89 protein-coding genes and 1 tRNA gene (1 of these 90 running past the window's edge) are annotated in these 115343 nt (G+C 67.7%); 43 read left to right on the top strand and 47 right to left on the bottom strand.

Going from position 1 to position 115343, the window contains the following annotated elements; translation table 11 throughout:
• The 3 genes from C2U58_RS15845 to C2U58_RS15835 form a co-directional block, all read left to right on the top strand.
• Nucleotides 1-947, top strand: partial view of a cation diffusion facilitator family transporter gene (locus C2U58_RS15845; RefSeq protein ID WP_102946736.1) — the 3' portion only. It extends 49 nt beyond the left edge of the window; only the last 947 of its 996 coding nucleotides appear in the window; the start codon falls outside the window, past its left edge; its stop codon occupies nt 945-947.
• A gap of 57 nt (nt 948-1004) precedes the next feature.
• Nucleotides 1005-1754 (top strand): 2,3-diphosphoglycerate-dependent phosphoglycerate mutase, encoded by a 750-nt coding sequence (gene gpmA, locus C2U58_RS15840; protein ID WP_102946735.1) that lies wholly within the window; start codon nt 1005-1007, stop codon nt 1752-1754.
• Between the two features lie 289 nt (nt 1755-2043).
• Entirely contained in the window at nt 2044-4140 is a 2097-nt protein-coding gene (locus C2U58_RS15835; RefSeq protein ID WP_102946734.1) for a M13 family metallopeptidase, read from the top strand.
• A 170-nt stretch (nt 4141-4310) separates the two neighbouring features.
• Here C2U58_RS15835 and mfd read toward each other — a convergent pair whose 3' ends face one another.
• From mfd to rlmJ, 3 genes are all read right to left on the bottom strand, one after another.
• Nucleotides 4311-7778 (bottom strand): transcription-repair coupling factor, encoded by a 3468-nt coding sequence (gene mfd / locus C2U58_RS15830; RefSeq protein WP_102946733.1) that lies wholly within the window; start codon nt 7776-7778, stop codon nt 4311-4313.
• Between the two features lie 38 nt (nt 7779-7816).
• Nucleotides 7817-8368, bottom strand: a complete 552-nt coding sequence (locus tag C2U58_RS15825; protein ID WP_070208934.1) for a GNAT family N-acetyltransferase — start codon at nt 8366-8368, stop codon at nt 7817-7819.
• 75 nt (nt 8369-8443) lie between these two features.
• Entirely contained in the window at nt 8444-9301 is an 858-nt protein-coding gene (gene rlmJ / locus C2U58_RS15820) for a 23S rRNA (adenine(2030)-N(6))-methyltransferase RlmJ (RefSeq protein ID WP_102946732.1), read from the bottom strand.
• 45 nt (nt 9302-9346) lie between these two features.
• Here rlmJ and creB point away from each other — a divergent pair, with 45 nt between their 5' ends.
• The 6 genes from creB (at nt 9347) to C2U58_RS15790 (ending at nt 20568) form a co-directional block, all read left to right on the top strand.
• Entirely contained in the window at nt 9347-10042 is a 696-nt protein-coding gene (creB, locus tag C2U58_RS15815) for a two-component system response regulator CreB (protein WP_102946731.1), read from the top strand.
• Between the two features lies 1 nt (nt 10043).
• Nucleotides 10044-11480 carry a two-component system sensor histidine kinase CreC gene (gene creC, locus C2U58_RS15810; RefSeq protein ID WP_102946730.1) on the top strand — a complete coding sequence of 479 codons (1437 nt, stop codon included), beginning with the start codon at nt 10044-10046 and terminating at the stop codon, nt 11478-11480.
• A gap of 60 nt (nt 11481-11540) precedes the next feature.
• On the top strand, nt 11541-12860 hold the full coding sequence (gene creD / locus C2U58_RS15805; protein ID WP_102946729.1) for a cell envelope integrity protein CreD: 1320 nt from the start codon (nt 11541-11543) through the stop codon (nt 12858-12860).
• Nucleotides 12861-13170: 310 nt separating this feature from the next.
• Nucleotides 13171-18597 carry a DUF6543 domain-containing protein gene (locus C2U58_RS15800; protein ID WP_102946728.1) on the top strand — a complete coding sequence of 1809 codons (5427 nt, stop codon included), beginning with the start codon at nt 13171-13173 and terminating at the stop codon, nt 18595-18597.
• A gap of 65 nt (nt 18598-18662) precedes the next feature.
• A complete protein-coding gene (gltX, locus tag C2U58_RS15795) occupies nt 18663-20066 on the top strand; it encodes a glutamate--tRNA ligase (protein WP_102946727.1) in 1404 nt (467 codons plus the stop codon).
• A gap of 16 nt (nt 20067-20082) precedes the next feature.
• Nucleotides 20083-20568 carry a Fur family transcriptional regulator gene (locus C2U58_RS15790; protein WP_068850345.1) on the top strand — a complete coding sequence of 162 codons (486 nt, stop codon included), beginning with the start codon at nt 20083-20085 and terminating at the stop codon, nt 20566-20568.
• A gap of 133 nt (nt 20569-20701) precedes the next feature.
• On the opposite strand, the gene C2U58_RS15785 is transcribed toward C2U58_RS15790, so the two are convergent.
• The 4 genes from C2U58_RS15785 to C2U58_RS15770 form a co-directional block, all read right to left on the bottom strand.
• Nucleotides 20702-21862, bottom strand: coding sequence for an HlyD family secretion protein (locus C2U58_RS15785; RefSeq protein ID WP_102946726.1), 1161 nt, complete (start codon nt 21860-21862; stop codon nt 20702-20704).
• A 7-nt stretch (nt 21863-21869) separates the two neighbouring features.
• Entirely contained in the window at nt 21870-23531 is a 1662-nt protein-coding gene (locus C2U58_RS15780; RefSeq protein ID WP_102946788.1) for an MFS transporter, read from the bottom strand.
• On the bottom strand, nt 23528-24094 hold the full coding sequence (locus tag C2U58_RS15775) for a TetR/AcrR family transcriptional regulator (RefSeq protein WP_102946787.1): 567 nt from the start codon (nt 24092-24094) through the stop codon (nt 23528-23530). Before C2U58_RS15775 ends, C2U58_RS15780 begins: the two co-directional genes overlap by 4 nt.
• Before the next feature lie 152 nt (nt 24095-24246).
• A complete protein-coding gene (locus C2U58_RS15770) occupies nt 24247-26433 on the bottom strand; it encodes a TonB-dependent receptor (RefSeq protein WP_102946725.1) in 2187 nt (728 codons plus the stop codon).
• 160 nt (nt 26434-26593) lie between these two features.
• On the opposite strand from C2U58_RS15770, the gene C2U58_RS15765 reads away from it, so the two are divergent.
• A complete protein-coding gene (locus C2U58_RS15765; protein ID WP_102946724.1) occupies nt 26594-27007 on the top strand; it encodes a MerC domain-containing protein in 414 nt (137 codons plus the stop codon).
• Nucleotides 27008-27115: 108 nt separating this feature from the next.
• Nucleotides 27116-27298 (top strand): 30S ribosomal protein THX, encoded by a 183-nt coding sequence (locus tag C2U58_RS15760; protein WP_070208646.1) that lies wholly within the window; start codon nt 27116-27118, stop codon nt 27296-27298.
• Nucleotides 27299-27959: 661 nt separating this feature from the next.
• On the opposite strand, the gene C2U58_RS15755 is transcribed toward C2U58_RS15760, so the two are convergent.
• The 3 genes from C2U58_RS15755 to C2U58_RS15745 are packed head-to-tail and all read right to left on the bottom strand — an operon-like array spanning nt 27960 to nt 31225.
• Nucleotides 27960-29219, bottom strand: a complete 1260-nt coding sequence (locus tag C2U58_RS15755) for an ectonucleotide pyrophosphatase/phosphodiesterase (RefSeq protein WP_102946723.1) — start codon at nt 29217-29219, stop codon at nt 27960-27962.
• A 52-nt stretch (nt 29220-29271) separates the two neighbouring features.
• Complete coding sequence (locus C2U58_RS15750) at nt 29272-29763, bottom strand: methylated-DNA--[protein]-cysteine S-methyltransferase (RefSeq protein ID WP_102946722.1); 492 nt, start codon at nt 29761-29763, stop codon at nt 29272-29274.
• Between the two features lie 4 nt (nt 29764-29767).
• Nucleotides 29768-31225, bottom strand: a complete 1458-nt coding sequence (locus C2U58_RS15745; RefSeq protein WP_102946721.1) for a DNA-3-methyladenine glycosylase 2 — start codon at nt 31223-31225, stop codon at nt 29768-29770.
• Nucleotides 31226-31383: 158 nt separating this feature from the next.
• Here C2U58_RS15745 and C2U58_RS15740 point away from each other — a divergent pair, with 158 nt between their 5' ends.
• From C2U58_RS15740 to ubiM, 4 genes are all read left to right on the top strand, one after another.
• Nucleotides 31384-32526: a hypothetical protein gene (locus tag C2U58_RS15740; protein WP_253256765.1), complete on the top strand. Its 1143-nt coding sequence runs from the start codon at nt 31384-31386 to the stop codon at nt 32524-32526.
• Nucleotides 32527-32587: 61 nt separating this feature from the next.
• Nucleotides 32588-33127: a DUF4019 domain-containing protein gene (locus tag C2U58_RS15735; protein WP_102946719.1), complete on the top strand. Its 540-nt coding sequence runs from the start codon at nt 32588-32590 to the stop codon at nt 33125-33127.
• A gap of 18 nt (nt 33128-33145) precedes the next feature.
• A complete protein-coding gene (locus C2U58_RS15730) occupies nt 33146-33547 on the top strand; it encodes an MAPEG family protein (RefSeq protein ID WP_102946718.1) in 402 nt (133 codons plus the stop codon).
• Nucleotides 33548-33635: 88 nt separating this feature from the next.
• A complete protein-coding gene (gene ubiM, locus C2U58_RS15725; protein WP_253256762.1) occupies nt 33636-34832 on the top strand; it encodes a 5-demethoxyubiquinol-8 5-hydroxylase UbiM in 1197 nt (398 codons plus the stop codon).
• Here ubiM and C2U58_RS15720 read toward each other — a convergent pair.
• A complete protein-coding gene (locus tag C2U58_RS15720; RefSeq protein ID WP_070208654.1) occupies nt 34829-35059 on the bottom strand; it encodes an RNA-binding S4 domain-containing protein in 231 nt (76 codons plus the stop codon). The two genes, ubiM and C2U58_RS15720, sit on opposite strands and share 4 nt — an antisense overlap.
• A 236-nt stretch (nt 35060-35295) precedes the next feature.
• Here C2U58_RS15720 and C2U58_RS15715 point away from each other — a divergent pair, with 236 nt between their 5' ends.
• The 6 genes from C2U58_RS15715 to C2U58_RS15690 all read left to right on the top strand — a co-directional run bounded on the left by C2U58_RS15715 (nt 35296) and on the right by C2U58_RS15690 (nt 44675).
• Nucleotides 35296-37227, top strand: a complete 1932-nt coding sequence (locus tag C2U58_RS15715; protein WP_102946716.1) for a DEAD/DEAH box helicase — start codon at nt 35296-35298, stop codon at nt 37225-37227.
• 112 nt (nt 37228-37339) lie between these two features.
• Nucleotides 37340-39754 (top strand): EAL domain-containing protein, encoded by a 2415-nt coding sequence (locus C2U58_RS15710; protein WP_102946786.1) that lies wholly within the window; start codon nt 37340-37342, stop codon nt 39752-39754.
• A gap of 171 nt (nt 39755-39925) precedes the next feature.
• Entirely contained in the window at nt 39926-41527 is a 1602-nt protein-coding gene (locus C2U58_RS15705; protein ID WP_102946715.1) for a diguanylate cyclase, read from the top strand.
• A 37-nt stretch (nt 41528-41564) separates the two neighbouring features.
• On the top strand, nt 41565-42287 hold the full coding sequence (locus C2U58_RS15700) for a pseudouridine synthase (RefSeq protein WP_102946714.1): 723 nt from the start codon (nt 41565-41567) through the stop codon (nt 42285-42287).
• Nucleotides 42288-42351: 64 nt separating this feature from the next.
• A complete protein-coding gene (locus C2U58_RS15695; protein WP_102946713.1) occupies nt 42352-43422 on the top strand; it encodes a sensor domain-containing diguanylate cyclase in 1071 nt (356 codons plus the stop codon).
• Nucleotides 43423-43514: 92 nt separating this feature from the next.
• Nucleotides 43515-44675 (top strand): AAA family ATPase, encoded by a 1161-nt coding sequence (locus C2U58_RS15690; protein ID WP_102946712.1) that lies wholly within the window; start codon nt 43515-43517, stop codon nt 44673-44675.
• On the opposite strand, the gene C2U58_RS15685 is transcribed toward C2U58_RS15690, so the two are convergent.
• The 3 genes from C2U58_RS15685 to C2U58_RS19890 form a co-directional block, all read right to left on the bottom strand.
• Nucleotides 44676-45623 (bottom strand): DMT family transporter, encoded by a 948-nt coding sequence (locus C2U58_RS15685; RefSeq protein WP_102946711.1) that lies wholly within the window; start codon nt 45621-45623, stop codon nt 44676-44678.
• Between the two features lie 70 nt (nt 45624-45693).
• Nucleotides 45694-46512: a DUF72 domain-containing protein gene (locus C2U58_RS15680; protein ID WP_172448164.1), complete on the bottom strand. Its 819-nt coding sequence runs from the start codon at nt 46510-46512 to the stop codon at nt 45694-45696.
• Entirely contained in the window at nt 46509-46943 is a 435-nt protein-coding gene (locus C2U58_RS19890; RefSeq protein ID WP_146033481.1) for a VOC family protein, read from the bottom strand. Before C2U58_RS19890 ends, C2U58_RS15680 begins: the two co-directional genes overlap by 4 nt.
• A 133-nt stretch (nt 46944-47076) precedes the next feature.
• Between C2U58_RS19890 and C2U58_RS15675 the strand changes: the two genes are divergently transcribed.
• Together C2U58_RS15675 and smrA are read left to right on the top strand one after the other, a co-directional pair.
• Nucleotides 47077-48627 (top strand): serine hydrolase, encoded by a 1551-nt coding sequence (locus tag C2U58_RS15675; protein WP_253256761.1) that lies wholly within the window; start codon nt 47077-47079, stop codon nt 48625-48627.
• 78 nt (nt 48628-48705) lie between these two features.
• Nucleotides 48706-50541, top strand: coding sequence for a multidrug efflux ABC transporter SmrA (gene smrA, locus C2U58_RS15670; protein ID WP_102946708.1), 1836 nt, complete (start codon nt 48706-48708; stop codon nt 50539-50541).
• A gap of 536 nt (nt 50542-51077) precedes the next feature.
• Here smrA and C2U58_RS15665 read toward each other — a convergent pair.
• Nucleotides 51078-52889 (bottom strand): DUF885 domain-containing protein, encoded by a 1812-nt coding sequence (locus tag C2U58_RS15665; RefSeq protein WP_102946707.1) that lies wholly within the window; start codon nt 52887-52889, stop codon nt 51078-51080.
• Between the two features lie 105 nt (nt 52890-52994).
• On the opposite strand from C2U58_RS15665, the gene C2U58_RS15660 reads away from it, so the two are divergent.
• Complete coding sequence (locus tag C2U58_RS15660) at nt 52995-53351, top strand: GFA family protein (protein ID WP_102946706.1); 357 nt, start codon at nt 52995-52997, stop codon at nt 53349-53351.
• Between the two features lie 16 nt (nt 53352-53367).
• Here C2U58_RS15660 and C2U58_RS15655 read toward each other — a convergent pair whose 3' ends face one another.
• Together C2U58_RS15655 and C2U58_RS15650 are read right to left on the bottom strand one after the other, a co-directional pair.
• Nucleotides 53368-53661: a hypothetical protein gene (locus C2U58_RS15655; RefSeq protein ID WP_102946705.1), complete on the bottom strand. Its 294-nt coding sequence runs from the start codon at nt 53659-53661 to the stop codon at nt 53368-53370.
• An 85-nt stretch (nt 53662-53746) separates the two neighbouring features.
• A complete protein-coding gene (locus C2U58_RS15650) occupies nt 53747-54682 on the bottom strand; it encodes a LysR substrate-binding domain-containing protein (RefSeq protein WP_102946704.1) in 936 nt (311 codons plus the stop codon).
• Between the two features lie 160 nt (nt 54683-54842).
• On the opposite strand from C2U58_RS15650, the gene C2U58_RS15645 reads away from it, so the two are divergent.
• On the top strand, nt 54843-55721 hold the full coding sequence (locus tag C2U58_RS15645; protein WP_070209576.1) for a DMT family transporter: 879 nt from the start codon (nt 54843-54845) through the stop codon (nt 55719-55721).
• Between the two features lie 743 nt (nt 55722-56464).
• Here the strand turns inward: C2U58_RS15645 and C2U58_RS15640 are convergent.
• Nucleotides 56465-57364, bottom strand: a complete 900-nt coding sequence (locus tag C2U58_RS15640; protein WP_102946784.1) for a peptidylprolyl isomerase — start codon at nt 57362-57364, stop codon at nt 56465-56467.
• Between the two features lie 212 nt (nt 57365-57576).
• Between C2U58_RS15640 and C2U58_RS15635 the strand changes: the two genes are divergently transcribed.
• Together C2U58_RS15635 and C2U58_RS15630 are read left to right on the top strand one after the other, a co-directional pair.
• Nucleotides 57577-57942: a PadR family transcriptional regulator gene (locus tag C2U58_RS15635; RefSeq protein WP_102946703.1), complete on the top strand. Its 366-nt coding sequence runs from the start codon at nt 57577-57579 to the stop codon at nt 57940-57942.
• Nucleotides 57939-58955, top strand: a complete 1017-nt coding sequence (locus tag C2U58_RS15630; protein WP_102946702.1) for a sensor domain-containing protein — start codon at nt 57939-57941, stop codon at nt 58953-58955. Before C2U58_RS15635 ends, C2U58_RS15630 begins: the two co-directional genes overlap by 4 nt.
• Before the next feature lie 44 nt (nt 58956-58999).
• On the opposite strand, the gene phaZ is transcribed toward C2U58_RS15630, so the two are convergent.
• Both phaZ and C2U58_RS15620 read right to left on the bottom strand, forming a co-directional pair.
• Nucleotides 59000-60313 (bottom strand): polyhydroxyalkanoate depolymerase, encoded by a 1314-nt coding sequence (gene phaZ, locus C2U58_RS15625; protein ID WP_102946701.1) that lies wholly within the window; start codon nt 60311-60313, stop codon nt 59000-59002.
• Between the two features lie 104 nt (nt 60314-60417).
• Nucleotides 60418-61011, bottom strand: coding sequence for a class I SAM-dependent methyltransferase (locus tag C2U58_RS15620; protein WP_102946700.1), 594 nt, complete (start codon nt 61009-61011; stop codon nt 60418-60420).
• 126 nt (nt 61012-61137) lie between these two features.
• Here C2U58_RS15620 and C2U58_RS15615 point away from each other — a divergent pair, with 126 nt between their 5' ends.
• The gene (locus tag C2U58_RS15615) at nt 61138-61593 is read left to right on the top strand and encodes a CopD family protein (RefSeq protein ID WP_102946699.1); all 456 of its coding nucleotides are present in this window, start codon (nt 61138-61140) and stop codon (nt 61591-61593) included.
• Nucleotides 61594-61651: 58 nt separating this feature from the next.
• Here C2U58_RS15615 and C2U58_RS15610 read toward each other — a convergent pair whose 3' ends face one another.
• From C2U58_RS15610 to C2U58_RS15540, 15 genes are all read right to left on the bottom strand, one after another.
• Nucleotides 61652-62611, bottom strand: a complete 960-nt coding sequence (locus tag C2U58_RS15610) for an acetyl-CoA carboxylase carboxyltransferase subunit alpha (protein WP_102946698.1) — start codon at nt 62609-62611, stop codon at nt 61652-61654.
• A 112-nt stretch (nt 62612-62723) separates the two neighbouring features.
• Complete coding sequence (gene dnaE / locus C2U58_RS15605; protein ID WP_102946697.1) at nt 62724-66305, bottom strand: DNA polymerase III subunit alpha; 3582 nt, start codon at nt 66303-66305, stop codon at nt 62724-62726.
• A 153-nt stretch (nt 66306-66458) separates the two neighbouring features.
• Entirely contained in the window at nt 66459-67103 is a 645-nt protein-coding gene (locus C2U58_RS15600) for a ribonuclease HII (RefSeq protein WP_102946696.1), read from the bottom strand.
• Nucleotides 67100-68281, bottom strand: a complete 1182-nt coding sequence (gene lpxB, locus C2U58_RS15595; protein WP_102946695.1) for a lipid-A-disaccharide synthase — start codon at nt 68279-68281, stop codon at nt 67100-67102. The genes C2U58_RS15600 and lpxB overlap by 4 nt, the downstream gene beginning before the upstream one ends.
• Nucleotides 68278-69063, bottom strand: coding sequence for an acyl-ACP--UDP-N-acetylglucosamine O-acyltransferase (gene lpxA / locus C2U58_RS15590; protein WP_070207542.1), 786 nt, complete (start codon nt 69061-69063; stop codon nt 68278-68280). The genes lpxB and lpxA overlap by 4 nt, the downstream gene beginning before the upstream one ends.
• Nucleotides 69060-69515: a 3-hydroxyacyl-ACP dehydratase FabZ gene (gene fabZ / locus C2U58_RS15585; protein ID WP_102946694.1), complete on the bottom strand. Its 456-nt coding sequence runs from the start codon at nt 69513-69515 to the stop codon at nt 69060-69062. Before fabZ ends, lpxA begins: the two co-directional genes overlap by 4 nt.
• Entirely contained in the window at nt 69512-70534 is a 1023-nt protein-coding gene (gene lpxD, locus C2U58_RS15580) for a UDP-3-O-(3-hydroxymyristoyl)glucosamine N-acyltransferase (protein ID WP_102946693.1), read from the bottom strand. Before lpxD ends, fabZ begins: the two co-directional genes overlap by 4 nt.
• 354 nt (nt 70535-70888) lie before the next feature.
• Nucleotides 70889-73255: an outer membrane protein assembly factor BamA gene (bamA, locus tag C2U58_RS15575; protein WP_102946692.1), complete on the bottom strand. Its 2367-nt coding sequence runs from the start codon at nt 73253-73255 to the stop codon at nt 70889-70891.
• A 73-nt stretch (nt 73256-73328) separates the two neighbouring features.
• On the bottom strand, nt 73329-74687 hold the full coding sequence (gene rseP / locus C2U58_RS15570) for an RIP metalloprotease RseP (protein WP_102946691.1): 1359 nt from the start codon (nt 74685-74687) through the stop codon (nt 73329-73331).
• Between the two features lie 34 nt (nt 74688-74721).
• Nucleotides 74722-75912, bottom strand: coding sequence for a 1-deoxy-D-xylulose-5-phosphate reductoisomerase (dxr, locus tag C2U58_RS15565; protein ID WP_102946690.1), 1191 nt, complete (start codon nt 75910-75912; stop codon nt 74722-74724).
• 1 nt (nt 75913) lies between these two features.
• A complete protein-coding gene (locus tag C2U58_RS15560) occupies nt 75914-76738 on the bottom strand; it encodes a phosphatidate cytidylyltransferase (RefSeq protein WP_102946689.1) in 825 nt (274 codons plus the stop codon).
• Complete coding sequence (uppS, locus tag C2U58_RS15555; RefSeq protein WP_102946688.1) at nt 76735-77505, bottom strand: polyprenyl diphosphate synthase; 771 nt, start codon at nt 77503-77505, stop codon at nt 76735-76737. The genes C2U58_RS15560 and uppS overlap by 4 nt, the downstream gene beginning before the upstream one ends.
• A 5-nt stretch (nt 77506-77510) precedes the next feature.
• Complete coding sequence (gene frr / locus C2U58_RS15550; protein WP_102946687.1) at nt 77511-78068, bottom strand: ribosome recycling factor; 558 nt, start codon at nt 78066-78068, stop codon at nt 77511-77513.
• 47 nt (nt 78069-78115) lie between these two features.
• On the bottom strand, nt 78116-78844 hold the full coding sequence (pyrH, locus tag C2U58_RS15545; RefSeq protein ID WP_102946686.1) for a UMP kinase: 729 nt from the start codon (nt 78842-78844) through the stop codon (nt 78116-78118).
• A 124-nt stretch (nt 78845-78968) separates the two neighbouring features.
• Nucleotides 78969-80474 (bottom strand): GGDEF domain-containing protein, encoded by a 1506-nt coding sequence (locus C2U58_RS15540; RefSeq protein ID WP_102946685.1) that lies wholly within the window; start codon nt 80472-80474, stop codon nt 78969-78971.
• Between the two features lie 170 nt (nt 80475-80644).
• On the opposite strand from C2U58_RS15540, the gene C2U58_RS15535 reads away from it, so the two are divergent.
• The gene (locus tag C2U58_RS15535) at nt 80645-81340 is read left to right on the top strand and encodes an AIM24 family protein (protein ID WP_102946684.1); all 696 of its coding nucleotides are present in this window, start codon (nt 80645-80647) and stop codon (nt 81338-81340) included.
• Between the two features lie 252 nt (nt 81341-81592).
• On the opposite strand, the gene tsf is transcribed toward C2U58_RS15535, so the two are convergent.
• From tsf to C2U58_RS15500, 8 genes are all read right to left on the bottom strand, one after another.
• Nucleotides 81593-82474: a translation elongation factor Ts gene (tsf, locus tag C2U58_RS15530; protein ID WP_102946683.1), complete on the bottom strand. Its 882-nt coding sequence runs from the start codon at nt 82472-82474 to the stop codon at nt 81593-81595.
• Between the two features lie 125 nt (nt 82475-82599).
• Complete coding sequence (gene rpsB / locus C2U58_RS15525) at nt 82600-83406, bottom strand: 30S ribosomal protein S2 (RefSeq protein ID WP_102946682.1); 807 nt, start codon at nt 83404-83406, stop codon at nt 82600-82602.
• Nucleotides 83407-83618: 212 nt separating this feature from the next.
• Nucleotides 83619-84350, bottom strand: a complete 732-nt coding sequence (locus tag C2U58_RS15520) for a fimbria/pilus periplasmic chaperone (protein WP_102946681.1) — start codon at nt 84348-84350, stop codon at nt 83619-83621.
• On the bottom strand, nt 84329-84646 hold the full coding sequence (locus C2U58_RS19885) for a hypothetical protein (protein WP_146033480.1): 318 nt from the start codon (nt 84644-84646) through the stop codon (nt 84329-84331). The genes C2U58_RS15520 and C2U58_RS19885 overlap by 22 nt, the downstream gene beginning before the upstream one ends.
• 38 nt (nt 84647-84684) lie before the next feature.
• Complete coding sequence (locus C2U58_RS15515; RefSeq protein ID WP_102946680.1) at nt 84685-85725, bottom strand: spore coat U domain-containing protein; 1041 nt, start codon at nt 85723-85725, stop codon at nt 84685-84687.
• Nucleotides 85722-88103 (bottom strand): fimbria/pilus outer membrane usher protein, encoded by a 2382-nt coding sequence (locus C2U58_RS15510; RefSeq protein ID WP_172448163.1) that lies wholly within the window; start codon nt 88101-88103, stop codon nt 85722-85724. The genes C2U58_RS15515 and C2U58_RS15510 overlap by 4 nt, the downstream gene beginning before the upstream one ends.
• A 7-nt stretch (nt 88104-88110) precedes the next feature.
• On the bottom strand, nt 88111-88800 hold the full coding sequence (locus C2U58_RS15505) for a molecular chaperone (RefSeq protein ID WP_253256760.1): 690 nt from the start codon (nt 88798-88800) through the stop codon (nt 88111-88113).
• A gap of 75 nt (nt 88801-88875) precedes the next feature.
• Nucleotides 88876-89409 carry a spore coat U domain-containing protein gene (locus C2U58_RS15500; RefSeq protein ID WP_102946678.1) on the bottom strand — a complete coding sequence of 178 codons (534 nt, stop codon included), beginning with the start codon at nt 89407-89409 and terminating at the stop codon, nt 88876-88878.
• Nucleotides 89410-89645: 236 nt separating this feature from the next.
• On the opposite strand from C2U58_RS15500, the gene map reads away from it, so the two are divergent.
• From map to dapE, 6 genes are all read left to right on the top strand, one after another.
• The gene (gene map, locus C2U58_RS15495) at nt 89646-90419 is read left to right on the top strand and encodes a type I methionyl aminopeptidase (protein WP_216362408.1); all 774 of its coding nucleotides are present in this window, start codon (nt 89646-89648) and stop codon (nt 90417-90419) included.
• Nucleotides 90420-90421: 2 nt separating this feature from the next.
• Nucleotides 90422-93061, top strand: a complete 2640-nt coding sequence (locus C2U58_RS15490; RefSeq protein WP_102946676.1) for a [protein-PII] uridylyltransferase — start codon at nt 90422-90424, stop codon at nt 93059-93061.
• On the top strand, nt 93061-94131 hold the full coding sequence (gene dapD / locus C2U58_RS15485; RefSeq protein WP_102946675.1) for a 2,3,4,5-tetrahydropyridine-2,6-dicarboxylate N-succinyltransferase: 1071 nt from the start codon (nt 93061-93063) through the stop codon (nt 94129-94131). The genes C2U58_RS15490 and dapD overlap by 1 nt, the downstream gene beginning before the upstream one ends.
• 158 nt (nt 94132-94289) lie before the next feature.
• Nucleotides 94290-95936 carry a hypothetical protein gene (locus C2U58_RS15480; RefSeq protein ID WP_102946674.1) on the top strand — a complete coding sequence of 549 codons (1647 nt, stop codon included), beginning with the start codon at nt 94290-94292 and terminating at the stop codon, nt 95934-95936.
• Between the two features lie 57 nt (nt 95937-95993).
• Complete coding sequence (locus C2U58_RS15475; protein ID WP_102946673.1) at nt 95994-96356, top strand: arsenate reductase; 363 nt, start codon at nt 95994-95996, stop codon at nt 96354-96356.
• The gene (dapE, locus tag C2U58_RS15470) at nt 96353-97483 is read left to right on the top strand and encodes a succinyl-diaminopimelate desuccinylase (RefSeq protein WP_102946672.1); all 1131 of its coding nucleotides are present in this window, start codon (nt 96353-96355) and stop codon (nt 97481-97483) included. Before C2U58_RS15475 ends, dapE begins: the two co-directional genes overlap by 4 nt.
• Nucleotides 97484-97519: 36 nt before the next feature.
• Here dapE and C2U58_RS15465 read toward each other — a convergent pair whose 3' ends face one another.
• Nucleotides 97520-98356, bottom strand: coding sequence for a pentapeptide repeat-containing protein (locus C2U58_RS15465; protein ID WP_253256759.1), 837 nt, complete (start codon nt 98354-98356; stop codon nt 97520-97522).
• An 820-nt stretch (nt 98357-99176) separates the two neighbouring features.
• Here C2U58_RS15465 and asnB point away from each other — a divergent pair.
• Both asnB and C2U58_RS15455 read left to right on the top strand, forming a co-directional pair.
• A complete protein-coding gene (asnB, locus tag C2U58_RS15460) occupies nt 99177-100868 on the top strand; it encodes an asparagine synthase B (RefSeq protein ID WP_102946671.1) in 1692 nt (563 codons plus the stop codon).
• 54 nt (nt 100869-100922) lie between these two features.
• A complete protein-coding gene (locus C2U58_RS15455) occupies nt 100923-102308 on the top strand; it encodes a cation:proton antiporter (protein WP_102946670.1) in 1386 nt (461 codons plus the stop codon).
• Between the two features lie 31 nt (nt 102309-102339).
• On the opposite strand, the gene C2U58_RS15450 is transcribed toward C2U58_RS15455, so the two are convergent.
• Nucleotides 102340-104685 carry a penicillin acylase family protein gene (locus C2U58_RS15450; RefSeq protein ID WP_102946669.1) on the bottom strand — a complete coding sequence of 782 codons (2346 nt, stop codon included), beginning with the start codon at nt 104683-104685 and terminating at the stop codon, nt 102340-102342.
• Between the two features lie 124 nt (nt 104686-104809).
• Between C2U58_RS15450 and bfr the strand changes: the two genes are divergently transcribed.
• Nucleotides 104810-105298 (top strand): bacterioferritin, encoded by a 489-nt coding sequence (bfr, locus tag C2U58_RS15445; RefSeq protein ID WP_102946668.1) that lies wholly within the window; start codon nt 104810-104812, stop codon nt 105296-105298.
• A gap of 904 nt (nt 105299-106202) precedes the next feature.
• Nucleotides 106203-106766 carry a type I toxin-antitoxin system SymE family toxin gene (locus C2U58_RS15440; protein WP_146033479.1) on the top strand — a complete coding sequence of 188 codons (564 nt, stop codon included), beginning with the start codon at nt 106203-106205 and terminating at the stop codon, nt 106764-106766.
• A 321-nt stretch (nt 106767-107087) separates the two neighbouring features.
• Here the strand turns inward: C2U58_RS15440 and parC are convergent, their stop codons facing one another.
• The gene (gene parC / locus C2U58_RS15435) at nt 107088-109331 is read right to left on the bottom strand and encodes a DNA topoisomerase IV subunit A (RefSeq protein WP_102946666.1); all 2244 of its coding nucleotides are present in this window, start codon (nt 109329-109331) and stop codon (nt 107088-107090) included.
• 206 nt (nt 109332-109537) lie between these two features.
• Here parC and C2U58_RS15430 point away from each other — a divergent pair, with 206 nt between their 5' ends.
• From C2U58_RS15430 to C2U58_RS15415, 4 genes are read left to right on the top strand one after another with little or no spacing between them, the layout of a single operon-like run.
• Entirely contained in the window at nt 109538-109978 is a 441-nt protein-coding gene (locus C2U58_RS15430) for a MarR family transcriptional regulator (RefSeq protein ID WP_102946781.1), read from the top strand.
• Nucleotides 109975-111468, top strand: a complete 1494-nt coding sequence (locus C2U58_RS15425) for an efflux transporter outer membrane subunit (RefSeq protein WP_102946665.1) — start codon at nt 109975-109977, stop codon at nt 111466-111468. The genes C2U58_RS15430 and C2U58_RS15425 overlap by 4 nt, the downstream gene beginning before the upstream one ends.
• A 10-nt stretch (nt 111469-111478) precedes the next feature.
• Nucleotides 111479-112660 (top strand): multidrug efflux MFS transporter periplasmic adaptor subunit EmrA, encoded by a 1182-nt coding sequence (emrA, locus tag C2U58_RS15420; RefSeq protein WP_102946664.1) that lies wholly within the window; start codon nt 111479-111481, stop codon nt 112658-112660.
• Between the two features lie 7 nt (nt 112661-112667).
• Nucleotides 112668-114254, top strand: a complete 1587-nt coding sequence (locus C2U58_RS15415) for a DHA2 family efflux MFS transporter permease subunit (RefSeq protein ID WP_102946663.1) — start codon at nt 112668-112670, stop codon at nt 114252-114254.
• 886 nt (nt 114255-115140) lie between these two features.
• On the opposite strand, the gene C2U58_RS15410 is transcribed toward C2U58_RS15415, so the two are convergent.
• Nucleotides 115141-115227, bottom strand: a tRNA-Leu gene (locus tag C2U58_RS15410).
• Nucleotides 115228-115343 lie beyond the last annotated feature (116 nt).

The following is a 115343-nucleotide window of genomic DNA, read 5'->3' as shown; positions in this document are numbered from 1 at the left end:
CCCTGTGGTGGGCGCTGGGACTCACCACCACGTTCCTCGTGGTCGAGGTCGTGGGCGCGTTCTGGACCAACAGCCTGGCGCTGCTGTCCGACGCGGCGCACATGGCTACCGATACGCTGGCGCTGATGATCGCGCTGGTGGCGGTGCGGCTGAGCCGGCGCCCGCCAGACGCGCGCCGCACCTACGGCTACGCGCGGCTGGAAGCGCTGGGTGCGATGATCAACGGCGGCATGCTGTTCGTGGTGGCCGCCTACATCCTGTGGGAAGCGGTGGCGCGGTTCCGCGAGCCGCAGGAGATCGCCTCCACCGGCATGCTGGTGATCGCCGCATTCGGACTGCTGAGCAACCTGATCTCGATGCGCCTGCTGCGCGCCGGCAGCGGTGAGAGCCTCAACGTGAAGGGCGCATACCTGGAAGTGTGGGCCGACATGCTGGGCTCGGTGGCGGTGATCATCGGTGCGCTGCTGATCCGCTGGACCGGCTGGAAGCCGATCGACCCGATCCTGGCGGTGCTGATCGGCCTGTGGGTGCTGCCGCGCACCTGGGTGTTGATGCGCGAGGCGATCAACGTGCTGTTGGAAGGCGTGCCCAAGGGCATCCAGGTCGACGCCGTGCGCGCGCGGTTGTGTGCGCACGAAGGCGTGCTGGACGTGCATGACCTGCACGTGTGGGCGTTGGCTTCCAGCACGCCGGCGCTGACCGCGCACGTGGTGATGGCCGAAGGCGTGGATGCCGACGCGCTGCGCCGCCGGCTGGGCAGCGCGCTGCACGAGGAGTTCGGGATCGACCACGTGACCCTGCAGATCGAAGCGGACCATTGCGGCGATGACTGCGGCGACGGCACGCCGGCGGGCAAGGCCGGGCATGCCGGACACGACCACGGTCATGATCACGACCACGGCCATGGCGCCGACGCGCAGGGCCACCACGGTCATCCGCACGCCTGAGCGGGGGAACGCCGCTACAATGGCAGCCTGCCTTGCCACCCCCTCGGAGAAACCGCAGTGACCCGGAAACTCGTACTGTTGCGCCACGGCCAGAGCCAGTGGAACCTGGACAACCGCTTCACCGGTTGGGTGGACGTGGAACTCACCGAGCAGGGCCGCCGCGAAGCCGCCGCCGCCGGGCGCCTGATGCGCGAAGAAGGGCTGCAGTTCGACGTGGCCCACACCTCGGTGCTCAAGCGCGCGATCCACACGCTGCAGGGCGCGCTGGCCGAGCTGGACCAGGACTGGCTGCCGGTGAGCAAGAGCTGGCGCCTGAACGAGCGTCACTACGGTGGCCTGCAGGGCCTGGACAAGGCTGAAACCGCCGCCAAGCACGGCGAGGACCAGGTCAAGATCTGGCGCCGTTCGTACGACATCCCGCCGCCGGCGATGGACCGCGAAGACCCGGGCCATCCGATCCACGACCGCCGCTATGCGGGCCTGGACCGCAACGCGCTGCCGGGTACCGAGTCGCTGGCGACCACGCTGGAACGCGTGCTGCCGTACTGGTTCGACGCGATCGCGCCGCAGCTGAAGGACGGCAAGACCGTGCTGGTCACCGCGCACGGCAACTCGCTGCGCGCGCTGTACAAGTACCTCAACAACGTTTCGCAGGAAGCCATCCTGGAATTGAACATTCCGACCGGCATCCCGCTGCTGTTCGAACTCAACGACGACCTCACCGTGCAGTCGTTCCGCTACCTGGGCGATCCGGAAGCGGCGCGCAAGGCGGCTGAAGCCGTGGCGAACCAGGGCAAGGCCAAGTAACAAAGAACACGCTTTGGGCTTGTCCTACCGGCCTCGACCCACTATCGGGGGAGACCGGCGGGTAGCCCCCGGAGGGACGCTAGAAAACATGGATGTTTTCTAGCAGCCCCCATGGATGGGTTCACGGCGTGTCCCGGAGCGGGGCTGCCCGCCGGTCTCCCCAGCCCGTAGCCATCGGAGCCAGCGCTTTCCGCCTGTGACCTTTGGCCGGTCCACCCGGCGCACTCCCGCGCTACGCTGCAAGATTGCCCGCCTCGCGGGTAATGCCTTTCCGCAGCTGGAGTGACGCATGACCCTTTCCAAGCTGGCCCCGCTGGGCCTGACCCTTGCCATTGCCGCCTCGCTGGCCGCGTGTGGCAAGACCGAGACCGCTCCGGCGGCCACCACGACCGATGCCAAGCCGGCCTTCGACCTGTCGCAGATCAAGACCCCGCTGATCTCGCTCAACAGCGCCGACCTCGACCCGGCCATTGCCGCCTGTACCGACCTCAACGGCTTCGTCAACAGCAAGTGGCTCAAGGCCAACCCGGTGCCGAACGACCAGACCACCTGGGGCAGCTTCGAAATCCTGCGCGAGCGCTCGCTGGAAGTGCAGCACGCACTGGTCCAGCAGGCCGCCGCCAGCCAGGCCAAGGCCGGCTCGGTGGAAGCCAAGATCGGTGATATCTGGAAGACCGGCTCGGACGAAGCCAAGATCGAAGCCGCCGGCATCGCCCCGCTGCAGCCGCAGCTCGACAAGATCGCCGCGCTTAACGACACCGCCGCCATCACCCAGTACCTGCGCGACAGCCAGGCGCAGGGCCAGGGCGTGCTGTTCTCGCTGTTCGCCAACGCCGACTACAAGGATTCGGCGAATGTGATCGCCTACGTCGGCCAGGGCGGCCTCGGCCTGCCGGAGAAGGGCTACTACTTCGACGAATCGCAGGCCAAGATCCGCGACGCCTATGTGGCCTACATCGCGCAGGCGCTGACCCTGTCTGGCGTCGACGCCGCGCAGGCCAAGACCGATGCACAGGCGGTGATGGACTTCGAAACCCGCCTGGCCAAGGCCTCGCTGTCGCGCATCGAACTGCGCGACCCGGCCAAGCGCTACAACCCGCTCAGCGCCGCCGAAGCCGACAAGCTCACCCCGAACTTCAGCTGGACGGCGCTGTTCGACACCCTGAAGATTCCGGCCGCGCAGAAGTTCTCGCTGGCCCAGCCGGCCTTCTTCAGCGAAGTGGACAAGATGCTGACCGACGTGCCGGCCTCCACCTGGCAGGCCTACCTGCGCTTCCACACCGTCGATGACGCCGCGCCGTACCTGAGCAGCGCCTTCGAAAAGGCCAACTTCGACTTCTACGGCACCACCCTGCGTGGCCAGAAGGAAATGCAGCCGCGCTGGAAGCGCGTGCTGGAATCGGTCAACAGCTCGATCGGCGAAGGCCTGGGCCAGCTGTACGTCGACGCCGTGTTCCCGGCCGAGTCCAAGGAGCAGATGCAGCACCTGGTCGAAAACCTCTCGGTCGCGCTGAAGGCGCGCCTGGAGAAGCTGGAATGGATGGGCGAAGACACCCGCAAGAAGGCGCTGGAGAAGTGGGCCAGCTTCACCCCGAAGATCGGCTACCCGGACAAGTGGCGCGACTGGTCGGGCTTTGAGACCAACGCCGACAGCTACCTGGGCAACATGCAGGCTGCGCGCGCGTTCAACTACCGCTACATGCTGGACAAGGTCGGCAAGCCGGTCGACAAGACCGAGTGGGGCATGACCCCGCAGACCGTCAATGCCTACTACAACGCGACCAAGAACGAGATCGTGTTCCCGGCGGCGATCCTGCAGGCGCCGTTCTTCGACGCCAAGGCCGACCCGGCGTTGAACTACGGCGGCATCGGCGCGGTGATCGGCCACGAAATGATGCACGGCTACGACGACTCGGGCAGCCAGTTCGCCGCCAACGGCAACTTCGACAACTGGTGGACCGACAGCGACCGCAAGGCCTTCACCGGCCGCACCGACCAGCTGGTCGCGCAGTTCGACGGCTACGAGTCGCTGCCGGGTGTGAACGTGAAGGGCAAGCTGACCCTGGGCGAGAACATCGGCGACCTCGGCGGCCTGACCGTGGCCTATGACGCGCTGCAGATGGCGTTGAAGGAAGACCCGAAGGCGAATGTCGAGGTCGACGGCCACAGCCAGGACCAGCGTTTCTTCATGAACTGGGCCACCGTGTGGCGTCGCAACTTCACCGACGGTGAGCTGCGCGTGCGCCTGAACACCGACCCGCACGCCCCGGCGAACTTCCGTGCCAACGGCGCGCCGTCGAACATGCCGGCTTTCGCGCAGGCGTTCGAGTGCAAGAGCGGCGACGCGATGGTGCGCGCCGACGACAAGCGCGTGGTGATCTGGTAACAGCAACAGCGATGTAACAAGGAGGCCCGGCATCTGCCGGGCCTCTGCGTATCTGGCACCGCCTGGGTCGGCCAACGGCCGACGCTACCCGAAGCGGGCGCAGATAACGGAACGGGCACGACCTGGTAGCGTCGGCCGTTGGCCGACCCAGGCAGTGCCGGCTTCGTTCGTCAGCCCGGCGTCAACGTAGTCAACAATGCCTTGGCCGCATTGAAACGGTCTTCCGGCAGCGGCAGCGGCACCTTGATGCGCAGCTTGTCCGGGCCGTCCATGGTGTACAGCTTCGGCTGCTTCTGGATCATCTGGATCACCGCCATCGGGTCGATGCGCGGCTGCGCCTCGAACACGATACGGCCGCCGTTTTCGCCCAGCTCCAGCTTGCGGATGCCCAGCGCGTTGCACTGCAGCTTCAGCTCCGCCACCGCGAACAGATGCTTGGCTGCGTCCGGCAGCAGGCCAAAGCGGTCGATCATCTCCACCTGCAGCTCACGCAGCTCACCACTGTCGCGCGCGCTGCTGATCCGCTTGTACAGGGTCAGGCGGGTGTGCACGTCGGGCAGGTAATCGTCCGGGATCAACGCCGGTACATGCAGCTCCACTTCGGCACCGCGCACTTCCTCGCCCGAATCCAGGTCGGGCAGCTTGCCCAGCCGGATGCTGCGCACGGCGCGCTCCAGCAACTCGGTGTACAGGCTGAAGCCCACCTCCGCCATCTGTCCGCTCTGGTCTTCGCCCAGCAGCTCGCCCGCACCCCGGATTTCCAGGTCGTGGGTAGCCAACGTGAAACCGGCGCCCAGCGAATCCATCGAGGAAATGGCTTCCAGCCGCTTTTCCGCATCCGGCGTCATCGAACGCTTGTCCGGCACTACCAGGTACGCATAGGCGCGGTGGTGCGAACGGCCGACGCGGCCGCGCAGCTGGTGCAGCTGGGCCAGGCCGAAACGGTCGGCGCGGTTGATGATGATGGTGTTGGCGTTGGGGATGTCGATGCCCGACTCGATGATCGTGGTCGACAGCAGGACGTTGTAGCGCTGCTTCTGGAAGTCCAGCATCACCCGTTCCAGCTCGCGCTCGGGCATCTGCCCATGGGCGATGCCGATGCGCGCTTCGGGCACCAGTTCGGCCAGGTCGCGCTGCATGCGGCCGATGCTTTCCACGTCGTTGTGCAGGAAATACAGCTGGCCGCCGCGCGACAGTTCGCGCTGGAACGCCTCGCGCAGCAGCGCGTTGTCCCACGCAGTAATGATCGTCTGTACCGCCAGCCGGTTCGGCGGCGGGGTGGCGATGATCGAAAGATCGCGCAGCCCGGCCATGGCCATGTTGAGCGTGCGCGGGATCGGCGTGGCGGTGAGGGTCAGCAGGTGCACGTTGGCGCGCATCGCCTTCAGCGCTTCCTTTTGCCGCACGCCGAAGCGCTGCTCCTCGTCCACCACCACCAGGCCCAGGTCCTTGAACTTCACGTCCGGCTGCAGCAGGCGATGGGTACCGATGATCACATCGATGGTACCGGCGGCCACCTTCTCCAGCTCGGCCTTGATTTCCTTGGCGGTCTTGAAGCGCGAGAGCACTTCCACCCGCAGCGGCCAGTCGGCGAAGCGGTCGCGGAAGTTGCGGTAATGCTGTTCGGCCAGCAGCGTGGTCGGCACCAGCACCGCCACCTGCTTGCCGGCACTGGCTGCAGCGAACGCGGCGCGCACGGCCACTTCGGTCTTGCCGAAGCCGACGTCGCCGCAGACCACGCGGTCCATCGGCTGGCTGCTGGCCAGGTCGCGCAGGGTCGCTTCAATGGCGGCGATCTGGTCCTGGGTTTCCTCGAACGGGAAGCCGGCCGCGAACGGTTCGTACATCGCCCGGTCCACGTGCAGCGCCAGCCCGGCGCGCGCGCGGCGGCGGGCTTGGATCTCCAGCAGTTCGGCGGCAACATCGCGGACCTTCTCGGCTGCGCGGCGCTTGGCCTTGCTCCACTGTTCGCCGCCCAGCGAATGCAGCGGCGCGGTTTCCGGCGACGCACCGGAATAGCGGCTGATCAGGTGCAGTTGGGCCACGGGCACGTACAACCGGTCGCCCTTCGCGTACTCGATCTCCAGGAACTCGCCCGGCATGCCACCGGCGTCGAGCACGATCAGGCCGCGGTAGCGGCCGACACCGTGGTCTTCGTGGACGATCGGCGCGCCTTCGGTCAACTCGCCCAGGTCGCGGATGATCGCTTCGGGCTCGCGCCCGGCGCGACGGCTGCGCCGGGTCTGGCCGGCGCGCTCGGGGAACAGCTGGCGTTCGGTCAGCACCGCCAGTGGCGGCATGTCGAGCGCGAAGCCATCTTCCAGCGGCGCTACGGTGATCGCGAAGCGCTGGCTGTCGTCGGCCAGGAAGGTGGGCAGGTCGGCTACCACCGGCGGCTTCAACTCCGCTGCCAGCAGGACCTCGAGCAGCGCTTCGCGACGGCCCGGCGAGTCGGCCGCAATCAGTACCCGGCCCGGGTAGTGGCCGATGAAGGATTTCAACGCCTCGCCCGCCGGCGCGTCGCGCGCGGCCACCGGCAACGGCGGCAGCGGCTGGTCGCCGAGCGGCGAAGCCTCCTCGATGCGCGCATGGTCCGCGCCCCACACTTCGATGCGGGGCAGGGTGTTCAGGTGTGCGTTGAGTGCTTCCGGACTGAGGTACAGCTCGCTCGGCGCCAGCAGCGGGCGCTCCACGTCGTGACGTCGCTGCTCGTAGCGGTTCTGGGTCTGGGCCCAGAACGAAGCCGCCGCTTCGCCCACACCGGTGGCGATCACCGGCAGCGCGTTCGGCTGCAGGTAGTCGAACAGCGTCGCGGTCTCATCGAAGAACAGCGGCAGGTAGTACTCCACGCCGGCCGGCGCCAGGCCCGCCTTGAGATCCTGGTACAACGCGCTGCGCCGGGTGTCGACGTCGAAACGCTCGCGCAGGGTGGCCAGCACCCGCGACACGCTCAGCTCGTCCAGCGGCACCTCACGGCCAGGCAGCATGCGCACCGCGTCGACCTTGTCCAGCGAACGCTGGCTTTCCGGGTCGAACGCGCGGATCGAATCGATGTCCTCGTCGAGCAGCTCGACCCGCAGCGGCGCGTCGGCACCCATCGGGAACACGTCGAGCAGGCCGCCGCGCACGGCGAAATCGCCCGGGTCCATCACCTGCGGCACGTTGCGGTAGGCAGCGGCCTCAAGCCGGCGCTTTTCCGCGTCCAGGTCCAGGCGCTGCCCGACCTTCAGGTCGAAGCTGCCACCAATGATGTACTTGAGCGGGGCCAGCTGCTGCAGCAGCGTCTGCACCGGCACCACCACGATGCCGCGCTTGAGCGTGGGCAGCTGGTGCAGGGCGGCGAGGCGTTGCGAGATGATGTCCGGGTGCGGGCTGAAGGCGTCGTACGGCAGCGTTTCCCAGTCCGGGAACGCCACCACCGGCAGGTCCGACGCGCTGCCCAGCAGGGTGCGCAGGTCGGACTCGATCTGGTTGGCGCCGTGGTTGTCGCGGGCGATGACCAGCAGCGGGCCGGCATGCGCATCGGCGGCGCGCGCGATGTACCACGCCAGCGCCGTCGGCGATGCAGGAGCGCGCCACCAGGCGCGGAGCTGCCCGGAACGGGGCAGCGGCGGTGCGGGATAGGAAGTGCGTGACATGAGCTGCCGATTTTAGCAGACGCCCACGTGATGACTTCCTATTGGCCCGGGTCGAGCTCCAGCACCATCCGCACCAGGCCGGAGCCTTCATTCGGATGCGGCACCTGCTTGAAGCCCAGCGAGGCGGCCAGCTGCTTCATCGGTACGTTCGCTTCCAGCACGTCGCCGTACAGCCGGTCCAGGTACTTGCCGCGCGCCCACTTGACCAGCTTGCGCATCAGCTGCCGGCCCAGGCCCTGGCCGATCAGGAAGCGGCTGATCAGGATGGCGTACTCGGCCTCGCGGGTGCCGGGCACGATGGAGGCGCGCGCCAACGCACCGACCACCGCATCGCCGGGCGTTTCGTTTTCGGCAGCCACCAGGGTGATCTCGCCCTTGGGGTTGGGATGGGTCAGGCGCTGCATGGACTCGTCGGACAGCTCGGTGACCGACTGCAGCAGGCGGTCGCGGATTTCCTCCGGCCCGAACAGGCTGAAAGCGGCCTTCAACGGTGCGCCGTCTTCCGGACGGATCGGGCGGATCAGCAGTTCGTGGCCGCTGGGAGCCTTGAAGATTTCGTGCCAGGGCGGCATGCGGTTACGGGTAGCCATACCGGTGATTCCTTGGTGGTCTTCGGATTCTCGCATCCCCGGGGGCGCGTTCCGTGAACGGAACGCTCACGCCGGTCATTCGGCCTGCTTGAGCCACTGCAGGCGGGTAGTGGCGCCAGCTTCGCCCAGATGCTGCTTGAGCGCGGGCATGGCCGGGGCCAATACCTGGTCGAACTGCCAGGGCGGGTTGAGCAGCAGCATGCCACTGCCGTTTAGCCTGAGGGGAGAGTCGTCGGGCCGCACCAGTAGTTCTACTGTAAGCACCGACTTCACTGGCAGGGCGCAGGCCTTGCGCAGGAAATGCAGGATGGTGCGGCGCTGCTTGATCGGGAACCAGATCGCGAAGCTGGCCTGCGGCCAACGCCCCAGGATCTCGCTCACCGAGGCGAGGATGCGCTGGTACTCGGCGTCCTGGCCCTCGTAGGGCGGGTCGATCAGGACCAGGCCGCGACCGATCTTGACCCCGTTGGCCTTGGGCGGCAGCAGCGCCTTGTTCTGTGCGTAGCCGTCGGCGTGCAGCACTGCAACCCGGCTGTCGTGCGCGAACAGGGCCTTCAGCGACGCCGCCTCGGCGTCCTGCAGTTCGCACACCGCCATGCGGTCCTGCTCGCGCATGGCCTGCGCGCTGAGCAGCGGCGAGCCCGGGTAGCTGACCATCGCGCCGACCGGATTGTCGGCCTGCACGGCCTTGAGGTAGCGCTCCACCACCGGCGGCAGCGTGGGCTGTGCCATCAGCCGCATCACGCCGTCTTCGGCCTCCAGGGTCTTGCGGCTCTCCTCGCTGGCCAGCAGGTAGCGGCCGGCGCCGCCATGGGTGTCCAGCACGAAGAACGGGCTGTCCTTGCGCTTGAAGCTGTCGAGCAGGGCAAGCTGCACGATGTGCTTGAGCACATCGGCGTGGTTGCCGGCATGGAAGGCATGGTGGTAATTCATCGGCGCAGTGTACGGCGCGGCGGCCCCAGCGGCTATGCTGCGCGCATGAACCGCCCCCCGCATACCGTCCTGGTCGTCGAAGACGAGGCTGCCATCGCCGATACCGTGCTCTATGCGCTGCGCAGCGAGGGGTACGCTGCGGAGCACTGCCTGCTGGGCGCGCATGCCCTGCAACGGCTGCGCCAGGTGCCGGTGGACGTGGTGGTGCTGGACGTGGGCCTGCCGGACATGAGCGGGTTCGAGGTGTGCCGCGCGCTGCGCACCTTCAGCCAGGTGCCGGTGATCTTCCTGACCGCCCGCAACGACGAGTTCGACCGGGTGCTGGGGCTGGAGCTCGGGGCCGACGACTACATGGCCAAGCCCTTCTCGCCGCGCGAGCTGGTGGCGCGGGTGCGTGCCCGGCTGCGCCGCAGTGGACCGGTGGTGGAGGCTGAGGGGTCGGGCTGGCAGTCGCACGGCCGCTTCGCGATCGACCGCGAGGGCCGCCGCATCCGGTTCGACGACAAGGCATTGGACCTGACCCGCTACGAGTACGCGCTGCTGGCCGCGCTGCTCCAACGCCCCGGTGCCATCCTCAGCCGCGCCCAGCTGATGGACCGGGGCTGGGACAGCGACGCCGACAGCGCCGACCGCACCGTGGACACCCACGTGAAGACCCTGCGCATCAAACTGCGCGCGGCCGGGGCGGATCCGGACCCGATCCGCACCCATCGCGGCGTGGGTTACGCCCTGGAGGTGTAGCGTGCGGCTGGGCCTGAAACTGTTCCTGGGCTTCTTCCTGATCGTGGGCATCGCCGCGTTCTTCGTGATGCGCGTGTTCGTCAATGAAGTGAAGCCGGGGGTGCGCCAGGCGATGGAGGCGACCCTGGTGGACGCGGCCAACGTGCTGGCCGAGATGGCCGCGCCCGACCTCAAGGCTGGCCATATCGGCAACGGCCCATTCGTAGCCAACCTGGCGCGCGCGCAGCGTCGCGACCCGAAGGCGATGGTGTGGCGCTTCCCCAAGCGCAGCCTCGACTACCGCGTGACCATCACCGATGCGCGCGGGATCGTGGTGTACGACTCCACCGGCCAGGACATCGGCCGCGACAATTCGCGCTGGAACGATGTCTACCGCACCCTGCGCGGCGAGTACGGCGCGCGTTCCAGCCCGGAGACGCCCGGCGACGAGGTGCACTCGGTGATGCACGTGGCCGCACCGATCCATGACCCGGCCGATGCCACCCGCCTGATCGGTGTGCTCACCCTGGCCCAGCCCAACCGCAGCATCGACCCGTTCATTGCGGCCAGCCAGCGCGCCATCCTGCAGCGCGGCGCGTGGCTGATCGGGATTTCGGCACTGATCGGCCTGCTGATGACCGCGTGGCTGATGCATGGCGTGAATCGGCTCAACCGCTACGCCAAGGCGGTCAGTGCTGGCGAACCGGTGCCGCCCCCGCAGGCGCGCCGCGACGAGATAGGCGACCTCGGCCGCGCGCTGGAAACCATGCGCCGCAAGCTGGAAGGCAAGGCGTACGTGGAGCAGTACGTACAGTCGCTGACCCACGAGATGAAGAGCCCGCTGGCGGCCATCCGCGGCGCGGCCGAGCTGCTGCAGGAGCCGCTGCCTGACGCGGACCGGGTGCACTTCGCGCGCAGCATCCAGGGCCAGGAGCAGCGCCTGACCGAAACCATCGACAAGCTGCTGGCGCTGGCGGAGGTGGAGCAGCATGGCTGGCTGCAGACCCGCGAGCGGATTGCGGTGGCGCCGCTGCTGCAGGCCGCCGCCGATGCAGTGGCGGTGCGGGCGCAGGCGGCCGGGGTCGGCGTTGACGTTGAGGCGGGGGCGGACCTGGAAGTGCAGGGCGACGCCTACCTGCTGCGGCAGGCGTTGAACAACCTGCTGGAAAATTCGCTCGCGTTTTCAACGGAGGGCAGTCGCATCACCTTGGGCGCGGTGCGCGAGGGCGATGCGGTGGTGCTGCGCGTGGCCGACCGGGGGAGCGGGGTGCCGGACTACGCGCTGGAGCGCGTGTTCGAGCGGTTCTATTCGCTGGCGCGGCCGGCCACCGGGCAACGCAGCTCGGGGCTGGGGTTGTCGTTCGTGCAGGAAGTGGCGCGGTTGCACGGGGGCAGGGTGACGTTGGTGAATCGAGAGGGTGGGGGAGCGCTGGCCGGCTTCACATTGGCTTCTTACTGACCACAAACGCCCCACACCGTCTGTTGGGAAGCTGGCACCCTTCCCAACCGAGGACGGGTGATGAAATCCCTGAAAATGCTGTTGCGGTTCGCCATCGTGGGCGGGCTGATCCTGTTGCTGCTGATTCCGTTGATGATGATCCGCGGGGTGATCAGCGAGCGCGAGGCGTATCGTGACCAGGCCTACCTGCGCGTGGCGCAGAGCCGGGCCGGGGCGCAGACCCTGACCGGGCCGATCCGGGTGGTGCCGTGGACCGATACCCGCCAGGTCGAGGTGGTGGATGCCACCGGCGTCCGCAAGGTCGAAACGCAGGTCGAGCAGAGTTACTGGCTGCAGATGCCGTCGAAGCTGGTCGTGGACGGCGGCATGGTGCCGGACGAACGCCGGATCGGCCTGTTCCGCGTGCCGGTGTACACCTGGAAGGCCAAGGTCAGCGCAGTGTTCAGCGATGACGACTACCCGATCAAGGCCGGTCGCGTGTACGGCACGCCGTACCTGGCGGTCGGCATCGCCGACGTGCGTGGCCTGGTCGGCTCGCCCGACCTGAAGGTCGACGGCGAAGCGCTGACCCTGCAGCCGGGCATCGGCGATGTCAGTGGCATCGGCAAGGGCCTGCACGTGCCGCTGCAGGGCTTCACCGATACCGCCGGTGGCCTGCTCAAGGCGAGCAAGGTGGACTTGTCGCTGGTGCTCGACGGGACCCGTTCGCTGGCGGTGGTGCCGGTGGGCGACGACAGCCGCATCGCGATCCGCTCGCCGTGGCCGCACCCGCTGTTCGGCGGCAGCTTCCTGCCGAATGAGCGTCGGGTGGACGAGAAGGGATTCGATGCGCAGTGGGCCGTTTCCTCGTTGGCTTCCGAGGCGCAGCGCCAGCTGCGCAGTGCCCGCGAGGTGGAGCCGGAAACGGTCAGCGTGGAGCTGGTCAACCCGGTCGACATCTATACCCAGGCCGACCGCGCCAGCAAGTACGGCATCCTCTTCATCGTGCTGACTTTCGTCGGCTTCATCCTGTTCGAACTGATCAAGCAGCTCCGTATCCACCCGCTGCAGTACCTGATGGTCGGGCTGGCGCTGGCGATCTTCTTCCTGCTGCTGCTCAGCCTGTCCGAACACATCCCGTTCTGGGTTGCCTACGTGGTCTCGGCCGTGGCCTGTATCGGGCTGCAGGCGGTGTATCTGTCCGGGGTGCTGGGCAGCTGGCTGCGCGGCCTCGGGTTTGCCGGCATGCTCACCGTGCTGTACGGCGCGCTGTATGGCCTGCTGGTGTCGGAGAACAACGCACTGCTGATGGGCTCGCTGCTGCTGTTCGGCGTGCTGGCCACCGCGATGTGGATCACCCGTCGGATCGACTGGTACGAACTCGGCGCGAGCCTGAAGTAAGGCGATGGCCCGTGCGCCATACGGTGTGGCGCACGGGCGAGTGCTGTTGCCGACACAGAGCGAGTGCGGGTTCGGTTGGCGGCGTTGACGCTTCCGGCTTCTGCTTGCGTGGCGCGATGCTGCTGGCGCAAGGACGGACTGGAAATGCTGGAGGATCGCGTTAGGTTTCCGCCACTCGTCACCTCACTCTGTATCCATGGCGAACCTGACCCTGTCCCCCGCAGGACGCGCTGACGTCGCATCGACCGCGGCGTCGGCCCTGCCGATGTCGCGGCGCTCCACGACCGCTGTTTCGGTATCGAACCGCAGCATGCATCCCATTCCCACCGCGCGTCGTCTGTGGCTGGACGGCGTACCGCAGGACGAGCTTGACGCGCTCGCCACGGCGCTTGGCAAGGGCCCATTGGACGCCCATTTTTTCCTGACACTGGAATCGGGTTTCCACCGGACCGCGCTGGCTACGTCGATGGCACAGGAACTGGTGGACGACGCGCTGCCCAGGCTGCTTCCCACCCAGCTGCCGGAGGAGCAGCGTGCCGCGTGGCGAATCTGCCTGACCTCGCTGCTGACCGTGCCACGGGTGGACTGGGAAGTGCAGTGCGTCCCATTGCGTACGCTGCTGGCCGACGTCGTGGCAGCACGCAACTCACTGTTTCGGGCCATGCGTGATGCGCTGTACCGGCCGCTGGATGTTCCGCGCGCTGAATGGAACGCCACCCTCGACGCGCGGCGGGTGAACGGTGCACATGATGTGCGGGCGTCAGCGCTGGAGCTGCGGCCGCATTCCCCGGCACTGCAGTGGGAGATCGCCCGGAACCAGCTGTCTCAGTGGTTGCCGGCGCTGCCGTCCGCGCAGGTCGAACGTGCGCTGGCACGGGTGGCGGCCAGCGCTGCGGCAGCGGGCGATGTAATCGATGCGCGGGCCGCGCTGCCGGCCTTGTTTGACGTGCTGGACTTCGACCGGCGTCCACTGATCAGCGATGGGCAGCGTGCGACGTTGCTGGAGAGGCTGGATCATGCGGCGGGTGGCGCTGCTCCTCCGCTGCTGTGCACCGACGGCGGCAGCGGTGACCGCCTGGGGCAGTGGTTGCTGTCGGTGGCGCAGCGAGCGAGCGCGCCGCCACATCCTTCCACCGGACTGCGCCGCGCGCTGGCGGATGCGCTTCTGTACGTCGCGTCCCTGGCGCCAGGCCGGCAGCCACTCCTGTCCCGCGATGCGGTTGCGTCACCGGCGCCGATCAACACACCCGGCACTGTGCGCGCTGCAGACGATGTTGAAGGCGTGCCGCTGCCGATGGCCTCCGGCGCGGCGCGGCCCGGCGGGCACGGCATGCTGGCCGCGGCCGCCGGGCTGGTTGGCAGCGGGGTGGGCCTGGTAGCGCTGGGATGGCACCTGGCATTCAGCGACTCGCGGCCCGCAGTGCCTGTGCCTTCACCCACGCCTGCATCGCCCCGGCGCGTAGCGCATGCCGTGGCGCTACTGGACGAGATCATCGACCGCGAAGCCGGCGGGTCGATCTGGCACGCTCTCTGGCATCGGGTACACGGCGTACCGTACCCGGACATGGCAGGGTTGACCGCACAGGTCGCCGAACTGCTCGAGGGCAACCACGTCGCGCGCGAGGTGATCGCTGCATTGGCGCCGCCAACACCGACAGACGCCTTGGAGACGCGGCATCGCATGCGTCGATCCATCGCAACCCCCTCGCTGATCGGCCACAGCGAAACCGTTCTGGATGCCAGCGAACGCAGCCAGCTGGATGACGTCAGCCGGGTGCTGGTGGACGTGGCGCGGCAGGCGCCGCCGCCGGATCCTGAGCCTGCCATTCCGCTGCCCGGATTGGACCTGGCGCTGACCCGCTCGCGGATGCTGACCTGGGTGCAGTCGATGGGACGCAATGCCAGCGAACAGCATCATCGCCTGCGCACAGCCTGGCGCCAGGTGGTGGCGTCCGAGCACAGCCTGGTCCTGGCTTACGCCGAGCTGCCCCACCTCGACCGTGACCTGACGCAGCTGGTGACGGCGGACCTGCGCAGCGTGACCGGCAACGAGATCGACCCCACCCAGATCTACCTCAATACCTTCCAGACCAGCGAGACCTGGCCGCAATGGGAGGCCCGACAGTTGCGCCCGCCGGGGGCAACCTTCCGCAGCCAGCACCGGCTGGTACCGCCCGACCAGCGCGTGCGCAGCGGGCTGGTCAGTGCGCACACGCTGGTGGCTGCGGCACTGCTGCCGGTCCCGCCCGACAGGAAGTACGCCGGTCTGTATTACCGGGGGGTGCCGGAGATCTATTTCCCGGTGCAGGAGTGTCGAGAGCTGACCCTCGACCAGTTTTCCCGTGCGGTGGACGGCCGCGATTACCTCGGTGCGTTCGGGCGCCGCCATTACGCATGCCTGGAAGAGGCCTGGCATGGACGACCCGTTGCCGGTTCGTCGCGCTTTGTCACTGCCATCGGCCGCCGCCTGGCAGGTGCAGCGGTCCTGCTCAACGCGGCTGGCCAGCTCAGCGACCCGGCGGCGGCCGCGATCAAGGCGCTGGTCGATTTCCCGACCCGATTCAACGTGGCAGAAGCGGGCGACGGCCGCGCGCTGGCCCTGCCGGGCTGGCAGGTCGATGTGCACGCATTGGCCGCCAACGCGTCCGGCCACGTGGTGCCCCTGCACGGCGTGCTGCTGGTCACCGCCGTGGCCGGCGAGCTGCAGCCGGCGCCGGTCACGCTGCTGGTCAGCACCACGCGTACGCCACTCATCGAGGCGTTCGATTCCGCTGCCGAGGCGATGCAGCAGCTCGCCACCGAAGTGCCGCACCAGCTTCCGCTGCGGGTGGCGGTGAACCAACACGCGCGCTGGCAGGATGGCGTTCTGCCGGTGATGCCCGCCTATGTGATTGATGGCGACTTCCGCTGGGCGTTGTTCCTGCAGGCACTCGAGTTGCGGCATGCGCAGTTGAGCGCTACGGGCCTGCCCTCGCGGGCACAGCTGCGCCAGGCGTTCAATGCACTGGACGCAGAACTTGCCTCGCCCTACCTGCCCATTCCGGTACCGGTGTTGGCCGCCGCCGGCGAGCTGGCGGCGCTGGATGCTGTCGGCCTGGCGGCGCGAAGCTCCGCTCATTGGCTGGCGCGGTTCCCGCCGGGCACTCCGGGCGCGCTGCAGAACGCCGGCATGGACGGCGCGCGCTGGCTCCATGCCCTGAGTGTAGGGCGCAGCCTGGTCGAGCGCGCCTACCCGTTGCTGGTGCCGTTCGTGCAGCAGCGGCTGGACGATGAAATCATGCGCCGTCACCGCACCGCGTTCGACAGCAGCTGCTGCTTCGTCGTGTCGTTCAAGGATGGACATGCCGGCGAGCAGACCTACAGCGGCTGGGTGCACAACCTCGCGCAGAAGAAGGCCGCCGCCAGTTTCGCCGAATGCGCGATGACCCGCGCGGCCGGGTTCGACGACCCGCCCGGGCGCCTGCTGGGCCTGTACACCAGCAGTGACAGCGCGCTGTTCGACGAGAACAACGAAGTGGTGGGGCTGGAGGCATCGCAGCTGCTTTCGATCGCACGTGAACTGGACGTGCAGGGTGATTACCTGCGTGCGCTGGACCAGTTCTGGCAACGCCATCAAACCGATGTGCTGGCCACCCTGCGCGGCGGCTACCTGTATGGCTGCGCCCAGCAGCATGCCGACGGATCGCTGTCCACGCGCGGCGCGCACCTGGCCCTGGGGGTCTTCGGCACCATGACGGCAGCCCAGTCGCAGGACCCGCGCTACACGCCCGTGCCGCGCAGCGGCATGCGCACCGGCTGGTTGCAGATCCACGGCATTGCCTCGACGGTCCTGCATATTGGCGACGCGGATGGCCCGGAAGTGCTGCTGTACTTCCCCAACGACCGACACCGCTTCCATGAGTTCGCCAGCGATGCGGACATGTTGGGCTGGATCGAACGCGCCGCCGCCACCGACATCGGACGGAAATGGCTGGAGACGGCGTTCGACCTGGCCGACCTGCAGGACGGCTGGATCTCCAACGGCGTGCATACGGCGTTGGGTGACGGGGCGCAGGCGATGTTCGGGCATGGCGGTGCGGTGCTTCCGATCGAAGGCGAAACCTCGCGGGCGCTGATGGCGCGGCTGCAGCAACGCGCGCGTCGCGATGCGCAGACCCTGATGACGTCACCGTGGGAAGCGTTCCGACGGACGTGGATGCCACGCCTGGAACGCTGCCAGGAAGCGATGGGCCTGGTCGCCCTCGTGCTCCCCGAGGTGCTGCCGGTCGTGGCATTGTTGTCAGCCGCGGAACTGGGCGTGGGCGTGCAGCAGGCCGTAGGCGGCAATACCGCAGCCCAGCGTCGCGACGGTGCCGGTGCTGCGCTGTTCGGCGCGTTCGGCGTGGCACTTTCGGCCCCCTTGGGGACGGCGCGCTTGGCAGGGCTTGCCGCGCGCGATGGAGCGCGGTTGCAACCGGCCATACAGGCGCCCTCGTGGGAGCGTGTGGTCGACCCGCTTGAGCACCTGGCGGAGCGGTATGCGCGGCCAGTGTCGCTGTCAGGCTCGCGCGCGGCCGACAACGGCGTGCACGATTATCTGGGAGGCAAGTACATCGAGCAGGGCGGGCACGCCTATCAGGTGGCGTTCGACCGGTCGCACGGCACCTGGCGCCTGCAGAACCCGGCGCCGGGAAACTTCTACCACCAGCCGGTGCGCCTGAATGCCGACGGCGCGTGGGAGCCACATAGCGACGTCGGGCTGCGCGGTGGCGCGCCCAACAGCGGCTCGCGCAGGCGCCAGCAGTGGGTGGACCGCAGCTACCGTGGGTCGTTGAACTCGCTGGTTGAGCGCTCGGTGTCGCGCTCGGTGGACAGCAGTTCGCAGGACTTTGCCTGGGGCCAGGAGAACTGGGGACGGGTGACCACGCCAACGAACGCCGACACGGTGTCGCTGGAGCGCATGAAGGAACTGTTCGTGTCGGGCAATCTCGACCCGGTGCAGCAGGGCGCGCTGTCGGTGATCATCGAGCGGCTGGACAACACCCTGCGCGCCGAGCGTTACATCGTGGTCAACGAGGTGGTACACGACTCGGTCTACATTGCCGGGGGCGAATTCGTTCCCGCATCCCAGACGCTGCTCGGCGAGGACATGGGCATTGCCGCGTCCGGCATGTGCACCGGGTTGTCGCGGATCATGGTCACCGCGATGGGGCAGGGCGAAGAAATGCATGTGCTCAACCAGCTGCGCAGGGCCATCCGCGAGCCGGGTAGCGCCCACGCCGGGGTGGTGCGTGCCCTGATCCGCGACGCCCAGGGTGCGGCGTTGCAGCCGGGTTCGGTCTCGGCCGCCTCGCTGATCGGGATCGACGAATTGGCCGATTTCCTGTCGAAGGTCGCCCGCAGCAGCCAGTTCATCCTCAACGGCGCCAGGCACAGCATGGCCCTGGCGGTGGACGTGCTTGCCAACGGGCAGCGGGAGTACAAGCTTCTGGATCCGAATTTCGGCCTCATGGTGTTCAAGCGACGGTCCAAACTGGACCGCTGGATGAACAACCTGTTCGGCTCGCGCTATTTCAGCCGACTGTCGGGCGGCGCGACCGGCAGCAAGGCCGATGAAACCCTGGCCGAAATGTACGGCGCGGTGCCTGTGCCAGGGACGGCGCGCATGCAGTTCCACCTTCGCCAGGTCGACACCGAACGCATGAAGGCCCAGGCCGCCGCACGCGGCTGGACCGCCCTGTTCGAGCATGTCCGCTGACCCCCGGCCCCCATTGCCGCCCGGGGCAGGTAAAATTGTCCCGGACCCTGTACCCCGAGCCTTCCATGACCTGCCGCACCCGCTTTGCCCCCAGTCCCACCGGCTACCTGCACATCGGCGGCGCCCGCACCGCGCTGTACTGCTGGCTGGAAGCGCGCCACCGTGGCGGCGAGTTTGTGCTGCGCATCGAAGACACCGACCGCGAGCGCAGCACCCAGGGCGCCATCGACGCGATCCTGGAGGCGATGGACTGGCTGGGCCTGGGCTATGACGAAGGCCCGATCTACCAGACCCAGCGCGTGGCCCGTTACAAGGAAGTGGCCGAGCAGCTGGTCGCCGACGGCAAGGCGTACTACGCCTACGAAACCCGCGAAGAGCTCGACGCGATGCGCGAAGCGGCGATGGCGCGCCAGGAAAAGCCGCGCTACAACGGCGCCGCGCGCGAGCTGGGCCTGCCGTACCGTGACGACCCGAACCGGGTGATCCGCTTCAAGAACCCGCAGGAAGGCACGGTCGTGTTCGACGACCTGATCAAGGGCCGCATCGAGATCGCCAACAGCGAGCTCGACGACATGGTGATCTTCCGTCCGGACGGCTTCCCCACCTACAACTTCGCGGTGGTGGTGGACGACTGGGACATGCGCATTTCCGAAGTGATCCGCGGCGACGACCACATCAACAACACCCCGCGCCAGATCAACCTGTACGAAGGCATTGGCGCTCCGGTGCCGAAGTTCGGGCACATGCCGATGATCCTGGACGAGCAGGGCGCCAAGCTGTCCAAGCGCACCGGCGCGGCCGACGTGATGCAGTACAAGGACGCCGGTTACCTGCCCGACGCGCTGCTCAGCTACCTGGCCCGCCTGGGCTGGTCGCACGGCGACCAGGAGCTGTTCAGCCGCCAGGAGCTGATCGACCTGTTCGACGTGACCCACTGCAACTCCAAGGCCTCGCGCCTGGACATGGCCAAGCTGGGCTGGGTCAACCAGCACTTCCTGAAGAGCGAAGACCCGGCCAGCATTGCCCCGCACCTGGTCTACCAGCTGAACAAGCTGGGCCTGGACCTGGCTGCCGGCCCGGCCCCGGCCGACGTGGTGGTGGCGCTGCGCGACCGCGTGCAGACCCTGAAGGAAATGGCCGAAAAGTCCGTGGTCTGGTACCAGCCGCTGGTCGAATACGACGAAGCCGCGGTGGCCAAGCACTTCAAGCCGGGCGCCGAACTGGCGCTGGGCAAGACCCGCGAGCTGCTGGCGGGGCTGGGCGAGTGGACCTTGGACGGCGTGGCGGTGGCCCTGGATGACGTCGCAACGGCGCTGGAGATCGGCATGGGCAAGGTGGCGCAGCCGCTGCGCGTGGCCATCACCGGCACCCAGGTCAGCCCGGATATTTCGCAGACCGTGTTCCTGGCCGGGCGTGAAGAGGCCTTGAAACGCATCGACGTCGCACTTACTAAAGTACCGACCGCCTGACGCCAGGAGACCGCGCATGTCCGCCAAGACCGCTTGTACCGCCCCCCATCACCACGTTCACGATGCCTCGGACTTCGTGAAGGTGGTGGAGCGCGTGTGCACGGAACGCGGACTGCGGCTGACGCCGATCCGCGCCAACGTGCTGCGCCTGATCGCCGAGGCCGGCAAGCCGGTCAAGGCGTATGAGCTGCTGGAGTGGGTGCGCAGCGGCAAGGGCGTGGGCGCCGACGCCCCGCCCACCGTGTACCGCGCGCTGGACTTCCTGATGGCCAATGGCTTCGTGCACAAGCTCGAGTCGGTGAACGCCTTCGTGGCCTGCCACCACCCGAGCAGCGCCCAGCACTCGGTGCCGTTCCTGATCTGCAACAGCTGCCACAGCGCAGTGGAGCTGGAAGACCGCGACATCGTCAGCCAGCTGGAGAAGCGCGCCAAGGAGCTGGGGTTCCAGCCGCAGGCACAGACCCTGGAAGTGCATGGTCTCTGCGCCCGCTGCGCGGGCTAGGACACGCATGGCGTGTCCCTACGCGGTTCGCCGCATCGCCTGATCTGGACACGCATGGCGTGTCCCTACGCAACGCCCGCGTAGTGACACGCCATGCATGTCATCGCGGTGCCGGATCATCGCAGTGCCCGAATCATCGCGACGCGTCGGCGGTATTGACCCGAACCACCACCGACATCCCCGGCCGCAACCGCTCTACCAATTTCTGATCCGGATCAATCGCAATCCGAATCGGCAATCGCTGCACCACCTTGGTGAAATTGCCGCTGGCATTGTCCGGCCGCAGCACGCTGAATTCCGACCCGGTCGCGGGCGCGATCTGTTCCACATGTCCGGTCATCCGCTCCCCATCAAACGCATCCACGGAAAACGACGCCGGCTGGCCAATCCGCATGCGCCAGGTCTGGCCTTCCTTGAAGTTCGCCACCACCCAGAGCGTGTCCGGCACCAGGAACAACAGCTGCGAGCCGGCGGTAACGTACTGGCCCAGGCGCACCGAGGCTTCGCTGACCTGACCGTCGCGCGGTGCGTGGATCACCGTATTGGCGAGGTCGATACGCGCCAGTTCCAGCTGCGCCTTCGCTGTTTCCACGCCCGCTTCCAGCCCTTTTCGCGCGACCTGGGTGGAGGTCAGGGTTTCTTCGGCAATCCTGATCTGCGCCTGCGACTGCTGCACCGACGACTGCGCGGCCTGCGCGCTGGTACGGAACTTGTCGCGGTCATTGAGCGCCACCAGTTGCTGGTCGGCCAGCTGTTCGTAACGCTTGAGCTCACTGCGCGAGCGCGAGAGCTCGGATTGACCGGCCGAGAGGTTGGCCTTGGCCGCGCCGATCTGCGCCCGGTTCTGCGCCTGGGCCTGGTCGGAGTTGGCCAGCGCGGCCAGCGCGCTGTCGACGTTGGCCTGCGCCTGCGCCACCTTTTCCTTGTAGATGCGGTCGTCGATGCGCACCAGCGCCTCGCCCTGCTTCACGTGCTGGAAGTCCTTGACCAGCACCTCGGTGACATACCCATTGACCTGCGGCGCCAGCACCGTGATCTGCCCGCGCACATAGGCGTTGTCGGTGCTCACCCAGGTGCTGTTGAACGGCCACAGCGACCACGCGCGCAGGATCAGCGCGATGCCGATCAGCGCCACCACGATCATCACCACCACCGCGCGCGCGCTCGGCTTGAGGTACTTCGGCGCGCCGCCGCCGCTGGGGGCGGCCGCGGCGGCCGGGGCCGGCGCGGCGTCGGTGGGCGGTGGCGGGTTGACGTCGTCGGGGGCGTCGTCGCGCGGGGGCGTGCTGGACATGGGGGACTCAGGGCGAAGGGGAAAGGACAGGGCGCGGGTGGCGCTTGCGCCACTGCTTGAGCACGGCGGTGCGCACCGACAACAGCAGCAGCCAGCCGAGGAAGCCGAGCGCAACGCGCCCGCTGAGCGAGAACACGTCATTGAAGCCGCGCACGTTGGCTTCGCGGCGGGTCACCTGGGCCAGCTGCGCGGTGCCCTGCGCGCTGCGCTGCACCGGGTCGGTGATCTGCGCGGTGTACACCTGCTGCTGCAGCTTCAGGCGCTGCGCAACGACGTTGTCGGCCGGGTCGAGCTGGCTGACCAGCGCGCTGGAATAGACCTGCTCGCGGTGGACCTGGTAGGTGCCGAGCAGCGCAGAGCCGGCCAGCCCGCCCAGGGTTTGGGTGATCGAGACCGTGACCAGGAAGGTGATCATGTGGTCGGTGCCCTGTTTCAGCGCCTGGGTGATGCCGAGCATGATCAGCGGGCCCATGAACATGCCCGAGCCCATGGCCGCCAGGAACTGGCTCAGGAAGAAGTCGTGCGGGCGGTCCTGGCTGGTGCGGCTCTGGTCGAGCAGGGCGGCGGTGCCCAGCAGCAGGATCGCCATCAGCAGCTGCGCGATGATCCGCTTCGGGCCAAACGTCAACGAACTGGTCGCGATGCCGGTGATCACTCCGGCCAGAATGACCGCGAACAACGGTCGCATCTGGTCAGGCCCCATGCCGAGCTGGCGCATCAGTCCGACCACGCCGAACGATTGCTCGGTGGTCAGGAAGCGCAGCAGGAACGCGCCGAGGATGAAGTGCAGCATCGGCAAGGTGGCCAGCCAGCGGATCTGCAGCAGCGGATTGCGTCGGTAGTGCTCCACCACCAGCCCGGCGGTGCCCAGTGTGATCGAGGCGATCAACGCCCAACCCAGCCACGGCGTGTCCAGCCACCAGCGCAGGGTGCCCTGTGCGAGCACCACCACAAGCAGCGCAACCGCAGGGGCAAGCAGCGCGAAGCTGACGAAATCCATCGGCTCGAATACCTTGATCTGTGCACCGGGCGGCAGCTTCAGCATGACCACCGCCGCGAACGCACATAGCGCCAGCCCGGCTTCGAACAGATAAAGGTTATGCCACTGCCCGGTGTCGATCAGGCCCGGCGAGACCAGCCAGGCAATCGGCACCGCCATCTGCGAAATGCCGACGCCGATCACCAGCAGGTTGCCGGTGAAGCGACGTGGCAAAGACTGCAGCATGTACAACGTGCCGAGTGTGCTGCAGGCCGCGCCGGCAAAGCCGCTCGCCGCGCGCATCATCATGGTGGTTTCGAAACTGCCCACGAACAGGTGCAGCACCGCCAGCGCGGCGTACAGCCCCAGGCCGATCTCGGCAAACAGGCGGATGCCGTACTGCTGGCGGAACTTGAAGGCGAGCAGGTTGGCGGTGACGTTGACCATCGCATAGGCCGCCACGAGCCAGCTGCCCTGGGTCGGGGTGAGCCCGAGCTGACCCTGCAGGAACGGCAGATTGGCGGTGACCAGCGCGCTGCCCAAGCCGCCGGTGATGCCGACCAGCAGTGCGACCAGCGCATAGGCCAGGCGGCGGTGCGGTGGATGCCAGGGCATTGACGCGGAGCCGGGCAGGGTCGGCTTTTCGTGTTCCTCCCAGTCGGGAATCGGCTTGAGGTACTCGGGCATCAGCCGCTCCCGTCGACCTGCCCGCCCAGCCCTCCACGCAGCAGCTGCAGGGCGCGCGTGGCCAGCCGTGCGCGTTCGTCCTTGGTCTTGCCGCGCAGCGCGGCGCCGAGCATGCTGGAGATCAGCGAGATGTCGGCCGCCTGCAGGTCCGGGCGGCACAGGCCGGCGTCGATCGCGCGCTGGATCGGCACCTTGAGCAGGGCGTGCACGGTCTGCCGCGCAGCCTTGATGCTGGGTTCGTCCGGATCCACCGCACGCCAGTAGTCGGCCAGCGCCGGCGAATGCACCAGCCGTGAGGCCATGCCCTGCAGCACTTCGAACAGTACGTCGTCGCGGTCGCCCAGGGTCTCGACCTGTCGCGCGATTTTGGCCACGGTGCGATCCAGCAGCGCTTCGATCAGAGCGGTGCGGTCGGGGAAGTTGCGGTACAGCGTGGCGCGCCCGACCTGTGCCTTTTCCACCACCAGGTCCAGCGGTGCGGTGACGCCATGCTGGCCGAACACCGCATCGGCGGCATCCAGGATGAGGGCGCGGCGGGCAGCCGCATCGGCACGTTGACTTTGCATGGGCTATTTTCGGACAGGAATGTCCGTAATGGAAGCCGGGGCAGGCGTTACCGGTATAAGGCGGCTGGGGATGGTCAACGAGGCGTGAATTCAGGGCAACAAAAAACGGGGGCCTTGCGGCCCCCGAAGATCAAGCATGACCCCAGCGGGAATCAGAAGTACGCGCGGATGCCAAAGGCGACACCACGGCCCGGCAGCGGCGAGTAGTCGCGCAGCAGCGAGGTGTGGGCACGGGCCTCGCGGTTGGTCAGGTTGTTGCCGTCCAGGAACACCTCGTAGCTGTTGCTGTCGCTGCGGTCCCAGCGGTAGGCGAAGTGCGCGTCGACCAGGGTGTAGCCGGCGCTCGGTTCTTCGTTCTGGGCGGTGTCCTTCTGGCTGCTGTAACGCACCGCGCCCACCGAGGCGCGCCAGCCGTCACGCGACCAGCGTAGGTCGGCACCGACGCGGGCCGGGGCGATGCGCGGCAGGTAGCCGCTGTTGGCCAGGTCCACGGTGTAGTTGTGGTCGTGGTCGCCATGCGGCACGGCGATGTCGACCGTGCGGCTGCCGCTGCCATCCAGTTCGGCCTTCACGTAGTCGCCGAACACGCGCAGGTCCCAGTCGCCGCTGTTGCCTTCGAACAGGTGCACCAGCGCTTCGGCCTCGGCGCCCTTGAAGGTGGCATCCTGCTGCGTCCACAGGCGCACGGGCAGGCTTTCGACCACGCCGGTGTCGGCCAGGTAGATGAAGTCCTTGAACTTGGTCTGGTAGATGGAGGCCGAGAAGTCCAGGCGGTCGCTGTGGGTGTGGATGCCCAGCTCCACGCGCTGGCCGCGTTCGGTCTTCAGGTTGGCGTCGCCGATTTCCAGCGACCGGGTGGCAATGTGCGCACCGGCGGCGTACAGCTCTTCGTTGGTGGGCGCACGCTCGGAGCCGTCCACGCCAAAGCGCAGGTCGACCGCGTCATTGAGCTTCCAGATGCCCGCTGCCGACAGGTTGGTGGCGTCGAAGGTGCGCGCGCGGTAGTCGCCGGTCGGGTCGAGCTTGACCTGGTCGTGGCGGCCGCCGAGTTCGAGCTTGAACGGACCAAACTGCTTTTCCTGCAGCACGAACACGCCAAGGTTGCGGGTGCCGGTGTCGGGCACGAAGGCTTCTTCGCCCTTGGCGCCGAAGTCGCTGTTGCCGAACTGCAGGCCGAACGCGCCGTCCCAGCCGCCGATCTGCTGCTGCACCGCTTCCAGGCGGCCTTCGATGCCGCGGTTGGTGAAGCGGGTGGAGGGCGTGCCGGCTTCGAGTTCGACGTGTTCGTAATCGGTGTAGGCGGTGCGCAGGTTGATGTTCTTCAGGAACGAAACCGGGTTGTAGATGCCGCCCTTGGCTTCGAAGCGGTTCTGCACCATGTCGATGCGCACGTCGTGCTCGTCGCCTTCTTCCTCTTCGTCGCCATGGTCGTGGTCATGGTCATGGTCGTCGTCGGCGTGCACGTGGGCGCCGTTGGGAATGCCGTAGTTGGTGCGGTAGGTGCTGGCCGAGGCGCCGAAGAAGCCGCCTTCGCCGAGCCAGGTCGCGCCGACGCCGCCGGCGCGGGTGCGGATCGAGCTGTTGTCCAGGGTGCCGCGACGCGGTTCGTCGGTGTCGCCTTCTTCGTGGTCGTGGCCGCTGTGGTCTTCGAGGCCGTCGATCACGGCGTAGCCGGGAATGCGGTAGTCGTCGCCGTTGCGCACCAGGCCGTCGACATGCAGCACCCAGTTGCCGTTGACGCCGTCGAGCCGGAACATGCCGCTGCGCTCGTCGTTGACCGAGTTGCCACGCAGTTCAGCGCGGCCGCTGAGCGGGCGGTCGGGCAGGTCGCGGGCGATGCGGCCGTCCACCACGTTCACTGCACCACCGATGGCGCCGCTGCCGAACAGCAGGGTGGCCGGGCCCTTGAGCACTTCGATCTGGTCGGCCAGGAACGGTTCGATGCTGGTGGCATGGTCGGCGCTGACGGTGGAGGCATCCATGTTGCCCATGCCATTGGAGAGTACGGCCACGCGCGGGCCCTCCTGGCCGCGGATGATCGGGCGGCCGACGCCGGGGCCGAAGAAGGTGCTCTGCACGCCGGGCAGCTTGGCCACGGTGTCGCCCAGGGTGCCGGCCTTTTGTTCATCCAGGCGTTCGCCGGCGAGCACGTCGACCGGACGCGCCAGCGATTCGGCATCGCCCTGCAGCGGGGTGGCGGTGACCTTGACTGCGGACAGTTCGGTCAGGTGGTGGTCACGTTCGCCGGCATCGTCGGCGGCTATGGCCAGGGAGGGAACCAGGGCCACGGCGAGGGCCAGGGAGAGGGCGTGCGGCGTGAGGGAGCGGGAAGAACGCATGGTCGAAGGGTCCGTCAGTCAAATGTTATAACGTATCAAGCATGGGGCGCGCCGATCCCCGGAGAAGTGGGGGGTGGAGGCAGGAAACGACAGGGGAGGGAGTGCGCGTCGGGATTGATGTTATATTATTCCATATCGTTTCGCCGCCCTGCTGGAAGTCATGCCCCTGCTCTCGCGCCTCCGCCATCTGCTGGATCGTTTCGGTTCCACCGCCTCGCTGCTGTGTGCAGTGCACTGTGCGGTGCTGCCCGTACTTCTGGCCGCGGCGCCGTCGCTGGGGCTGTCCGTTTGGCTGGGTGACGAGGTGGAGCTGGCACTGGTGAGCTTCGTGACCCTGCTGGGTCTGTTCAGCCTGGTGTGGGGTTACCGCCGCCACGGCGCGCTGCGCGCGCTGGGCTTCCTGATTCCGGGCCTGACCGCGCTGTGGGCGGGGCTGCTGTATGGGCCGCTGCATCATGCGCCGGTGCCGCACGCGGTGGTGATGACGCTGGGCGGGGTGCTGGTGGGCGTGGCCCATCTGGTCAACCTGCGCTTGAACCATGGGCACGTCCACGACGCGAGCTGTGCGCACTGAGGGGCTGTGATAGTCTTCTTGATCGTGCGCGGGGGCGTCTGAGAGACGGGCCCGCCGAACCCGTGCCAGCACGGGGTAATCAGAATTCAGACTTAAGGAGTTGACGACATGGGTAAGGGTGACCGCAAGACCGCCAAGGGCAAGCGCTACAACGCCAGCTACGGCAATTCGCGCTCGCATGTGGTGAGCAAGGTGGCCGTGGGCGCAGCTGCGCCGGTCGCCAAGAAGACCGTGGCCAAGGCCCCGGCGAAAAAGGCCGTGGCCAAGAAGGCTGTTGCCAAGGCTGGCTGAGTTTCGCCAAACGCCTGAAGAAGAAACGCGGCGCTTGCGCCGCGTTTTTTTTTGCGCGTGGGCTGGTGCGGACTTAGTGTGTGGAGACGCTTCGAAAGCAGCGTCTCGATTTGTACGTGCTGGGGCGGCCGCCGGGCAGCCCCGCTCCGGGACACGCCGTGAACCCTTCCATGGGGGCTGCTAGAAAACATCCATGTTTTCTAGCGTCCCTCCGGGGGCTACCCGGCGGCCGCCCCCATACATGGTCGTGTCCGGCTGGGAAAAGCAGACACGCATGGCGTGCCCCTACGCAGGTGCGCGGTCGTTCGGTGGTCCCGCTTGGGTAGGGTCGATTCCCAAACGACCGCCGTGAAATTCTCCGCGTCCGGTGACGCATGGAAATAATCGCGGTATCGCAACGTCGGCCAACGGCCGACACCCGCGTTTCCCGTGGCCACCGGCCAACTGTCGAAGGGTCGCACGGTGTCGGTTTGCGGGGGACTCGGCGCCATGGATGGCGTCCGCGTAGCCCCCATGGATGGGTTCACGGCGACCCCGCAAACCGGCACCGGGCGGCCCAAGCCAGGGAAACCGCGCACCCCAGGGTTGTTCGCCCAAATGCGTGAAGCCGGGCGCAGCCCGGCACCAGGTGATCGCACGCAATTAAACGAGCCGCCCGGCGTTACCGCAGCGCCGGCAGCAAGGTTTCCGGGTTTCCGTCGTTAGGGGCGGCAGGAATACCCAGCAGGCGCGTCGTCAGCGGGTAGACGTCGACGTTGTCGAATGCGGGAAGCGTAACGCCCTGCTTGAACGAAGGGCCGTGCGCGATGAACACCGCGCGCATCGAGGGCAGGGCGTTGTCGTAGCCGTGCGAACCGCGGTCGCCCGGTTCGCGCTTGGCCAGGCGTTCGCGCTTCAGCGCGTTCCAGCCTTCGTGCATCTGGCAGATGATCGGCGGGATGCGCGGATTGGAGCCGTATTCCCAACGTGCTGGCAGCGTCTGCCGCGTCCAGCAGTCGTAGGTGGCGTGCTTGCCCAGCAGGATCTTTTCGGCCGCGGCCTGCTTTCCCGGCATTGGCGCAAAACCTATCGACTGGCCCGTGGAAATGTTCGTGGCGATCGTCGGATCCACCATGTCTTCCACCGCGATGGTCTGGCCATCGGGCACCTGCGCCATGCCGTGGTCGGACAGCACGATCACGTTCGTGCCGGTGTCCAGTCGACGCGCAGCAAGGCCGTCCAGCAGGCGGCCGATGGCCGCGTCCACCGCCACGATCGCGGCCGCATATTCCTGCGAATCCGGGCCGTAGTGATGCCCGGCCTTGTCCACCTGTTCCATGTACAGCGTGACCAGGCGCGGCGCGTCCTTGTCAGTCTGCGACAGCCAGCCCAGCACCTGGTCGACCCGATCGTCCAGCGGCACGTCGGCGTTGTACACCCGCCACTGGCTGGGGCGCACGCCCTGGATCGCAGCCTCGCTGCCCGGCCACGACCACGTCGCGCTGCGCACCCCGGCCTTCTCCGCGCCTACCCAGATCGGTTCGCCGCCCCACCAGCGCGAATCGGTCACCGCTGCGGGCAGGTTCACCTGGAACCGGCCCAGGCCTTCCTCCTGCATGCTGTTGTGGATGATGCCGTGGTGGTTCGGGCGCAGCCCGGTCACCAGGGTGTAGTGGTTCGGGAAGGTCAGCGACGGGTAGGACGGGGTCATCCACCGTGCGCGTACGCCGTCCTGCGCGATCCGCGACAGGTTCGGCGTGATGCCCTTGTCCAGCTTGTCCGCACGCAGGCCATCAATCGACACCAGCAGCAGTTTCGGCGCGTGCGCGGCGACCAGGGTGCCTGCACCGGCAACCGCGGCCGGCGGGGTGGGCGGGGCGCTGGCACAGCTGGTCAACGCGAGGGCGGCGGCAAGCGCCAGCGAAAGGCGGACGGAAATCATCCGCCCATCATAGTGGCCCGCAGTGACGCAGCGAAGACAACCAATGGCACGGTCAGGCGAACAGCGGCTGCGTGCGCGACTCCAGTTCCAGCAGCGCCGCCTTGGTTTCCAGCCCGCCGCCGAACCCGGTGAGTGCACCGCTGCTGCCGATCACGCGGTGGCAAGGCAGCACGATCGGCAAAGGATTGCGCCCGTTGGCGGCGCCAACCGCGCGGCTGGCGGTGGGGTGGCCGATATGGCGCGCCAGCTGCACGTAACTCCACGTCTCACCGAATGGAATGTCGGCCAGCGCCTTCCATACCCGCAGCTGGAACGCCGTACCATGCGGCGCCAGCGGCAGCGCGAAGCCGCTGCGCTCGCCGCGCAGGTACTGCAGCAGTTGCGTGCGCGCCTCGCGCATCGCGTTCGCATCGCGCTGCCATTGCGCGCGGCCCTTGGCGTCGTAGCGGTTGTTCTCGAACAGGATGTGGTGGATGCCCTGGCTGTCGCCGGCCACGGTGAGCGCGCCGATCGGACTGTCGAAGGTGTCGTAGAGCAGGTTCATGCGGTTACTCCGAAGCGGACGTGGCCAGATGCCACAGGTGCAGTACGGCGTAGGCACGCCAGGGTCGCCAGGCCTGCGAACGGGCCTCGGTGGCGCGTTCGCTCAGGCGGGTGTCGCCGCCGAGCACCTGCTGCAGCACCAGGTCGCCGGCGGGGAAGGCATCGGGCAGCGCAAGCGCGCGCAGCGCGATGTAGTGCGCGGTCCACGGCCCGATCCCGGGCAGCGCCACGCAGCGTTCGATGAAACTGTCCAGGCGCTGGCCGGCATGGAAATCCAAGCGGCCTTCGGCGACCGCCGTGGCCACCGCGCGCACCGTGGCCGCACGCGTGCGCGGCAGGCCGATGCTTCCCAGCGGCGCCTCGGCCAGCTGCGCCGGGCTCGGGAACTGACGGTCCAGGCCCTCGGGCATGCCCTCCAGCGGGGTGCCGAAGCGGTCGACCACGCGACGCGCCAGGGTGATCGCCGCGGCGACGCTGACCTGCTGACCGAGCACCGCGCGCACCGCCACTTCAAACCCGTCCCAGCCACCCGGCACGCGCAGTCCCGGGCGCTGCGCGATCCCGCGCGCCAGCAGCGGGTCCTGCGCCAGGGTGGCGTGCACGATGCGCAGATCGGCATCGAGGTCGAAGATGCGCCGCACCCGGCGCACGATGCCCGGAATCGCGCGCGGGTCGACCTGGCCCAGCTGCAGCAGCAGTTCGGGCCGGCGCGGATCGGCGGTCACGCGGATCACCGAGGGGCGCTCGACTGGCCCGATCACGCGCTGGTAGCTGCTGTCATCGATCTGCTCGATGCCCGGAATGCAGCGCCGGCGCAGGAACCCGAGCATCGCACTGAAATCCAGCGGTGGCCGGTAGCCCAGGCGCAGCGTAAGCGCGCCGTCGGCCAGCGTGCCGCGTTGACGGCGGATTGCAGTGGGCGGCATGCCGCAGCCTTCCACGAACGCGGCGTTGAAGCGGCGCAGGCTGTTGTAGCCGGCGGCCATCGCCACGTCGGTGACCGGCAGCGCGGTTTCGGTCAGCAGCTGCTTGGCCAGCAGCAGCCGCCGGGTGGCATGGATCTGCGCCGGGGCGGCGCCGAGCCGGGCCACGAACAGGCGCTGCAGCTGTCGCGCGCTCAGGCCCAGCCGCGCGGCCAGGTCGCCGACCGCCGCATCCTGCAGGTAGCCGTCGTGGATCAGCGCGAGCGCGCGCTGCAGGGTTTCGTTGCTCAGCGCGTCCTGCGCTTCCGGGGCCAGTTCCGGGCGGCAGCGCAGGCATGGGCGGAAGCCCGCGGCAGCGGCTGCGGCGGCGGTGGGGTAGTAGTCCACGTTGGCCGGTTTCGGCGCCGGTGCCGGGCAGACCGGGCGGCAGTAGATCCCGGTGCTGCGCACGGCGGTGAAGAACACCCCGTCGAAGCGCGCATCGCGGGCCAGGCGGGCGCTTTCGCAGGCGGCGTAGTCCAGGGGCAGGGCGGCGTTCATGGGGCCAGCATAGGCCCAGAGACCCACCGCCGCTCGCCATTTTCGGACACCTATGCGGGGGATTCAGGGCAGGTTGCAGCGCAGCGCCCCGGCGGAACTAGACTGTGGGTCCACGTGCCGCATCCGGCACGCCAGTAATCGGGATCCGGGGATTCATGGTGTTCAAGTCGTACGCGGTGTCACTGCTCCTTTGCCTTTGGCTGGCTGCCTGCAGCCAGCTGGAAAACCCCGGCAACGTCACTGCGGCCGACAAGGCGGTACGCGCGCAGACCGCCGACGGCGACCACATGGTGTCGTTCAACGCCGCCGACGCACCGCCGGCACCCGCGCTACCGCCCAAGCGCGGCGAACAAGGCTGGCCAGAGGTGATGCTGGACAACGGCAAGGCGTGGATCAGCTGCGACACCGAATATGCCGACGCGGCCGGCGACGGCGCGCCGCTGGAAGCGCTCGACCGCGCCAGCCTGGAAACCGCCATAGGCCCCTGCGTCGAACGCGGCCTGCTGCGCCTGCGCTACGCCGGCAAGATCAATCCCGGCTTCACCGAACTGGTGGCGCGCGTGGCGCTGGTGGCCGAGGCGCAGCATGTGTCGCGGCGCATCCTTGACCTGGATTCCAGCGGCGGGCAGGTGGAAGCGGCGATCGTCGCCGGCGACCGCATCGGCGAGTCGAACTGGACCATCTGGGTACGCGAAGGCTCGGTCTGCCACAGTGCCTGCGTGTTCGTGCTGGCCGCCGGCGACAACCGGCTGGTGTCGGGCAAGGTCGGCATACACCGCATGATGCGGATCAGTTCGAAGGCCACCTCGCGTGCCGAACTCAACCGCGAGCTCCACGAGGTCTACGACAACGTCAAGGATTACCTGCAACGCAACGGCGTGGCGGTGGGCGTGGCCGACCTGATGATGACCGTGCCCAACCGCAGCCTGCGCCTGCTCAGCAGCGACGAGCTGCGCCAGTTCGGCCTGGACGGCACCAACGCGGTGCAGGACGACCTGGAACGCATCAAGCAGATGCGCAAGTGCGGCGACGATTTCGTGCGCCGCAAGGACGCGTTCCTGGTGGCGTTCGACCAGGACTGCAAGCGCGAGGGCAGCGAGCTGGAGGCGATCACCCGGTGCGGCCAGACCCTCAAGCAGCGCTACGGCTTCCCGGATGCGACCTGCCCGGATGAAAGTCCGTTGTCGGAAATCGATGTATCGATCCTGCTGCCGCCGAGCGACAAGCCGCGCGACGCGGTCGCCGAGCGTACCGCCAGCGATGCCGAGCAGCCGGCGTCGGAGGCGGCCGAACGCAACTGACGGACCGCTCACGGGATTCCCTTACACTGGCCCGTAGTCCACTGCCACTGACGGTGTCCCGATGCGCGTTCCGCTGCTGCTGTCGCTGTTGCTTCCGGCCGTTGCCCTGGCCCAGACCCCGCCGCCGGCCACCCCGGCCCCGGCGCCCGCACGCCCGGCGGCGTCCGCGCCGACCGCTCCGGCTGCGCCGGCACGTCCCGCGCTCACCCCGCAGCAGCAGGCCCAGGTGCAGAAGCAGGACGCCGAAATGGCCGCCGCCGGCCTGAAGGTCGCCCAGCTGGTGGATACCAACCGGGCAGCTGAAGCCTGGAAGGGCGCCTCGGCCATCGCCCGCAAGTCGGTCACCGAGCAGGCCTTCGTGAGCCAGCTGGCGGCCGACCGCACCCGCCTCGGCGCGTTGCAGTCGCGCGGTACGCCGGTGGTGACCCGGGTCAAGTACGCGCCCGGCGCCACGGTGCCCGAGGGCCTGTACATCAACGTCAGCTTCCCCACCCGGTTTGCCAACAATGCCCAGCCGGTGCGTGAACTTGTCTCGTTCCGCCTGGACGAAGACAAGGTCTGGCGCCTGGCCGGTTACAGCGTGCGCGCCGCCGCTCCCTGACACCACGAGGAACATCGCATGGGTATCGAAATCCAGATGCTGGGCTGGGCCATCGTGCTCGGCCTGATGCAGGTGATGCTGGCCGCTGCGGCGGTCACCCGCGAACGCGGCACGGCGTGGAACGCGTCGGCACGCGACGGCACCCCACCGCCTCCGGGGTTGCTGGCCGGGCGCCTGCAGCGCGCCCAGTCCAATTTCCTGGAAACCTTTGCGTTCTTCGCCGCCGCCGTGCTCGCGGTGGTGCTGACCCAGCGCCAGGACGCGACCACCGCGCTGGCGGTGCAGCTGTATTTCTGGGCACGGGTGGTCTACCTGCCGCTCTACGCTGCAGGCATTCCGTACGTACGCAGCCTGGTGTGGCTGGTGTCGATGGCGGGCGTCGTGCTGTTGCTGTGGCGCCTGCTGCACGGCCTGGCGTGAACTGTTGCCGACGCGGCTGATCCAGATCAAGGGCGGCCACCCGCTGCAGCGGTAAGCTTGAAGCTGGACCCACATCGGATAACGGACCATGGCGGACACGCCCGGAATGGATGCGCAGTCAGTGGATGTGCTGGTGGTTGGCGCCGGACCGGCCGGGCTGTGTTTCGCCCGCGCGCTGGCCGGCACGGGCCTGAAGGTGACGGTCGTTGAACAGCAGCCGCGCGCGGCGTTGGCCGACGCCGCGTTCGATGGCCGCGAGATCGCGCTGACCCATGCCTCGCGCCAGATCCTGGAGCAGCTGGGCCTGTGGGCCCGGCTCGATCGGGCTGAAATTTCGCCGCTGCGCGATGCGCGGGTGATGGATGGCGGCTCCCCGTTCGCGTTGACCTTTGCTGCCGGTGAAAAGCATGGCGGCGAGCTCGGTTGGCTGGTGCCCAACCACCTGATCCGGCGCGCGGCGTGGGACAGCGTGCAGGGCCAGGCCGACCTGAAAATATTGGACCAGTGCAGCGTGCGTGGCATCCTGCCCGGCGCCCGCCACAGCACGGTGACCCTGGCCGACGGCCGCGAACTGCACGCGAAGCTGGTCGTGGCGGCCGACAGCCGCTTTTCCTCGACCCGGCGCATGCTGGGCATCGGCGCGCGAATGCGCGACTTCGGCAAGTCGATGCTGGTCTGCCGCATGCAGATCGAGGTGTCGCACCAGCACACCGCGTGGGAGTGGTTCGGCTATGGCCGCACCCTGGCGCTGCTGCCGCTCAACGGCGACCAGGCCTCGGCGGTGATCACGCTGCCGCCGCGCGAAATCGAGGCACTGCTGGCGCAGGACGGGGCCGGCTTCGGGCAGCGGATCAGCGAATACTTCGAACATCGGCTGGGCGCGATGACGCCGGTGGCGAAGCCCATCGCGTATCCGCTGGTGGGCGTGTTCGCCAACGCATTCGTGGGCGAGCGCTGCGCGCTGATCGGCGACGCCGCGGTGGGCATGCACCCGGTCACCGCGCATGGGTTCAACCTGGGGCTGCAGAGCCAGCAGCGGCTGGCCGAGGTGCTGCGCCGCGCCGCGCAGCGGGGCACCGACATCGCCGCGCCGGCCGGGCTGGCCCGCTACGAGCGCGGCCACCGGCTGGCGTCACGGCCGCTGTACGAGGCGACCAATGCGATCGCCACGCTGTACACCGACGACCGCCTGCCGGCGCGCCTGCTGCGCCGGGCCGGGCTGCGGCTGGCGCAGGGGGTCACCCCGTTCCGGCAGCTGATCTCCGCGCAACTGACCCAGCGTTAGGGGGCGTCCGAGTCGGCGATGACGTTGATCACGGTATCGCCGAACTGGACCTGCTGGCCTGCGCGGATCTTGCAGGCCTTGCGCAGCTCCACTTCACCATCAACGGTGACATGGCCATCGCCGATCACGGTCTTGGCTTCGCCGCCGCTGGTGACCAGGTCGGCCAGCTTCAGCAGCTGCTTCAGTTCCACGTAGTCGCGGTCGAGTTCGAATTCCAGGGTCTGCATGGAAGGGGTATCCTAGGGGGCCGGAAGAGGGCGCGTATTGTGCGCCAGGACGGCGTTCCTGCGCGTATCTGTACACGTCGTTCAGGATCCATGCGGTATCATTCCGCCCTGAGCGAGTGAATCCTCCTCCAGACCGAGCAGCGCCAGGGCACGCGATAAGAAAGGGCGCCCAAAGCGCGGACCATCCTTTTTTGTATCGCACTGCCCTGTGAAGGGTAGTGCCTTCGGAGTTCCCCATGTCCCAAGAATCCCCCGCGCCGCTGCTGTTCGCAGACCTCGGCCTGTCCGACGCTGTGATGCAGGCCGTGGCCGCCGTCGGCTATGAAACCCCCTCGCCGATCCAGGCCGCCACCATTCCAGCCATGCTGGAAGGGCGCGACGTGCTCGGCCAGGCCCAGACCGGTACAGGCAAGACCGCCGCCTTCGCGCTGCCGGTGCTGTCCAACCTCGATTTCAACCAGACCAAGCCGCAGGTGCTGGTGCTGGCGCCGACCCGTGAACTCGCCATCCAGGTCGCCGAGGCGTTCCAGACCTATTCCTCGAAGATCCCCGGCTTCCGCGTGCTGCCGGTGTACGGCGGCCAGCCCTACGGCCAGCAGCTGCAGGCCCTGCGCCGTGGCGTGCACGTCATCGTCGGCACCCCGGGCCGGGTCATCGACCACCTGGACCGCGGCACCCTGGACCTGTCCGAGCTGAAGACGCTGGTGCTGGACGAAGCCGACGAAATGCTGCGCATGGGCTTCATCGACGACGTTGAAGCCGTGCTCAAGAAGCTGCCGGAAAGCCGCCAGGTCGCGCTGTTCTCGGCGACCATGCCGCCGCAGATCCGCCGCATCGCGCAGACCTACCTGCAGAACCCGGCCGAAGTCACCATCGCGGCCAAGACCACCACCTCGGCCAACATCCGCCAGCGTTACTGGTGGGTGAGCGGCATGCACAAGCTGGACGCGCTGACCCGCATCCTGGAAGTGGAGCCGTTCGACGCGATGATCATCTTCGCGCGGACCAAGGCCGCCACCGAAGAACTGGCCGAAAAGCTGCAGGCCCGTGGCCTGGCCGCCGCCGCCATCAATGGCGACATGCAGCAGGCGCAGCGCGAGCGCACCATCGCCCAGCTCAAGGAAGGCAAGCTGGACATCCTGGTCGCCACCGACGTGGCCGCGCGCGGCCTGGACGTGGAGCGCATCAGCCACGTGCTGAACTACGACATTCCGTACGACACCGAAAGCTACGTGCACCGCATCGGCCGTACCGGTCGTGCCGGCCGCACCGGTGACGCAATCCTGTTCGCCACCCCGCGCGAGAAGGGCATGCTGCGTGCGATCGAGCGCGCCACCCGCCAGCCGATCGAAGAGATGCAACTGCCGAGCGTGGATGCAGTCAACGACACGCGCATCAGCAAGTTCATGAGCCGCATCAGCGACGCACTCGATGCCGGCGGTACCGAGTTCTACCGCGACCTGCTGCAGCGCCTGGAAGGCGAGAAGAACGTGCCGGCTATCGAGATTGCCGCTGCGCTGGCCAAGCTTCTGCAGGGCGACGCCCCGTTCCTGCTGACCCCGCCGGTGCGTGGCGCGCGTGAAGAGCGTGCCCCGCGCAGCAACGACCGCAACGACCGTGGCGAGCGCCCGGCCCGTTTCGAACCGCGCTTCGAGCGTGGCCCGCGTCGTGAAGACGACCGCGGCCCGCGCCCGGAACGCGATTTCGGCAACAACGACGGTGGCTTCGAACGCGCGCCGCGCCGTGACATCGCCCCGCGTGGTCCGGCCGAGCAGGGCATGGAAACCTTCCGCATCGAAGTGGGCCACGTGCATGGCGTCAAGCCGGGCAACATCGTCGGCGCCATCGCCAACGAAGCCGGCCTGGAAAGCCGCTTCATCGGCCGCATCGACATCCATGACGACTTCTCGATCCTGGACCTGCCGGCCGAAATGCCGGGCGACCTGCTCACCCACCTGAAGAAGGTGTGGGTGTCGGGCCAGCAGCTTCAGATGCGCAAGGTCGAGCCGGGCGAAGACCTGACCCCGTCGGCGCGCCCGCCGTTCAAGCCGAAGTTCGGCCGTGGCGGCAAGCCGGGCGGCCCGGGTGGCCACCGCGGCGGTCCGGGCGGCAACGACCGCCCGCCGCGCCGCGACGGCTTCAAGCCGCGCGGTCCGCGCAACGGCTGATCGTCCAGCGATCTTCCCAACAACGCCAGCCTTCGGGCTGGCGTTGTTGTTTGCACCAGCCTCACGGTGCAGGGTTATGCTCTGATCACCATGGCGCCGGAGGGATCTGATGCTGGGACGCAGCAGTGACATGGGCAGTGCCGCAGTACCGCATGTCACGCGGGGCTTGACCCTGCGCTTCGTGCTGCTCACCGGCATGGCGATCGGGCTGGTGGGATTGTCGGCGCTGGTCCAGGAACTGCAGGCGGCGTCCACCGCGTGGATCGTCGGCCAGAGCCACTGGTCGCGCAGCCAGCAGCACGCGACTTTCGCGCTGGAGCGTTACATCACCTCCGGCAACCCGTCGGCGCTGGCCGAAGCCCGCTCGGCATTGCAGGTGCCGCTGGGCGACCTGGAGGCGCGGCGCGCGCTGGAGCAGAACCCACCGGACATTGCGCGCGCGCGGCAGGGGTTTCTGCAGGGGGGCAATGCCCCGAGCGATATCAACCGGCTGATCCTTTCGTTCCAGTACCTGGGCAGGATGGGCTATTTCCAGGACGCCGTCCGCGTATGGCGGCAGACCGACCACGGCCTGGCCCAGATGGAGGAGATAGCCCGGACCGCACACGCCAACAAGGCCGACGGCAGCCCGGAGCCCGCCCTGCGCGACGCCTTGCTGGTGCAGTTGCAGGCGCTGGACCGCAGCCTGCAGGCGCAGGCCCGTGCCTTCTCGCTGGCGCTGCTCAACACCGCGTCCATCGTGCGCATCGCCACGCTGGTCGTGGCCGGGTTGTCGGTGCTGTTGATCACGCTGGTGGCGGTACTGCTGGCGCGCCGTGTCCGGCACGACCTGATCGAACAGGAAAGCCGCTTCCGCGCCGCGTTCTACCAGGCCACGGTAGGCATGCTCAAACTCGACCACGCCGGTGGCATCGTCGAAGCCAACCAGGCGGTGGCCGACATCCTCGGCTACCGGCGCGACGAGCTGCTTGGCATGGAGCTGCCGGAACTGCTGGTGGACGGCGAGCTGGTGCTGGACGAGGCCGAGGGCATCGACTGGATCCGCCAGCTGCGCCCCGGTGAGCTGCGCTTCCTGCGTGCCGACGGTGGCCTGCTCTGGGGGCGCTGGAGCGGCACCCTGGTGCGCAGCCCCGGCCGCGAGCCCACCGTGTTCGCGATCATCGAAGACGTGTCGCAGAACCACGCGCTGGCCCGTGAAGTGGAACACCATGCCAGCCACGATCCGCTGACCGGCCTGATCAATCGCCGCGAGATCGAACGCCTGCTGGAGCTGGCCCTGCTCGACGTGCGCAGCCACGGCGGCACCCACAGCCTGTGCTACCTGGACCTGGACTACTTCAAGCTGGTCAACGACGGGCTGGGCCATGCCGCCGGCGACCAGCTGCTGCGCGGGTTCGCCGACTACCTGGAAGGTGCGGTGCGCGAAGGCGACTGGGTCGGCCGCATGGGCGGCGACGAGTTCGCACTGTTCCTGCGCGGGGCGCGCCAGGAAGAAGCCAGGCAGGTGCTGCAGCGGATCGCGCGCAACCTGGGCCAGGCCGGGTTCCAGCGCGACGACGGCACGCCCAAGGTCAGCTGCAGCATCGGCGTGGTCGAGATCGACGCCGACGTGGCCGATGTCAACTGGCTGATGAGCGCGGCCGACAGTGCCTGTTACGCAGCCAAGCAGGCCGGGCGCAACCGCGTGCACCTCTTCAACGAAAACCGCATGGCGCTGGAAGAGCGGCTGGCCGAGGCCGACCGGCTGGCCCATGTCTCCAGTGCGATCGCCGAGAACCGCATGCTCCTGTACGCGCAGCGGATCGAGCAGGTCGGCGACCCCGGGTTCCTGCATTACGAAGTACTGGTGCGCATGCGCGGAACAGACGGCCAGCTGCACGGGCCGGGCGACTTCATGCCGGCGGTGGAGCGCTACGGCATGGGCATGGCGCTGGACCGGAACGTGCTCGGCCTGCTGTTCCGCCACCTGCAGCTGTGTCCGGCGCATGTGCAGCGGCTGGGCCTGTGCAACGTGAACGTGTCGGCGCAGTCCATCGCCGAACCCAGCTTCCTGGCCTTCGTCTGCGACCTGCTGGAACGCAACCGCGGCCTGGCCCGCAAGCTGTGTTTCGAGATCACTGAAACCGCCGCGATCAGCAACCTGGAGCAGGCGCGGAGCTTCGTCGAGGGCGTAAAGGCGCGCGGCTGCCGGGTGGCGCTGGACGACTTCGGCTCCGGGCTGTCCTCATTCGGCTATCTGCGCCAGCTGCCGGCGGACATGCTCAAGATCGACGGCGTGTTCGTGCGCGACATGGACGTCGACCCGGTCAGCCGTGCCACCGTGCGCGCGATTACCGAGATTGGCCGCGAACTGCACATGAGCGTGGTGGCCGAATGGGTGGAGACCGAAGAGGTGGCCCGCCAGCTGCAGGCGCTGGGCGTGGAAGGCCTGCAGGGCTATGCGATCGAGCGGCCGATGCCGCTGGAAAAGCTGACCCAGCCCTCGTTGTGGCGGGAAGCGCCGAGCGCGTCCGGGCGGCTGTCCTGAACGGTCACGCGCGCGCCCGGGCTTCTTGCGATAATGCCGCCGGGGACGCGGCGCGATGTGCGTAGCGGGGGACGGCAACAGGGTGGTGGAGTGAGGCGCAGCAACGGCAGGTGGCGGGGAACCGGAACAGGGATCGGCTGGCTGGTCGGACTGCTGTGCCTGCTGCTGTCGATGACCGCGCTGGCCGGCACCGCCCAGGTCGGGCGCGATGTGCTGCTGCTGGGCGCGGCCACGTCCGACCAGACCCCGCAGCGTGCCTGTCCGCCGGAAGTGCTGGCCCGGCACCAGGACATCCTGTCGATCCCGGCGCCGGCCGAGGGCTGGTCGGGTGCACCGCAGGCGGTGGATGTGTTCGGCGTGTTGACCGGCGAAGTCCGCATCAGCCACGGCGACCGCGTGATCTGCGGCAACATGCACGACGCGCGCACCCGCGACTCGCGCTTCCGCGCCGGCGTGGGCATGGTAGTGGTGCCCAAGGCCGGCGAACGCGAACCGATCGTGGTGTCCTGGGCTACTCCGCTCAAACCGCGCTGGATTCCCACGGTCCGGCTGGGCGCGCCCAGCCCGGTGCAGCAGAACGACACCGCGCGCCTGCTGGTACGCGCGGCCTGCATCGCGGTGGCGATCGCGCTGGCGCTGTCGGCGTTGATGGGGTTTGCCACCGCGCGCGACCGCACCTTCCTCTATTACGTCTCGATCTGCCTGGTGTTCGTGCTGTGGCAGGCGGTGCTGGGCGGATTGAGCGGCTATCCCGAGCCGTGGCTGCCGGTGCATGACCGCGCCTCGTGGTGGCTGGTCGGCCTGACCGCGATGGTGCTGGCCCTGCTGCTGCCGGTGCTGTGGCGGCTCAATGGCGGCGCGCGGCTGTGGCCGGGCTCGCGCAACGGGCAGCGCGTGGTGCTGTGGGCGTTGATCGGCGCCGGCCTCTGCGTGCCTTGGCTGGGCGTGACCGGACTGGTTCGGATGGCGGCAGCGCTGGAACTGGTGTTCATACTGGGCTGCATTGCCTGCCTGGGCGTGGGGCTGTGGGCGCTGTTCAAGCGCGACGGCTACGCCCTGACCGGACTGCTTGCATTGGCCCCGTGGTGGATCCTGATTCTCGCCGACGCGGCGCAGGCGCAGTGGTTGACCTCCTACCGGATCGAGGCGCTGCAGCTGTCGGCCACCTGGTTCCTGATGATGGCCGCCTATGCGCTCAACCTGCGCCTGGGCCGGCTGCGCCAGCAGCGCGACGAAATGCGCCAGCTGGCCGACACCGATGCGCTGACCGGGCTGCCCAACCGCCGCCACGGCCTGCACCTGCTGGCCCGACACCTGGAACGCGCCGGCGCCGAGCAGCAGCCGCTGGCGATCGGCTTCCTCGACATCGACCTGTTCAAGGACATCAACGACCGCTTCGGCCACGACGTGGGCGACCAGGTGCTGGTGGCGGTGGCGCGTGGCCTGCGCGGCGCGGTGCGGGTGCAGGACGACGTGATCCGCATGGGCGGCGAGGAATTCCTGGTGCTGCTGCCGGGGGCCTCGCACGGCGCGGCGCTGGCGCGGCTGGAAAATGTGCGCCTGCAGATGGCGTCGGTCGCCGCGCCGCTGGGCATCGCCGGGCTCAACGTGACCGTGAGCATCGGGCTGGCCGCACTGCGACCGGGTCGTGACGACCTGGCCGGACTACTGCGGCGGGCCGACCATGCCATGTACCGGGCCAAGCGCGCCGGCCGCGACCAGGTCTGCGACGGCGAACAGCCGCTGACCGCCGACGACCCGCTGATTGCCTGAACCCGCGCCGGGCCGGCTTTTGCCGGATAATGGCGCGATGACAACCCGACTCAACAAACATATCGCCGAAACCGGCTTCTGCTCCCGGCGTGAAGCCGACCGCCTGATCGGCGAGCGCCGCGTCACCGTCAACGGCCGCCCGGCCGGGACCGGGGCGGTGGTCGGCGAGGGCGACATGGTGCTGGTCGACGGCCAGCCGCTGCGCGCCCGCGAAGCGAAAAAGGCCGGCGGCCGCCGCCATGTGTACATCGCGCTGAACAAGCCGGTGGGCATCACCTGCACCACCGAAAGCGCCGTGAAGGGGAACATCGTGGACTTCGTCGGCCACGAGCAGCGCATCTTCCCGGTCGGCCGCCTGGACAAGGACTCCGAAGGCTTGATCCTGATGACCAGCAACGGCGACATCGTCAACCAGATCCTGCGCGCCGAGAACAACCACCAGAAGGAATACATGGTGGCGGTGAACAAGCCGGTGACCGATGAGTTCCTGCGTGGCATGGCCCGCGGCGTGCGCATCCGCGACGAAACCACGCTGCCGTGCCGGACCTCGCGCATCGCCAAGTTCGGCTTCCGGATCGTGCTGCAGCAGGGCCTGAACCGGCAGATCCGCTTGATGGCCGCCGCGTTCGACTACCGCGTGACCCAGCTGCGCCGGGTGCGGATCGACAACGTCAAGCTGGGCGCGCTCAAGCCCGGGCAGTGGCGCAACCTGACCGACGCCGAGTTGAAGGGCCTGCTGCCCAAGCAGCTGGACTGGTAAGCCTGCACTTGCCGGTAACCGGGGACGGGCTAAGCTGTGCCCAGCTCCCGGATGCGACCACTGCATGATCAAGCCCGAGAAGCCCGCCAACGAGGCGATCCGCCTGGCGGCGCTGTACCGTTACAACATCCTCGATTCGGAGAGGGAAAAGTCGTTCGACGACCTGGTCACCATCGCCAAGGCGGTGTGTGGCGCCTCGATGGCAGCGGTGACCCTGATCGACGCCGAACGGCAATGGTTCAAGTCGATCCAGGGCACCGACGCGCAGGAACTGCCGCGGTCCGAATCGATGTGCGGCCATGCGATCCTGCATCCGTCCGAGGTGATGGTGGTGGAAGACGCGCAGCGGGACGTGCGTTTCCACGACAACCCGATCGTGACCGGCGACCCGAAGGTGCGCTTCTACGCAGGCGCGCCGCTGATCACTACGGACGGAATGCCGTTGGGTACGCTGTGCGTGTTCGACCCGCAGCCGCACCGGCTCGACCACCAGCAGACCGAGGCGCTGGCCGCGTTGTCGCGGCAGGTGATGCTGGTGATGGAACTGCGCCGCTTCGCGCTGGACATCCAGGCCCACATGCTCGAACGCGACGACTACGAGAAGCTGCTGGCCGAATACCACGAGGTGCTGCTGGCGCAGAACGCCGACCTGGCCGAACAGAGCCGCACCGACGTGCTCACCGGCCTGCCCAACCGCCGTGCGATGTCGGTGGCGCTGGAGGCCTCGGTGAAGGACGCCGACGGGCAGCCGCGGCAGACCGCAGTGGCGTTGGTGGATATCGACCACTTCAAGCACATCAACGACTTCAACGGCCACGCCACCGGCGACCGGGTGCTGGCCGAACTGGGCGTGCTGCTGCGCGCGCAGTTTTCCGGGCGCGGCCTGGCCGCGCGCTATGGCGGCGAGGAGTTCGTGGTGCTGATGCCCGACACCGAACTGCGCACCGCCGAACTGCAGTGCGATTTCCTGCGCATGGCGGTGGCCGACCTCCCGTTGGGATTTCCGGTGACGGTCAGCATCGGGGTGGCCGCGCACCAGGCAGGGGATACGGTCGAACAGACCCTGGCACGGGCCGACGCGGCGCTGTACCGGGCCAAGGGCAATGGCCGGAACAGGGTTGAAACCGCCACGTAGTTGCGGTTTTCACCCTGGTTAACGGACGTTCGCACGCGCTGCGACGTGTGTGCGGCATCCTCCCGTGTCGTTTTCTCCGTCCGGACCCGTAGATGCTGCAGACCCTGGCCATTTCCCGTTACCGCTCCCTGCACGACCTGGTCGTGCCGATGGGGCGTCTGAACCTGGTGACCGGCGACAACGGCAGCGGCAAATCCAGCCTGTACCGCGCGCTGCGTCTGCTGGCCGACACTGCCCAGGGTGGCGTCGCGGCGGCACTGGCACGCGAAGGCGGCCTGGGCTCCGCGCTGTGGGCCGGCCCGGCACAGACCAGCCGGGCCATGCAGCACGGCGAGGTGCCGGTGCAGGGCGCCGCGCGCAGCGAACCGGTGGCGCTGCGGCTGGGATTCGCGGCCGACGCCTTCGGCTATGCGATCGACCTGGGCTTTCCTGTCCCCAGCAATTCGGCGTTCGCGCTCGACCCGCAGATCAAATGCGAGAGCATCTGGGCCGGGCCGTTCCTGCGCGGCAGCGCGGTGCTGGTGGACCGGCGCGGCCCGCTGGTGCGGCGACGCAATGGCCGGCACTGGGAAACGGTGGATGACCGGTTGTCGGTGTTCGACAGCGTGTTTTCGCAGCTGGCCGACCCGCAGCGCATGCCAGAGGTGCTGACCCTGCGCGAGATGATCCGCGCCTGGCGCTTCTACGATCACTTCCGTACCGACACCGACGCACCCGCGCGGCAGTCGCCACTGGCCACGCGCACGCCGGTGCTGGCGCAGGACGGACGCGACCTGGCGGCGGCCTGGCAGACCATCGTCGAAGTGGGCGATGAGCAGGGCCTTGCGGATGCGGTGGAAGATGCCTTTCCCGGTGCGCAGGTGCGCATTGAGGGCAGCGAAGGCCGGCTGCACCTGAAATTCCATCAGCACGGGCTGCTGCGGCCGTTGTCGGCCGCTGAGCTGTCCGACGGGACCTTGCGTTACCTGCTGCTGATCGCCGCGCTGCACACGCCCAGGCCGCCGCCGCTGATGGTGCTCAACGAACCGGAAACCAGCCTGCACCCGGACCTGCTGCCGGCACTGGGTCGATTGATCATCGCGGCCACCGCGCGCAGCCAGCTGTGGGTGGTGTCGCACGCCACGCGGCTGGTGGCGGCGCTGCGCGAGTCGCCCTTGTGCAACCCGATCGCGCTGGAAAAACAGATGAGCCGCACCACCCTGGTCGGGCAGGGGCTGCTCGACGCGCCGGCCTGGTACTGGCCCGAGCGCTGATCAGTCGGCGATGTTGCGCGCCTCGGCGGTGCCCAGGATTTCCGGGTGCTGCACCCGCTTGCGGCGGTTCAACAGCGGATGCAGGAACACCGCGCCGACGATGATCGCCACGCCGGCGTAGAACAGCGGGGTGAGTTCGCGCTGTTCGCTCAGCAGCACCATCGCCAGCAGGATCGCGTACACCGGCTCCAGGTTGGTCACCAGCTGCACGGTGTAGGCACTGAGGTGGCGCAGCGCAACCAGCGCCAGCGCAAACGGCAGCAGCGTGCACACCCCGGCCAGAATCAGGAGCAGCAGACTGTCGTGCAGGTCCGGCACTACCCACAGCGGGCTGGCCAGCGCCGGCAGCAGGAACGGCAGCAAGGGGGCCAGCAGGGTCAGGGTCAGGGTACCGGCGCCGAGTTCCACCGCAGTCACGGTAAGCGGATCGGCATGGCTGACCAGCCGCTTGTTGAGCGAGCCGAAGATCGCGACCAGCAGCGCCGACATCGCGCCGACCAGCACGCCCAGCCGCATGCCATCGGGCACGCCGCCGACCACCATGCCGACCCCCGGCAGCACCGCGATGCCGAAGGCCAGTTCGCGCAACTGGAACGGGCGCTTGGCCACCCACGGTTCGATCACCGCGGTGAACACCGGCGCCAGCGCGATGCAGGTGGCGGCCACCGAGGCGTTGGCCAGTTTCACCGCGCCGTAGAAGGTCAGCCAGTGCAGCGCCACCAGCGCCCCCACCCCGCAGTAGCCGGCGAACAGTGCAGGGGAGAGCTGGCGCAGCCCGCGCCAGACGCGCGGCAGCAGCGCCAGCATCGCCACCACCAGCAGCATGCGCCACCACACCAGCGGCAACGCGGGCAGGGTGATCAGCTTGCCGAGGATGGCGGTGACGCCCCACAACAGCACGCAGAAGTGGATCTGGAAAAGCGCTCTGCGCGTGTCGGAAGTAGCCATCCCCCAATTGTGCGCGAACCCCCCCGGTAGTGCCACGCCTTGCGTGGCAACCACGCAAATCCACCAACAGTCAGCCCCCCACACCCTCCAACTGCGCGCGCAACGCCACCGCCGCCCCCGGGTTGCGCTGCTTGGCCGCGCCAATGAACAGCACATACACCTCCCGTGGCGCCCCCGCTTTTGCGGCGGGCAGCACGTGCGGCAGGTCCGGATTGTCCCCGCCGCGTGCCCAGCGCATCGCACGCAGGCACCACTGCTCCAGCGTGCGCTGTGGATAGCCGGCGCGCAGGTTCGCACGCGACTGCATCAGCCGCGCGTAGATGAAATCGGCCGTGGGGTCGGCAAAGCTCGGGTGCTCCTTCGATCCGCTGAACACCAGCGCGGCGTTGTGCGCACGCGCCACCGCCACCAGCTCGGGCGTCCACGCCGCCGGATTGCGCACCTCCAGCGCGTGCTGCAAGGGGCGACCATCCGCCTGCTTCGGCAGGGCATCGAGAAAGCGGTCGAACTCCTGCGCGCCGGCCGGATGGCGGTCGGCGAATTGCCAGACCAGCGGGCCCAGCCGGTCCTGCAGTGTGCTGATGCCTTCGATGAAGCCTTCCGCACGCGCGCCCGCCTCGGCCAGGTCGTGGCGTTGGGTGATCGTGCGCGGCGCCTTGGCCGAGAACCGGAACCCTGGCGGCGTCTGCTCGCGCCATTGCGCGTACACGGCCGGCTTCTGCGCGCGGTAGAAGGTGCTGTTGATCTCGATGCAGCCCAGCTGCCGGCTGGCATGCGCCAGTTCGTCGCGTTGCGGCAGGCCGGCCGGGTAGAAGGTGCCGCCGCGCCAGGCCGGGAACACCCAGCCGCCGATACCGGTGCGGATCGGCCCGGGCGCCTGCTTCTTCAAACGCTGGCTTCCTTCCACGGATCGTAGCTGCCGAACCACCACAGGTGGCCTTCCAGGTCGCGGCAGGCATAGCCACGGCCGCCGTAGTCCTGGCTGGCGATGGGGATCACGACCTCGGCCCCGGCGGCGACCGCGCGTTCGTGGTGGGCATCGGCGTCGGTCACGATCACGCAGGCGCTCTGGGTTTCGCGCTGGCCGATCTCGTCGGGCTGGACCACCCACTTGCCCCATTCGCCGCCGTTGTCGACCGAGCCGAGCATGATCATGCCGCGGCCGTACACCAGCTGGGCGTGGTAGACGATATCGCCTTCGGCGTACACGGCCTGTGCGGTGAATCCGAACGCCTTCTCCAGCCACGCGATGGCCGCGTGGGCGTCGCGGTAGCGCAGGCAGGGAATGATGGTGGAACCGGGATCGGGGGGCGTGGTCATGGGGGACTCCGGGTGGACGGCTTCTGGCACAGGCGAGCCTGCGACCGCCCGCGTTACCATCGTGCGAAACCTCGACGTCCCTGCAACACGCAACCGGAGACACTGTTTGAACACATCCTGGATCGGAGGCCTCGTGCTGCTGGCATGCGCACCCCTGGCGTCGGCAGCCGTGCCGGCTGAACTGCAGCAGCTGGACGCCACCGTGGAGCGCGTGCGCAGCCAGTTCGACGTGCCCGGCATCGCGGTGGCGGTGGTCAAGGACGGCCAGGTGGTGCTGGAACGCGGCTACGGCGTGCGCACGCTGGGCCAGCCGGATCCGGTCGAAGCCGACACGCTGTTCGCGATCGCCTCCAACACCAAGGCGTTCACCGCGACCTCGCTGAACCTGCTGGCCGAGCAGGGCAAGCTGAAGATGGACGACCGGGTGATCGACCACCTGCCGTCGTTCCGCATGTCCGACCCCTATGTGACCGGCGAGATGCGCATCCGCGACCTGCTCGCGCACCGCAGCGGGCTGAGCCTGGGGGCGGGCGACCTGCTGTTCTGGCCGACCACCACCTACAGCAATGCCGAGGTGGTGGAGCGGCTGGGCAAGGTGCCGCTGAAAGCCGGCTTCCGTGACCGCTACGCCTACGACAACATCCTGTATGCGGTGGCGCAGCAGGTGATCGAAAAGGTGTCGGGCCAGTCCTATGCCGACTTCCTGCAGCAGCACATCTTCACCCCGGTCGGCATGACCGGCACCCGCTTCAATGCGGACCACCTGCAGAAGGGCGACAAGGCCGCGACCGGGCACGCCAAATTCGATTTCACCGAGCTGCGCACGGTGGCGCCGCTGACCTGGTCGAACAACGCCGGTGCCGGCGGTATCTACTCCAGCGTGCACGACATGGCGCGCTGGATGCAGGTGCAGCTGGCCCAGGGCAAGCTGGAAAGCGGGACGCCGCTGTTCAGCCCGAAGACCCAGCAGGCGATGTGGCAGATGATCACGCCGCAGGTGGTGCCGGAGCCCAGCGTGCCGCAGCTGGCGGCGGCGCGCCCGAATTTCGCGGGATACGGCGAAGGCTGGAGCCTGAGCGACTACCGGGGGCAGAAGCTGGTCTGGCATACCGGCGGCTGGCCGGGCATGGTGTCGCGGGTGACCCTGGTGCCGGAAAAGAACCTGGGCGTGGTGGTGCTGACCAACCAGGAAGTGGGCGCGGCGTTCAATGCGGTGACCATGGCGGTGCTGGACGCGTACCTTGGTGCGCCGGAGACCGACTGGGTGGCGGCGTACGCGGCGGCGGTGGCCAAGGCGCAGGACAAGGCCGACGAGGGCTGGGCGGCGCACCAGGCCGCCCGCGACCCGAAGTCGACGCCGTCGCTGGCGTTGGGTGGGTATGCCGGCACCTATCGGGACCCGTGGTATGGCGAGGTGTTCGTGGAGCTGCGCGGCAAGGCGCTGCGCCTGCGCTTCGGCAAGACGGCGCAGCTGGTGGGGACGATGGAGCACTGGCAGCACGACACGTTCATCGTGCGCTGGGACGACCGTTCGCTCAACGCGGACGCGTTCGTGAACTTCAGCCTGGACCCGGACGGCAAGGTACGCGAGGTGCGCATGCAGCCGGTGTCGTCGTTGACCGACTTCAGTTTCGATTTCCAGGACCTGGTGTTGACCCCGGTGCGTACCGACGCCGCGAAATGAACGGCGTGTTGCGCGGGTGAAAACAAACGGCAGGCCGCGGTGGGATAATCGCGGCCTGTCTGCTTTTCGGGAAAGGGAATGTTCCGCTGGTTCGAGTCGCTGATTCCGGTGTTTCCGCCGACCGACGCGCGCATGCCGCCGCGCCGGGTGGTGCCGTTCTACATCCACTACCTGCGCCCGGTCTGGCCGGTGCTGCTGGCGACGCTCATCGCGGGGTTGCTGCTGGCGCTGGTGGAAGTGGCGATGTTCGATTTCCTGGGCCGCATCGTGGACATGGTGAGCGAGCAGCCGGACGCGGGCTTCTTCGCGCGGCATGCCGATTCGCTGCTGTGGATGGCGGCGATCACGCTTGTGGCGCGGCCGGTGCTGGTGGGGCTGCACAACCTGCTGGTGAACCAGGCAATCGTGCCGGGCCTGAGCAACCGTTCGCGCTGGTTGATGCACAACTACGTGGTGCGGCAGAGCCTGTCGTTCTTCCAGAACGACTTTGCGGGCAGCATGGCCAACCGGGTGATGCAGACGGGGACGTCGCTGCGCGAGTCGGCGGTGCAGATGGTGGATTCGCTGTGGTACATCGTGGTCTACACGGGCACGGCGCTGTACCTGTTCGCGCAGGCGGACTGGCGGCTGATGATTCCGCTGGTGCTGTGGCTGGGGGCGTACGTGGCGATCATGGTGTACTTCGTGCCGCGCGCGAAGCAGCGGGCGTGGATCGCATCGGAAGCGCGGTCGAAGGCGATGGGCCGGATCGTGGACGGCTACACGAACATTCCGACGTTGAAGCTGTTCGCGCATGGCGGGCGCGAGCAGGCGTACGTGGCGGAGGCGATCGAGGAGCTGGCGGTGAAGCATCGCCGGCAGACGCGGATCACGACGAGCCTGGACCTGACCATTTCGATCGTGAACGGGTTCCTGATCGCGGGGACCTGCGGGCTGGCGCTGTGGCTGTGGAGCCACGGCAACATCACGGTGGGGGCGATCACGCTGGCGACGGGCCTGGTGATCCGGATCCACAACATGTCGGGCTGGATCATGTGGACGATCAACGGGATCTTCGAGGACATCGGCACGGTGCAGGACGGGATCACGACGATCTCGCAGCCGCTGAGCGTGCAGGACCGCGTGGACGCGGTGCCGCTGGTGGTGGGCGAGGGCGGGGTGCAGTTCGACGACATCCACTTCCACTACGGCAAGAAGGGCGGGGTGATCGCGGGGCTGGACCTGGTGGTGAAGCCGGGCGAGAAGATCGGTCTGGTAGGTCCGTCGGGTGCGGGCAAGTCGACGCTGGTGAACGTGCTGCTGCGGCTGTACGACCTGGAAAGCGGGCAGATCCGCATCGACGGGCAGGACATTGCGGCGGTGACGCAGGAAAGCCTGCGCCGGCAGATCGGGGTGGTGACGCAGGACACGTCGCTGCTGCATCGGTCGATCCGCGACAATCTGTTGTACGGTCGGCCGGATGCGACGGAGGAGCAGTTGCACGCGGCGGTGGCGAAGGCGCGTGCTGCCAGTTTCATCGAGACGCTGCGCGACGGCGAAGGCCGGCAGGGGTACGACGCGCATGTAGGCGAGCGCGGGGTAAAGCTTTCGGGTGGTCAGCGGCAGCGCATCGCGATCGCACGGGTGCTGCTGAAGGATGCGCCGATCCTGGTGCTGGACGAGGCAACCTCGGCGCTGGATTCGGAAGTGGAAGCGGCGATCCAGGAGAACCTGGACGAGTTGATGGCAGGCAAGACGGTGATCGCGATTGCGCACCGCCTGAGCACGATCGCGCGCATGGACCGGCTGGTGGTGATGGATCAGGGCCGGATCGTGGAAACCGGCACGCATGCCGAACTGGTGGCCGCTGGTGGCCTGTACGCACGTCTGTGGGCGCGGCAGACGGGCGGCTTTGTTGCGGCGGACGAAGCGTAAAGCTGCGGTTGCACGGAATGGCGTAGAGCCGGGCTCTGCCCGGCTGCTGTTGGATTCGTGCGAACAGCCGTCGTTTGCACGGTGTCCCTGGCTTGGGCCGCCCGGTGCCGGTTTGCGGGGGCGCCGTAAACCCATCCATGGGGGCTACGCGGACGCCATCCATGGCGCCGAGTCCCCCGCAAACCGACCCCGGTCGACCCTTTGATAGTGGGCCGGTGGCCACGGAAAACGCGGATCCGCTGCGCGGAGTGGGTCGCCGCGTAGTGACACGCCACGCGTGTCGGCTCTTTCCAACCGCACACGACCCTGTATGGGGGCGGCCGCCGGGTAGCCCCCGGAGGGACGCTAGAAAACATGGATGTTTTCTAGCAGCCCCCATGGATGGGTTCACGGCGTGTCCCGGAGCGGGGCTGCCCGGCGGCCGCCCCTGCACGTAATAGGGAGACGCCGCTGTTCGCGGACGAATTGAACACGCACGAAAAACAAAAACGGCCCGGTTCTCACCGGGCCGTTCGCATTTCAAAACCTGCCAACCATCACTCGATCGGCTGGTCCAGCATCAGCTGGCGCGCGAAGCGCACCGGCGGGGCGCCGTAGGACAGCATCTGGTCGTGGTAGGCCTTCAGGTTGAACGTGTCGCCCTGCTTTTCCTGCACGGCCTTGCGGGTGTCGAAGTGTTCCTGCGCACCAACGAAGTAGGTCGGTAGCTGTGCGGACGTCAGCTGTGCACGCACCCACTTGCCCGAGGCTTCGCTTTCCTGCTGGAAGGCGTCGTGGGTCATCAGCTGCATCGCCTGCTCGCGGGTCCAGTTGTCCACGTGCACGCCCTGGTCCAGGATCGCGTTGGAAATGGTGCGCAGGTAGAACTTCAGCTGCACCAGGTGGAACAGCGGGTCGTTGTCCAGGTAACCCTGCTCCTGCATCATCCGCTCGGTGTAGACCGCCCAGCCTTCGGCGAACAGGCCCGAACGCAGCACGGCACGCAGGGTCGACGGGAACTTGCCCGAATGCCAGCCTTCCAGATAGTGGCCCGGGGTGCCTTCGTGGATGCTCAGCAGGTGGATCATGCGGCTGTTGTATTCGCGCAGGAACGAGTCGACCTGCTTGTCGGTCCAGTCGTCCGGAATCGGCGACACCGCGTAGAAGGTCTTCAGGTTCTTGTCGAGCGGGCCCGGCGAGTCGCAGTAGGCCACGGCCACGCCGCGCTGGAATTCCGGCATCAGGATGATGTCCACCGGCGCGTCCGGCAGCGTCATCAGGTCGTGCGTGCGCACGAACTCGGTGGACTGGGCCAGCGCGGCCTTGGCGTCTTCAACCACCTTGTCGCGTGCCGGCTTGTCGGCATACGCCAGTTCCAGCGCGGCTTCGATCGCCGCCTGCTGCTGCGCGTCGGTCGGGTTGGCCGGCAGTTCCGGGGCACCCGGCTTGTCCTTCAGCACCGTCTGCGCGATGCCGTACATGTCCTGGCGCACGCGCTTGAGTTCGGCACGCGCGCGCTCGCCGATCTCGGCGCGCGACAGCGAGGAATTCAGCGCGAACTTCAGCTTCTGGTCGTACAGCTCGGCACCGATGCGGAAGTCGCCCTTCGCGTTCGGCACCAGGGTCTTGTCCAGCCAGGTCTGCTGCTCGTCCACCGCCTTCTTCAGGCCGTCGATGGCCGCCTGCAGGCGCTTGCCGTCTTCGGCCGGCAGTTCACCGATGTGCGGAGTGATGAACGTGTCCACGATGCTGAGGATGCCGCGGTTCTGCTTGGCCACGGTTTCGGCATGGATCTTCGGCACGCGCGCCGGGTCCAGGTTCTCACGGGCCTGGGCGAAGATCTGCGGCAGCTTTTCCATGCGCGCGGTGGCCGACTCCAGGCGCTCGGGCAGCGGCGCGAATTCGCGTGCCATCAGGCCGTACAGCGCGCTGCCGGCGGCACCGTTGTAGATCTGCGGGTCCCACTTGGACGACTGCAGCACTTCGGCGGTCCAGATTTCCTGCTGCAGCTGGTTGCGCAGGATCGCGGCGTCCACCTGGTTCTCGCGGCCGAGCTTGCTGACCTCGATCTTGTCCAGTTCGCCCAGCAGGCCCTTGTAGGCGGTCAGCATCTTCTGTTGGCCGGCCGCGCTCAGGTCGTCGATCTCGCTGTCGTAGCGGTGGTCGCCGATCTGGGTGGCGCTGATCGGGGACAGCTGCATCCAGGTGTCCAGGGCGCGCTTGGACACGTCGGCGAACGCGGCGTCAACGGCGGCGTCGGCGGCCGGAGCGCTGGCGGCGGTACCGGCGGCCGGTGCGGTGGGGGCGTCGGCCTGCTGGCAGCCACCCAGGGCGGCGATCAGGGCGAGGGCGAGAAGATGCTGGCGCATCGGCGATCCTGTGCTGTGGTCAATCGGCCAGCATAGGCTGCCCGGCGGGGTGCCGCCCGTGCCATTGGCTTACCATGGCGCTTTCCAGACCGGCGGGGTGGTGCCATGCAGTACCAGGGAGGCTGTCACTGTGGAAACATCGCATTCACGTTGGAGGCGGCAGAGCCCATCACCGAGGCGATGGACTGCAACTGCTCGCTGTGCCGCAAGCGGGGCGGGCTGCTCTGGTTTGGTCCGCGCGCGGCGCTGACCCTGACCACGGACCCGGCGGCGGTCAGTACCTACCAGTTCAACCAGCGCCATCTGGAGCACCATTTCTGCGCCACGTGCGGCATCGCCCCGTTCAGCGAAGGCATCGACCCGCGCAGCAACCAGCCGATGGCGGCGGTGAATGTGCGCTGCCTGCCGGAGGTGGATCTGGCCGGGCTCAGGATCACCCAGTACGACGGGGCCAAGGTCTGAGCCCTGCGCGGTTCCGTCAGCCTTCGTCTTCTTCGTACTCGACGAACACGTCCAGCTCGCGGGCGAGCACTTCCACGGCGTCGCGCACGCGCTGGGTGGTGTACTCGTTGCCGACTTCCACTTCGAGCTCATGGGTACCCGGTCCGATGTCATCGGAGAGACCGGCCGAGCTTGAGTCGTCGTCGTCCATGTGCGGCATCAGGTCATCGGTTTCCTCGACATGCTCGATGCCGTCGATGCTCTGCAGCAGGTCGCTGATGGCGCGGGCATCGTCTTCGGTGCCGGTGATCCGGATACGCAGCATGGCCATGGGGACGTCTCTGGGAAGGGAATTCCAGCCTAGCCAGCGGGTGGACAAGGGCAGGTGAGGAACGAGCCGCTTCAGGTGCATCTGTTCAGTCGCGCGCCATTCCCATCAGTTCTTCCGGCAACGCGGGTATCGGCGTGCGGTCGTCCTGCGCTTCGCGCTTGAGCCAGTCCATGAACGCAACGGCGGTGGGGCTGAGCGGGCGGTGCTCGGGATGCACGATGTAATAGGCGTAGCGCGCCTTGAGCGCGGGCCCGGGCAGGCGCACCAGTTCGTAGCGTTGCAGGTAGGGCTGGGCGATGTGCTTGCGCGCGAGTACGGCGCCGATGCCGTAGACGGCGGCGCGCATGGCGTCGGTGCTGTCGCTGAAGGTGTGCTGGGCGGGCAGGTCGAGGCCACGCACGCCGGCGGCGCGGAACCAGTCGCGCCAGCCCTGCGGTGACATGTCGCTGACCAGCGGCAGGCTGGCGATCTGGGCGGGCTCGCGCAGGGCGGAGACGCCGGGCAGTGCGGGTGAGGCGACGGGGCAGAGTTCGTCGTCCATGAGGTGGTGGGCGGTGAGCCCGGGCCATTGGCCAAGGCCGTAGCGGATGCCGAGTTCGGGGCCGTTCTCGTCGAAGCGCAGCAGTTCGCTGCTGGTCTGCAGTTGAATGCGCATGCGCGGGTGCTGGCGGGTGAAACGCGGCAGGCGGGGTACCAGCCAGCAGTAGGAGAGGGAGCGGAGGGTGGTGATGCGCAGGGGAACGATGTCGGCCTGGGGGTGCAGGTTGCCGGCGACGGCATTGAGGTCGCTGAGCGCGGCGGCGGCGGCGTCGGCGAGCTGGCGGCCTTCGGCGGTGAGGCGGACGCCGCGCGCCTGGCGCTGGAACAGGACGGTACCGAGCAAAGATTCGAGCCGGCGCACGTGGTGGCTGACGGCGCTGGCAGTGAGGTGCAGTTCTTCGGCGGCGTGGGCGAAGTTCTGGTGGCGGGCGGCGACGGCGAACACGCCGAGGGCGGGCAGCAGGGCGGGGCGCAGGATCATCGGCAAGACCCAAATCTGATTTGTGGCTGGCACCGATACTACGCGCTTGCGGGGTTTGGGGCGCAGGCGGATGCTGTACCTCTTCCCCCGGAGCCTTCGCCATGTTGCTGCCCGTCGTGTTGCCGTGTGTTGGTGGTGTTGTTTCGAGCGGGGGCCGCCCGTGAGCGCGGATCTGGCCGGTACGGCTGCCCGCGACTGGCGCACGCCGCTGGAGCTGACGCTGCTGGGGGCGATCTGGGGCTGTTCCTTCCTGTTCATGCGGGTGGCGGTGCCGTCGTTCGGGCCGTATGCGCTGGTGGAGGTGCGGCTGCTGCTGGGCGCGCTGGTGCTGCTGCCATTCCTGTGGAAGGCGCGTGCGCAGTTCCCGGCGCGGCGCTGGCGCTGGCTGGTGCCGATCGGTCTGATCAATTCGGCGATTCCGTTCGTGCTGTTCGCGTGGGCGGCGCAGCGTGCGCCGGCGGCGATCGGGGCGATCTGCAATGCGATGACGGTGTTGTTCGCGGCGTTGATCGCGTTCCTGTTCTTCGGTGAAAAAATCGGCATGCGCCGTGCTATCGCGCTGCTGGTCGGCTTCACCGGGGTGGTGGTGCTGGCGACGGCCAAGGTGTCGGGACTGAGCATTGGCGCGGCGGTGATCGCCGGTTCGCTGGCGGCGTTGCTGTACGGGCTGGGGGTGAACCTGGTGAAGCGCCACATGACTGGTTTGCCGCCGGCGGCATCGGCGGGTGCAACGCTGGGCAGCGCGGCGCTGGTGATGCTGCCGCTGGCGCTGACGCATTGGCCGGAGGCTCCCATTCCTGTGGTTTCCTGGGCGTGCGCGATCGCGCTGGGCGTGGTCTGCACCGGCTTCGCCTTCCTGATGTTCTATCGCCTGATCGCCCGCATCGGCCCGGCCCGCGCTTCCACCGTCACCTATCTGGTGCCGATGTTCGGCGCGCTGTTCGCCTGGATGTTCCTGGGTGAGCCGGTGACGCTGGCGATGCTGATCGCAGGTGCGTTGATCCTCGGCAGCGTCGCGGTCTCCCAGCGCTCGCGGTAGAGCCGGGGCATGCCCGGCCGCTCTTGATTGCAACGTATGCGTAGAGCCGGGCTCTGCCCGGCTCGCTGTTGGATTCAGGCGAACAGCCCGTCGGCGGCGAGGTTCCTGGTGTTGGGCCGGCGGGTGGGGGGTACGGGACACGCCTTAAATCTCCCGTTAGGCTCGGGCGGCACATCCATGTGCCTTCACGGTCCCGTACCCCCCACCCGCCGACCCATCGATAGGTCGTCGGCTGCCATGGGAAAAGCCGGTGTGTCGACCGTTGGTCGAAACGAATGCTTGCTGCGTTGGTTTACGGTGGACACGCATGGCGTGTCACTACGCGACTGGTTCGCCTCGCGCGGTAGGGTTGGTTCCCAAACAACCGCCGTGGAATCGCCCGCGTCCGGTAATGCATGACAATCGAACGAAACCGCATGTCGGCCAATGGCCGACATCCGCGTGTCCCTTGGCCACCGGCCAACTGTCAAAGGGTCGCCCGGTGTCGGTTTGCGGGGGACTCGGCGCCATGGATGGCGTCCGCTTAGCCCCCATGGATGGGTTTACGGCGACCCCGCAAACCGGCACCGGGCGGCCCAAGCCAGGGAAACGGTGCACCTGCGGCTGTTCGCCTGAATCCAACAGCAGCCGGGCGCAGCCGCGCCGCAGCCGCAATGACGCGTCCAACCGATGAACGCGTCGCCACGCGCCGTTGCAACGAATGACCGGTCGTAGAGCCGGGCAGAGCCCGGCTCTACGGTCCCTCAGCGAACCGGCACAGGAATGTTGCACAGATCGATATGCCCCGCCGCACGCTTGTAGAAATCGTCCACGCGGTTGCGGCGCGCTTCCACCGTGTCGATGAACGTCTTTGAATCGGTGCGCAGCACCTGCAGCGTCGGTCGCTGCGCTTCGGGCAGGTCGCTCACGCGCTGGATAGAAGTGATCGGCGTGCGCTGCGCAGCGTCCGCGTAGAAACCCATCGGCGCCGGGCCGCGCGGCAGCGCGCTGAGAAGTTCCATGCCCTTCAGCACGCGCCCCACCACCGTGATGTTGCGGTCCAGCTGGCGCGGCGACTGCCCGGTGACCACGTACAGCTCCGCACCGATGCTGCTGTCTTCCTCATTGTTGCGGCCTGCGCCCAGCGCACCGTAGCAATGCGCAAGCCACGTCTTGCCGTCCGCCTTGTCCTGGCCCACCGCGAACCCGTCAATGAATCCGGTCTGGTCCGCCCAGCCGTCGCGGTCCGGCAGCACCGTGACCTTCAGACCCTTGCTGTCGCGCTGGAACTCTGCCGGCAGCTTGCGCTTGGCACTGCCCAGCGGCTTCGCCTTCGCCGCATCGTCCGCATCCGCATCGCCGAACTGCACCACGAAATTGTCCTGCGCCCGGTAGATGCTCTCGCCGTCCCAGAAGTGCTCGTGCGCCAGCGTCTGGATGTTCGCCACGTGCTGCGGCGCAAACGCCGGGGCCAGCTCGATCACCACCTGGCCCGCCGCCAGGTTCATCACCAGCAGGTTGGCCGGGTCCGGCGTGCGCCAGTCGCTGTCCGGCGACGCCTCCAGGATCTGCTGGGCGCTGCGGTAGGGCGTGGCCGCCATGGCCAGGGTCGGGAGGACACAGGCCAGGGCAAGGGCGAGCAGGGCAGGGCGGCGTGGCGACATGGTGAACCCTTTCAGGAGATTGCATCGATTCTCGCGCAGAAGCTTCGCCGCCAGGTAGTGCCGGCCGCCGGCCGGCTCCACGGAGCGATTCCGCCAGCACGTCGAGCCGGCCAGCGGCCGGCACTACGCACCCACCCGGCAGGGTGACTAACGGCACGTTCGCTATAGCTGACTTCACACTAGTGTTGACTCCACGCTAGCTGGAGATCGCCATGAGCGACCACGAGGTCCACCTCAAGAAGTTCCAGAAAGAGCTCAGCGCCGGCACTGTCTCGCTGGCGTTGCTGGCGGTGCTCGCCCGTACCGGCGAGCCGCTGTACGGCTACCTGATTGCCAAGGAGCTCGAGCGCGTGGGCGAAGGCGTGCTCAGCGGCAAACAGAGCGCGCTGTACCCGGTGCTGCGCAACCTGGAAACGGCGGGCCTGCTCGAAAGCCAGATCGAACCGTCGGTGGCCGGGCCACCGCGGCGCTACTACCGCATCAACGAACGCGGCCGTCAGGTCCTGGAGCAGTGGACCCAGGCCTGGCGTGCCACCCGAGATTCCGTCGATTCCGTGCTGGAAGGGGTACTGCAATGAACGAACAGAGCATGGCGGGCGTGGGCCTGCCCACCACCATCGGGCAGTACCTGGCGCAGCTGCGCGCTGCCCTGCACGACGCCGACCCGGCGATGGTGCAGGACGCGCTGTATGACGCCGAGGAATACCTGCGCTCGGAGCTGGCCGCCCAGCCCGGCCGCAGCGAAGCCGAGGTCATCGCCGACGTCGCCGGCAGCTATGGCGCGCCGGAGGAAGTGGCCGAGATCTACCGCGAGACCGAAATCACCGTGAACCGCGCGCTGCGCACCCCCAGTGCCAGCATCCGTCCGATCGCCCGGGTAGTCCCCGCGCAGGTCGCGCCCGGTGCTGCCGCCGCAGCGGCCGCTGCGGGTGAGGTTCCGCCGGTGGACCGCGTGCCGCCGCCGCCGCGTTCGGCACTGGGCCGGTTCTTCGGCGTCGCACTGGAACCGCGCACCTATGGCGCGCTGTTCTACATGCTGCTGTCGCTGGCCACGGGCACGTTCTTCTTCACCTGGGTGATCACCGGCCTGTCGATGTCGCTGGGCCTGCTGATCCTGATCATCGGCATCCCGCTGACCGTGCTGTTCTTCGGCTCGGTACGCGGCCTGGCGCTGCTGGAAGGGCGCCTGATCGAAGTCCTGCTCGGCGAACGCATGCCACGCCGGCCGCGTTACTCCGACCGCAGCCGCACCTGGCTGCAGCGGATCGGCGACATGTTCACCGACGGGCGCACCTGGCTGACCATGCTGTATTTCGTGCTGATGCTGCCGCTGGGCATCCTGTACTTCACCGTCGCCGTGACCCTGCTGTCGGTGTCGCTGGCCTTCATCTGGGCACCGGTGGCGGCGATGTTCGCGCTGGACGGCGTGCCCGGGCTGTACATCGACGGGAACGTCACCACGCTGCCGCTGTGGACCACCCCGGCATTCGCGGCACTGGGCGTGGTGATCCTGTTCTGCACCATGCACCTGGCGCGCTTCATCGGCCACCTGCACGGGCAGATGGCGAAGCACCTGCTGGTTCGCCTGTAGCAATCGGCGGGTGACGACCGACGGTCGTCACCCGCTGCGATCCTTTACCCCGCCTTCTTGCGGATCGGGGTTACGTTGCTGGCGGCCTTGGCCGCCTTCTTCGGCTTTGCCACCGCCTGCGCATTGGCCGCGAAGAAGTCGCGCACCTTCGGGTACACCGTTTCGCGCCAGCGGCGACCGCTGAAGATGCCGTAGTGGCCTGCGCCTTCAACGATGAAATGCTCGCGGCGCTCGGCCGGGATGCCGGTGCACAGTTCCTGCGCCGCTTCGGTCTGGCCCAGGCCGGCGATGTCGTCCAGCTCGCCTTCGATGCTCAGCAGCGCGGTGCCGGTGATCGCACCCGGATCGACGCGTTCGCCCTGCACGTACCACTCGCCGCGCGGCAGCAGGAATTCCTGGAAGACCACGCGGATGGTGTCCAGGTAGTAGCGGGCGGGCATGTCCAGCACCGCGTTGTACTCGTCGTAGAAGCGGCGGTGTGCGTCGGCGTCTTCCATGTCGCCCTTCACCAGGTCGGCATAGAAATCCCAGTGCGAACTGAAATGACGACTGGGGTTCATCGACAGGAATCCGGCGTGCTGCAGGAAGCCCGGGTACACGCGGCGGCCCGCGCCCGGGTAACCCGGCGGCACCGTGTGGATGACGTTGTTCTCGAACCACGACAGCGGGTTCTGCGTGGCCAGGTTGTTCACTGCGGTGGGGCTGCAGCGTGCATCGATCGGGCCGCCCATCATCACCAGCGACCGCGGCGTGGGTTCGCCGCGGTTGGCCATCAGCGAAACCGCGGCCAGCACCGGTACGGTCGGCTGGCACACGCTCACCACGTGCAGCTTTTCAGCGCCGAGGTGACGGATGAATTCCTGCACGTACGCAATGTAGTCGTCCAGGCCGAACTCGCCTTCGCTGCCCGGCACCATGCGCGCGTCCACCCAGTCGGTGACATACACGCGGTGGTCGCGCAGCAGCGTGCGCACGGTGTCGCGCAGCAGCGTGGCGTGATGCCCCGACAGCGGCGCCACCACCAGCACGAACGGCTGGTTGAGCATGGTGTTGAGCTGGTCGGCCTCGTTGCTGTGGCGCTTGAAGCGCAGCAGCTTGCAGAACGGCTTGCTGACCTCTTCGTGGACCACGATCGGCACGCGCTCGCCGTCGACCTCGATTTCGTTGATGCCCCACTCGGGCTTCTCGTAATCCTTGCCGATACGGTGGAACAGCTCGTTCACCGCCGCCAGGCGGTCGGCACCGGGCATCTGCGACCACCAGTGACCCTGGTTGGCGAAGAACTTGGCATTGGCCTGGGCCTGGTGCACCCACGGGGCGAGCATGTTGCGGGTCAATTCATGCAGTTGGTAAAGCATGACGTCCGAATATGTATGGTCTTATGTTGCCGCGCAGCATATAGCAACCGGGGCAGAAGCGCCTTAATAGGCGTCAGTCGCATTTGGGTATGCGACCGGTGGGATCAACCGGCACGCTCGAGGGCAGCGGCGTGGCCCGCCAATGCCGGCGACAGCCAGCAATGCGAGCCCAGCGCGGTAAACCCCTCGGCCTTCAGATTGCGCCGGTACCAGGCCGCCGGCCGCGCCTGGAACCCCTCGTGGTCGCCCTCGAACTCGTCCTCGGCGGTGAACGCCTCCAGGAAGGCCACGCCGGCGGTGAGCTCGGCGAAGCCGGCCAGCGCTGGGCGCAGCTCGCGGCTGGGCACGTAGTGCATCACGTCGGCGCAGACCAGCAGGTCTACCGGCGCGCAGGGCCGCAGCCAGGCGAAGTCGCCCACCGTTGCCGGATGCAGGTTGCGGCTGCGCCCGTAGCGCTGCACCGCATACGCGCTGCTGTCGAAGCCCATGTACTGCACGCGCGGGCGCAGCTTGAGCAGCGGCGCGCGCCAGGCGCCTTCGCCGGCGCCGATGTCCAGCACGCTGCGGATCGGCCGTTCCAGGTAGTACTCGGCACTGGCCACGGCCAACGCGACCTTGCGCGCCAGGCGCGCGGCGCCGCCGGTCTGGTCGGGCTGGTACCAGCGCTTGAAATAGGCCTGGTCGTAGGTCTTGGACATGGAAGCAGTGGGCCGGAACGGAAACGGAGGCCATGGTACCGCGCTGCGTCAAACCGTCGCGCATGCGCGTGCGCGGGGAATCGGCCAGAATGAACGACATCCCAAGCCAGCCGCCGGAGCAAGCGCATGCAGTCCTACTACTGGGTCAAGACCTTCCACCTGGTGTTCGTGGTGGCGTGGATGGCGTCGGTCTTCTACCTGCCGCGGATCCTGGTCAACCTGAGCGAGACCGCGGGCCAGCTGCCGGTGATCGAGCGTCTGCAGCTGATGGGCCTGCGCCTGTACCGGTTCGGCCACATGATGTTCGGCTTCGCGCTGATCCTGGGGCTGGTGCTGTGGCTGGGTTACAAGGTGATTCCGGATTTCCCCACCATGGTCGCGCCGGGCGCGGCGGGGTGGCTGCACGCCAAGCTGGGGCTGGTGGTGCTGCTGCTGGTGTATTTCAGCTGGACCGGGCGCTTGTTGAAGGGCGCGGTGAAGGGGAAGGTGCTGCCGTCTTCGCGCGCGCTGCGCTGGTTCAATGAGTTGCCGTTGGTGCTGTTTGTCGGGGTGGTGTGGTTGGTGTTGGCCAAGCCGTTCTGAGGCGCAATAAAAAACCGGGCGCAAGGCCCGGTTTTTCAATGCTCGAAACAACGGCGGATCACGCCGCTTCGTAAGCCCCATAGCTGCGCAGCCGCTCATAGCGCTTCTGCAGCAGGTCTTCGGTGGTCAGCGCTTCCAGCGCGTCCAGCTCATTGAGCAGCACCGCCTTCAAACGCTTGGCCATCTGGGCAGGATTACGATGCGCACCGCCGGTCGGCTCGCGCACGACCTTGTCGACCAGGCCCAGGCTCTTCAGGCGCGGGGCAGTCAAACCCAGCTGCTCTGCAGCGTCCTTGGCCTTGCCCGCGTCCTTCCACAGGATCGAGGCGCAGCCTTCCGGGCTGATCGTCGAATACACGCTGTATTCCAGCATCAGGGTGCGGTCGCCCACGCCCAGCGCCAGCGCGCCGCCGGAACCGCCTTCACCGATCACCGTGCAGATCACCGGTACCTTCAGCTCGGCCATTTCCATCAGGTTGCGCGCGATCGCCTCGGACTGGTTGCGCGATTCGGCGTCGATGCCCGGCCAGGCACCGGCGGTGTCGATCAGGGTCAGCACCGGCAGGCCGAAACGCTCGGCCATCTTCATCAGGCGCAGCGCCTTGCGGTAGCCCTCCGGCTTGGGCATGCCGAAGTTGCGCTTGATCTTTTCCTTGGTGTCGCGGCCCTTCTGGTGGCCGATCAGCATCACCGAACGGCCACCCACGCGGGCCAGGCCGCCGATGATCGCCTTGTCGTCGGCGAAGGCGCGGTCGCCGGCCAGCTCCTGGAACTCATCGCAGATGATGCGGATGTAGTCGGCGGTGTACGGGCGCGACGGATGCCGGGCCAGCTGCAGCACCTGCCACGAGGTCAGGTTGCGGAAGATCTGGGCGGTGCGCAGGCGCAGCTTGTCCTGCAGGGTGCGCACTTCGGCCTCGACATTGACCGCCGGGCCGGCGCTTGCGCTGCGCAGCTCCTGGATCTTTGCCTCCAGATCAGCGATGGGTTGCTCGAAGTCGAGGTAGTTCGGATTCATCGGAAGCCGTCGTGAAGTAAAGAGGGAAAGTGTAGCCGAATGCGTCGAAATGCCCCGTACGGGGTCGTCTGGTGATGCGGCCGGGCAGAGCCAAGCCGGGCAGAGCCCGGCTCTACGTGGCCCACGGCGGACTGTAACGTACCTTCAGTGTGCGCACCGCCGGGTCGGCCCGCAGGGCGTCCACCAGCTGGCTGTCCACGCGCACGGCGACGTCGCCGGCCACGTCCAGCATGCCGGCCACCGGGCCCTGTTCGGAGCCGAGCAGCAGGTCCAGGCGCAGGGGCGTGCGGCCGGGGCGGTGGCGGTCGAGCAGGGCATTGACCCGGCTCCAGACCGGCTCGCCCTGGCGCAGGTCCAGGCGCAGCGACAGGCGCGTGGCGTAGTTGGCGCAGATTTCCTCGAAGTCCCAGCACTGGCGGATGCGCAGCGCGTAGCCGCCGTTGAACTCGTCCTCGCGCAGGCCGCCCTTGACCACCAGGATGCGGTCCTTGGTCATCAGGTGGCCGAACTCGGCCAGGCCGTCGGTGAAGGCGCTGCACTCGACCCGGCCCTTGCCGTCCTCGAGCTGCATGAAGATCTGGCTTTCGCCCTTGCGGCGCACGCCGACCACCAGGCCCGCCAGGATCACCGGGGTTTCCTGGCGCCAGGCGCGCTTCTCGCCGTCCTTGCCCGGCCGGGCCGGGGGAATCAGTTTTTCCAGCATGCCCAGGTCGGTGCCGACCAGTTCCTTGACGTCGTCGGCATGTGGGTCGAACGGATGGCCGCTGAGGTAGAAGCCGAGCGTTTCGCGTTCGCCGTCCAGCAGCTGGCCCAGCGCCCACTCCCTGGCTTCCGGCAGGTCCAGCTGCAGCGCGGTGCTGACCGGGTCGGGCGCGCCGAACAGCGAGTTCTGCCCGGAGGCCTTCTCGCGCGACATCTGGTCGGTGGCCTTGAGCACTTCGGGCAGCTGCAGCATCAGCGAGGCGCGGTTCTTGCCGAGGCCGTCGAGCGCGCCGCAGTTGATCATCGCTTCCAGCGTTCGCCGGTTGAGCTTGCCCGACTCGATGCGCATGCAGAAATCGAGCAGCGATTCGTAACGGCCCTTCGCCACGCGCTCGTCGACCACGGCTTCGCACGCACCCTGGCCGACGCCCTTGATCGCACCCAGGCCGTACTGGATGGTGTCGGCGCTGGAGGCTTCGAACATGTACGCCGACTCGTTCACGCGCGGCGGCAGCACGGTCAGGCCGAGGTTGCGGACCTCGGCCAGGAAGCCGACCACCTTGTCGGTGTTGTCCATGTCCGAGGACAGCGTGGCCGCCATGAATTCGGCCGGATAATGCCGCTTCAACCAGGCGGTCTGGTAACTGACCAGCGCATACGCGGCGGCGTGCGACTTGTTGAAGCCGTAGCCGGCGAACTTCTCCATCAGGTCGAAGATTTCGTCGGCCTTCGGCCCTTCCACGCCGCCCTTGGCCGCACCCTCGCGGAAGATCTCGCGGTGCTTGGCCATTTCCGCCGGCACCTTCTTGCCCATCGCGCGGCGCAGCAGGTCGGCGCCGCCGAGCGAGTAATCGCCCACGATCTGCGCCATCTGCATCACCTGCTCCTGGTACACCATGATGCCGTAGGTGTCCTTCAGGATCGCTTCGGTGCGCGGGTCGGGATAGATGATTTCTTCCTGGCCGTGCTTACGCGCGTTGAAGGAGGGAATCAGGTCCATCGGGCCGGGTCGGTACAGCGACACCAGCGCGATCAGGTCTTCGAAGCGGTCGGGGCGCGCGTCCTTCAGCAGGCGGCGCATGCCCGAGGATTCGAACTGGAACACCGCGCCGGTATTGCCGTTGGCGAAGATGTCCTTGTAGGTCGGCGCGTCGTCGAGCGGAATGGCGGTGATGTCCACCGGCGGGATGCCGGCGCGCGCATGCCGCTTGTTGATCGCCTTGACCGCCCAGTCGATGATCGTGAGCGTGCGCAGGCCCAGGAAGTCGAACTTCACCAGGCCGATTTCTTCGACGTCGTTCTTGTCGAACTGGGTGACCGGGTTGCGACCGCGGCCGCCTTCGTCGTGTTCGGCGAACAGTGGGCAGAACTCGGCCAGCGGCTCGGGCGCGATCACCACGCCGCCGGCGTGCTTGCCGGCGTTGCGGGTGAGGTCTTCGAGCTGGCGCGCCAGGTCGATCAGGTCGCGCACGTCGTCTTCGTTCTGGTAGCGCTGGATCAGCTCCGGCGACGCCATTTCCGAATCCTTGCCTTCGCCCATGGCGTCCTTGAGCGAGATGCCCAGGATGTTGGGGATCAGCTTGGAGACGCCGTCGACCAGGCCATACGGGAAACCGAGCACGCGCCCGGAGTCGCGCACCACGGCCTTGGCGGCCATGGTGCCGTAGGTGATGATCTGGCTGACCCGCTCGCGCCCATACTTGCGCGCAACGTAGTCGATGACCTCGTCGCGGCGGTCCATGCAGAAGTCGATGTCGAAGTCGGGCATCGACACGCGTTCGGGGTTGAGGAACCGCTCGAACAGCAGGTTGTACGGAATCGGGTCGAGGTCGGTGATCTGCAGCGCCCAGGCCACCAGCGAGCCGGCACCGGAACCACGCCCGGGACCGATCGGAATGCCCTGGTTCTTGCCCCACTGGATGAAGTCGGCCACGATCAGGAAGTAGCCGGGGAAGCCCATCTTGATGATGGTGGCGAGTTCGAACTCGAGCCGCTCGAAGTAGTCTTCGCGTGTCTTGCCGGCGGCCAGCGGGTTCTTTTCCAGGCGCGCTTCCAGGCCCTTGCGCGATTCGCTGCAGATCCAGCTGTCCAGCGTTTCGTTGTCGGGCACCGGGTAGTCGGGCAGGAAGTAGGTGCCCAGCCGCATTTCCATGTTGCAGCGCTGCGCCAGCGCCAGCGTGTTGTCGATCGCGTCGGGAATGTCGGCGAACAGCGCGCACATTTCCTCGGGCGACTTCAGGTACTGCTGTTCGCTGTAGTCGCGCGGGCGCTTGGGATCGTCCAGCACGCGGCCGGAGGAAATGCAGACGCGCGCTTCGTGGGCGCTGAAGTCGTCCGGACGCAGGAAGCGCACGTCATTGGTCGCGACCACCGGCAGGCCGCGCTGGCCGGCGGCCATCAGCGCGAACTGGTTGAAGGCTTCTTCACCGTCGCGCCCTGTGCGGGTCAGTTCCAGGTGCAGGCCGTCGCCGAACACGCGCTGCCAGTCGGCCAGCTGCTGTTCGGCCAGGTCGTGGCGACCGTCGCCGGCCAGGCGCCCGGCCAGGCTGTCGCGGCCGGCCAGGGCAAACAGGTTGTGGCAACCGGCCTTGAGCCAGTCCGGATGCACGGCAACGCCGCCTTCGGGGCGGTGGCCTTCCATCCAGGCGCGGGTCAGCAGGCGCGAGAGGCTGAGGTAGCCTTCGCGGTCACGGCAGAGCAGGGTCATGCGCCAGGGCGTCATGCCCTCTTCGGCGATCATGATGTCGGCGCCGGCGATGGGCTTGATGCCCACGGTTTCGGCGGCCTTGTAGAACTTGACCAGCGCGAACAGGTTGTTCAGGTCGGTCACGGCCAGGGCCGGCAGGTTCAGTTCGACCGCGCGGCTGAGCAGGTTGGCCTGCTTGGCCTTTTTCGGGTCAGCCTGATCCGGTTTCGCCGGGACACGGATGGTCGAATCCGCCAGCGAAAATTCGGTGTGGACGTGGAGATGTACGAAACGGGAAGTGGTCATGCCGGGCCAATGTAATGCCCGGTCAGGGTAGCGGTGCGGCGCAGGTGTAACAAGGCTTGACAGGGCACGGGGTTAAGGCGGGCCGCGTAGTGCCGGCCGCTGGCCGGCTCCCCTTGCTGCCGGCTACTCCGAGGAGCCGGCCAGCGGCCGGCACTACGGTGCTGCGGTGCAGTCCCTTACCGGCGCGAAGCTTTGCCGGTGGTGGGCACACGGCCCATGCGCGCGCAGCGCGGCCAGGTGGGCCGGGGTGCCGTAGCCCTTGTGCTGGTCGAAGCCGTATTCGGGATGCTGTTCATGCAGCTGCAGCATGTAACGGTCGCGGCTGACCTTGGCCAGGATCGAGGCGGCCATGATGGCGCGGTCGAGGGCGTCGCCGCCGATCAGGGCCTCGGCCGGGCAGGGCAGGCCCTTGGGCACCTTGTTGCCGTCGATGCGGGCGAACTGGGCCACGTGCGACACCGCCTCAACGGCGCGGCGCATGCCCAGCATGGTGGCCTGGAAGATGTTGAGGGTGTCGATCTCGTGGACCTCCACCATCACTACGTGGAAGGCCAGGGCGCGCTGCTGGATCCGGTCGAACAGCTGGTCGCGGCGCAGCGCGGTGAGCTGCTTGGAGTCGTCCAGGCCGTTCAGGCGCGGGCGGTCCGGGCAGAACACCACGGCGGCCACGGCCACCGGGCCGGCCAGCGGGCCACGCCCGGCTTCGTCGACGCCGGCTACGTAGCGCGGGGCGACGGTGGCCAGGGCGGCGCCGTCGAACAGCGCCAGCGAGGCCGCAGCGGCGTGGCGCCGGCTCATGCCGGGGTGCCGGGGGCGGGGCCGCGCGTGAGCAGTTCGGCGACGGCGTCGGCGGCGCGCGCGGAGGCGTCCTGGCGCAGCTGCAGGTGCAGCTGTTCGTAGGTCGGCTGGAGGTCCAGGGCGCGCTGCGGGTGGTCGAACCACTGCTGGATGGCATCGGCGAGCTTGTCCGGCACGCAGTCGTGCTGGATCAGCTCGGGGGCGAGGTCCTTGCCGGCCAGAATGTTGGGCAGGGCGAAGCGGTCGACCTTGATCAGGCCCAGCGCCTTGACGATGCGGTAGGTCAGTTCGGCAACGCGGTAACCCACCACCATCGGGCGCTTGACCAGCATGGTTTCGAGGGTGGCGGTGCCGGAGGCGAGTACGACCACGTCGGCGGCGATCATCGCGGTGCGTGCGTCGCCGTCGAGCACGTGCGAATAGGCCACCGGCAGCGCGGAGCGCGAGAGCTGTTCGGTGATCAGGCGGCGGCAGGCCGGGTTGGCGGCAGGCACCACCACGTGCAGGCCGGGAATGCGTTCGGAGACCTGCCAGGCGGCTTCGAAGAAGGCTTCGCCGAGCTTGCTGATCTCGCCCAGGCGGCTGCCGGGCAGCACGGCCAGGACCTTGGCGTTGGCGGGCAGGCCAAGCGCGACGCGCGCGGCTTCGCGGTCGTTGTGCAGCGGAATATCGTCAGCCATCGGATGCCCGACGAAGCGCGCGTCGATGCCGTGGCGGGCGTAGATCGGCGGTTCCATAGGGAACAGGCACAGCACCAGGTCGGCGCTGGCACCGATCTTCTCGGCGCGCTTCTCGCGCCAGGCCCAGACCGAGGGGCTGACGTAGTGCACGGTGCGCACGCCGCGCTCCTTCAGCCAGCGCTCGACGCCGAGGTTGAAGTCGGGGGCGTCGATGCCGATGAACACGTCCGGCTGCCACTCGAGCACGCGGCTGCGGAAGGCCTTGCGCAGCTTGAGCAGGCGCGGCAGGTGGCGCAGCACTTCGGTCAGGCCCATGACGGCCAGTTCGCTGGCGTCGAACCAGGTCTGGCAGCCGGCGTTGCGCATGGCGTCGCCACCGATGCCGGCAAACTCGGCATCGGGGAAACGCTGTTGCAGTTCACGCACCAGGCCGGCGCCCAGCAGGTCGCCGGAGGCTTCGCCGGCGACCAGGGCGATCCGCAGCGGGCGGCCGGTCATCGCAGCAGGGGCCTCTCGGCGTGCTCGATGAAGTCCAGCATGTCCTTGACGTCAGGGCTGTGCGCGGCCTGTTCGGCGAGCTGCACCTTGGCTTCGGCCAGCGGCAGGCCGGCCACGTACAGGGTGCGGTAGGCGCGCTTGATGCTGGCGATGCGCTCGGCGTCGAACCCACGGCGCTTGAGGCCTTCGCTGTTGATGCCGCGCGGGCGGCCGAGCGAGTCGCTGCCGACCATGGTGAACGGTGGCACGTCGCCATTGGTGAGCGCGCCCATGCCGAGGAAGGCGTGGGCACCGATCCGGCAGAACTGGTGGGCACCGGCGAAGCCGCTGATGATGACGTAGTCGCCGACGGTGACGTGCCCGGCCAGGGTGGTGTTGTTGGAGAACACGCAGTTGTTGCCCACGTGGCAGTCGTGCGCGACGTGGGTGTAGGCGAGCATCCAGTTGCCGTTGCCGATGGTGGTGATGCCACCGCCGCCACCGGTACCGCGGTTGAGGGTGACGAATTCGCGGAACACGTTGTCGTCGCCGATCACCAGTTCGGTGCGTTCGCCGGCGTACTTCTTGTCCTGCGGTTCGCCGCCGACGGCAACATGGCCGATGAAGCGGTTGTTGCGGCCGATCCGGGTCGGGCCGTGGATGGAGCAGTGCGGGCCGACCTCGGTGCCTTCACCGATCTCGACGTCGGCACCGATCAGGCAGAACGCACCGACACGCACATCCGCCGCCAGTTTCGCCGACGGGTCGATGACCGCGGTGGGGTGGATGAGCGGCGCGTTCATTCGCGGGTGCCGGCGCAGAGGACTTCGGCGCAGGCGACGACTTCGCCGTCGACCTTGGCCATGCAGTCGTACACGGCCATGTTGCGGATGACGCGCTTGATCTGGACGTGCATTTCAAGCACGTCGCCGGGGACGACCTGCTTGCTGAAGCGGGCCTTGTCGACCTTGACCATGTAGAACAGCTTGGACTGTGCGTCGCGGCCGAGGGTGAGCTGGGTCAGCACGCCACCGGCCTGGGCCATGGCTTCGATGATCAGCACGCCGGGCATGATCGGCTGGCTGGGGAAGTGGCCCTGGAAGAACGGTTCGTTGATGCTGACGTTCTTGGTGGCGACGATGGTACGGTTTTCGTAGTCGATGGAAACGACCTTGTCGACCAGCAGGAAGGGGTAGCGGTGCGGGATCAACGCCTGGATCTGGGTGATGTCCGGCAGCTTCTGTTCGTGGCTCATTCCTTCTCCTTGCTTACAGACAGGATGCGACGGGCCAGGGCATCGAGCTGCTTGAAGCGCGCGGCGTTCTTGCGCCACGTGCGGTTGTCGGTCAACGGGGTACCGGAAGAGTATTCGCCCGGTTCGGTAATGGAGTTGCGCACGACGGATTTGCCGGTGATGACCACCTTGTCGCAGATCTCGAGGTGGCCGACGACGCCGACGGCGCCGCCGAGCAGGCAGTAGCGGCCGATCTTGGCGCTGCCGGCAATGCCGGTGCAGCCGGCGATGGCGGAGTGGGCGCCGATCTGGACGTTGTGGGCGATCTGGACGAGGTTGTCCAGGCGGACGTCGTTGTCGAGCACGGTATCTTCAAGGGCGCCACGGTCGACGCAGGTGTTGGCGCCGATCTCGCAGTCGTCGCCGATGCGCACGCCGCCGAGCTGGGGCACCTTGATCCAGCTGCCGGCGTCCATGGCAAGGCCGAAGCCGTCGGCACCGAGCACGGCGCCGGGATGGATGCGCACGCGCTTGCCGATCCGGACGCGGGTGACGAGGGTGACGCGGGCGATCAGTTCGCAGCCGGTGTCGAGGGTGCAGTCTTCGCCGATGATGCTGCCGGGGCCGATGATGCAGTTTTCGCCGACAACGCTGCGGGCGCCGATGGTGACGAAGGGGCCGATGTGGGCGCTGGCGGCGATCCGGGCGTCGGGGTCGATGACGGCGCTGGGGTGGATGCCGGGCGGCCGGGTCGGGGTGATGTCGAACAGCGCGGCGATCTTGGCGAAGGTGGTGTAGGGGTCCTTGGCGATCAGCGCGGTGGCGGGGGCCGCCTCGGCGTCGTCGGCGCGCAGCACCACGATGCCGGCCTGGCTGTCGGCCAGCTGGGTCCGGTAGCGCGGGTTGGCCAGGAAGGTCAGCTGGCCGGGACCGGCATGGGCAAGGGTGGCCACGCCACGGATGGCGGTGCTGCCATCACCATGGACCTGCAGGCCAAACTGCTCGGCGAGTTGCTGGGCGGTATAGGTAGGAGTGTTCACGGCGGAAGTTTACCGTGTGGCGTGACTGCGGTCATGTTCCTGCGAAGAGCCTTCGTCTGACGGTTCTCCTGGCTGGGGCCGGCGGGAGGGGGGTACGGGACACGCCTTAAATCTCCCGTTAGGCTCGGGCGGCACATCCATGTGCCTTCACGGTCCCATACCCCCCTCCCGCCGGCCCCTCGACAGTCTTTCGGTGGCCCCGAAAACAAAAACGCCGGGCAATGCCCGGCGTCTCGTGTTGCGTCTGGTGGAACAGCCCCCTTTTGTTAAGGGGGCGCGCCGACAGGCGCGGGGATAGGAAGCAGGACGGGCCCCAAGGTTTGCGCAGCAAACCTTGGGATTTACCTTCGTCGGTCAGAACTGACCGCCGAAGGTAAATTGGAGCCTTTCGATTTCGTCGCCGTCTTCCTTTTTGATCGGGAAGGCGTAGCTGATCGAGATCGGGCCGACCGGGGCGCGCCAGAGCAGGGCGACACCGGCCGAGGCACGCAGTTCGTTGGCCTTGAAGTTGTCCACGCCGTTGTACACGTTGCCGACGTCGAAGAACGCCGAGACGCGGGCCGAGGGGCTGTCGAACAGGCGCGGGAAGTAGGCTTCGACCGAGCCGACGGTCTTCAGCGAACCGCCGAGCGGCTGGCCGCGGCTGTACGAGAAGGTCGGTTCCGAACGCGGGCCGAGGGTGTTGTCCTCGAAGCCGCGCACCGAGTTGGTACCACCGGCGTAGAAGTTCTCGAAGAACGGCAGGCCCGAGGCGGTGACCGTGCGGGTGGTGCCGTCCGGGTTGGTGATGACGCGGGTGACGTCGTTGCCGTAGGCGTCGCCATAGCCGAGTTCGGCGCGGGTGTTGATGACCAGCGACGGGATGATCGGCCAGTACTTGGAGACCTGGTAGTTCAGCTTGTAGTACTCGACCGTGGAGCCGGGCAGGGTGGTTTCCAGGCCGACGCGCTGGTACATGCCTCGGGTCGGCATGAAGTAGTCGTTACGCGTATCGCGGGCCCAGCCCAGCTCGGTGCGCCAGGAATGGAAGGTGCGCTGGCCGATGGCATCGATGTAATCGATGATCGACTGCGGCGTGGAGCCCTGGTAGGTGGTGATCTGGTTGCTGTCGATGCCCACCATCAGCGAGACGGTGTCGTTCTCGGTGATCGGCACGCCGAACACGACCTGCGCGGCACCGTTGGTGCTGTTGTACTGCGCGGTGTTGAAGTCGGAGTAGTCCAGTTCGCGCCAGGACAGGTTGTAGCCCAGCGAGACGCCGTCGTCGGTGAAGTACGGGTTGGTGTAGGAGAAGCCGTAACGCTGCAGGTAGCTGCTGCGCGAGGCTTCGACCGACACGCGGTTGCCGCCGCCCAGGAAGTTGTTCTGGGACAGCTGCACCGAGGTGGTCATGCCGTACGACTGGGAATAGCCCAGGCCGAACACGAAGCTGCCCGAGGTGGTTTCCTTGACGTTGTAGACCACGTCGACCTGGTCGTTGCTGCCGGTGACCGGCGGCGTTTCGACGTCGACCGATTCGAAGTAACCCAGGCGCTGCAGGCGGATCTTGGAGCGGTCGATCGCGGCCTGCGAGTACCAGGTGTTCTCGAACTGGCGCATTTCGCGACGCAGCACTTCGTCGGAGGTGCGGGTGTTGCCCTTGAACACGATGCGGCGCACGCCCACGCGCGGACCCGGGACGACCTGCATGTTGATCGCCACGGTGCGCTCGGCGCGGTTGCTGGTCGGGATCGGGTTCACCTTGGCGAACGCGTAGCCGATGTTGGACAGCGAGTTGGTGATCGCGTCGGAGCTGAATTCCAGCAGGGCGCGCGAGAAGGTGTCGCCGGCCTTCTGGATCAGCATGCGCTCCACGTCTTCCTGCGGAAGGATGGTGTCGCCGGTGACCTTGATCTCGGAAATCTTGTACTGCTCACCCTCGGTCACGCCGGCGGTGATGAACATGTCGCGCTTGTCGGGGCTGATCGAGACCTGGGTGGAGTCGATGCTGAAGTCCACGTAGCCGCGGTCCAGGTACCAGGAGTTGAGCTTCTCCAGGTCGCCGGACAGTTTTTCCTTCGAGTACTGGTCATCGCGGCGGTACCACGAGGCCCAGTTGTGCTCCTTGGACTCCCAGGTCTTCAGGATGTCTTCGGATTCGAACTTTTCCGTGCCGACCAGGTTCACGTGCTGGATCTTGGCCGCCTTGCCTTCCTTGATCGCGATGGTGATGTCCACGCGGTTGCGGTCCAGCGGGCTCACCGTCGGGGTGATCTCGACGTTGTACTTGCCACGGTCGTTGTACTGGCGGCGCAGTTCCTGGGTCACGCGGTCCAGGCTGAGGCGATCGAAGGTGCCGCCCTCGCTCAGGCCGATGTCGCTCAGGCCCTTCAACAGCTGGTCGCTCTTGATGTCCTTGTTGCCGGTGACGGTCAGCTTGTTGATCGCCGGGCGTTCCTTGACCGTGACCACCAGGATGTCGCCCTGGCGCTGCAGCTGCACGTCTTCGAAGAAGCCGGTCTTGTACAGGGCACGGATGGACTCGCCGACCTTGTTGTCGGTCAGGGTTTCGCCACGTTCCACCGGCAGGTAGGTGAACACGGTACCGGAGGTGATGCGCTGCAGGCCGTCGACACGGATGTCGCTGACGGTGAAGGGCTCGGCTGCCTGGGCCAGAGCAGGCGCGCCGAAGACGGCAGCAAGTGCAAGGGCAAGCAGGCGGCGATTGGGGAGTCGCGTCATGTCACGTCCGGTTGGAGTCGAATACGTTGTTTCGGGATGCCGGCGCATAAGACGACGACAAAAGGGTAAAAGTTCATCGCGGGACCAGACCAAGGATGTCGTTGTAGAACGCCAGTCCCATCAGTCCGGCCAGCATGGCAAGGCCGATGTATTGGCCGGTCGCCATGGCACGCTCGCTCAGCGGGCTGCCCTTGACCAACTCAATAAGGTAATACAGCAGGTGCCCGCCGTCCAAGATGGGGATGGGCAACAGATTTATGATGCACAGGCTGAGCGAGAGCACGGCCAGGAACCAGAGGAACCAATCGAGCCCGCGCTGGGCGGTCTGGTTGGCCACGCGGGCGATGGTGACCGGGCCGGAAACGTTCTGCAGCGAGGCATTGCCGGTCACGATGCGGCGCATCATGCCCAGCGAATCGGTGGCCGCGCGCGCGGTTTCGCGCAGCGCGGCGGGGATCGCGGCCAGCGGGCCGTACTGCAGGGTGGTGTCGTAGGCCGGTGCGCTGGACTGCGGGAAACCCACCCCGACCTGCCAGGTGGGCTGGCCACGGCCGTCCTTGCCTTGGCGCGGGGTGATCTCCAGCGCCAGGCGCTCGCCGCCGCGCAGCACCTCGACCATGCCCGGGCCGCCGCGCTTGCCCAGCGCCTGGATTGCGGGGGAGACCTGGTCGGCTGCGTCGATGCGCTCGCCGTCCACGGCCACGATCAGGTCGCCGGGCAGCAGCACGCCCTGCGCGGCCGAGTCGGGCACGACCTGCTCGACCATGGCCGGCTGCAGGTGGAACTGCCAGGTGAGCCCGGCCAGTGAGGCCACCCAGCGTTCGTCGAACCCGGCCGGCAGCTGCGAAAGCGGCAGGGTGCGGGTGCGTACTTCGTCCTGCGCGTCCCGGACTTCGACCTTGGCGTCGTGGCGGTCCATCGCGGCGGTGGTCAGCGCCATCGCCGCCTGGCTGGCGGTGACCACGCTGCGCGCGTCCACGCTCAGCACGCGGTCGCCGGCCTGCAGGCCGGCGGCCTGGGCCATGCCGGTGGTGCGGCCGATGGTGGCCGAGTAGTCCTGCTTGCCCAGCACGAACATGGCCCAGAGCAGGGCCACGCACAGGATCAGGTTGGCCAGCGGGCCGGCCGCGACGATGGCGATGCGCTGCCACACGGTCTTGTGGTTGAAGGCCAGGCCGCGTTCGGCCGGGTGCACCTCGACCTCGCGCTCGTCCAGCATCTTCACGTAGCCGCCGAGCGGAATGGCGGCGATGGCGAACTCGGTGCCGTTGCGGTTGCGGCGCATCCACAGCGGGCGGCCGAAGCCGACCGAGAAGCGCAGCACCTTGACCCCGCAGCGGCGCGCGACCCAGTAATGACCGAATTCATGGAAGGTCACCAGCACGCCAAGGCTGACGATCATCCACCAGACGGAGCCGATGAATTCACCCATGGTGGAGGTCGCTGGAAAGGAGCGGGAAGGGCATTCAGGCGTGGTCGATGGCGGCTTGGGTGATCTGGCGGGCGCGCTGGTCGGCGGCGAGCAGGCCCTCCAGTGTATCGGCGGACGCTGCCGGCAGTGTTGAAAGTGCGTTAGCGACCAGCCCTGGAATGGCTAGGAAAGCGATCCGCCCCTGAAGAAACGCTGAAACGGCGATTTCATTGGCCGCATTGAGGATGGCCGGGGCGGTGCCGCCGGCGGCCATGGCCTGCCAGGCCAGCGCCAGGCACGGGAAGGCCGCGGTGTCGGGCGCTTCGAAGTCCAGCCGGCCCTGGGCCAGCAGGTCCAGCCCGCCCACGCCCGATTCGATGCGGTCAGGCCAGCCCAGGCCGACCGCCAGGGTGGTGCGCATGTCCGGCAGGCCCATCTGGGCCAGGGTCGAACCGTCGACGAATTCGACCAGCGAATGCACCAGGCTCTGCGGGTGGACCAGCACTTCGATGCGCTCGCCCGGGATGTTGAACAGGTGGTGGGCCTCGATGACCTCCAGCCCCTTGTTCATCAATGTCGCCGAATCCACCGAGATCTTCGGGCCCATCGACCACTTCGGGTGGGCCACGGCCTGCGCGGGGGTGACCCCGGCCAGCTCGGCCCGGCCACGCCCGCGGAACGGGCCACCGGAGGCGGTGAGCAGGATCCGGCGGACGCCGGCCTGGTCCAGGCTGGCGTCGCGCGAGCGCAGGCACTGGAAGATGGCGCTGTGTTCGCTGTCGATCGGAATGATCTCGGCGCCGGCGGCGCTGGCACGGCGGGTCAGCAGCTCGCCGGCCAGCACCAGCGATTCCTTGTTGGCCAGCAGGATGCGCTTGCCGGCGTCGGCCGCGGCCAGGGTCGAGGACAACCCGGCGGCGCCGACGATGGCGGCCACCAGGGTGTCGCAGGCGTCACTGGCGGCCAGCTGGTCGAGCGCGGCGGCCCCGGCATGCGCCTGGGTGTCCAGGCCGGCTGCGCGCAGGCCGTCGCGGAGCTCGCCGTAGCAGGCTTCGTCGGCGATCACCGCATGCAGCGGGCGGTGCGCCACGCACAGTGCCAGCAGCGCTTGGACCTGGCTGCCGGCTGCGAGCACGGTGGCGCGGTAGCGGTCCGGGTGGCGCGCGATGACGTCCAGCGCAGACGCGCCGATCGAGCCGGTGGCACCGAAGACGGCAACCCGGCGGGGGGCAGAAGCGCTGTGCATGTCAGAACCCGAAGATTTCCTTGCCCAGCGCGAACACCGGCAGCGCGGCCAGCACGCCGTCGATGCGGTCCAGCACGCCGCCGTGGCCCGGGATGATATGGCCCGAGTCCTTGGCGCCGGCATGGCGCTTGATCAGGCTTTCGTACAGGTCGCCCAGCACCGAGGCGAACACGCTGACCACGGCGGTGACGACCAGGCCGAGCACATGGTCCGGACTGACGCCGGCGATCCAGCCGAACAGCAGGGCCACGGCCAGGCCTGCCAGCATGCCGCCGGCCAGGCCTTCCCAGGTCTTGTTCGGGCTGATCCGCGGCGCCAGTTTGGTCCGGCCCAGGCTGCGCCCGGCGAAGTAGGCGCCCGAATCGGCCGCCCAGACGACTGCGAGCGCGGTCAGCAGCCACAGGTGGCCGTTGTCGCCGCTGGCGTGGATGAGCACCAGCGACGCCCAGGCCGGCACGATCGCCAGGCTGCCGGCGAGCAGCTTGAGCGCGCGCGCCGGGCTGCCCGGTTCGGCGCCGAAAGTGAAGAAGCGCAGCCACAGCAGGGCCAGCAGCCACCAGCCGATGCCGACCAGCGTGGCGATCTGGTACAGCACCATCGAGCCGGCGTCGGCCCACACGATGAGCACCATCAGTACCAGGTTCAGCACCAGCAGCACGGTGCGCGCCAGGGTGTCCTCCACGTCTGCCAGCTTCAGCCATTCCCACAGGCCGATCAGGAACACGGCGGCGGCGGCGGCCGCCAGCCACTGGGTGGGCAGCAGCAGGATGGCCGCGATGGCGAGCGGCGCCATGATCAGCGCGGCGATGACTCGGGTCTTGGTCATGGGGTCGAGGTCTCGGTGGCCAGGGCGGCGATCTGGGCACTGGTCAGGCCGAAGCGGCGTTCACGCACAGCGTAGGCGTCCAGCGCCTGCTGCAGGATGGCGGCGTCGAACTCGGGCCACAGCACCTCGGTGAACCACAGTTCGGTATAGGCCAGCTGCCACAACAGGAAGTTGCTGACGCGGGTGTCGCCGCCGGTGCGGATGAACAGGTCCGGCGCCGGCAGGTCGGCCAGGGCGACGCGGCTGCCGAGCAGCGCTTCGTCGATCTGGTCGGGCAGCAGGCGACCGGCCGCGACCTCGGCGGCCAGTTCGCGTGCGGCACGGGCGATGTCCTGGCGGCCGCCATAGCTGGCGGCGATGCTCAGGGTCAGGGTGGTGTTGCCGGCGGTACGCTGCTCGGCCAGCTGCATGCGGCTGACCAGCCCGGCCCCGAAGCGTTCGCGTTCGCCGATGAAGCGCACGCGCACGCCGCGGCGGTGGAGTTCATCCACCTCGCGGTCCAGGGCATTGAGGAACAGCTTCATCAGCGCGTCGACTTCGTCGCTCGGCCGGCCCCAGTTTTCACTGGAGAAGGCGAACAGCGTGAGCGCGGCGATGCCGCGCTCCAGGCAGAAGTCGATGGTGCGGTTGACCGCGCGCGCGCCGGCACGGTGGCCGATCACGCGCGGACGGCGCCGCTTCTGCGCCCAGCGGCCGTTGCCATCCATGATGATGGCAACGTGGCGGGGCACGGCGGAGGACGCTGGATGGGTCGGGGCCTGGGACATGGGGCTCAGACCTGCATCAGTTCCTTTTCCTTGTCGGCGACCACACTGTCGACGTCCTTGATGGCCTTGTCGGTCAGCTTCTGGATGTCGTCTTCGCCGCGCTTCTTGTCGTCTTCGCTGATCGACTTGTCCTTGAGCAGGTTGCCGATGGCCTTGTTGGCGTCCTGGCGGATGTTGCGCACGGCGATCTTGGCGCCTTCGCCTTCCTTCTGCACCTGCTTGCCCAGCTCGCGGCGACGTTCTTCGGTCGGCGGCGGCAGGTTGAGGCGGATCACGGTGCCGGAGACGTTCGGGGTCAGGCCCAGGTCGGAGGCGTAGATGGCCTTCTCGACGTCCTTGATCATGCCCTTGTCGAACACGGTGATGACCAGCGAGATGCCTTCGGACACGGAGATCGAGGCGACCTGGTTCAACGGCACTTCGCTGCCGTAGGCACGGACCGAAACGCGGTCCAGCAGCGACGGCGAAGCGCGCCCGGTGCGGATGGAGGTGAGGGAGTGCTTCAGAGCATCGATGCTCTTTGCCATGCGCGTCTGCGCGTCCTGCTTGATATCGTTGAGCATCGCCCGAATCCTGGATGTCACTGGGAATCGGGCGATTATATCCCCTCTCAGGCGTTGTCGCGGCCCCGGACCAGGGTGCCGATGTTCTCGCCGTGCAGGATCTTCAGCAGTTCGCCCGGCTGGCCCATGTCGAACACGCGCAGCGGCAGGTCGCTGTCGCGGGCCAGGGCGAAGGCGGCGGTGTCCATCACTTCCAGCCCACGGCGGATCACTTCGTCGTAGGTCAGGCTGTCGAAACGGACCGCATCGCTGTACTTGTTGGGGTCCTTGTCGTACACGCCGTCGACCTTGGTGGCCTTCAGCAGCAGGTCCGCGCCGATCTCGATGGCACGCAGCGCGGCACCGGAGTCGGTGGTGAAGAACGGGCTGCCGACGCCGGCGGCGAAGATCACCAGGCGGCCCTTTTCCAGGTGGCGGATGGCGCGGCGGCGGATGTAGTCCTCGCACACGTCGTTGATCTTGATCGCGCTCATCACCCGGGCCTTCGCGCCCAGCTTCTCCAGCGCGTCCTGCATGGCCAGCGCGTTGATCACCGTGGCCAGCATGCCCATCTGGTCGCCGGTCACGCGGTCCATGCCACCGGCCGCCAGGCCGGCGCCGCGGAAGATGTTGCCGCCACCGATGACCAGCGCCACTTCGGCACCGGCCTGCTGGGCTTCGATCACTTCACGCGCCAGGCGGTTGATCACCTTGGGGTCGATGCCATAGTCCTCGTCTCCCATCAGCGCCTCCCCGGAAACTTTCAGCAGGATGCGGCGATAGGTGAGATTGGACATGGTGGCCTCTGGATGCGTGGAAAACGCGGGAATTCTACTGGAAGCGGCGACGCTCGGCGTGGAATTTTTGTTGCGCTGCGGCGGAGGCCCGCCACAGCGCACGGAGCCCGGTCGCTGACCCCCTTCAGGCCGGCGTGGGGCTGGGCGAACGCGCGATCACGCGGTTGCGCCCCAGGTTCTTGGAACGGTAAAGCACGTCGTCGGCGGCCTTCAACAGGTCCTGAACATCGGCGAAACGCTCATACCCGCCCTGGGTGGCCACGCCGGCGGAGAAGGTGACGAACAGCGGGCCGCTGGCCACCTCGGCCATCGGCGTGTTGACGATGCTGGCCAGCACCCGGCGCACCACTTCCAGCGCTACCGGCTCGGTGGTGTTGGGCAGCAGCGCGATGAACTCCTCGCCGCCGAAGCGGGCCACGGTGTCGCTGTTGCGCAGGTGTTCCTGCAGCTTGCCGGCGAAGGCCCGCAGCACCTGGTCGCCCAGCAGGTGGCCGTGCGCGTCGTTGATCTTCTTGAAATCGTCCAGGTCGATGAACGCCACCGACAGCGGCCAGCCATGCCGGGTGGCGCGCAGGAATTCCTGCTCCAGCACCGCCTCCAGCTGGCGGCGGTTGAGCACGCCGGTGAGCGCATCGCGGTGGGCCTGTTCGGCCAGCCGGTTGGCGCGCGCCTCGAACTCGTCCGCACGCTGCCGGGCCAGGGCGGCGTCCTGCATTTCACGCAGGTTGCGCAGGGTCGCCAGCTCCTGGGCATGGTCGATCAGCTGCTGCACCCGGGACGGCGAAATCAGCGTGGTTTCAAACAGCGCGCTGATCTCCGGCAGGGCTTCGCCGATCCGGGCCAGCACCTGGTCGAACTGCGCGCTGTCCAGCTGCAGGGCTTCGTTGACTTGCTGCAGCGCCTTCTCGCGCGCGCTGTCGGCGTCGGCACTGAGCCAGATGTCCGCGACCGCCCCGGACAGGGCCACGCAGGTCTGGAAGGTGTCCTCCGGGGTGGCCGGCGCCTCGCTGTGGGCGATCGCCTCGACCAGGTAGCGCGGCAGGTCCCACTGTTCGGCCATCCACGCGCCGACCTCGGCGTGGTTGCAGTCCAGCTGTTCCCGCTCCAGCGCCAGCAGTTCGTCGTTGTCGCGCGCCTCGCGCAGCAGCGGCAGGTAGCGGTCCGGCTCGCTCTGGGCAAGCACCAGTACCCCGATGTCCTGCAGCAGGCCGGCCAGCATCAGTTCCTCGGCCTTGCGCAGGCCGCGCGCCTGGCCCAGCAGGCTGGCCGCCAGCGCGCTCAGGATGCTGCGCCGCCAGGCCCGCGCACGCACGTCCTGGCCCTGGCCCTGGCCGGTGGCGGCCAGGTTCTGGGTGACGGTGAAACCCAGCGCCAGGCTGATGGTCGCGTTCAGGCCCAGCATGGTCAGCGCCTGGCCCAGGTTCTCGATCCGGCGGCGGCTGGCATACAGCGGCGAGTTGGCGATGCGCAGCATGCGCGCACTGAGCGCCATGTCGATGGCGATCACGTCCGCGGCCGTGGTGATGTCGGTTTCCGGATCCTGCGCCAGCTCAATGATGCGCAGCGCGATACCGGGCGGCGAGGGCAGGTTGCGGCAGAGCGCCAGGACGGCTGTCAGCTCGGGAGGCATGATGGGAATACTGAAGTGATGTGGCAAGAATACATGGAGTGCGTCACAGTTTTGAGTGCCGGCTCTTGCGCAGGCCAATGACGTCTTAGTTACCACATTCGCCACCGGATGGGCGAGTGCTACGACAGCGCAGGTACCATTCGCCTTCCAACAAGAACGGATATAGCCACATGGCAGTGAGAACCCTCAGCGAATTCCTTTCCAGCACGCGCGAAAAAGACCTCAGCGCCGACGCCTTCGAACTGGAAAGCCCGCACCTGCTCGAAGTCCGCGTCAACGGCCTGGTCTGGGCCAAGGCAGGCTCCATGGTCGCGCGCAAGGGCGCGGTGAAGTTCACCCGCCAAGGCATCCTCGAACAGGGACTGGGCACCCTGCTGAAGAAAATGGTCAGCGGCGAAGGCCTGCAGCTGATGAAGATCGAAGGGCAGGGTCGTGCCTACCTGGCCGACGCCGGCAAGCAGGTCACCCTGCTGCGCCTGGCGGGCGAGTCGATCTTCGTCAACGGCAACGACGTGCTCGCCTTCGAGACCGGCATCGAGTCCAAGATCACCATGATGCGCCGCGTCGCCGGCATGCTCTCCGGCGGCCTGTTCAACATGCGCCTGAGCGGCCACGGCATCGTCGCCATCACCTCCCACTACGAGCCGCTGACCCTGCCGGTAAGCGCCCAGGGCGGGCCGGTATTCACTGACCCGAATGCAACCGTGGCCTGGTCCGGCACCCTCACTCCGGAAATTGTCACCGACATGTCTTTGGGGACCTTGGTCGGCCGGGGCTCGGGCGAAACCCTGCAATTGAAATTTGCGGGCGAAGGTTGGGTAGTAGTGCAGCCGTATGAAGAAGTGACATTCCAGGCCAAGGGTTAAAGGGAGCCGGCCAGCGGCCGGCACTACCTACCGCATTGCGGCCATGTATGGGGGCGGGCGGCGGGCAGCCCCCGGAGGGACGCTAGAAAACATGGATGTTTTCTAGCAGCCCCCATGGATGGGTTCACGGCGTGTCCCGGAGCGGGGCTGCCCGCCGCCCGCCCCAGCACGTAACAGTGAGGCGCTGCCCTTCGCGCAGACAAAAAAAAGCCCGGCGAACCGGGCTTTTTTCGTACCACAAGGCGCAATGGATCAGGCCAGGCCGGCCTGCTTCATCACTTCGGCGGCGTAGTCTTCCACCACCTTCTCGATGCCTTCGCCCACGATCAGCAGCTTGAAGCCGACCACGTCGGCCTTGGCCGCAGTGACGACCTGCTCGACGGTCTTGTCGCCGTCCAGAACATAGCTCTGGCCGTACAGGGTCACGTCGCTGACGATCTTGTTCAGCTTGCCGCTGATGATCTTTTCCAGGATGTCGGCCGGCTTCGACTTGTCCTTCTCGGACATCTTCGCCAGTTCGATTTCCTTTTCCTTTTCCACGAACTCGGCCGGCACGTCGCCTGCCTTGTTGTGCGGCGGCTTCATCGCAGCAACGTGCATCGCCAGGCCGCGGGCCAGTTCCGGCGTACCGCCGGTCAGGTCCACCAGCACGCCGACCTTGCCGTTGGTGTGCACATACGCACCGATGTTGCCGGTGGTGTCGACCTGCACCATGCGACGGATCTGGATGTTTTCACCCAGCGTCTGCACCGCGATGGCGCGGGCTTCTTCGACGGTCTGGCCGGTCGGCAGCGCAGCGGCCTTCAGGGCCTCCACGTCGGCAGCGCCCGATTCCAGCGCGGCGTTGGCCACCGCGTCCACGAACGACTTGAAGTTCGAGTCGTTGGCGACGAAGTCGGTTTCCGAGTTGACTTCAACCAGCACGGCCTTGCCGTCCTTCTGGGCCAGGCCCAGGCGGCCTTCAGCGGCCACGCGGTCAGCCTTCTTGTCGGCCTTGGCAGCGCCCGACTTGCGCATCGCCTCGGCAGCGGCGTCGATGTCGCCGTTGGCTTCGGTAAGAGCGCGCTTGCACTCCATCATGCCGGCGCCAGTGCGCTCGCGCAGTTCCTTGACCAGGGAAGCAGTGATTTCCACGGGAATTCCTCACGAAAGAAAGGGGTTGGGCCGGCATGGTGGCCGGCCCGTGTGACAGAACCCTGTCACCGCGCCATCGGCAGCGGACAGGAGCGGTGGGCGCCGGGCGCCCACCGTGGCCTGGATCAGGCCTGGGCTTCGCCCTTGTCGGCAGCAGCCTTCTTGGCCGGAGCGCGGCGGGCCGGCTTGGCTTCTTCGCCAGCAGCGGCGTCGGCGAAGTCTTCTTCACGGACGGTCGCAGCGTGCGGCGCGGCAGCCTTGCCTTCCAGCACGGCGTCGGCAGCAGCGCGGGCGTACAGCTGCACCGCACGGATGGCGTCGTCGTTGCCCGGGATCGCGTAATCGACCAGTTCCGGGTTGTAGTTGGTGTCGACCACCGCGATCACCGGAATGCCGAGCTTCTTGGCTTCCTTGATGGCGATGTCTTCGTGGCCGATGTCGATCACGAAGATCGCGTCCGGCAGGCGGTTCATGTCCTTGATGCCGCCCAGCGAAGCTTCCAGCTTGTCGCGCTCACGACGCAGGCCCAGCACTTCGTGCTTGACCAGCTTATCGAAGGTGCCGTCGGTTTCGCCGGCTTCCAGTTCCTTCAGGCGGGCAACCGACTGCTTCACGGTACGGAAGTTGGTCAGGGTGCCGCCCAGCCAACGCTGGTTCATGAACGGCATGCCGCAACGCTCGGCTTCTTCGCGGATCGACTCGCGCGCGCTGCGCTTGGTGCCCAGGAACAGGATGGTGCCGCGCTTCTGCGCGATGCTGGAAATGAAGTTCATCGCGTCATTGAAGAGCGGAACGGTCTTTTCCAGGTTGATGATGTGGATCTTGCCGCGGGCGCCGAAGATGTACTGGCCCATCTTGGGGTTCCAGTAACGGGTCTGGTGGCCGAAGTGGACGCCGGCTTCCAGCATCTGACGCATGGTGACCTGGGGCATTGCAATACTCCTGATAGGGAACCGGCCGCCACGGGTAATGATGGGCGGTCCGCCGCAAGGCGGGAGGTTCCGGGGTTTGGCTTCCCTGTCGCTTCCGTGTCCGAACTCCTCGCGGAGCACCCCGGCACGGATATGGGCGACAGGTGTGGATTCACCGGTGACGTCCGGTGTTGACGGGTCCTGGCACACGGGGCGCCGAGGAATCCGGTCGATTATAGCCCGGCCGGGGTTCCCGTTGCAATTGAAGGGGCCAGGGCGTCCAGCAGCTGCGCGGCCTGGTCGCCGATGCGCGCGCTGAAACGCCCGCCCCGGTAGGCCTCGGCCGTTCCCGGCAGGACCCAGCGTCGGGTCTGCCCGGCCAGCACGTAGCCGGCCAGCCCGGGCAGGATCGGCCGCGTCTGGCCATTGGCCGCGACCCAGGCCAGGTCTGCGAGCCGGGCGTGGCGGGCCCCGCCATTGTAAAGCTCCAGCACCGCCGGCTCGCCCGCGTCCAGCAGCCGCACCGCCATTGCCGGTGCCGGCGAGGCCGCGGCACCGGCCACGAACACCGGCAGCGATATCTGCACCGGCGGGCTCTCCGCGCCGGCGCGCAGCACCAGCCGGTAGCCCTGTTCGGCCACCGGCGCAGGCCCCAGCCTGACCACCCGCAGCCGCTGGCGCGCGTGCGCCGGCACCTGCAGCACGGCCGGACTGACCGCCAGCGCGGCGGTCGGCTGCAGCCGTTCCTCGTGCGTGCTCTGCTCCCAGGCATACAGCCGCGCCTGGCCGGCCCATGGTTGCGCGCTGTCGTTGTACAGCCACAGCTCGGCGTCGGCCTGGCCCGGGCCCATCTCGACCCGCAGCGGCGACACCTCCAGCGCCTGCGCCGTGCCACCCAGCAGCAGCGCGGCCAGCACTACGCCGAGCCGGGCGCGACCCGGGCTCAGAACGTGATGGTCTGCCATGCGCGAGGCTGCTGCCCGCCCTCCGGTGGCGGCGTCAATGCCTGGACCTGCGGCGGCGGTGGCGCCGCTGCGTCGCTGCGTTGATGCGCCGTGGCACAGCCGGCGGCGTCCCCGGCCGGCAGGCGGCAGCCGTCCACCACCCGCAGTTGCATGCGCAGCCCGGTGGCACCCGCCGCCGGGGTGGGTGCGGGCAACGGTCCCGCCTGCGCGGCGGCAGCCAGCGGGACCGCGACAAGCGCGGCCAGGCACAGGGCGGGAGCACGGAGGCTGAGGGCACGATGGCAACGGAAAGTCATGTCAGCCTTATCGGCCGCGCCGCGCCGCACTTGATCCCTCAGTAGGTGATGGTCACCTTGATCTGGTCGCTGTAGCTGCCCGCCGCCACCGCGCCACTGCTCGGCGGCGCGCGGCCATACACGGTCAGGGTCTGGGCCGCGCCGGTCCCGGTGCCGGAGACCAGATCGACATTGGCGGTGCTGCCCCAGCGCTGGGTACGCGTGCTCTCCCGATACAGCTCGTAGGGAATGAACCAGGCCGGATTGGTGTCGTGGCGCATCCGCCTGGCCGTGCCGTTGGCGTACAGGCCATTGTCCAGCGCGATGGTGTAGGCAGTGCGGTTGATGCAGGTCAGCCCGATCGTCGAGGTGCGGTCGATGTTGCTGGCAATCGCGCCCGCATTGCTGCCGAAGTCCATGTCGGTGGTGACGTAGGCGCTGCACTGCGGCAGCACGTTGGCGGTGACGGTGAACGGGAAGCCGCCGGTGGCTACCTTGTTGCCGGTCACCCCGGCCACGGTGGTGCAGGCCGGCGGCGCGGTCGCGGTGCCCAGCAGGACCTCGTTGAAGGCGTACTGCAGGCGGACATCGCCGCCGCTGAAGGCACTGCTGTAGGACCCGGCAGACAGCGTCTGGCCGGCCGGAATGCGGCCGTAGATGGTCACCGACACCGCGCCGCTGCCGCCGGTCAGCAGCGGCACGTTGTAGTTCAGGTTTACCACCAGCGGGGCCGGCGTGGCGCCCGGGGTCAGGCCCCAGATCGTGCTGTAGGCTGAACTGGTGAAAAGCTGATAACTGAGCGGATCACCGTTGGCATTGGTCATCCGCCGCAATGGCGAGAGGGTGGTTCCCGTGGTGCCCACGCCGATCCCCAGGCAGGCGCGCACCGAAGCCGTCGCCAGCAGGCTCAGGGCGGTGGTGCTGCAGGTGATGGTGAAGGTGGTGGTGGTGAACACCGGGGCGGCGGCCGCGTTGGCGACATTGCCGAACGCCGCCGTGACCGGCGTGGTCGTGGTGCAGGTGGTATCGGCGCGCGCCGCGCCGCCGGCCAGCAGTCCGGCCAGGCCCAGCAGCAGCGCCAGCAGCAGGCGCGGGCTCATGGCGTGCGCACCGGCTGGCAGCGCAGCGGGCCCAGCCGCAGCGGCGCGCTGCCTGCCGCCGCCGTCAGTGGCAGCTGGACCACGCACCGGCCGTCGTCGGTGTCCACCTGGAGCGGTCCGGTGCCAGGCAGATCCTCCAGGTACACCTCGCCGTCATAGCCCACCGGCGCGCTGCCCTGGTCGGGCAGGCGCACCTGGCTGCCGGCCGCCAGCGGCTGGTCCTGTGCGTCGTGCAGCACCAGGACGATGGCTCGGGTGCGGCGCAGGCCGAAGTCCACGCCCAGGCCGGCGCTCTGCCGCGGCGTGACCTGCGTATCCACGCGGTCGGCACGCAGGTCGGCGGGCAGGTCCAGGGTGTCGATCGAGATCCGGTTGCGCTGCCAGGACAGCAGCGGCGTCACCAGCAGCAGGCCGTTTTCGTCGGTAACCCCGATCGGACGGTTCTCCAGCCGCACCGGCACCCCACCGACGCCGTCGGTGGAGACCACCGCAAAGGCGTCCGGCACCTCGCGCGCGGCAAACACGTGCCCGCTCATCCAGACCAGGCTGCCGCTGGCATTGGCGTAGGCAAAGCTGGAATCGCCCTGGCGGGCCGCGCCCAGCGAGTAACGGCCGACCCGGTTCAACCAGCCCACCTCGGCCAGCCCGCCGGTGCCGTCGTCGCCGTGCCGCGCCTGCGCGCGCCAGCCGAAGCCGCCTTCGCTGCCATCACCGGGCACCGGCTTGGACACGTCCACGGTGTACAGCATGCGGTCGCCGTTGCGCTGCGCGGCCACGCTGCTCTGGCGGTTCTGGCCGAGGCTGGCGGTGATCGAGACATACACGCTGCGGTCGGCGCGTTCGTCCAGGTTCTGGTTGAACGAGACATAGGCCGACCAGCGTTCGGAAAAGGTGCGGTTCCAGAACACGCTGGCGTAGCGGCGGTCCTCGTCGTCGGGGTAGGACAGGCGCAGGTAGCTCGCGCTCAATGCGCCGCCACGGCCGAGGCTGGCACCGGCGGTGACCTGGTCGGTGACATCCGGCGGCAGCGCGCCCTGCAGGCTGCCCAGATCCTGGAACTGCCCGTGGGTGCGCAGCGTGGACGCGTTGAAGTTGAAGATCCGGTTGTTCCAGCTGTAGCCCAGCGCCCACTGGCCGCCGTCGCGCCCGTCGCGGCGGCTGCGGGCGTAGGACGCATTGAGCACGCCCGCCATCCCCAGCTGCCACCAGCCACCGGCACCGGCACTGGCCACGCCACCACCGCCTTCGGCATGCAGCTCGGCGGTGAAGCGGTTGCTCACGCCGCGCCGCCAGGTGGCGCTGCCCACGGTCGCGTCGTCATAGGCGAAGGAGCGGATGCCATAGTCGCGGCGCATCCGGCCCACCCCTGCCGACCAGTCGGAGAGTCCTTCGGCCAGCAGCTGCTGCGTCCCGTAGAACGAAAAATCCAGGGTCTGCATGCGCCCGTAGGCGTCGGTGATCACCACCTGGGCGTTGCCGGTGCCGCTGATGCCCGGTTGTGCACCGAGCTGGAACGGCCCGACCGGCACCTCGCCGTTGTACTGGCGCAGGCCATCGACGTAGAGCTCCACCGTGGAGGGCACCACTGCTTCCCCGAGGAAGCTGGGGGTGGGGGTCAGCACGCGGTACGGCTGCAGGCCGTAGTTGCGTCCGATCTGGATGCCACCCATGCGCACCGGTCGGCTCCAGTCGACGAAGCCGCTGAAGAAATCGCCCACGGTCAGGGTCAGTGCGCTGTCGGGGAAGTCCAGCTGCCAGGCGCTGTCCAGCCGCACGCTTTCGCCGCGCCAGTCGCGCTCGCTGTCCTGGAACGTGCGCAGCAGCTGGGTGCTGCGCAGCACGCCCCGGCCCAGCCCGAACACGCGCCATTCGGTGGTCAGCGCGAGATTGCCGGCCTCTTCGTTCTGGCTGGCATACAGATCGTAATTGACCAGTGCGCCGGGCGATGCGCTGGCGGTGGGCGTGGTCGGCAGGGCCTGGCCCAGTTCCGTGGTGGGCAGCGACAGCTGCTCCAGCGGCACTTCCAGCGCCAGCGTCTGCAGGCCTGCGTCATAGCGCACCACCACGCCGCTGATCTGCGCCAGCGGCACCGGCGCGTCGCCGCGTGCGCCGAAGCCGAGCTGGCGCAGTACCGCCGGGTCCGCGCGCAGCTGGCCGCCCAGTTCGGTGAACGGCAGCAGCCCGCGCGGGCTGCCGTTGAGGGTCACCTCCAGGTACAGCGTCTGCGGCGCGGTCAGCGGGGTCGGGGCGGGGAGCATCACGTCATCGGCGGCGAACGCACCGATCTCCGCGCCGCTCTCCGCCGGCGCGTCGGCGGCACGGGCCGCGCCGGCCAGCATGCCAGACGAGACCGCGCCGGCAGCCAGGGCGACGCGCATGCAGGCCTCAGCGAGCCGGTGGCGTCGGAGACAGTGGCGTGGCTTGCGAAGCGCCATTGATCTTTGCCGAAAGGGTCGCGCCGGACAGGCGGCCGGCGGCGATGTCCAGCGGCCAGCGCATGGTCTGCCCGCCGAGGACGTAGCCGACCAGGCCGGGCTGGAAGATCTGCGGCCGCTCCGGCGTGCCGACCGCCAGGTCGGCCAGCTGGGCATAGCCGGTACCACGGTTGTGCACTTCCAGCACCGGCTTGCCGTCGGGCGGGGTCACCACCGTGGCCTGCAGGTCCGGCGTGGTGGCCGTGCCGCCCTCCGGCTGCACGAACACCGGCAATGAGTAGCGCAGCACGAACTGCATGCCTTGGCGGGTGGGGTCGAGCTTGGGCACTTCATCCACGATCACCCGATAGGAGAGCTGCGCGGCCGGCGCCTGCGGCACCGCGCGCACCACCCGGATCAGCTGCTGTTGGCCGGCCGCCAATGCCTGCATCGGCGGGCTCACCACCAGGTCGGTGGTCGGCTCCAGTTCGTCGCGCCCGTTGCGCTGGGTCCAGCGGAACACCCGGGCCTGCACGTCCACCGGCGCGGTGCCGCTGTTGCTGATCCACAGCGCCTCGGCATTCTGCCGGGGACCGAGCTGCAGCGAGGTCGGCGCGACCTGCAGGCTGGCCGCGTGCGCGTGCGGCAGCGCAAGCGCCACCGCCAGGACGCCGGCGCACAGCTTCGCCGTGGAGCGCTTCGCGCCCCCCCCGTATGAGCTGGTACATGGCGACCCTCAGTAGGTGATGGTGGCGGTGACCGTGTCCTGGTAGTTACCCGTCGCCGCGTTGTTCACGCTCGGATTGGCGACCTGGCCGTAGACCGGATAGGCCTGGGCCAGGCCGTTGCCGACACCGGCCACGGTATTGGTGCCCGCCGTGGCGCCCCAGACCGTGGTCCGGGTGGCGTTGGAATACAGCTGGTAGCCCACGAAGTTGTTGGTCGTCACCGTGGTGTCGGTATTGCGCATGCGCCGGGTGGTGACGTCATTGGCCGTGCCGGCATTGGAGCCGGCGTTGAGCGCGATGGTGTAGGGGGTCAGCGCCGAGCACTGCGCCGTGACCGAGCCCTGTGCATTGATCGGCGTGGTCGCGGTGGACAGCGCCGAGCCGAAATCGACATCGGTGGCCGCCGCCGCCGTGATCGTGCAGGCCTTGGTGATGATCAGGCGCACGTTGAAGGTGGTGGTGTCGGCGGCAAGGGCCGGGGAGGCCAGGGCCACCAGGCCAAGGCCGAACAGCAGGGGACGCGGGGCGCGAAGGAATCGCATGGTCTTCTCCTTGGACGGGGGTCCTGGATGAACGGTTCGATGCCGGCGTACTGCAGGGGGAGGGCGCCAGGGGCGGCGCTGGGTTCGTTATAGGAGCAGGGGTGTAGGCGATATGTGACGGAAATTGGCCAGTTTTCACACTTTTTACGTTCCGGTCCCGGTCGACCCGAACCTGCGCTGTCAGCGTTCCAGCGGCTTCCGTTCAGAATGGCCCCGGATCGGCGATAATGGCCGCCATGAGCGTGAATCTGAAAACCCCCGAGGAAATCGAACTGATGCGCGTCGCCGGCCACCTGGCCAGCGAGGTGCTCGACATCGTCACCCCGTACGTCAAGCCGGGCGTGACGACCGAAGAGCTCGACCGCATCTGCCACGACCACATCATCAACGTGCAGAAGGCCACGCCGGCCAATGTCGGCTACCGGGGCTTCCCGAAGACGGTGTGCACGTCGGTCAACAACGTCATCTGCCACGGCATCCCGAGCGAAGGGAAAGTCCTGAAGGACGGCGACATCGTCAACATCGACGTCACCGTGATCAAGGACGGCTGGCACGGCGACACCAGCCGCATGTACTTCGTCGGCACCCCGTCGACGATGGCCAAGCGCCTGGTCGACACCACCTACCAGGCGATGTGGGCCGGCATCCGCGCGGTCAAGCCGGGCGCGACCCTGGGCGACATCGGCCATGCGATCCAGTCGCTGGCCGAAGGCGAACGCTTCAGCGTGGTGCGTGAGTACTGCGGCCACGGCATCGGCAAGGTCTATCACGACGAGCCGCAGGTGGTGCATTACGGGCGTCCGGGCCAGGGCCTGGTACTGCAACCGGGCATGACCTTCACGATCGAACCGATGATCAACGAGGGCACCCGTTACAACAAGGTGCTGCCGGATGGCTGGACCGTGGTCACCAAGGACCGGAAGCTGTCGGCGCAGTGGGAGCACATGATCGCGGTCACCGAGACCGGCGTGGACGTGCTGACCCTCTCGCCCGGCGAATCGCAGGTCTGAGCATGCTGCCGGCGAGCCCGACCCTGGACGCGCCGGCCGACGCCGTCGCCGACCCCGAGTGGGCGGCGGAGGCCCGCCAGACCCTGCAGCAGGCCGACGCGCGCCTCTACCGCCGCTACGACCAGGGCGACAACATCGAGCGCCTGCTGGCGCTGCGCGCGCGCGCGGCCGACCACCTGATCCGCCTGGCGTGGCAGCGCTGCATTCCGGCCAACGCCGGGTTGGCGCTGTTCGCGGTGGGCGGCTACGGCCGCGGCGAATTGTTCCCGCGCTCGGACATCGACCTGCTGGTCTTTGGCCCGACGCAGGCGCAGCGCACCCATGAAACGGCACTGGCGCGCCTGTTCGCGCTGCTCTGGGATTGCGGCCTGCCGGTCAGCCACGCGGTGCGTTCGGCGCAGGAATGCGTGCAGGCCAGCGCCGACCAGACCGTGCTCACCGCGCTGATCGAATCGCGCCCGCTGGTGGCCGACGACGCGGCACGCCAGGCACTGAAGCAGGCGGTCAACAGCGACGGCCTGTGGCCGCCGCGCGAGTTCTTCCTGGCCAAGCGCGACGAGCTGCTGGCGCGCCACCAGCGCTTCGGCGACACCGCCGACAACCTGGAGCCGGACATCAAGGACGGCCCCGGCGGCCTGCGCGATCTCAACACCCTGGGCTGGATGGCGCTGCGCGCGTTCGGCGTGCGCGAACTGGAAGCACTGGTCGGCCTGGGCCACCTGGGCGCCGACGAAGCGGTGGCGCTGCGGCGTGAGCGCTGCGCGCTGGCCCGGCTGCGCTTCGGCCTGCACCTGGTGGCCAACCGCCCGGAAGAGCGCCTGCGCTTCGACTACCAGAAGACCCTGGCCGCGCGGCTCGGCTTCGTCGACGACGTGGAAAGCCTGGCGGTCGAAAAGATGATGCAGGGCTTCTACCGCAGCGCCACCGTGGTGCGGCGGATCAGCGACCGTCTTCTGCAGCGCTTCGAGGAACAGTTCGACGGCGAAGCCGTGCCCGAGCCGGTCAGCGTGGGCTTCTCGCTGCGCCGTGGCTACCTCGCCGCGAATGATCCGCAGTGGCCGCAGGGCGACATCGAACAGGTGTTTGCGCTGTTTTCCAGCTGGGCGTACAACCCCGACGTGCGTGGCCTGCATTCGCTGACCGCGCGCGCGCTGGCCGAATCGCTGGGTGAGCTGCCGGCGTACACCGACGCCAGCCCCGCCGCGCGCGAGCAGTTCATGGCCCTGCTGCGCAGCGCGCGCGCGGTCGACACGCTGGCGCGCATGGCGCGACTGGGCGTGTTGGGGCAGTGGATTCCCGCGTTCGCGCAGGTGTCCGGGCGCATGCAGTTCGACCTGTTCCATGTGTACACCGTGGACCAGCACACGCTGATGGTCCTGCGCAACATGGGCCTGTTCGCGACCAGCCGCGCCGACGAACGTTTCTCCATCGCGCATGAAGTCTGGCCGCGCCTGCGCAAGCCGGAACTGCTGCTGCTGGCCGGGCTGTTCCATGACATCGCCAAGGGCCGGGGCGGCGACCATTCCGAACTGGGCGCGGTCGACGCGCGCGCGTTCTGCGAGGCGCATGGGCTGGGCAGCTCGGACACCGAACTGGTGGCCTGGCTGGTCGAACAACACCTGCGCATGTCGGTCACCGCGCAGAAGCAGGACATCTCCGACCCGGACGTGATCCACCGCTTCGCCACCCTGGTCGGCAGCCGCGACCGCCTCGATTATCTCTATCTGCTTACCTGTGCCGACATCGCCGGCACCAGTCCCAAGCTGTGGAATACCTGGAAGGACCGGCTGCTGGCCGACCTGTACTTCGCCGCGCGCCGCGCGCTGCGCGACGGACTGGAAAACCAGATGCCGGCCGCCGAACGCGTGCTCGAGGCGCGCGAGACGGTACGCGCGCTCGTGCGCGAGCGCGGCTATGACGACGCCACCATCGAACGCCAGTTCACCGTGATGCCGGACGAGAGCTTCATCCGCCTGCGCCCGGAGCAGCTGGCCTGGCAGGCGGCGGCGCTGGTACCGGTCAAGCAGGGCCAGACCCTGGTCAAGGTGCGCCGGATCAACGCCGACGACGATGCGCTGGAAGTGTTCGTGCATTCGCCGGACCGCGACGGCCTGTTCGCCGCGATCGTGATGACCCTGGACCGCAAGGGCTACGGCATCCACCGCGCGCGCGTGCTGGATGGCCCGGTCGACACCATTTTCGATACCTTCGAAGTGACCCCGGCCGACAGCTTCGCCGACGGCGACGCGCCGCGCCTGGAAGCGGCGCTGCGCGACGCGCTGGCCGGCGACCTGGCCCAGCTGCGGCCCTCGCGCCGGGTGGTGCCGCGCCAGCTGCGCCACTTCCGCTTCGCCCCGCGCATCGAGTTCCGCGACGCCAACGACAACGACACCGGCGGCACCCGCTTCAGCCTGGTCGCACCCGACCGCCCCGGGCTGCTCGCCGATGTCGCCTTCGTGCTGCGCAACCAGGGCCTGCGCGTGCACGACGCGCGCATTGCCACGTTCGGCGAGCGCGCCGAAGACATGTTCGTGATCAGCGATGAACACGACCGCCCCCTTACCGAAACTGCCAGGCAGCAGCTGCGCGACGCGATGCTGGCCTGCCTGGACCCTGATCGAAAAGCCGGAGACCCCCACTGATGGCCACCAAGCCTGCCAAGAAGACTGCCGCGAAGACTGCGGCGGCCCAGAAGACTGCTGCCGCACCTTCGACCGCGAAGAAGACCGCTGCGAAGAAGACCGCGCCGGTCGCGAAGAAAGCCGCCATGGCAAAGAAGGCACCGGCGAAGAAGTCGGCCGCCAGCAGCGCCGCTGAAACTGCCGCCAAGCGCGCCGAAACCATCGCCCGCAAGTCGCTGCGCAAGCCGGCCACGCCGGGCGTGGAAGAGCTCAAGTTCGGTATCGAAAGCGCGTTCGAGCGCCGTGCCACGCTGACCCTGCATGAGATCGAAGGCTCGACCAAGCCGCTGGTCGGGCGCGTCATCGACGGCCTGGAAACCGGCGAATTCCGCGTGGCCGAACCCGACGGCCATGGCGGCTGGAAGGTCAACGAGTGGCTGAAGAAGGCGGTGCTGCTGTACTTCCGCGTCAACGACATGGCCGTGGTGGATGCGCGTCCGGCGCCGTTCTGGGACAAGGTCGAATCGCGCTTCGCCGGCTTCGACGAGGCGAAGTTCCGCCGCGCCGGCGTGCGCGTGGTGCCCGGTGCGATCGCGCGCCGTGGCAGCTACTTCGGCAAGGACGTGGTGCTGATGCCGAGCTTCACCAACATCGGCGCCTACGTGGGCGAAGGCACCATGGTCGACACCTGGGCCACGGTGGGATCGTGCGCGCAGATCGGCAAGCACTGCCACCTGTCAGGCGGCGCCGGCATCGGCGGCGTGCTCGAGCCGCTGCAGGCCAGCCCGACCATCATCGAAGACCATTGCTTCATCGGCGCACGTTCGGAAGTGGTGGAAGGCTTCGTGGTCGGCCACCACAGCGTGATCGGCATGGGCGTGTTCCTGGGCCAGAGCACCCGCGTGTACAACCGCGCCACCGGCGAGATCAGCTACGGTTCGGTGCCGCCGTACAGCGTGGTGGTATCGGGCCAGCTGCCCTCCAAGGACGGCTCGCACTCGCTTTACTGCGCGGTGATCGTCAAGCAGGTGGATGCCAAGACCCGCAGCAAGACCAGCGTCAACGAGCTGCTGCGCGGCCTGGCCGACTGAGTAAGTGACGTAATCGGGGCATCGTTTCGATGCCCCGTGACGCTTCTGTCACGCGCAACGCGTTGGCTTCGCAAACCGCGTCACAGCTTGAACCGTCCATCGTCCCGGCACCGCCGGGGCGTGGCTATGCTGCCGTTTTCCCGGCAGAAGAGGCCTGTATGGAACGGCTCGGCAATACCGTATCGGTAATCCAGCATGCGTACTCCCCGCCGTTCGCGGTCCAGGCGACCGACGCGGGCAGGGTGGTGCCACACCAGGTGTTCAACGCATCCGGCTTCCAGGGCATGCCTTTCGTCCCGGTGGGCGAGCACTGTGTGCGGCTGACCGAGGCGGACTACCTGGTTTCCGCGCTGTACCAGAAAATCGTCAAAAGCGGCGAGCTGTCCACCCTCAACGCGGACCTCGATACGCTCAGTCGCGTCCTGACCCGCAGCATCGGCGCCGAAGACGGCGACCCGCAGCAGCGCGTGTCCAACATCTACGTGGGCAAGGCGCTGAACATCCTGTGCCAGCTGCTGCGCCGACGCGGTGAGTTCGACTACGACAGCACCCGCCTGCTGGCCGCGGCGCGCCACGCCATCCTGGCCATCCGCGCACGGCACGATTTCACCCTGGAAAACCTCAGCGTGATCATGTTCCACCTGGGCGAGCTGATCAATCACCCGAAGCTGCAGACCGTGTGCGGGCGGGCCATCACCCGACACCTGCTGCCGATTTTCGAGTCCAAGCTGCACGAGCTGCCGGAGCATGCGGTGACCGGCACCTGCCTGGCATTCGGGTTGGTCAGTGCGCTGCGGGCATCCGAACACCAGATGGTCCGCCCGTTGGACGGGGTGCTGCCGCGGCCAGCGGCCGACGCACTGCTGCTGCGGCTTCCCGTCCTGCTGCAGGCGCAACCCGACCTGCTGGTCCACTGGGAAAACCGCACGCTGGCGCTGGTTGCCAAGTACGGGGTGCAGTACCTGCGCCGGCTTGGGCAGCTTGGGCGCGGCCAGTGCCAGAAAGTAGCGGTGGATACGTTGCAGCTCAATGCGGCGAAGGCGCTCAAGCCGATCATCGACGAGGCACGATTGCCCTCGCGAGGCGTGTGGGACCAGCGCGATGGCGAGTTCCATGGGTTTGGCCCCGAGAAGCAGCTCAAGGACTACCTGGCCTACAGCACGCACTACTACTGCGAGTGGCTGGGCAGGCAACAGGCATGGGTACAGGACCTGGTGGTCCTGCGGGAAGCTGCACGCGGGCCGCTCCCCGACAATCCGCACGACGGGCGCAACTTCGCCGAGGTCGCGCGCACCGGGGTGATCGTGGCACCCGTCGCGACCACGACGTGGAGTCACGCAGAAGCTGCGCCTGTCGCTCCAGTTCCAGTACAGCGGTCTTCTTCGGACGAGACCGATGTCTGGCAGGCGCCTTCTGAGTTGAGCGAGTTCAGCCAGGCGGCTGGAAGGCTCATGCGCCTGCACGAGGCGGCGGATCGGCATGACCGCGAAGACGCCATCTCCGCCACCAACGCCCTGGTCGTGGCAGTCGTATCGGGCAGGATCGCGCTCGATACCGCCTCGCGCGTGCAGATGCTGCTGGACATGGATGGGGTATGCATGCGGCTGCACCTGGCCGATCCCTTCGATGCGCCGCAGTATGAGCATCAGCTGGAAGGCATGTGCGCCTTCATGTCCTCGGAGCTGTGCCTGCTGGTGGACCGCACGGGACGCCCCCTCATTGGCGATGCGGTGGCGTTCAGGACTGGGCTGTCGAGCTGGCAGCGTACCCTGCTGAACGCGCTCAACACGCCGGTTGGGGAGTGACAGGCGGCTATACTCGGCGTCGCACACCCTGTAGCCCAGTATGAGTATCTTCCTGCAATGACCACCACCCTTTACGGCCTCAAGAACTGCGACACCTGCAAGAAGGCCACCAAGTGGCTGGACCGCTTCCAGGTGGCGTACGCCTTCGTCGATTACCGCGAGCAGAAGCCCAGCCCGGAAACGCTGGTCGACTGGGCGGCGCAGGCGGGTGGCTTCCCCGCGCTGGTGAACCGTTCGTCGACCACGTGGCGGCAGTTGCCGGAGAACCGCAAGGCCGCAGCCTCGGACGCGGAATGGAAGCTGCTGCTGCGCGAGCATCCGCAGCTGATCAAGCGACCGGTGGTGGTCACCGACGATGGGGTGATGAGCCAGGGTTTCTCCGACAACGGTTTCAAGCAGCGTTTCGGAGTGGGGGCATGAGCGACGTCGTCGCACTGACCTGCGACCTGATCGCGCGCCCGTCGGTCACGCCGGAAGACGCGGGCTGCCAGGCGCTGCTGGCCGGGCGGCTTTCGCGTGCCGGTTTCGAGTGCGAGCACCTGCGGCTGGGCGAGGTCGACAACCTGTGGGCCACGCACGGGCAGGGCGCGCCGGTGCTGGTGCTGCTGGGCCACACCGACGTGGTGCCCAGCGGCCCGGTAGAGGCCTGGCGCAGCGATCCGTTCGATCCACAGATCCGTGACGGCGTGCTGTACGGGCGCGGCGCAGCGGACATGAAGGGCAGCGTGGCGGCATTCGTGGTGGCGGCCGAGCAGTTCGTGGCCGCGCACCCGCAGCACCCCGGCACGCTGGCGGTGCTGCTGACCAGCGACGAGGAAGGCGACGCCATCGACGGCGTGCGCCGGGTGGCAACCCTGTTCCGCGAGCGCGGCCAGGCGATCGACTGGTGCATTACCGGCGAACCGTCGTCGACGGCGGTGCTGGGCGATCTGCTGCGGGTAGGCCGGCGCGGCAGCCTCTCGGCGACGCTGACGGTGCAGGGGGTGCAGGGCCACGTGGCGTACCCGCACAAGGCGCGCAATCCGATCCATCTGGCCGCTGCGGCGCTGGCCGAACTGACCGCGCGGGAGTGGGACGATGGCTACGAGAGCTTCCCGCCGACCAGCCTGCAGGTGTCGAACATCCATGCAGGGACCGGCGCCAACAATGTGATTCCGGGCGAGCTGCAGGTGCTGTTCAACCTGCGCTACAACCCGCACTGGAACGCGGACGTACTGGAGCAGGAGATCACGTCGCTGCTCGACCGCCACGGTCTGGAGTACCGGCTGAAGTGGCACCGCAGCGGAGAGCCGTTCTACACCCCGGAAGGCACGCTGCGCCAGGTGGCGCGCGAAGTACTGGGCGAATTCGCGGGCGCGCCGCCGGAAGAAAGCACCGGCGGCGGCACCTCCGACGCCCGCTTCATCGCGCCGCTGGGCGCGCAGTGCATCGAAGTAGGCCCGGTCAACGCCAGCATCCACCAGGTAGACGAGAACGTGTCGGTGCCCGACCTCGAAGCATTGCCCGCACTTTACCAGCGCCTGATAGAGCGGCTCCTCACCCCGTAGTGCCGGCCGCTGGCCGGCTCCACGCACACGCCGGCATCAAGCGACAATCAACCCAAAGGCCGCCAACGCAGCGGCCGCCTGCCGCTGCGAGATCACCGCTTTCTTGAAGTGCTTGGCGTCCATCACATTGAGCCCGGTGATGTCGGCCCCGCGGAGGTCAGCGCCCTCGAACCGGGTCAACCGGGTCTGCGCATTGCGCAGGCTGCCGCCTTCAAACACGGCATCGCGGAAGTCGCAGCCCGACAGTTCGGCATCGGAAAAATCCATTCCGACCAGCTCCGCCTTGCGGAACGACAGGCCGCGCAGGTCGGCGCTGACCAGCAGGCAGTCGCGGAACTCCAGCGCCCAGCCGGTCACTTCCTGCAGGTGCGCGCCGGTCAGCTTGCAGTCCTCGAAGCGCACCGACGACAGCGTCGCGCGGCGCCAATGACTGTTGTTGAGATCGCAGTGCGAAAAGCGCGCATCGCTCAGCAGGGCCGAACTGAAATCGCACTGCCCGCCACGGCACTTGGTCCACTGGGTCTCTTCCAGCGATGCGGCCAACCAGGACGCCCCGGCGACCGAGCAGCGCACAAACTGGAATCCGTCCATGTCCAGTCGCGAAAAATCGCCCTCGTCGAACGTGCAATCCTCAAAAACAGCGTTGCGCGGATGTGCCGCAACGATCGCCTGCATGCGCGCACGACCGATCGTTTCGTCGCGGAAAGTGATGATGTCCATGCCGCGCATTGTCGACCATCGCCGAACCTCAATGCAGTCTTGCTGGGCGCTGGAATCTGTGTACAACGCGGCGTGTAGTGCCGGGGGCTGCCCGGCTGCCCGGCTGCCCTTGATTGCATGGCATCCGGGGCGCCGGGCTCTGCCCGGCTTCATACATCTGGGCGAACAGCCCTCGGCGGAGAGATTCCCTGGTGTTGGGCCGGCGGGTGGGGGTACGGGACACGCATCAAATCTCCCGTTAAGCTCGGGCGGCACATCCATGTGCCTTCACGGTCCCGTACCCCCCACCCGCCGCATGGCGTGTCACTACGCGGTGCGCCTGCGCCGTTTGGTAGGGTCGGTTCCCAAACGACCGCCGTGAAATCATCTGCGCTCGGTGACGCATGGAAATGATCGGCATCGCCACGCCGGCCACCGGCGGGCAACCGCGTTTCCCTTGGCCACCGGCCAACTGTCAAAGGGTCGCCCGGTGTCGGTTTGCGGGGGGCTGAGCCGCATGGATGCGGCGACGCAGCTTACATGGACGTACTTGCGGCGACCCCGCAAACCGGCACCGGGCGGCCCAAGCCAGGGAACCCTCGCACCTGCGGGCTGTTCGCCTGAATCCAACCGCAGCCGGGCAGGGCCCGGCTCTACCGGGAAATGGCATCCGGAGGTTCCGGCACAGCCCCGCCCGCGTAGGTTGCGACAGCAACTGTTGCACTCCCCAAGAAACAGCGCTACGGTCGACCCATGTCCTCGCTTCTGGCCACCGCCGTCAACAACAACCGCAATAATCTGCGCGCGAATAATCGTGCGCGGCCGATGCGGGACTGCGACCAGGGCTAGAACAAGCAACACACGCCCGGAACCCAGAAAACCCGCATCGGCCGATGCGGGTTTTTTGTTTTCCGGGTGCAGGTCAGGCCCGGGATCGGTGGCCGGTCGAATGCAGCCGTTACGTGTATTCCCCCAACCTCAAGGAGCTGTTCCCATGTGTTCGATCTTCGGAATGTTCGGCCTGCAGGCCGGCGATGACCTCACCGTCCTGCGCCGCCATGCGCTCGACCTCTCCCAGCGCCAGCGCCATCGCGGTCCCGACTGGAGCGGCGTCTACGTCGACGAGGGCGCCATCCTCGTCCACGAACGCCTCGCCATCGTCGACCCCGCCGGCGGCTCCCAGCCGCTGCTCTCCGAAGACGGCAGCCTTGCCCTCGCCGTCAACGGCGAAATCTACAACCACCGCGAACTCAAGGCCGAACTGGAACAGCCCTACGCCTTCCAGACCGGCTCCGACTGCGAAGTCATCAACGCCCTCTACCAGCAGCACACGCCGTCGTCCTTCCTCAACCGCCTCAACGGCATTTTCGCCTTCGCCCTGTGGGACCGCGCCAGGCAACGCGTCCTGATCGCACGCGACCCCATCGGCGTCGTGCCCCTCTATTGGGGCCATGACAAGGACGGCCGCCTGCTGGTCGCCTCCGAACTGAAATCCCTCGTCGACACCTGCGCCGACGCGGCCCAGTTCCCACCCGGCCACTGGTACGACAGCGCCACCGACACCCTCACCCGGTACTACGAACGCCCCTGGCGCGACTATGCCGCCGTCGAAGGCGTCGACGCCGACCGCGCCGCCCTGCGCGAAGCCTTCGAGCGCGCCGTCCACCGCCAGCTGATGACCGACGTGCCCTACGGCGTCCTGCTCTCCGGCGGCCTCGATTCTTCCCTCGTTGCCGCCGTCGCCGCCCGCTACGCCCGCCACCGCATCGAAGACGGCGACCAGAGCGAAGCCTGGTGGCCGCGCCTGCACTCCTTCGCCATCGGCCTGAAAGGCTCGCCCGACCTCGCCGCCGCCGCCATCGCCGCCGAAGCGCTCGGCACCGTCCACCACGGCTTCGAATACACCTTCGAAGAAGGCCTCGACGCACTGCCCGACGTCATCCGCCACGTCGAAACCTACGACGTCACCACCATCCGCGCCTCCACCCCCATGTTCCTGCTCGCCCGCCGCATCAAGGCCATGGGCGTCAAGATGGTGCTCTCCGGCGAAGGCAGCGACGAAATCTTCGGCGGCTACCTGTACTTCCACAAAGCCCCCAACGCCCGCGAATTCCATGAAGAACTCGTGCGCAAGCTCGACGCTCTCAACAACTACGACTGCCTGCGTGCCAACAAGTCGATGATGGCCTGGGGCGTCGAACCGCGCGTGCCGTTCCTCGACCGTGAATTCCTCGACGTCGCCATGCGCATCGACGCCCGCCACAAGATGGTCGGGCAGGGCGGCGACGGCGCGCGCCGGATCGAGAAAGCCGTCCTGCGCGAAGCGTTCGAAGGCTACCTGCCCGATTCCATCCTGTGGCGGCAGAAGGAACAGTTCAGCGACGGCGTCGGCTACGGCTGGATCGACGGTCTCAAGGCGCATGCCGAAGCCCAGATCAGCGACCGGGTCATGGCCGCCGCCGACAAGCGCTTCGTGCACAACCCGCCGCAGACCAAGGAAGCCTATTACTACCGCCACGTCTTCGAGCAGTACTTCCCCAGCCAGGCCGCCGCCGACACCGTTCCGGGCGGCAAGTCCATCGCCTGCTCGTCGCCGGCCGCCATCGCCTGGGACGCCAGCTTCGCCGCCATGGCCGACCCCTCCGGTCGCGCCGTTTCCGGCGTGCATGAGCAGGCCCTGGCGTAACCCCGGCCACTGGCCGGGTCCACCGGTTACCATTCCCCTCTCAGGCATTGGGGAATGTTCATGGATGCACAGGCCGGAGGCAGCGTGCCGCGGATGAAATGGGGCTGGCAGTACCTGGCTTGGGCTGGTGTCCCGCTGCTGATCGGCCTGGCCCTGGCCCGCTACGCGGGCCCGGACCTGCCGGCCGTGGCGGCCAAAGCCGAACCGGTGGTGGGTAGCGACTGGGCCCACCATCTGGCCTCGCCATTGGGCCTGTTCCTGCTGCAGTTGCTGGTACTGCTGATCGTGGCCAAGGGCGCGGGCGCGCTGCTGAAGCGTCTGGGCCAGCCGGCGGTGATCGGCGAAATGGCCGCCGGCCTGATGATGGGCCCGCTGGTCCTCGGCAGCCTGTTGCCGGGCCTGCACGGTGCACTGTTCCCGGCCACCTCGCTGGGCCCGCTGGGCATGCTCAGCCAGCTCGGCGTGCTCATGTTCCTGCTGGTGGCGGGCGCCGAACTTGATCTGGGCGGTCTCCGTGGCCGTCGCCGTTTTGCCTTTACCGTCAGCCATGCCGGCATCGCCGTGCCGTTCGTGCTCGGCGTGCTGCTGGCGATCTGGCTGTATCCCGAGCATGGCCCGCAGGGCGTGGGCTTCACCGCGTTCGCCCTGTTTGTCGGCATTTCGCTGAGCATTACCGCGTTCCCGGTGCTGCTGCGGATCCTGTCCGACCGCGGCATCAGCCAGACCCCACTCGGGCAAACCGCCATTGCCTGCGCCGCGCTTGGCGACGCCACCGCCTGGTGCCTGCTCGCCCTGATCGTGGCGGCCGCGCAGGCGGCCGGATGGGTGCCGGCCAGCCTCAGCCTGTTGTGCGTGGTGGCGTTCATCGCGCTGATGCTCGGCGTGGTCAAACCGTGGTTCGCGCGCCAGCAGATCCAGCCGGGCACCGAAAGGCGCTGGCTGCTGGGCATGCTGCTGCTGTCGCTGGCCAGTGCGCTGGTGACCGAAGTGCTGGGCATCCACGCCCTGTTCGGCGCGTTCGCCGCCGGCGTAGCGGTGTCGTCCAACGCGCAGCTACGTAGTCTGCTGATCGCAAAAGTGGAGCCGTTCGCAGTGACCCTGCTGCTGCCGCTGTTCTTCGCCATGACCGGCCTGCGCATGCGCGCCGACGCGCTGCAGACCAGTGACCTGCTGCTGTGCGCGGTGGTGATCGTGCTGGCCGCCGCCGGCAAACTGCTGGGCACGTGGAGTGCCGCGCGCAGCGCCGGCATGGACAGCCACGAAGCCTGGAAGCTGGGCGCACTGATGAACACCCGCGGCCTGATGGAGCTGATCGTGCTCAACCTGGGTTACGAGCTGGGGTTCCTCGGCGACCGGCTGTTCGCGGTGCTGGTGATCATGGCGCTGGTGACCACGGCGATGACCGGGCCGCTGATGAACCTGCTGGAACGTCGGCGGTAACGGTAGAGGCGGGCCGCGTCACCGTTCGCAATCAACCGGCTGGCGTCAACCTCAACGTGTGCTGCGCCGGCCCCGGCAGGAACGGGGTCGGCTTGCCCTGCACCCAATCCTGATGGCCCGCGCCCCAGAACGGCGACAGCGGGTGCCCGCTCTGGCCGCCCGGCATGTGGATGATGCCGTCGGCTTCGTGCCCGGGCGAGACCACCATGCGTTGTGATGCGCCGAAGTTCGGCCCCTGCACGCGCGGCAGGTTGCTGTCGCCGGGCAGGGCATCGGCAGGCATGCACAGCCAAGGCCTGGCGAAGCCGGGCAGGGCGCGGCTGATCGGATGGCAGATGTCGGCGGTATTGCGTTCGCCCCAGGTGCGTTCGGCCAGGCTCGGGCCCTGTTCGGCGAGGTCCTTCTCCAGGTCACGGGCGGTGTCGGCCAGCAGGCCCTCCCAGCTCTCGTACGGCGGCGGCAGCAGATGCATCGGCCGTTCGGTGACCAGCGGCCACAGCACGCCTTCCAGCTGCGGCATGCGCGGTTCCAGATAGTCCTCGCCCAGCGTGGCCTTGGCCGGCGCCAGCAGACCCGCAGAGACGGCGTCCAACAACTTGCCACGGAAACCACGCGCGACCCGGTAGCTCACCGAATCGGCCGTGGCGCGACCGTTCCACTCGCGGGTGGCTGCTTCCAAGCGCTTCAGCGCGGGGTCGTCGCTGTGGCTCACCACGTCGCGCATCAATCGGTACCAGCGCTCCATCAGCACGGCGCGGTCGTCGAGCTGGATCGCCAGGAGGTCGCGTTCGGAGAAACGCTGTTTCGCATTGAGGTCGTCGCGGATCTGTCGCCCGCGTGCGCCGAGGTCGTAGCCGGCATCACCGGCGACTGCCAGCTCGGCTCCGTCCAGCACGCGACCGTTGGCGGTCCAGAGCCGGTGCGAGGGCGGGTCGATCAGCGCCGGTGCCGCATCGCTGCGGATCGGCCACGGCGCGCAACTGGCCGGGGCGGTGGTGGTGAAGCCGTCGGGCGGGCAGTCGGCGGCGCGGTCGGGACGCGCGCCGAGCAGGCGCCAGGCGATGCGGCCATGGCTGTCGGCGAGCAGCAGGTTCTGGGTGGGAATGCCGGCACGGTCGGCGATCTTCAGCGCGTCATCCAGATCGCCAGCACGCGCCATGTCGGCGAAGTCCAGGCGCACCGCGCCGGGCAGCTGCGCGGTCCAGCGCAACGCCTCGCCGCTGCCGTCGGGGCGTTCGTGCAGGATCGGGCCCCAGGCCGTTTCGCGCACGCGGAAGTGCACCTCCGGTGCGTTGGCGACGCGGATGCGTTCTTCGTGCACGGTCACGCCGGGTTCGTTGGCGGCGACGGGGCGGAAGTCGGCGGTGTCGATGTAGCTGTTGGTGAAGCCCCAGGCGACGTGGCCGTTGCTGCCGACCACGACGGCCGGCAGGCCGGGCAGCGAGAAGCCGCTGACATCCACCTTGCCCCCGGCGGCGAGCGCGTCCGGATAGCGCAGGCGCACGCGGAACCAGAGGCTGGGGGCGCGCAGGCCGAGGTGCATGTCGTCGGCGACGATGGCGCGGCCGTCGGCGGTGAGGGCGCCGGCGACGGCAAAGTTGTTGCTGCCGTGCACGTCGGCTTCGGCAGGCACCGGAGCGGGCGGCGCCGAGCTGTCGCTGCGCAGGTCCAGCACGTCCTTGCCGGGCAGGACGGCGTTGCCGCGTGCGTCGCCGAACAGGGGGGCATCCCATTCGCTGCCGTCATGGCTGAGCAGGGCATACAGGGCCGGGGGCGCGACGTCGCGGATGCGCCGCATGGCCAGTTCGTTCTGGTTGGCGGGATCCTGCAGGTCGGCGTACATGGCCAGGCCGGTGAGGATGGAGTCGGTGCGGGTCCAGGCGGCCGGCTGCTGGCGCAGCAGGAGGTAGGGCCAGGGGCGCACGCGGAGGGCGCCGACGCCCTGGTTGACGCCGTCGACATAGGCCTGGAGGACGTCGGCCTGGTCGCCGAGGGCGTCGGCCAGGTGGGCGTCGGTGCGGGCGCGCAGACGGTGTACGCGCATGCGCTTGTCGACGTCGACGGCGGCGGCCCCGAACAGTTCGGAAAGCTCGCCGGCGGCGGCGCGGCGCATGAGATCCATTTCGAAGTAGCGTTCCTGGGCGTGGACCAGGCCGAGGGCGCGCATGGCATCGGCCTGGCTGGCGGCGTCGATGGTGACCACGCCAAGGGCGTCGCGCTGGATGCTCACGGGGGCCTGGAGGCCGGCGAGGGGGGTGTCTCCGTCCAGGGGGGCGAGGCTGCCGCGAAGCAGGGTCCATGCCACGCCGATGACGACAAGCGCTACCGCGACGAGTACCGCACAAGCCCAGAGCAACCGCTTCAGCCAACGACGCATGCCGTCTCCCCGACGTCCGTGATGCCCCGATTGTAGGGGCAAGTGCAACTGCAACTGATTCCGATTAGATCACTGTATTTCCGGATAGGGCACCATGCCCGCATTGATTCATAAGGACACCCCCATGAAAGGCCATCCGGACGTCATTGCCTGCCTGAAGGAACTGCTGCGCGGCGAGCTCGCGGCTCGCGACCAGTACTTCATCCATTCGCGCCGTTACGAAGACCAGGGCCTGTTCGCGCTGTACGAGCGACTGAACCACGAGATGGAAGAAGAGACCCAGCACGCGGACGCGCTGCTGCGCCGGATCCTGTTCCTGGGCGGCACGCCGGACATGCGCCCGCACGGTTTCGAGCCGGGCGTGACGGTGGAAGAGATGCTGCAGAAGGACCTGGACACCGAGTACAGCGTGCGCAACAACCTGGCGGCAGGCATGAAGCTGTGCGAGCAGCACCAGGACTACGTCAGCCGCGACATGTTGCTGGTGCAGCTGAAGGACACCGAAGAAGACCACGCCTGGTGGCTGGAGCAGCAGCTGAGCCTGATCAAGCGCATTGGTCTTGCGCTGTACCAGACCAGCAAGATGGAATCGAAGGGCAACGTCGCGCACTGAGCATGGCCCGACCTCCGGCCGACTCATGCACCCACCGTCGGCCGCGACTCCGGTAGCGTCGGCCGTTGGCCGACCCAGGAAGCCTCACCGCCAGCCAGCCAACGCTCGCCAGCCCTCAAACATCGCCAGCCAGCTTTTGCCAGCCAGCGAGATGCAGAAGAACCGGGGATTCCCCGGTTTTTTTGTGGGCGCAGCGTTTCCACGACGCGCCGTGCCCAAACGCGCGTGCACCAGCGTAGTGCCGGCCGCCGGCCGGCTCCTGGGATTGCATGCCATCCGTAGAGCCGGGCTCTGCCCGGCTGCTGTTGGATTCAGGCGAACAGCTGCACCCCTTGAATGTTCCTTGGTCAGGGCCGTCGGGTGCGGGTTTGTGGGGGACGCTGCAAGTACGTCCATGTAAGCTCATCGCCGCATCCATGCGGCTCGTGCACCCTCAAACCCACCCCCGCCGACCCTCCGAGAGTTTGTCGGTCGCCATGGGAAACGCGGGTGCCGGGTTTTGCCCGGCGGTTATGTCGCTTTCGAATGGAAACTGCGAACACGCGTGGCGTGTCGCTACGCGGTTTGCATGTTTTGATTGACGCGTATTTTGCTGATTTTGATCGCTTCTGTGATGAGGTGCGCATGGTCACGATGGCATTTGCGTCAGGCATAGGCTGCGTCTACCAAACGTGCGAAAGCCAATGAAACAAACGATTTCTCTTAATTTGCTGGCGCCTGCAATGTTGCCCACGGAGCCTACAACCTCCGCAACTAGCAGAATGATGCCTTCCTGTGTCGGGAGTGTGGTTAATACAACACCCTCAGCAGGGGAATAACCACGCCGTTTTGCTAGTTCGCGGTTGTAGCCTCCCGACGCCTCTCGCCATCCTGGCGAGAGGTCATTCTCTGCAGGAGGTCTACCATGCAAACGCATCGGGCCGACACGCCCTCTGATTGTTCCGCTGCAAACGCCCATCCGTCCGACGATGGTTGCAGTCCTGAAACACCCGCAATGACGCAGGCCGAGAAGGACGATGCCGAATGGCCCGGGGCTGTCCCGGTGATCATGCTGCGCGGCAAGTGGCTGCACCGATTGGGATTCCCGCCACGGTGCCTGATCAAGATTCAAGCTCGCAATGGGGCAATCCTGCTGACGCCTGCCGGCCCCCGGTCAAAGCCCCGCTTTGTGGCGCCTTACGACTTTGATACGCAGCCCGACTACACGCTTCTGGAAGACCCGCACGTCACCAGGGCATCGCTCGACAGTGAGTTGCGCTGCCGCTTCCGTGCAGCCGCATGGAAGGTAAAGAAGACACCATCGTTGTTGCTGCAGTTGTTGATGCAGCGCTACGTGGATGTCGACGAGGATCGATTTTCGCTGAGCCTTGCATTGTGGGGACACCCAGAGCGCAGGGCAGCCACGAAGGTGGCCCGCGAGCTGGTGCCACCGAATGAAAGATTGAACTCAGGTCCACGCTGGTGGTGAGAGGAGCCGGGCAGAGCCCGGCTCTACCGCGTTTCAGCGACTCACCGATCAACTATCGGAGGGTCGGCGGGGGTGGGTTTGAGGGGGCACGAGCCGCATGGATGCGGCGATGAGCCTACATGGATGTATTTACGGCGTCCCCCACAAACCCGCACCCGACGGCCCTGACCAGGGAAACCGCGCAGACGAGGGCTGTTCGCCTGAATCCAACAGCGAGCCGGGCAGAGCCCGGCTCTACGGATCGCGTGCAATCCGAGCTCAAAACAGAACGGCCGGGAAGATCCCGGCCGTTCGTGGATTGAAGCGCAAGCAGGTTGGCGTTTACTCCACCGCCAACCCGTCCACCTTCTGCCAACCACGCGGCAACAGGTGCCCACGCGTGGCGCGGCTGCCGATGTAGGTTTCCAGATCCTTGTACGACAGGTTCATCGTGCGCTGGCCGCTGCGGACCAGCAGCGTGTTGCCCGGGCCCACCGCCACCACCGCCACCACACGTTCCGTGGCCAGCTTCGCCTTCGGAATGTCGATGATCTTGTTGCCCTTGCCCTTGTCCAGTTCCGGCAGCTCGCTGGCCGGAATCGCCAACAGGTTGCCCGAACTGGTCACCGCCACGATCCGGTCGGCCGCCGGGTTGGCCACTACGGCCGGCGTCAGCACCTTCGAACCCGACGTCAGGTTCAACATTGCCTTGCCCGCCTTGTTGCGGCCCGTCAGGTTCTCGAAGCGCGTCACGAACCCGTAGCCATGCGTCGACGCCAGCACGAAGCGCGTATCGTTCTCGCCGCTGGCCAAGGTCATGAACGCACTGCCTGCCGCCGGCGAGAAGCGGCCGGTCAGCGGCTCGCCATTGCCACGCGCCGAGGGCAGGGTATGCACGAGCGTCGAATACGCACGGCCCTCGCTGTCCAGGAACGCCACCTGCTGCGTGCTGCGCGAACGCACCGACCCCAACAACGCATCGCCCTCACGGTACGACAGCGTCGACGGATCCATGTCGTGGCCCTTCGCCGCACGGATCCAGCCCTTCTCCGACAACACCACCGTCATCGGCTCGCTCGGCACCAGCTCCGACTCATCGATCGCCTGCGCCGCACCACGCTGCACCAGCGGCGAACGGCGTGCATCGCCGAACTTCTTCGCGTCCGCCGTGAGCTCGTCGCGGATCAGCTTGCGCAGCTTCGCCTTGCTGTCCAGGATCGACTGGATCTTCTCGCGCTCCTTGGCCAGCTCGTCCTGCTCGCCCCGGATCTTCATCTCTTCCAGGCGCGCCAGCTGCTTCAGCTTGGTTTCCAGGATGTAGTCGGCCTGGTCATCGCTCAGCCCGAACCGCGCGATCAACGCCGCCTTCGGCTCGTCTTCCGTACGGATGATGTGGATCACCTCATCCAGGTTCAGGAACGCCACCAGCAGGCCTTCCAACAGGTGCAGGCGACGCTCCACCTTCTCCAGGCGATGGTTCAGGCGCCGCGTCACCGTTGCCTGGCGGAACTGCAGCCACTCGCTCAGCAGCATCTTCAGGTTCTTCACCTGCGGACGCCCGTCCAGCCCGATCACGTTGAGGTTGACCCGGTAGCTGCGCTCCAGGTCCGTCGTCGCGAACAGATGGCCCATCAGCTGTTCCGCGTCCACCCGGTTCGAACGCGGCACCAGCACCACCCGCACCGGATTGGCGTGGTCCGACTCGTCGCGGATGTCTTCCAGCCACGGCAGCTTCTTCGCGCGCATCTGCGCCGCGATCTGCTCGATCACCTTCGACGGCGACACCTGGAACGGCAGCGCATTGATCACGATGTTGGTGCCTTCCTTCAGGAAGGTCGACCGCGCACGCACACTGCCGTAGCCCGTGTCGTACATCGTCCGCAGGTCCGCCGCCGGCGTGATGATCTCCGCCGCGCTCGGGTAGTCCGGGCCCTTCACGTGCTCCAGCAGCGCATCCAGGCTCGCGTCCGGATCGTCCAGCAGGTGCAGCAGCGCGCTGACGATCTCATTGAGGTTGTGCGGCGGCACGTCCGTGGCCATACCCACCGCGATGCCCGTCGTGCCGTTCAGCAGCAGGTGCGGCAGGCGCGCCGGCATCCACGTCGGCTCTTCCAGCGTCCCGTCGAAGTTCGGCGTCCAGTCCGTCGTGCCCTGGTTGATCTCGCCCAGCAGCACCTCCGCGATCGGAGTCAGCTTCGACTCCGTATAACGCATCGCCGCGAACGACTTCGGGTCATCGGTCGAACCGAAGTTGCCCTGGCCTTCGATCAGCGGATACCGGTACGAGAACGGCTGCGCCATCAGCACCAGCGCCTCGTAGCACGCGCTGTCGCCGTGCGGGTGGTACTTACCGATCACGTCACCCACCGTACGGGCGGACTTCTTCGGCTTGGAGGCGGCGTTCAGCCCCAGCTCGCTCATCGAATAGATGATGCGGCGCTGGACCGGCTTCAGGCCGTCGCCGATGAACGGCAGCGCACGGTCGAGCACCACGTACATCGAGTAGTCCAGGTACGCCCGTTCAGCGTATTCACGCAGGGGAAGCTGTTCAAAGCCGTGGAAAGCGGGGCGGGCTAGATCGGTCATGCGGGATTGGTACCTGTGGCAAGGGACGGCGACGGCTGTCGCCCTCGCAGGCGGTCGATTATCCGGATGCGGCGGGGGATGCCAAGCCATGTGAAGGAATTGGCTGGCCCGGGCCAGTGTTCTGAATGGGGCAACACTGCATTTGCTTCCAGATCGAATATTTCCATTGAGAAATATATTTTTCGGAAGTAAAGTGCCTCCCCATGATGATCTGCCCCGAAACCCCGCCCAGTCTGGGACTGCTGCTGCGCCAGGTTCGCGATGGCCTGATGCGCGAGCTGGACGTGTCCATGGCCGAGGAAAACCTCGATATCGGCTTCACCCACTACCTGGGCCTGAAGGTGCTGTCGTTCCGCGCGCCGTGTACCGCCAACGAGCTGGCCCAGGCCCTGGACCAGGTCCCCAGCGCGGTGACCCGCCTGCTGGACAAGCTGGAGGCCATTGGCTGCGTGCGCCGTGAACCGCATGCGCAGGACCGGCGTGCGCTGCAGATCGTACTGACCGAGCAGGGCCGCGAACTGTGGGCCCGGCTCCAGCGGCGCGGCGACACCGTGATGGACGACGCCATGCGCGACCTGTCCGCCGACGAGCGCGCCCAGCTGCTTTCCCTGTTGACCCGTGTCCGTGACTCCCTCACTACGCCATGACTCCTATTACTGATCGCACTTCATCGCTGCGCCCGCTGCGGCCGGTGCTGCTGTCCGTCCTGGCCCTTGCGCTCGCCGCCTGTGCCAGCACCGGTGGCCTGGAACCGCACGGCAAGCTGCTCGACGCCGACAGCCTGCAGGCCCAGCGCACCCTGGCCGGCCACCCGCTGAGCCCGGCCGCGTGGCCGGCCACCGACTGGTGGCGCGCCCTCAACGATCCGCAGCTGGACGCCCTGATCGCCGAAGGCCTGCAGCACAACCCGGGGCTGGACGCGGCCGACGCGCGCCTGCGCCAGGCCCGCGCGCAGATCGGCACCGCGCATGCGGACCGGCTGCCCAGCGTCAATGCGTCGGGTGGCTATACCGGCGTGCGCCTGCCCGAATCGATGGTCGGTGACGAGCTGGGCGGCAGCTATGCCGGCAGCGGCCAGGCCTACGTGAGCGTGAGCTACGGCGTGGACCTGTGGGGCGGCAAGCGTGCTGCCTGGGAAGCTGCCGTGGACAGCGGCCATGCGGCCGCAGTCGACGCGCAGGCCGCGCGCCTGAACCTCTCGGCCGGCATTGCCGAAGCCTACGCGCAGCTGGGCTACGCCTGGCGCCTGCACGACGTGGCCAGCGAAGAGCTGGACCGCTCGCAGAAGACCCTGACCCTGGTCCGCCAGCGTCGCGCGGCCGGCATCGACAGCGACCTGCAGACCCGCCAGGCCGAAGCCCGCATTCCGGTTGCGCAGCAGCAGCTGCAGGCCGCGCAGCAGCAGATCGACGACGCGCGCACCGCGCTGGCCGCGCTGGTCGGGCAGGGCCCGGACCGCGGCCTGAAGATCGAACGCCCGCAGCCGCTGAATCCGCTGGCCCTGCAGTTGCCGAGCGTGTTGCCGAGCGAACTGCTGGGCCGTCGCCCGGACATCGTGGCGGCGCGCTGGCGGGTGGAAGCGGCCGGTCGCGAGATCGACGCGTCCAAGGCGAAGTTCTATCCCAGCCTCAACCTCACTGCCCTCGGCGGCGTGGTGGCCGGTGAGGTCGACCAGCTGCTCAAGAGCGGTTCGACCTTCGCCTTCATCGCGCCGGCGCTGAGCCTGCCGATCTTCGACGGTGGCCGCCTGCGCGCCAACCTGGACAAGACCGACGCGCAGTACGACCTGGCCGTGGCCAACTACAACCAGTCGGTGGTCGACGCACTGCGCGAAGTGGCCGACCAGGTCAACGCCGTGCGCTCGCTGGCCGAACAGGCCGCGTCGCAGGCGCAGGCCGTGGACACCGCGCGCGCGGCGCACGACCTTGCGCAGCAGCGCTACAAGGCCGGCGTCGGCAGCTACCTGGACGTGCTCAGCGTGGAGGCGCAGCTGCTGCAGTCGCAGCAGCAGCTGGCCGCGCTGCAGTCGCGTCAGATCCTTGTTTCGGTCCGGCTGAGCCAGGCACTCGGCGGCGGGTTCACCCCGTCCGGCGACACCGCCACGCTCGCCACCGCCCCCGAATCCACGCATTCCTGAGAGTCCTTCCATGAGCCAGACATCCGCTCCCGCTGCCGCACCGGCAGCTCCTTCCCGTCGCGGCAAGCTGCTGCGTGGCCTGCTGGCCATCGTGGTGCTGCTGATCGCGGCGGCCGCGCTGTGGTACTTCATGTTCGGCCGTTGGTTCGAAGAAACCGACGATGCCTATGTGCAGGGCAACCAGGTGCAGATCACCCCGCTGATCACCGGTACGGTGGTGGCGATCAACGCCGACGACGGCATGCGCGTCGAGCGCGGCCAGCTGCTGGTGCAGCTGGACCCGGCCGATACCGACGTCGCTCTGCAGCAGGCCCGCGCCAACCTGGCCAAGACCGTGCGCCAGACCCGCGGTCTGTACCGCAGCGTGGAAGGTGCGCAGGCCGAACTGAGCGCGCGCCAGGTCACCCTGAACCGCGTGCGCGAAGACTTCGCCCGCCGCAAGGGCCTGGCCGCAACGGGCGCGATTTCCGATGAAGAGCTGGCGCATGCGCGCAACGAGCTGGCGGCGGCCGAAGCGGCCGTGGCCGGTTCGCGCGAATCGTTCGAGCGCAACAATGCGCTGGTCGACGACACCGTGATTGCCACCCAGCCGGACGTGCAGGCGGCCGCGGCGCAGCTGCGCCAGGCGTACCTCAACAATGCCCGCGCGGGCATCGTGGCGCCGGTCAGCGGCTACGTGGCGCGTCGTTCGGTGCAGGTTGGCCAGCGCGTGCAGCCGGGCAACGCCCTGATGGCGGTGGTGCCGACCGAGCAGATGTGGGTGGAAGCGAACTTCAAGGAAACCCAGCTGCGCCACATGCGCCTGGGCCAGGAAGTGGAGCTGCGCTCGGACCTGTACGGCGGTGAGGTGAAGTACAAGGGCCGCATCGACAGCCTGGGCCTGGGCACCGGTTCGGCGTTCTCGCTGCTGCCGGCGCAGAACGCGAGCGGCAACTGGATCAAGATCGTGCAGCGCGTGCCGGTGCGCATCGCCATCGATGCGAAGCAGCTGGCCGACAATCCGCTGCGCATCGGTCTGTCGATGAAGGCCGAGGTGAGCCTGCGCGACCAGAAGGGCACGGTGCTGCCGACCGCGCCGGCGAAGGGCCAGGTGTTCGACACCGACGTGTACGCCACGCAGCTGCACAACGCCGACGAGGTGATCCACGAGATCATCCAGGACAACCTGCCGCGCCAGGCGAAGGCAAGCTGAGGCCATCATGTCCGCACAAGCTCCCGCCGCACCCGGTGTTCCGGGTGCGCCGTCGGCGCCAGGTGCGACCGGCGCGTTCCGGCCGGCCAATGTCGCGCTGTGTACTGCTGGCCTGGCCATGGCCTCGTTCATGCAGGTGCTCGACACCACCATCGCCAACGTTTCGCTGCCGACCATTGCCGGCAACCTGGGCGCCAGTTCGCAGCAGGCGACCTGGGTCATTACCTCGTTCGCGGTCAGTACGGCGATCGCGCTGCCGCTGACCGGTTGGCTGAGCCGCCGGTTTGGCGAGACCAAGCTGTTCATCTGGGCGACGCTGTCGTTCGTGGTGGCGTCGCTGTTGTGTGGCCTGGCGCAGAGCATGGGCATGCTGGTGGTGTCGCGTGCGCTGCAGGGGTTCGTGGCGGGGCCGATGTACCCGATCACGCAGTCGCTGCTGGTATCGATCTACCCACGCGAGAAACGCGGGCAGGCGCTGGCGCTGCTGGCGATGATCACGGTGGTGGCGCCGATCTGCGGTCCGATCCTGGGCGGCTGGATCACGGACAACTACAGTTGGGAATGGATCTTCCTGATCAACGTGCCACTGGGCATTTTCGCGGCGTTGGTGGTGGGCAACCAGTTGAAGGGGCGCCCGGAGCACATCGAAAAGCCGAAGATGGACTACGTGGGCCTGATCACGCTGGTGATCGGCGTGGGTGCGCTGCAGCTGGTGCTGGACCTGGGCAACGATGAGGACTGGTTCAGTTCGCCGATGATCGTGGCGCTGGCCTGTGTGTCGGTGGTGGCGTTGGCGGTGTTCCTGATCTGGGAGCTGACCGACAAGGATCCGATCGTGGACCTGCGGTTGTTCCGGCATCGGAATTTCCGGGCGGGCACGCTGGCGATGGTGGTGGCGTACGCGGCATTCTTCAGTGTGTCGCTGCTGATCCCGCAGTGGTTGCAGCGCGACATGGGCTATACGGCGATCTGGGCGGGGCTGGCAACGGCGCCGATCGGTATCCTGCCGGTGATCATGACGCCGTTCGTGGGCAAGTATGCGTCGCGCTTCGACATGCGCTGGATCGCGTCGATCGCGTTCGTGTTCCTGTCGTTCACCAGTTTCATGCGCTCGGGTTTCAACCTGCAGGTGGACTTCACGCACGTGGCGGGGGTGCAGCTGATCATGGGCATTGGCGTGGCATTGTTCTTCATGCCGGTGCTGCAGATCCTGCTGTCGGACCTTGACGGTCGCGAGATTGCGGCGGGTTCGGGCCTGGCGACGTTCCTGCGTACGCTGGGCGGCAGTTTCGCGGCGTCGCTGACGACGTGGCTGTGGGCACACCGCACGCAGGAGCACCACGCGCACCTGACCGAAAGCATTTCGGTGTACACGCCGGGCATGCAGGAAAAGGTGGCGGCAATGGGGCAGGGCGACCTGCAGCATGGTGCGGCGGCGTTGAACAACATCATCAACCACCAGGCATCGCAGATGGGCTTCAACGACATCTTCTTCCTGCTGGGCTGGGTGTTCCTGGCGATCATCGCCTTCCTGTGGCTGGCCAAGCCGCCATTCGGCGCAGGCGCCGGTGCGGCGTCGGCTGGTGGTCACTGACCGCGCGCATTGATGCATCCGGAGGCCCCGCAGAAATGTGGGGCTTTTCTTTTGTGCGCGTCGCGACGTTTCATGCGTGGCGAGACGCCGCGTAGTGCCGGCCGCCGGCCGGCTCCACGGATTGCATGAGATCTCGTAGAGCTGGGCTCTGCCCAGCTCGCTGTTGGATTGAGGCGAACAGCCGTCGCTTGCGCGGTGTCCCTGGCTTGGGCCGCCCGGTGCCGGTTTGCGGGGTCGCCGTAAACCCGTCCATGGGGGCTAAGCGGACGCCATCCATGGCGCCGATTCCCCCGCAAACCGACCCCGGTCGACCCTTTGACAGTTGGCCGGTGGCCACGGGAAACGCCGATGTCGGCCGTTGGCAGACGCATTGATTCGTTCGATTTCCATGCGTCACCGGGTGTGGATTTTCCACGGCGGTTGTTTGGGAACCAACCCTACCGCCTGAAACGAACCAGTCGCGTAGCGACACGCCATGCGTGTCCACCGTAGACCATCAGACGACTAATTCGTGTCGACCATCGGTCGGCACATCGGCTTTTCCCATGGCCTCCGACCCACTGTCGGAGGGTCGGCGGGGGTGGGTTTGAGGGGGCACGAGCCGCATGGATGCGGCGATGAGCTTACATGGACGTACTTGCAGCGTCCCCCACAAACCCGCACCCGACGGCCCTGACCAGGGGAACCACGCAGCCCCGAGCTGTTCGCCTGAATCCAACAGCGAGCTGGGCAGAGCCCAGCTCTACGCGAGGTGTGCAATCCGACCACCGGGATCGCATGCAATTGGAGGAGCCGGCCGGCGGCCGGCACTACAGAGGGTTACGCGTGCGGCAAACCCCGGAAACGAAAAAACCCGCTTTCGCGGGTTTGATCATTTACCGAGTCGTGGTGCCCAGGAGAGGACTCGAACCTCCACGAAGTTGCCCCCGCTAGCACCTGAAGCTAGTGCGTCTACCAATTCCGCCACCTGGGCGACTCAGGAGGAGAATTCTGCGGGAGAACGGCGAATGTGTCAACAGCATGTCGCAGAAAAAATCGTTCGCGACGGGCATGGCGCAGAAACGAAAAAACCCGCTTTCGCGGGTTTGA

Origin of the sequence: Stenotrophomonas sp. VV52 (assembly GCF_002893095.1) — a bacterium.
GTDB classification, from domain to species: domain Bacteria; phylum Pseudomonadota; class Gammaproteobacteria; order Xanthomonadales; family Xanthomonadaceae; genus Stenotrophomonas; species Stenotrophomonas aracearum.
Note: the sequence above shows the minus strand (reverse complement) of the source record. Positions and strands in the feature narration are given on the sequence as shown.

What these genes read in the sequence shown, in the direction of transcription:
- C2U58_RS15835 (WP_102946734.1), top strand. Translation starts at nt 2,044, where the DNA reads ATGACCCTTTCCAAGCTGGCCCCGCTGGGCCTGACCCTTGCCATTGCC.
- mfd (WP_102946733.1), bottom strand. Translation starts at nt 7,778, where the DNA reads ATGTCACGCACTTCCTATCCCGCACCGCCGCTGCCCCGTTCCGGGCAG.
- C2U58_RS15825 (WP_070208934.1), bottom strand. Translation starts at nt 8,368, where the DNA reads ATGGCTACCCGTAACCGCATGCCGCCCTGGCACGAAATCTTCAAGGCT.
- rlmJ (WP_102946732.1), bottom strand. Translation starts at nt 9,301, where the DNA reads ATGAATTACCACCATGCCTTCCATGCCGGCAACCACGCCGATGTGCTC.
- creB (WP_102946731.1), top strand. Translation starts at nt 9,347, where the DNA reads ATGAACCGCCCCCCGCATACCGTCCTGGTCGTCGAAGACGAGGCTGCC.
- creD (WP_102946729.1), top strand. Translation starts at nt 11,541, where the DNA reads ATGAAATCCCTGAAAATGCTGTTGCGGTTCGCCATCGTGGGCGGGCTG.
- C2U58_RS15800 (WP_102946728.1), top strand. Translation starts at nt 13,171, where the DNA reads ATGCATCCCATTCCCACCGCGCGTCGTCTGTGGCTGGACGGCGTACCG.
- gltX (WP_102946727.1), top strand. Translation starts at nt 18,663, where the DNA reads ATGACCTGCCGCACCCGCTTTGCCCCCAGTCCCACCGGCTACCTGCAC.
- C2U58_RS15790 (WP_068850345.1), top strand. Translation starts at nt 20,083, where the DNA reads ATGTCCGCCAAGACCGCTTGTACCGCCCCCCATCACCACGTTCACGAT.
- C2U58_RS15785 (WP_102946726.1), bottom strand. Translation starts at nt 21,862, where the DNA reads ATGTCCAGCACGCCCCCGCGCGACGACGCCCCCGACGACGTCAACCCG.
- C2U58_RS15775 (WP_102946787.1), bottom strand. Translation starts at nt 24,094, where the DNA reads ATGCAAAGTCAACGTGCCGATGCGGCTGCCCGCCGCGCCCTCATCCTG.
- C2U58_RS15770 (WP_102946725.1), bottom strand. Translation starts at nt 26,433, where the DNA reads ATGCGTTCTTCCCGCTCCCTCACGCCGCACGCCCTCTCCCTGGCCCTC.
- C2U58_RS15765 (WP_102946724.1), top strand. Translation starts at nt 26,594, where the DNA reads ATGCCCCTGCTCTCGCGCCTCCGCCATCTGCTGGATCGTTTCGGTTCC.
- C2U58_RS15760 (WP_070208646.1), top strand. Translation starts at nt 27,116, where the DNA reads ATGGGTAAGGGTGACCGCAAGACCGCCAAGGGCAAGCGCTACAACGCC.
- C2U58_RS15755 (WP_102946723.1), bottom strand. Translation starts at nt 29,219, where the DNA reads ATGATTTCCGTCCGCCTTTCGCTGGCGCTTGCCGCCGCCCTCGCGTTG.
- C2U58_RS15750 (WP_102946722.1), bottom strand. Translation starts at nt 29,763, where the DNA reads ATGAACCTGCTCTACGACACCTTCGACAGTCCGATCGGCGCGCTCACC.
- C2U58_RS15745 (WP_102946721.1), bottom strand. Translation starts at nt 31,225, where the DNA reads ATGAACGCCGCCCTGCCCCTGGACTACGCCGCCTGCGAAAGCGCCCGC.
- C2U58_RS15735 (WP_102946719.1), top strand. Translation starts at nt 32,588, where the DNA reads ATGCGCGTTCCGCTGCTGCTGTCGCTGTTGCTTCCGGCCGTTGCCCTG.
- C2U58_RS15730 (WP_102946718.1), top strand. Translation starts at nt 33,146, where the DNA reads ATGGGTATCGAAATCCAGATGCTGGGCTGGGCCATCGTGCTCGGCCTG.
- ubiM (WP_253256762.1), top strand. Translation starts at nt 33,636, where the DNA reads ATGGCGGACACGCCCGGAATGGATGCGCAGTCAGTGGATGTGCTGGTG.
- C2U58_RS15720 (WP_070208654.1), bottom strand. Translation starts at nt 35,059, where the DNA reads ATGCAGACCCTGGAATTCGAACTCGACCGCGACTACGTGGAACTGAAG.
- C2U58_RS15715 (WP_102946716.1), top strand. Translation starts at nt 35,296, where the DNA reads ATGTCCCAAGAATCCCCCGCGCCGCTGCTGTTCGCAGACCTCGGCCTG.
- C2U58_RS15705 (WP_102946715.1), top strand. Translation starts at nt 39,926, where the DNA reads ATGACCGCGCTGGCCGGCACCGCCCAGGTCGGGCGCGATGTGCTGCTG.
- C2U58_RS15700 (WP_102946714.1), top strand. Translation starts at nt 41,565, where the DNA reads ATGACAACCCGACTCAACAAACATATCGCCGAAACCGGCTTCTGCTCC.
- C2U58_RS15695 (WP_102946713.1), top strand. Translation starts at nt 42,352, where the DNA reads ATGATCAAGCCCGAGAAGCCCGCCAACGAGGCGATCCGCCTGGCGGCG.
- C2U58_RS15690 (WP_102946712.1), top strand. Translation starts at nt 43,515, where the DNA reads ATGCTGCAGACCCTGGCCATTTCCCGTTACCGCTCCCTGCACGACCTG.
- C2U58_RS15685 (WP_102946711.1), bottom strand. Translation starts at nt 45,623, where the DNA reads ATGGCTACTTCCGACACGCGCAGAGCGCTTTTCCAGATCCACTTCTGC.
- C2U58_RS19890 (WP_146033481.1), bottom strand. Translation starts at nt 46,943, where the DNA reads ATGACCACGCCCCCCGATCCCGGTTCCACCATCATTCCCTGCCTGCGC.
- smrA (WP_102946708.1), top strand. Translation starts at nt 48,706, where the DNA reads ATGTTCCGCTGGTTCGAGTCGCTGATTCCGGTGTTTCCGCCGACCGAC.
- C2U58_RS15665 (WP_102946707.1), bottom strand. Translation starts at nt 52,889, where the DNA reads ATGCGCCAGCATCTTCTCGCCCTCGCCCTGATCGCCGCCCTGGGTGGC.
- C2U58_RS15660 (WP_102946706.1), top strand. Translation starts at nt 52,995, where the DNA reads ATGCAGTACCAGGGAGGCTGTCACTGTGGAAACATCGCATTCACGTTG.
- C2U58_RS15655 (WP_102946705.1), bottom strand. Translation starts at nt 53,661, where the DNA reads ATGGCCATGCTGCGTATCCGGATCACCGGCACCGAAGACGATGCCCGC.
- C2U58_RS15650 (WP_102946704.1), bottom strand. Translation starts at nt 54,682, where the DNA reads ATGATCCTGCGCCCCGCCCTGCTGCCCGCCCTCGGCGTGTTCGCCGTC.
- C2U58_RS15640 (WP_102946784.1), bottom strand. Translation starts at nt 57,364, where the DNA reads ATGTCGCCACGCCGCCCTGCCCTGCTCGCCCTTGCCCTGGCCTGTGTC.
- C2U58_RS15635 (WP_102946703.1), top strand. Translation starts at nt 57,577, where the DNA reads ATGAGCGACCACGAGGTCCACCTCAAGAAGTTCCAGAAAGAGCTCAGC.
- C2U58_RS15630 (WP_102946702.1), top strand. Translation starts at nt 57,939, where the DNA reads ATGAACGAACAGAGCATGGCGGGCGTGGGCCTGCCCACCACCATCGGG.
- phaZ (WP_102946701.1), bottom strand. Translation starts at nt 60,313, where the DNA reads ATGCTTTACCAACTGCATGAATTGACCCGCAACATGCTCGCCCCGTGG.
- C2U58_RS15620 (WP_102946700.1), bottom strand. Translation starts at nt 61,011, where the DNA reads ATGTCCAAGACCTACGACCAGGCCTATTTCAAGCGCTGGTACCAGCCC.
- C2U58_RS15615 (WP_102946699.1), top strand. Translation starts at nt 61,138, where the DNA reads ATGCAGTCCTACTACTGGGTCAAGACCTTCCACCTGGTGTTCGTGGTG.
- C2U58_RS15610 (WP_102946698.1), bottom strand. Translation starts at nt 62,611, where the DNA reads ATGAATCCGAACTACCTCGACTTCGAGCAACCCATCGCTGATCTGGAG.
- dnaE (WP_102946697.1), bottom strand. Translation starts at nt 66,305, where the DNA reads ATGACCACTTCCCGTTTCGTACATCTCCACGTCCACACCGAATTTTCG.
- C2U58_RS15600 (WP_102946696.1), bottom strand. Translation starts at nt 67,103, where the DNA reads ATGAGCCGGCGCCACGCCGCTGCGGCCTCGCTGGCGCTGTTCGACGGC.
- lpxB (WP_102946695.1), bottom strand. Translation starts at nt 68,281, where the DNA reads ATGACCGGCCGCCCGCTGCGGATCGCCCTGGTCGCCGGCGAAGCCTCC.
- lpxA (WP_070207542.1), bottom strand. Translation starts at nt 69,063, where the DNA reads ATGAACGCGCCGCTCATCCACCCCACCGCGGTCATCGACCCGTCGGCG.
- fabZ (WP_102946694.1), bottom strand. Translation starts at nt 69,515, where the DNA reads ATGAGCCACGAACAGAAGCTGCCGGACATCACCCAGATCCAGGCGTTG.
- bamA (WP_102946692.1), bottom strand. Translation starts at nt 73,255, where the DNA reads ATGACGCGACTCCCCAATCGCCGCCTGCTTGCCCTTGCACTTGCTGCC.
- rseP (WP_102946691.1), bottom strand. Translation starts at nt 74,687, where the DNA reads ATGGGTGAATTCATCGGCTCCGTCTGGTGGATGATCGTCAGCCTTGGC.
- dxr (WP_102946690.1), bottom strand. Translation starts at nt 75,912, where the DNA reads ATGCACAGCGCTTCTGCCCCCCGCCGGGTTGCCGTCTTCGGTGCCACC.
- C2U58_RS15560 (WP_102946689.1), bottom strand. Translation starts at nt 76,738, where the DNA reads ATGACCAAGACCCGAGTCATCGCCGCGCTGATCATGGCGCCGCTCGCC.
- uppS (WP_102946688.1), bottom strand. Translation starts at nt 77,505, where the DNA reads ATGTCCCAGGCCCCGACCCATCCAGCGTCCTCCGCCGTGCCCCGCCAC.
- frr (WP_102946687.1), bottom strand. Translation starts at nt 78,068, where the DNA reads ATGCTCAACGATATCAAGCAGGACGCGCAGACGCGCATGGCAAAGAGC.
- pyrH (WP_102946686.1), bottom strand. Translation starts at nt 78,844, where the DNA reads ATGTCCAATCTCACCTATCGCCGCATCCTGCTGAAAGTTTCCGGGGAG.
- C2U58_RS15540 (WP_102946685.1), bottom strand. Translation starts at nt 80,474, where the DNA reads ATGCCTCCCGAGCTGACAGCCGTCCTGGCGCTCTGCCGCAACCTGCCC.
- C2U58_RS15535 (WP_102946684.1), top strand. Translation starts at nt 80,645, where the DNA reads ATGGCAGTGAGAACCCTCAGCGAATTCCTTTCCAGCACGCGCGAAAAA.
- rpsB (WP_102946682.1), bottom strand. Translation starts at nt 83,406, where the DNA reads ATGCCCCAGGTCACCATGCGTCAGATGCTGGAAGCCGGCGTCCACTTC.
- C2U58_RS15520 (WP_102946681.1), bottom strand. Translation starts at nt 84,350, where the DNA reads ATGGCAGACCATCACGTTCTGAGCCCGGGTCGCGCCCGGCTCGGCGTA.
- C2U58_RS19885 (WP_146033480.1), bottom strand. Translation starts at nt 84,646, where the DNA reads ATGACTTTCCGTTGCCATCGTGCCCTCAGCCTCCGTGCTCCCGCCCTG.
- C2U58_RS15515 (WP_102946680.1), bottom strand. Translation starts at nt 85,725, where the DNA reads ATGAGCCCGCGCCTGCTGCTGGCGCTGCTGCTGGGCCTGGCCGGACTG.
- C2U58_RS15510 (WP_172448163.1), bottom strand. Translation starts at nt 88,103, where the DNA reads ATGCGCGTCGCCCTGGCTGCCGGCGCGGTCTCGTCTGGCATGCTGGCC.
- C2U58_RS15500 (WP_102946678.1), bottom strand. Translation starts at nt 89,409, where the DNA reads ATGCGATTCCTTCGCGCCCCGCGTCCCCTGCTGTTCGGCCTTGGCCTG.
- map (WP_216362408.1), top strand. Translation starts at nt 89,646, where the DNA reads ATGAGCGTGAATCTGAAAACCCCCGAGGAAATCGAACTGATGCGCGTC.
- C2U58_RS15490 (WP_102946676.1), top strand. Translation starts at nt 90,422, where the DNA reads ATGCTGCCGGCGAGCCCGACCCTGGACGCGCCGGCCGACGCCGTCGCC.
- dapD (WP_102946675.1), top strand. Translation starts at nt 93,061, where the DNA reads ATGGCCACCAAGCCTGCCAAGAAGACTGCCGCGAAGACTGCGGCGGCC.
- C2U58_RS15480 (WP_102946674.1), top strand. Translation starts at nt 94,290, where the DNA reads ATGGAACGGCTCGGCAATACCGTATCGGTAATCCAGCATGCGTACTCC.
- C2U58_RS15475 (WP_102946673.1), top strand. Translation starts at nt 95,994, where the DNA reads ATGACCACCACCCTTTACGGCCTCAAGAACTGCGACACCTGCAAGAAG.
- dapE (WP_102946672.1), top strand. Translation starts at nt 96,353, where the DNA reads ATGAGCGACGTCGTCGCACTGACCTGCGACCTGATCGCGCGCCCGTCG.
- C2U58_RS15465 (WP_253256759.1), bottom strand. Translation starts at nt 98,356, where the DNA reads ATGAAGCCGGGCAGAGCCCGGCGCCCCGGATGCCATGCAATCAAGGGC.
- asnB (WP_102946671.1), top strand. Translation starts at nt 99,177, where the DNA reads ATGTGTTCGATCTTCGGAATGTTCGGCCTGCAGGCCGGCGATGACCTC.
- C2U58_RS15455 (WP_102946670.1), top strand. Translation starts at nt 100,923, where the DNA reads ATGTTCATGGATGCACAGGCCGGAGGCAGCGTGCCGCGGATGAAATGG.
- C2U58_RS15450 (WP_102946669.1), bottom strand. Translation starts at nt 104,685, where the DNA reads ATGCGTCGTTGGCTGAAGCGGTTGCTCTGGGCTTGTGCGGTACTCGTC.
- bfr (WP_102946668.1), top strand. Translation starts at nt 104,810, where the DNA reads ATGAAAGGCCATCCGGACGTCATTGCCTGCCTGAAGGAACTGCTGCGC.
- C2U58_RS15440 (WP_146033479.1), top strand. Translation starts at nt 106,203, where the DNA reads ATGCAAACGCATCGGGCCGACACGCCCTCTGATTGTTCCGCTGCAAAC.
- parC (WP_102946666.1), bottom strand. Translation starts at nt 109,331, where the DNA reads ATGACCGATCTAGCCCGCCCCGCTTTCCACGGCTTTGAACAGCTTCCC.
- C2U58_RS15430 (WP_102946781.1), top strand. Translation starts at nt 109,538, where the DNA reads ATGATCTGCCCCGAAACCCCGCCCAGTCTGGGACTGCTGCTGCGCCAG.
- C2U58_RS15425 (WP_102946665.1), top strand. Translation starts at nt 109,975, where the DNA reads ATGACTCCTATTACTGATCGCACTTCATCGCTGCGCCCGCTGCGGCCG.
- emrA (WP_102946664.1), top strand. Translation starts at nt 111,479, where the DNA reads ATGAGCCAGACATCCGCTCCCGCTGCCGCACCGGCAGCTCCTTCCCGT.
- C2U58_RS15415 (WP_102946663.1), top strand. Translation starts at nt 112,668, where the DNA reads ATGTCCGCACAAGCTCCCGCCGCACCCGGTGTTCCGGGTGCGCCGTCG.